Source organism: Catenulispora yoronensis, assembly GCF_039531695.1.
Taxonomy (GTDB): Bacteria; Actinomycetota; Actinomycetes; order Streptomycetales; family Catenulisporaceae; genus Catenulispora; species Catenulispora yoronensis.
In genome coordinates this window covers 1-115343 of sequence record NZ_BAAAQN010000029.1, presented here as the reverse complement: position 1 = coordinate 115343, position 115343 = coordinate 1, and the positions used below count along the sequence as shown (strand labels likewise).

The 115343-nt window shown below is 70.6% G+C and carries 91 protein-coding genes, 1 tRNA gene and 3 pseudogenes (1 of these 95 running past the window's edge); 63 read left to right on the top strand and 32 right to left on the bottom strand.

What is annotated here, in order from left to right; translation table 11 throughout:
- Positions 1–48 carry the 3' end of a TetR/AcrR family transcriptional regulator gene (locus tag ABD481_RS23555; RefSeq protein ID WP_344667907.1) on the top strand. The gene continues 588 nt to the left of window position 1, outside the view, so the window shows 48 of its 636 coding nt (coding positions 589–636); its start codon lies off the left edge, out of view; the stop codon is at positions 46–48.
- A gap of 4 nt (positions 49–52) precedes the next feature.
- Here the strand turns inward: ABD481_RS23555 and ABD481_RS23550 are convergent, their stop codons facing one another.
- Positions 53–925 carry a hypothetical protein gene (locus ABD481_RS23550; RefSeq protein WP_344667906.1) on the bottom strand — a complete coding sequence of 291 codons (873 nt, stop codon included), beginning with the start codon at positions 923–925 and terminating at the stop codon, positions 53–55.
- A gap of 144 nt (positions 926–1069) precedes the next feature.
- Here ABD481_RS23550 and ABD481_RS23545 point away from each other — a divergent pair, with 144 nt between their 5' ends.
- Together ABD481_RS23545 and ABD481_RS23540 are read left to right on the top strand one after the other, a co-directional pair.
- Positions 1070–2779, top strand: coding sequence for a serine/threonine protein kinase (locus tag ABD481_RS23545; RefSeq protein WP_344667905.1), 1710 nt, complete (start codon positions 1070–1072; stop codon positions 2777–2779).
- Between the two features lie 35 nt (positions 2780–2814).
- The gene (locus ABD481_RS23540; RefSeq protein WP_344667904.1) at positions 2815–3675 is read left to right on the top strand and encodes a class I SAM-dependent methyltransferase; all 861 of its coding nucleotides are present in this window, start codon (positions 2815–2817) and stop codon (positions 3673–3675) included.
- Between the two features lie 54 nt (positions 3676–3729).
- Here ABD481_RS23540 and gad read toward each other — a convergent pair whose 3' ends face one another.
- From gad to ABD481_RS23515, 5 genes are all read right to left on the bottom strand, one after another.
- Complete coding sequence (gene gad / locus ABD481_RS23535; protein WP_344667903.1) at positions 3730–5127, bottom strand: glutamate decarboxylase; 1398 nt, start codon at positions 5125–5127, stop codon at positions 3730–3732.
- A gap of 130 nt (positions 5128–5257) precedes the next feature.
- Positions 5258–6778 carry a sugar ABC transporter ATP-binding protein gene (locus ABD481_RS23530; protein WP_344667902.1) on the bottom strand — a complete coding sequence of 507 codons (1521 nt, stop codon included), beginning with the start codon at positions 6776–6778 and terminating at the stop codon, positions 5258–5260.
- Positions 6779–6809: 31 nt separating this feature from the next.
- Complete coding sequence (locus tag ABD481_RS23525; RefSeq protein WP_344667901.1) at positions 6810–7886, bottom strand: sugar ABC transporter substrate-binding protein; 1077 nt, start codon at positions 7884–7886, stop codon at positions 6810–6812.
- A gap of 19 nt (positions 7887–7905) precedes the next feature.
- On the bottom strand, positions 7906–8964 hold the full coding sequence (locus ABD481_RS23520; protein ID WP_344667900.1) for an ABC transporter permease: 1059 nt from the start codon (positions 8962–8964) through the stop codon (positions 7906–7908).
- Positions 8965–9267: 303 nt separating this feature from the next.
- Positions 9268–10224: an AraC-like ligand-binding domain-containing protein gene (locus ABD481_RS23515; protein ID WP_344667899.1), complete on the bottom strand. Its 957-nt coding sequence runs from the start codon at positions 10222–10224 to the stop codon at positions 9268–9270.
- Between the two features lie 250 nt (positions 10225–10474).
- On the opposite strand from ABD481_RS23515, the gene ABD481_RS23510 reads away from it, so the two are divergent.
- Positions 10475–11401 (top strand): AraC-like ligand-binding domain-containing protein, encoded by a 927-nt coding sequence (locus ABD481_RS23510; RefSeq protein ID WP_344667898.1) that lies wholly within the window; start codon positions 10475–10477, stop codon positions 11399–11401.
- Positions 11402–11466: 65 nt separating this feature from the next.
- Here the strand turns inward: ABD481_RS23510 and ABD481_RS23505 are convergent, their stop codons facing one another.
- Complete coding sequence (locus ABD481_RS23505; protein WP_344667897.1) at positions 11467–12069, bottom strand: CGNR zinc finger domain-containing protein; 603 nt, start codon at positions 12067–12069, stop codon at positions 11467–11469.
- 95 nt (positions 12070–12164) lie between these two features.
- Between ABD481_RS23505 and ABD481_RS23500 the strand changes: the two genes are divergently transcribed.
- Positions 12165–13493, top strand: coding sequence for an MFS transporter (locus ABD481_RS23500; RefSeq protein ID WP_344667896.1), 1329 nt, complete (start codon positions 12165–12167; stop codon positions 13491–13493).
- Positions 13409–15325, top strand: coding sequence for a HEAT repeat domain-containing protein (locus ABD481_RS23495; protein WP_344667895.1), 1917 nt, complete (start codon positions 13409–13411; stop codon positions 15323–15325). The genes ABD481_RS23500 and ABD481_RS23495 overlap by 85 nt, the downstream gene beginning before the upstream one ends.
- On the opposite strand, the gene ABD481_RS23490 is transcribed toward ABD481_RS23495, so the two are convergent.
- Genes ABD481_RS23490 through ABD481_RS23480 form a run of 3 tightly spaced genes read right to left on the bottom strand, consistent with a single transcriptional unit; the run spans position 15225 to position 17380 of the window.
- Complete coding sequence (locus ABD481_RS23490) at positions 15225–15971, bottom strand: response regulator (protein ID WP_344667894.1); 747 nt, start codon at positions 15969–15971, stop codon at positions 15225–15227. The two genes, ABD481_RS23495 and ABD481_RS23490, sit on opposite strands and share 101 nt — an antisense overlap.
- Positions 15968–17236, bottom strand: a complete 1269-nt coding sequence (locus tag ABD481_RS23485) for a sensor histidine kinase (RefSeq protein ID WP_344667893.1) — start codon at positions 17234–17236, stop codon at positions 15968–15970. Before ABD481_RS23485 ends, ABD481_RS23490 begins: the two co-directional genes overlap by 4 nt.
- 9 nt (positions 17237–17245) lie before the next feature.
- Positions 17246–17380, bottom strand: a complete 135-nt coding sequence (locus tag ABD481_RS23480; RefSeq protein WP_344667892.1) for a hypothetical protein — start codon at positions 17378–17380, stop codon at positions 17246–17248.
- On the opposite strand from ABD481_RS23480, the pseudogene ABD481_RS23475 reads away from it, so the two are divergent.
- Positions 17379–17921, top strand: a pseudogene (locus ABD481_RS23475) (ABC transporter ATP-binding protein); the annotation flags it as partial. The gene ABD481_RS23480 and the pseudogene ABD481_RS23475 overlap by 2 nt on opposite strands.
- 608 nt (positions 17922–18529) lie before the next feature.
- Complete coding sequence (locus tag ABD481_RS23470; RefSeq protein ID WP_344667891.1) at positions 18530–19579, top strand: hypothetical protein; 1050 nt, start codon at positions 18530–18532, stop codon at positions 19577–19579.
- Positions 19580–19597: 18 nt separating this feature from the next.
- On the opposite strand, the gene ABD481_RS23465 is transcribed toward ABD481_RS23470, so the two are convergent.
- The 4 genes from ABD481_RS23465 to ABD481_RS23450 form a co-directional block, all read right to left on the bottom strand.
- On the bottom strand, positions 19598–20026 hold the full coding sequence (locus ABD481_RS23465) for a hypothetical protein (protein WP_344667890.1): 429 nt from the start codon (positions 20024–20026) through the stop codon (positions 19598–19600).
- A 101-nt stretch (positions 20027–20127) separates the two neighbouring features.
- Positions 20128–27189, bottom strand: a complete 7062-nt coding sequence (locus ABD481_RS23460) for an RHS repeat domain-containing protein (protein WP_344667889.1) — start codon at positions 27187–27189, stop codon at positions 20128–20130.
- Between the two features lie 422 nt (positions 27190–27611).
- A complete protein-coding gene (locus ABD481_RS23455; RefSeq protein ID WP_344667888.1) occupies positions 27612–28184 on the bottom strand; it encodes a DUF4240 domain-containing protein in 573 nt (190 codons plus the stop codon).
- Between the two features lie 118 nt (positions 28185–28302).
- The gene (locus ABD481_RS23450) at positions 28303–29382 is read right to left on the bottom strand and encodes a hypothetical protein (protein ID WP_344667887.1); all 1080 of its coding nucleotides are present in this window, start codon (positions 29380–29382) and stop codon (positions 28303–28305) included.
- Positions 29383–29571: 189 nt separating this feature from the next.
- On the opposite strand from ABD481_RS23450, the gene ABD481_RS23445 reads away from it, so the two are divergent.
- The 10 genes and pseudogenes from ABD481_RS23445 (at position 29572) to ABD481_RS23400 (ending at position 45001) form a co-directional block, all read left to right on the top strand.
- On the top strand, positions 29572–30084 hold the full coding sequence (locus ABD481_RS23445) for a SigE family RNA polymerase sigma factor (protein ID WP_344667886.1): 513 nt from the start codon (positions 29572–29574) through the stop codon (positions 30082–30084).
- Between the two features lie 74 nt (positions 30085–30158).
- Positions 30159–31049 (top strand): hypothetical protein, encoded by an 891-nt coding sequence (locus ABD481_RS23440; protein ID WP_344667885.1) that lies wholly within the window; start codon positions 30159–30161, stop codon positions 31047–31049.
- A gap of 275 nt (positions 31050–31324) precedes the next feature.
- Positions 31325–32665, top strand: coding sequence for a Tim44 domain-containing protein (locus ABD481_RS23435; protein ID WP_344667884.1), 1341 nt, complete (start codon positions 31325–31327; stop codon positions 32663–32665).
- Between the two features lie 163 nt (positions 32666–32828).
- A complete protein-coding gene (locus ABD481_RS23430) occupies positions 32829–35834 on the top strand; it encodes a CHAT domain-containing protein (protein ID WP_344667883.1) in 3006 nt (1001 codons plus the stop codon).
- An 18-nt stretch (positions 35835–35852) separates the two neighbouring features.
- Positions 35853–37436 carry a hypothetical protein gene (locus ABD481_RS23425; RefSeq protein ID WP_344667882.1) on the top strand — a complete coding sequence of 528 codons (1584 nt, stop codon included), beginning with the start codon at positions 35853–35855 and terminating at the stop codon, positions 37434–37436.
- Between the two features lie 76 nt (positions 37437–37512).
- A complete protein-coding gene (locus ABD481_RS23420) occupies positions 37513–38250 on the top strand; it encodes a hypothetical protein (protein ID WP_344667881.1) in 738 nt (245 codons plus the stop codon).
- Between the two features lie 33 nt (positions 38251–38283).
- On the top strand, positions 38284–40752 hold the full coding sequence (locus ABD481_RS23415; protein WP_344667880.1) for a tetratricopeptide repeat protein: 2469 nt from the start codon (positions 38284–38286) through the stop codon (positions 40750–40752).
- A 149-nt stretch (positions 40753–40901) separates the two neighbouring features.
- Positions 40902–42440: pseudogene (locus ABD481_RS23410) on the top strand (HAL/PAL/TAL family ammonia-lyase); the annotation flags it as partial.
- 413 nt (positions 42441–42853) lie between these two features.
- Positions 42854–44182: a histidine--tRNA ligase gene (hisS, locus tag ABD481_RS23405; RefSeq protein WP_344667878.1), complete on the top strand. Its 1329-nt coding sequence runs from the start codon at positions 42854–42856 to the stop codon at positions 44180–44182.
- 15 nt (positions 44183–44197) lie between these two features.
- A complete protein-coding gene (locus tag ABD481_RS23400) occupies positions 44198–45001 on the top strand; it encodes a class I SAM-dependent methyltransferase (RefSeq protein ID WP_344667877.1) in 804 nt (267 codons plus the stop codon).
- A gap of 26 nt (positions 45002–45027) precedes the next feature.
- On the opposite strand, the gene ABD481_RS23395 is transcribed toward ABD481_RS23400, so the two are convergent.
- The 3 genes from ABD481_RS23395 to ABD481_RS23385 all read right to left on the bottom strand — a co-directional run bounded on the left by ABD481_RS23395 (position 45028) and on the right by ABD481_RS23385 (position 46865).
- Positions 45028–45477, bottom strand: coding sequence for a hypothetical protein (locus ABD481_RS23395; RefSeq protein ID WP_344667876.1), 450 nt, complete (start codon positions 45475–45477; stop codon positions 45028–45030).
- 121 nt (positions 45478–45598) lie between these two features.
- Positions 45599–46438, bottom strand: coding sequence for an SAM-dependent methyltransferase (locus ABD481_RS23390; RefSeq protein ID WP_344667875.1), 840 nt, complete (start codon positions 46436–46438; stop codon positions 45599–45601).
- Positions 46439–46589: 151 nt separating this feature from the next.
- Positions 46590–46865, bottom strand: a complete 276-nt coding sequence (locus ABD481_RS23385; RefSeq protein WP_344667874.1) for a hypothetical protein — start codon at positions 46863–46865, stop codon at positions 46590–46592.
- Between the two features lie 7 nt (positions 46866–46872).
- On the opposite strand from ABD481_RS23385, the gene ABD481_RS23380 reads away from it, so the two are divergent.
- Positions 46873–47316 (top strand): hypothetical protein, encoded by a 444-nt coding sequence (locus ABD481_RS23380; RefSeq protein WP_344667873.1) that lies wholly within the window; start codon positions 46873–46875, stop codon positions 47314–47316.
- 318 nt (positions 47317–47634) lie between these two features.
- Here the strand turns inward: ABD481_RS23380 and ABD481_RS23375 are convergent, their stop codons facing one another.
- Positions 47635–48498 (bottom strand): exodeoxyribonuclease III, encoded by an 864-nt coding sequence (locus tag ABD481_RS23375; protein ID WP_344667872.1) that lies wholly within the window; start codon positions 48496–48498, stop codon positions 47635–47637.
- 124 nt (positions 48499–48622) lie between these two features.
- Here ABD481_RS23375 and ABD481_RS23370 point away from each other — a divergent pair, with 124 nt between their 5' ends.
- Positions 48623–49759: a phosphotransferase gene (locus ABD481_RS23370; RefSeq protein WP_344667871.1), complete on the top strand. Its 1137-nt coding sequence runs from the start codon at positions 48623–48625 to the stop codon at positions 49757–49759.
- Positions 49760–49941: 182 nt separating this feature from the next.
- A complete protein-coding gene (locus tag ABD481_RS23365; protein ID WP_344667870.1) occupies positions 49942–50862 on the top strand; it encodes a TauD/TfdA dioxygenase family protein in 921 nt (306 codons plus the stop codon).
- On the opposite strand, the gene ABD481_RS23360 is transcribed toward ABD481_RS23365, so the two are convergent.
- The gene (locus tag ABD481_RS23360) at positions 50795–52324 is read right to left on the bottom strand and encodes an NYN domain-containing protein (RefSeq protein WP_344667869.1); all 1530 of its coding nucleotides are present in this window, start codon (positions 52322–52324) and stop codon (positions 50795–50797) included. The genes ABD481_RS23365 and ABD481_RS23360 overlap by 68 nt on opposite strands.
- Before the next feature lie 257 nt (positions 52325–52581).
- Here ABD481_RS23360 and ABD481_RS23355 point away from each other — a divergent pair, with 257 nt between their 5' ends.
- Entirely contained in the window at positions 52582–53202 is a 621-nt protein-coding gene (locus tag ABD481_RS23355; RefSeq protein WP_344667868.1) for a hypothetical protein, read from the top strand.
- A 139-nt stretch (positions 53203–53341) separates the two neighbouring features.
- Here ABD481_RS23355 and ileS read toward each other — a convergent pair whose 3' ends face one another.
- Positions 53342–56542, bottom strand: coding sequence for an isoleucine--tRNA ligase (gene ileS / locus ABD481_RS23350; protein ID WP_344667867.1), 3201 nt, complete (start codon positions 56540–56542; stop codon positions 53342–53344).
- Between the two features lie 304 nt (positions 56543–56846).
- Here ileS and ABD481_RS23345 point away from each other — a divergent pair, with 304 nt between their 5' ends.
- On the top strand, positions 56847–57125 hold the full coding sequence (locus ABD481_RS23345; protein ID WP_344667866.1) for a DUF167 domain-containing protein: 279 nt from the start codon (positions 56847–56849) through the stop codon (positions 57123–57125).
- A 242-nt stretch (positions 57126–57367) separates the two neighbouring features.
- On the opposite strand, the gene ABD481_RS23340 is transcribed toward ABD481_RS23345, so the two are convergent.
- Positions 57368–57619 (bottom strand): hypothetical protein, encoded by a 252-nt coding sequence (locus tag ABD481_RS23340; protein ID WP_344667865.1) that lies wholly within the window; start codon positions 57617–57619, stop codon positions 57368–57370.
- A 10-nt stretch (positions 57620–57629) separates the two neighbouring features.
- Here ABD481_RS23340 and ABD481_RS23335 point away from each other — a divergent pair, with 10 nt between their 5' ends.
- The 3 genes from ABD481_RS23335 (at position 57630) to ABD481_RS23325 (ending at position 60251) form a co-directional block, all read left to right on the top strand.
- Positions 57630–58067, top strand: a complete 438-nt coding sequence (locus ABD481_RS23335; RefSeq protein ID WP_344667864.1) for a TraR/DksA family transcriptional regulator — start codon at positions 57630–57632, stop codon at positions 58065–58067.
- A 423-nt stretch (positions 58068–58490) separates the two neighbouring features.
- Positions 58491–59285: a signal peptidase II gene (lspA, locus tag ABD481_RS23330; protein ID WP_425559261.1), complete on the top strand. Its 795-nt coding sequence runs from the start codon at positions 58491–58493 to the stop codon at positions 59283–59285.
- Between the two features lie 27 nt (positions 59286–59312).
- Positions 59313–60251 carry an RluA family pseudouridine synthase gene (locus ABD481_RS23325; protein ID WP_344667863.1) on the top strand — a complete coding sequence of 313 codons (939 nt, stop codon included), beginning with the start codon at positions 59313–59315 and terminating at the stop codon, positions 60249–60251.
- Between the two features lie 21 nt (positions 60252–60272).
- Here the strand turns inward: ABD481_RS23325 and ybaK are convergent, their stop codons facing one another.
- Complete coding sequence (gene ybaK / locus ABD481_RS23320; RefSeq protein ID WP_344667862.1) at positions 60273–60764, bottom strand: Cys-tRNA(Pro) deacylase; 492 nt, start codon at positions 60762–60764, stop codon at positions 60273–60275.
- Positions 60765–60850: 86 nt separating this feature from the next.
- On the opposite strand from ybaK, the gene ABD481_RS23315 reads away from it, so the two are divergent.
- Positions 60851–61780 carry a hypothetical protein gene (locus ABD481_RS23315; RefSeq protein ID WP_344667861.1) on the top strand — a complete coding sequence of 310 codons (930 nt, stop codon included), beginning with the start codon at positions 60851–60853 and terminating at the stop codon, positions 61778–61780.
- A gap of 63 nt (positions 61781–61843) precedes the next feature.
- Here ABD481_RS23315 and ABD481_RS23310 read toward each other — a convergent pair whose 3' ends face one another.
- The gene (locus ABD481_RS23310; RefSeq protein WP_344667860.1) at positions 61844–62509 is read right to left on the bottom strand and encodes an LON peptidase substrate-binding domain-containing protein; all 666 of its coding nucleotides are present in this window, start codon (positions 62507–62509) and stop codon (positions 61844–61846) included.
- A 236-nt stretch (positions 62510–62745) separates the two neighbouring features.
- Between ABD481_RS23310 and ABD481_RS23305 the strand changes: the two genes are divergently transcribed.
- From ABD481_RS23305 to ABD481_RS23190, 24 genes are all read left to right on the top strand, one after another.
- The gene (locus ABD481_RS23305; RefSeq protein WP_344667859.1) at positions 62746–62916 is read left to right on the top strand and encodes a hypothetical protein; all 171 of its coding nucleotides are present in this window, start codon (positions 62746–62748) and stop codon (positions 62914–62916) included.
- Positions 62913–63551 (top strand): imidazole glycerol phosphate synthase subunit HisH, encoded by a 639-nt coding sequence (hisH, locus tag ABD481_RS23300; RefSeq protein WP_344667858.1) that lies wholly within the window; start codon positions 62913–62915, stop codon positions 63549–63551. The genes ABD481_RS23305 and hisH overlap by 4 nt, the downstream gene beginning before the upstream one ends.
- 144 nt (positions 63552–63695) lie before the next feature.
- Positions 63696–64427, top strand: coding sequence for a bifunctional 1-(5-phosphoribosyl)-5-((5-phosphoribosylamino)methylideneamino)imidazole-4-carboxamide isomerase/phosphoribosylanthranilate isomerase PriA (gene priA, locus ABD481_RS23295; RefSeq protein WP_344667857.1), 732 nt, complete (start codon positions 63696–63698; stop codon positions 64425–64427).
- Positions 64428–64431: 4 nt separating this feature from the next.
- Positions 64432–64857, top strand: a complete 426-nt coding sequence (locus ABD481_RS23290) for a RidA family protein (protein ID WP_344667856.1) — start codon at positions 64432–64434, stop codon at positions 64855–64857.
- Positions 64858–64943: 86 nt separating this feature from the next.
- Positions 64944–65732, top strand: a complete 789-nt coding sequence (hisF, locus tag ABD481_RS23285; RefSeq protein WP_344667855.1) for an imidazole glycerol phosphate synthase subunit HisF — start codon at positions 64944–64946, stop codon at positions 65730–65732.
- A 125-nt stretch (positions 65733–65857) separates the two neighbouring features.
- On the top strand, positions 65858–66859 hold the full coding sequence (locus ABD481_RS23280) for an ABC transporter ATP-binding protein (RefSeq protein ID WP_344667854.1): 1002 nt from the start codon (positions 65858–65860) through the stop codon (positions 66857–66859).
- A complete protein-coding gene (locus tag ABD481_RS23275; RefSeq protein WP_344667853.1) occupies positions 66856–67713 on the top strand; it encodes an ABC transporter permease subunit in 858 nt (285 codons plus the stop codon). The genes ABD481_RS23280 and ABD481_RS23275 overlap by 4 nt, the downstream gene beginning before the upstream one ends.
- Complete coding sequence (locus tag ABD481_RS23270; RefSeq protein WP_344667852.1) at positions 67710–69074, top strand: sensor histidine kinase; 1365 nt, start codon at positions 67710–67712, stop codon at positions 69072–69074. The genes ABD481_RS23275 and ABD481_RS23270 overlap by 4 nt, the downstream gene beginning before the upstream one ends.
- Positions 69071–69733: a response regulator gene (locus tag ABD481_RS23265; RefSeq protein ID WP_344667851.1), complete on the top strand. Its 663-nt coding sequence runs from the start codon at positions 69071–69073 to the stop codon at positions 69731–69733. Before ABD481_RS23270 ends, ABD481_RS23265 begins: the two co-directional genes overlap by 4 nt.
- A 127-nt stretch (positions 69734–69860) precedes the next feature.
- On the top strand, positions 69861–71798 hold the full coding sequence (locus ABD481_RS23260) for an ABC transporter ATP-binding protein (protein ID WP_425559260.1): 1938 nt from the start codon (positions 69861–69863) through the stop codon (positions 71796–71798).
- Complete coding sequence (locus tag ABD481_RS23255) at positions 71795–73612, top strand: ABC transporter ATP-binding protein (RefSeq protein WP_344667849.1); 1818 nt, start codon at positions 71795–71797, stop codon at positions 73610–73612. Before ABD481_RS23260 ends, ABD481_RS23255 begins: the two co-directional genes overlap by 4 nt.
- A 192-nt stretch (positions 73613–73804) precedes the next feature.
- Positions 73805–74164 (top strand): phosphoribosyl-AMP cyclohydrolase, encoded by a 360-nt coding sequence (hisI, locus tag ABD481_RS23250; RefSeq protein ID WP_425559259.1) that lies wholly within the window; start codon positions 73805–73807, stop codon positions 74162–74164.
- 86 nt (positions 74165–74250) lie between these two features.
- Complete coding sequence (locus ABD481_RS23245) at positions 74251–75795, top strand: anthranilate synthase component I (RefSeq protein WP_344667847.1); 1545 nt, start codon at positions 74251–74253, stop codon at positions 75793–75795.
- A 20-nt stretch (positions 75796–75815) separates the two neighbouring features.
- Positions 75816–76508, top strand: coding sequence for a Trp biosynthesis-associated membrane protein (locus ABD481_RS23240; protein ID WP_344667846.1), 693 nt, complete (start codon positions 75816–75818; stop codon positions 76506–76508).
- 119 nt (positions 76509–76627) lie between these two features.
- The gene (locus ABD481_RS23235; RefSeq protein ID WP_344667845.1) at positions 76628–76834 is read left to right on the top strand and encodes an HGxxPAAW family protein; all 207 of its coding nucleotides are present in this window, start codon (positions 76628–76630) and stop codon (positions 76832–76834) included.
- A gap of 184 nt (positions 76835–77018) precedes the next feature.
- The gene (gene trpC, locus ABD481_RS23230) at positions 77019–77843 is read left to right on the top strand and encodes an indole-3-glycerol phosphate synthase TrpC (RefSeq protein ID WP_344667844.1); all 825 of its coding nucleotides are present in this window, start codon (positions 77019–77021) and stop codon (positions 77841–77843) included.
- Positions 77844–78026: 183 nt separating this feature from the next.
- The gene (gene trpB, locus ABD481_RS23225) at positions 78027–79292 is read left to right on the top strand and encodes a tryptophan synthase subunit beta (RefSeq protein ID WP_425559258.1); all 1266 of its coding nucleotides are present in this window, start codon (positions 78027–78029) and stop codon (positions 79290–79292) included.
- Complete coding sequence (gene trpA, locus ABD481_RS23220) at positions 79289–80098, top strand: tryptophan synthase subunit alpha (protein WP_344667843.1); 810 nt, start codon at positions 79289–79291, stop codon at positions 80096–80098. Before trpB ends, trpA begins: the two co-directional genes overlap by 4 nt.
- Positions 80099–80260: 162 nt before the next feature.
- Positions 80261–80788 carry a MauE/DoxX family redox-associated membrane protein gene (locus ABD481_RS23215; protein ID WP_344667842.1) on the top strand — a complete coding sequence of 176 codons (528 nt, stop codon included), beginning with the start codon at positions 80261–80263 and terminating at the stop codon, positions 80786–80788.
- A gap of 44 nt (positions 80789–80832) precedes the next feature.
- Complete coding sequence (locus ABD481_RS23210) at positions 80833–81684, top strand: DsbA family protein (protein ID WP_344667841.1); 852 nt, start codon at positions 80833–80835, stop codon at positions 81682–81684.
- A gap of 172 nt (positions 81685–81856) precedes the next feature.
- Entirely contained in the window at positions 81857–82858 is a 1002-nt protein-coding gene (locus tag ABD481_RS23205) for a DsbA family protein (RefSeq protein ID WP_344667840.1), read from the top strand.
- Positions 82859–82893: 35 nt separating this feature from the next.
- Positions 82894–84144, top strand: a complete 1251-nt coding sequence (gene lgt / locus ABD481_RS23200; protein ID WP_344667839.1) for a prolipoprotein diacylglyceryl transferase — start codon at positions 82894–82896, stop codon at positions 84142–84144.
- 21 nt (positions 84145–84165) lie between these two features.
- Positions 84166–84996 (top strand): VIT1/CCC1 transporter family protein, encoded by an 831-nt coding sequence (locus tag ABD481_RS23195; protein WP_344667838.1) that lies wholly within the window; start codon positions 84166–84168, stop codon positions 84994–84996.
- A gap of 189 nt (positions 84997–85185) precedes the next feature.
- Positions 85186–86925: a phosphodiester glycosidase family protein gene (locus tag ABD481_RS23190; protein WP_344667837.1), complete on the top strand. Its 1740-nt coding sequence runs from the start codon at positions 85186–85188 to the stop codon at positions 86923–86925.
- Here ABD481_RS23190 and ABD481_RS23185 read toward each other — a convergent pair.
- Positions 86903–88393 (bottom strand): MATE family efflux transporter, encoded by a 1491-nt coding sequence (locus tag ABD481_RS23185; protein ID WP_344667836.1) that lies wholly within the window; start codon positions 88391–88393, stop codon positions 86903–86905. The two genes, ABD481_RS23190 and ABD481_RS23185, sit on opposite strands and share 23 nt — an antisense overlap.
- A 162-nt stretch (positions 88394–88555) precedes the next feature.
- On the opposite strand from ABD481_RS23185, the gene ABD481_RS23180 reads away from it, so the two are divergent.
- The 3 genes from ABD481_RS23180 to ABD481_RS23170 all read left to right on the top strand — a co-directional run bounded on the left by ABD481_RS23180 (position 88556) and on the right by ABD481_RS23170 (position 95525).
- Positions 88556–89092: a PadR family transcriptional regulator gene (locus ABD481_RS23180; RefSeq protein WP_344667835.1), complete on the top strand. Its 537-nt coding sequence runs from the start codon at positions 88556–88558 to the stop codon at positions 89090–89092.
- Positions 89093–89461: 369 nt separating this feature from the next.
- Positions 89462–94072 (top strand): glutamate synthase large subunit, encoded by a 4611-nt coding sequence (gene gltB, locus ABD481_RS23175; protein WP_344667834.1) that lies wholly within the window; start codon positions 89462–89464, stop codon positions 94070–94072.
- Complete coding sequence (locus ABD481_RS23170) at positions 94065–95525, top strand: glutamate synthase subunit beta (RefSeq protein ID WP_344667833.1); 1461 nt, start codon at positions 94065–94067, stop codon at positions 95523–95525. Before gltB ends, ABD481_RS23170 begins: the two co-directional genes overlap by 8 nt.
- Positions 95526–95623: 98 nt before the next feature.
- Here the strand turns inward: ABD481_RS23170 and ABD481_RS23165 are convergent, their stop codons facing one another.
- Positions 95624–96175: a DUF4190 domain-containing protein gene (locus ABD481_RS23165; protein ID WP_344667832.1), complete on the bottom strand. Its 552-nt coding sequence runs from the start codon at positions 96173–96175 to the stop codon at positions 95624–95626.
- 138 nt (positions 96176–96313) lie between these two features.
- Between ABD481_RS23165 and pyk the strand changes: the two genes are divergently transcribed.
- Entirely contained in the window at positions 96314–97798 is a 1485-nt protein-coding gene (gene pyk, locus ABD481_RS23160) for a pyruvate kinase (RefSeq protein WP_344667831.1), read from the top strand.
- Positions 97799–98078: 280 nt separating this feature from the next.
- Here pyk and ABD481_RS23155 read toward each other — a convergent pair.
- Positions 98079–98152 (bottom strand) — tRNA-Leu (locus ABD481_RS23155).
- Between the two features lie 168 nt (positions 98153–98320).
- Here ABD481_RS23155 and ABD481_RS23150 point away from each other — a divergent pair.
- The 6 genes from ABD481_RS23150 to ABD481_RS23125 all read left to right on the top strand — a co-directional run bounded on the left by ABD481_RS23150 (position 98321) and on the right by ABD481_RS23125 (position 105227).
- Positions 98321–98953, top strand: a complete 633-nt coding sequence (locus tag ABD481_RS23150) for an ANTAR domain-containing response regulator (protein ID WP_344667830.1) — start codon at positions 98321–98323, stop codon at positions 98951–98953.
- Positions 98954–99544: 591 nt separating this feature from the next.
- Positions 99545–100795 (top strand): branched-chain amino acid ABC transporter substrate-binding protein, encoded by a 1251-nt coding sequence (locus tag ABD481_RS23145; protein ID WP_344667829.1) that lies wholly within the window; start codon positions 99545–99547, stop codon positions 100793–100795.
- 226 nt (positions 100796–101021) lie between these two features.
- Entirely contained in the window at positions 101022–101972 is a 951-nt protein-coding gene (locus ABD481_RS23140; RefSeq protein ID WP_344667828.1) for a branched-chain amino acid ABC transporter permease, read from the top strand.
- A complete protein-coding gene (locus tag ABD481_RS23135; protein ID WP_344667827.1) occupies positions 101969–103402 on the top strand; it encodes a branched-chain amino acid ABC transporter permease in 1434 nt (477 codons plus the stop codon). The genes ABD481_RS23140 and ABD481_RS23135 overlap by 4 nt, the downstream gene beginning before the upstream one ends.
- Complete coding sequence (locus tag ABD481_RS23130; RefSeq protein ID WP_344667826.1) at positions 103399–104457, top strand: ABC transporter ATP-binding protein; 1059 nt, start codon at positions 103399–103401, stop codon at positions 104455–104457. The genes ABD481_RS23135 and ABD481_RS23130 overlap by 4 nt, the downstream gene beginning before the upstream one ends.
- The gene (locus ABD481_RS23125; RefSeq protein WP_425559255.1) at positions 104454–105227 is read left to right on the top strand and encodes an ABC transporter ATP-binding protein; all 774 of its coding nucleotides are present in this window, start codon (positions 104454–104456) and stop codon (positions 105225–105227) included. The genes ABD481_RS23130 and ABD481_RS23125 overlap by 4 nt, the downstream gene beginning before the upstream one ends.
- Positions 105228–105299: 72 nt before the next feature.
- Here the strand turns inward: ABD481_RS23125 and ABD481_RS23120 are convergent, their stop codons facing one another.
- The 3 genes from ABD481_RS23120 to ABD481_RS23110 all read right to left on the bottom strand — a co-directional run bounded on the left by ABD481_RS23120 (position 105300) and on the right by ABD481_RS23110 (position 107677).
- On the bottom strand, positions 105300–105953 hold the full coding sequence (locus ABD481_RS23120; protein WP_344667825.1) for a hypothetical protein: 654 nt from the start codon (positions 105951–105953) through the stop codon (positions 105300–105302).
- 58 nt (positions 105954–106011) lie between these two features.
- On the bottom strand, positions 106012–107121 hold the full coding sequence (locus ABD481_RS23115) for a hypothetical protein (RefSeq protein WP_344667824.1): 1110 nt from the start codon (positions 107119–107121) through the stop codon (positions 106012–106014).
- 124 nt (positions 107122–107245) lie between these two features.
- Positions 107246–107677 carry a hotdog fold thioesterase gene (locus tag ABD481_RS23110; RefSeq protein WP_344667823.1) on the bottom strand — a complete coding sequence of 144 codons (432 nt, stop codon included), beginning with the start codon at positions 107675–107677 and terminating at the stop codon, positions 107246–107248.
- 132 nt (positions 107678–107809) lie between these two features.
- On the opposite strand from ABD481_RS23110, the gene polA reads away from it, so the two are divergent.
- Positions 107810–110509, top strand: a complete 2700-nt coding sequence (gene polA / locus ABD481_RS23105; RefSeq protein ID WP_344667822.1) for a DNA polymerase I — start codon at positions 107810–107812, stop codon at positions 110507–110509.
- 557 nt (positions 110510–111066) lie between these two features.
- Here the strand turns inward: polA and ABD481_RS23100 are convergent.
- Together ABD481_RS23100 and ABD481_RS23095 are read right to left on the bottom strand one after the other, a co-directional pair.
- Positions 111067–111288, bottom strand: coding sequence for a hypothetical protein (locus ABD481_RS23100; RefSeq protein WP_344667821.1), 222 nt, complete (start codon positions 111286–111288; stop codon positions 111067–111069).
- Positions 111289–111299: 11 nt separating this feature from the next.
- Positions 111300–112607, bottom strand: a complete 1308-nt coding sequence (locus ABD481_RS23095) for a hypothetical protein (protein WP_344667820.1) — start codon at positions 112605–112607, stop codon at positions 111300–111302.
- A gap of 482 nt (positions 112608–113089) precedes the next feature.
- Here ABD481_RS23095 and ABD481_RS23090 point away from each other — a divergent pair.
- Positions 113090–114133, top strand: a pseudogene (locus tag ABD481_RS23090) (glycosyltransferase family 4 protein); the annotation flags it as partial.
- Here the strand turns inward: ABD481_RS23090 and ABD481_RS23085 are convergent.
- The gene (locus tag ABD481_RS23085; protein ID WP_344667919.1) at positions 114055–114921 is read right to left on the bottom strand and encodes a class I SAM-dependent methyltransferase; all 867 of its coding nucleotides are present in this window, start codon (positions 114919–114921) and stop codon (positions 114055–114057) included. The pseudogene ABD481_RS23090 and the gene ABD481_RS23085 sit on opposite strands and share 79 nt — an antisense overlap.
- Positions 114922–115343 lie beyond the last annotated feature (422 nt).

The window sequence follows — 115343 nt, the reverse complement described above, 5'->3', positions numbered from 1 at the left end:
CGGGCCGAGCGTTCGGATCGGGCTGAGTGCTCCGACCGGGCGAGCTGACCGGTCAGCCACGCCGCCCGAACAACCCGCGCTTCCTGGCGCCCAGCATCAAATCGGCACCTGTCGCCGGAGTCTGCCGGTACTCACCCCGTAGCACCCGCCGCACCAACTCCACATCCGAACTGCCCGGCAGGCTCCCGTAGCCGGTCGCCGACCACAGCGACCGGTCCTGCGGCACTGCGAAATAGGGCACTTCGACCAGTTCCCGCGTCCGCCGCCGGACCCGGACGCTGATCGCCACCGGCACGATGTCCAGCGGCTGGTCCGTCTGGCTGCGCCGTCGGCAGTCCGCGCACATCGGGACCACCGCCCCCTTGTTCCACACCTGGGCCTGCCGCCGCCGCTTCCGCGGAGTATGGGAGGGATCCGGGGCCTTGGACGCCACACCGTGCATCGGGTTGTAGAAACAGCGGGTCCTGCGACGCGGAGCCTGCTTTCCCTGGTTCCGCGCGACGGCGCCCGCGAAGTGCGTCGAAGCGATGTCGACCAGCGCCGATACCCCGGCCAGCTCCACGGGCTCCTTGGCGTCGTCGAACAGCTTTCCCGCTGCCGAGTAGGCGTCGAGCGCCAGCAGGTATTCGCGGGTCGCTTGACTCTCGCCGTAACGCAGAGCCAACTCCGAGGCGGCGAGCTTCTCGCCGACCGCCACCAGCTGCGGCTCCACATGAGCGCGCAGACTCTCGCACAGCGCAGCCCAGCGCGCGGGATCGACGCGGCGCAAAGCGATCGTCTTGACCGGCTTCTCCACCGGAACGGGCTTCGGACGGCCGACGTCGGCGGAACCGTCCCAGACATAGCGCTTCCAGAACCATTGCAGCCGGGCGGTGAAGCCCCGGGGTTTACGGGACGACGAGCTGTGGTTCTTTCGCCCTGGCACAGCTCAAGGCTAGCGATGTCCAACCGCCGGCAGAAAGATTATTTCGGTGGCGAAGACGTCACGGTGGGCTGTGGCAGGGGTCGGGCCGTGGGAGCCTTGGGAGGCTGAGTGCATAGGAGCCTGGAAGCCAAGGATCGCAGGGGGATGGCTGTGTGGGTGGGGGATAACGCTGCCGAGCGCGTGATCGCCGGGAGGTACCGGCTGATCGCCGCGATCGGCACGGGCGGGATGGGCCGGGTCTGGGAAGGGCTGGACGAGCAGCTGGATCGGCGCGTCGCGCTCAAAGAGGTCGGGATCCCGCAGTCGTCGGAGGCCGAGCGCGAGACCCAGGTCGCCAGGGCCCTGCGAGAGGGACGCACGGCGGCGGCGCTCGCCGACCATCCGAACGTCGTTCCGGTGTACGACGTCGTGATCGAGGACGGCGCGCCGTGGATCGTGATGCAGCTGGTGCGGGGCCGGTCGCTGCGCGACGTCCTGGCGGCCGGACCGCTGGCGCCGGAGCAGGTGGCGATCATCGCGGACGGGATGCTGTCCGCGCTCGGGGCGGCGGACGCGGCCGGGGTGGCGCACCGGGACGTCAAGCCCGGGAACATCATGCTGGCCGACGACGGCCGGGTGCTGCTGACCGACTTCGGCATCGCGAAGCGGAGCGGCGACACCGGGTTGACCAGCACGGGGTTGTTCGTCGGCACGATGGAGTACACGGCGCCGGAACGTGTCGACGGGCACGGCGGGGGACTGGCGTCGGACCTGTTCTCGCTGGGAGTGACGCTCTACCACGCGGTGGAAGGCGTGTCGCCGTTCCGGCGCGAGAACATGCAGGGGACGCTCACCGCGGTGCTGATCGAGCCGCTGCCCGCGATGCGGCGCGCCGGCGGCGACTTGAAGACGTTGATCGAGGCGCTGACGCTGAAGCAGCCGGGTGACCGGCCCGACGTGGCGCGGGCCCGGGCGCTGTTGGCGGGCGGCGGGACCTGGGGCGGCGGCGCGAGCGGGAGCCAGAGCGGGACCGGCGGCGCGAGCGGGACTGGTAACGGGACCGGGACTGGATTCGGGAGCGGGACTGGTTTTGGGAGCGGGACTGGAGTCGGAAGCGGAAGCCGAAGCGGAAGCGGCAGCGTCGGCGGCGTTTCGGCTCGCACCTTCTACGACCAGCCTTCGGCGACCGTGTCCCAGGAATTCCCACTGGGCTATGTGGCGCACGCGCCGATCGTGGTCGAGGCTCCACTCCAGCCGCGCCTGCTCCGCCGCAGGGCGCTGACGATCGCCTCGTCGGTCTGCGGCGTGGCGCTGGTCGTGGGCGGCGTCGTGGCCCTGACCGGCGGGCTGAGCAGCAGCGGCAGTACCTCACAGGTCGCCACTGGCGGGAGCACGATCTCCACGTCGGCCAGCAGCTCGTCCGCCGGAGCGAACCCCCCGGCCCCCGACTCGCCGACCTCCAAAACGGCGCTGGCTCCTCCGGTCCAGGGTTCGCAAGGAAAGATCACAAACGTCTCCAACAGCCTGTGCATCGACACGAACGGTCCCCAGGCGACCGGCATCGCCGTCCAGGTCCGCACCTGCGGCAACTTCAGCGGCCAGACCTGGGCCTACGACGGGACGAGCCATCGCCTCGCCAACACTCCGACCGGGTTCTGCATGGACACCGGTCCGTCGCCGGCCAGGGGCTCGGCTGTGGTCCTCAGCCAGTGCGGCGGATACGCGGTTCAGCAATGGACGTATGACAATGCCACTGGTCACATCACTAATCAGAGCAGCGGCCTGTGCCTTGACACCGCCGGGGCTCCGGCCAACTATGTCAATCTCGTGCTGAATCCGTGCGGGAACTACACCGGTCAGATCTGGCGCATGTGAACAGTGTTCTGCGATCGACCACCCAGGAGGACACCGTGACCGGCCCCGACACTGGCCCTGACACTGGCCCCGACACCGGCCCCGACACCGGCCCCGACAAAGCCTTCACCGGTTCGATTCCGAGGTTCTACGAGGAGTACTTCGTACCGCTGATCTTCGAGCCGTACGCCGTCGACCTCGCGAACCGCGTAGCGGCGCGACCCGTGACCCGGGTCCTGGAGATCGCGGCCGGCACCGGCGTCGCGACGCGGCATCTGGCTTCCGCCCTGCCGGACAGCGTCTCCATCATCGCCACGGACCTGAATCAGTCGATGCTCGATCTGGCCGCCGAGACCGGCACTTCGCGGCCCGTGCAGTGGGGTCGGGCGGACGCCACCGACCTGCCGTTCCGCGACGGCGAGTTCGACGCGGTCGTGTGCCAGTTCGGGTTCATGTTCCCGCCGGACAAGGTGGCGGCCTTCGCCGAGGCGCATCGTGTGCTCGGGCCCGGAGGCGCGCTGTTCTTCAACGTCTGGGACCGTATCGAGGACAACGAGTTCGCCGATGTGATCACCAGATCGTTGGAGGCTGTCTTCCCCGACGACCCGCCGCGGTTCCTGGCCCGCACTCCGCACGGTTACCACGACGTCGGCGTGATCGAACGGGATCTGCGGGCAGCCGGGTTCGCCACCACGCCAGAGGTCACCACCCTCACCGAGCGGAGCCGCGCCGATTCCGCACGGGTTCCCGCCATCGCGTTCTGCCTCGGATCGCCGCTGCGCAATGAGATCGAGGACCGGGACGCGGCGCGGCTCGACGACGCGACGGACGTCGCGGAGGCGGCGATCCTTCGCGAGTTCGGGGCGGGAGCCGTCGACGGAAAGATCCAGGCCCATGTCGTGGTGGTCGAGCGCTGAGGAACTCGGGTCAGACGCGGCGGACCGCACCCGCTCACTCGGTGAACCGCTCGCTCAGTGATGGAACCCCGCCGGTGCCGCCCGGTCCGGCAGCGGGGCGGTGAGCCGGTCCAGGGCCGCGACGGCGATCCGCACGTCGTCCAGCAGGAGGTCCGCCAGGTCCATGCTCAGGCCGTTGCGGACTACGACGCGCTGCACCGTCACGTCCGAGAGGTTGTCAGGCATCGGATACGCGGGCACCTGCCAGCCCTTGGCCCGGAGCCGGTCCGACAGGTCGTAGAGGGTCCAGTTGTCGGTGTGGTCGTCCTTGAGGCGCCAGGCGAACACCGGGATGTCCGTGCCGTCGTTCCACAGCTCGAACGCGTCCATGGCGTCCACCCCGGCCGCGAGATAGCGGGCCACGTCCTGGCTGGCCTGCTGGACCTCGCGGAAGCCCTCACGGCCCAGGCGCAGGAACTGGTAATACTGCAACAGAACCTGGGCGCCCGGGCGGGAGAAGTTCAGGGCGAAGGTCGGCATGTCGCCGCCGAGGTAGCTGACGTTGAACACCAGGCTCTCCGGCAGGAGGTCGCGCCGGCGCCAGACCACCCAGCCGAGGCCGGGGTATACGAGTCCGTATTTGTGCCCTGAAGTGTTGATCGAGTGCACGCGGTCGATGCGGAAATCCCATTCCAACGGCGCCTGGAGGAACGGCGCGATCATCGCGCCGGAGGCGCCGTCGACGTGGATGGGGATGTCCAGGCCGGTGGTGCGTTGGATCTCGTCCAGCGCGGCGGCGATGGCCGTGATCGGCTCGTACATGCCGGTGTAGGTGACACCCATGATGGCGACCACGCCGATGGTGTTCTCGTCCACGTAGTCGGCCAGGCCGTGGCCGTCGAGCGTCTTGTGCTCCTCGGTGATCGGCACGTAGCGGGCCTCGACGTCCCAGTAGTTGCAGAACTTCTCCCAGACCACCTGCACGGCCGAGCTCATGACGAGGTTGGGGCGGTCGGCGGGCTTGCCGGCCTTCCGGCGCGCCTCCTGCCAGCGGCGCTTGAAGGCCAGGCCGCCGAGCATGCAGGCCTCGGAGGACCCGACGGTGGAGCAGCCGATCGCCGCCGCCGGGTCGGGCGCGTGCCAGAGATCGGCGAGGATGCGCCAGCAGCGCTCCTCCACGGCGGCGGTGGCCGGATACTCGTCCTTGTCGATCATGTTCTTGTCGAGGGTCTCGGCGTAGAGCTTGCGCGCCGGGTCCTCCATCCAGGTGGTCACGAAGGTGGCCAGGTTCAGGCGCGCGTTGCCGTCGAGCATCGCCTCGTCGTGCACCACCTGGTAGGCGGTCTCCGGCAGCATGCGGTCCGCGCCCAGGCGGTACCGGTCGATCACGCGGTCCTCGCCGGGGCGGGCGAACAGCGGGTTGATGGTGATCGAGGAGTCGGAGCCCCTGCGCGGACCTGGGCGAGTCACCACGGCGTTCCCCTTCGGCGCGACCTGCACGAATGCGTCAAACGTGGCATGCGTGCCGGTCGGCTGCCATCGGTGCCGCCGTTCGGTCGACGGCGCAGTTCGGTCGATGGCGCAGTTCGATCGAGGCCGCTGTTCAGTCGATGGCGCCGGTGTTCATGGCTTGCAGCAGCGTGTGCTGGTCGATGTCGGGGCGGTGGAGGGTGGCGCAGAGCCGGCCCCGGTGCAGCACCAGGACGCGGTCGCACAGCTCGGTCAGTTCCTCCAGGTCGGTGGAGCAGAGCAGGACGATCGTGTCGGTGCGCGCGGCGGCGCGCAGCAGCGCGTGGATCTCGGCCTTGCCGCCGATGTCGACGCCCCGGGTGGGGTCGTCGAGCAGCAGGGCCGAGGGCTGGGCGGCGAGCCACTTGGCCAGCACGACCTTCTGCTGGTTGCCGCCGGAGAGCAGGTCGCAGCGGATGTCGACGCTCGCGGCGCGGATGTGCAGGCGGGAGACCAGCTCCGAGGCGCGTCGGCGCAGGACGTTCTTGTGGACCAGCACGCCGTCGCGGGACAGGGCCACGGAGCGGACCTGGGCGACGTTCTCCCACAACGGCTTGTCCAGCATCAGCCCGATGCGGCGGCGGTCGCCGGAGACCAGCGCGACGCCGGCCTGGATGGCGCGTTTCAGGCCGTTCTGCCACGGCCGGCCGCCGGGCAGCGTGACCGTTCCGGCGCTGGGCCGGCGCAGCCCGGCGAAGACCTCCAGGACCGTGGTGTGGCCGGAGCCGAACAACCCGGCGATGCCGACGATCTCGCCGGGCCGGGCGCTGAGGGTGATGTCGTGGAGCCGCCCGGGGACCTCGACCCCGTCGAGTTCGAGGACGCGGTCCGGGTCGGCCGCCGACGGCGGTGGGACCAGCTCGGCGACCTCATCGGCCTTGGCCCCGTTGCCTTCGCGCGGACCCAGCATGGCCGCGACGATCTGCGGGAGGTCGAGGTCCGCGCGGGGGACGCCGTCCAGGACGGTGCGCCCGTCGCGCAGGACCGTGATCTCGTCGCAGAGGGTCAGGACCTCTTCGAGGATGTGCGACACGAACACGACGGCGACCTCGCGCTCGCGCAGCACCCGCAGGATGTCCAGCAGGCGGGAGGCGCTGGCCTGCTCCAGCGCCGAGGTGGGCTCGTCCAGGATGAGCACCCGCGGATCGGTGATCAGGGCCTTGGCGATCTCCACGAGCTGCTGCTGGGCCAGGGACAGGTCCCCGACCAGGCGGCGCGGGTCGACGTCGAGGCCGAGCTGGGCCAGCACCGGCTCGGCCTTGGCGAGCATCGCCGGCCGGTCGCGGAACGGGCCCCGCTTCAGCTCCCGCATGGGATAGAGATTGCTGAGCACGTCGAGATCCGGGAACAGGTTCAGTTCCTGCGAGACCACCGCGACGCCGTGCTGCGCGGCCTGCGCGGTGGACGAGAACGCCATCGGCCGGCCGTCCAGGTGGATCGTGCCGTGGTCCGGCGCCACGGCGCCGGACACCACCTTGATCAGCGTGGACTTGCCGGCGCCGTTCTCGCCCAGCAGCGCGTGCACCGAGCCGGAGTGGACGGTCAGGTCGGCCTCCCGCAGCGCTGCCACGCCGCCGTAGGACTTGCCCATTCCGCGAATCGTCAACGTGCTCATGAACAGCGGCCCTTCCGTCAGTCCTGGTCCGTCAGTTGGCCTGGTTCATCGGCTTGAGGTACTGGGCCGGATCGGCCAGCTGCTTCTTCACCTCGGCGGCGAACCACGCCTTGCGGGACGCCTCACTGCTCTGCCGGTCGATGATCTGGTCGATGTTGTCGGAGTTGATGATCAGCGATCCGGTGTTCCACCAGCCCTGCGGGAGGGCCTGGCCGGTGGAGGCGTGCTGGGCCAGCAGGGCCAGGGCGACGTAGCCCTTGAGCCAGTGCTCGGGGGAGGCCAGCGCGGCCGCGTAGCCGTTCTTCACCGCCTGCAGCGCCTGCGCGTCCGGGTCGCAGGACCCGACCAGGAACTTCTTGCCGGTGTTCTTCTCGATCAGAGCCAGCGACACCGCGTCCGAGGCGCCCGCACCCAGGTAGGCCACCGCGTTCGGGTGCGCCTTGACCAGGTCGTTCCACTTGTTGAAGTTCTCCGTCGGCTCCGAGCCGGAGTCGAACGGGCCCAGGACGGTCAGCGTGGGCCGCTCGGCCTGGATCACCTGCTTCATGCCGTCGAGGCGCTGGCCCAGCAGCGCCAGGCCCGGGATGTCGTTGCCCAGGACCACCTCGCCGGTGGTGCCGACCGGGATGTGCTTGATGATCTCGGTGGCCAGGCTGCGGCCCAGCTCGGTGTTGCTGTTGCCGATGTACAGGCCGACCGCGGTGCCGTCCGGCGGCGCGGTGTCGACCGCGACCACCGGGACCTTGGCGTCCGAGGCCTGCTTCAGCGGCCGGACGAACAGGTCCGGGTTGAGCGTCTCCATCGCGATGCCGTCGGTGGAGGTGCGGGTCGCGGCCTGGAACTGCGACACCTCGGCCGGGCCGTCGATCTTCGGCGGCGCGCTCTCGGTCAGGTCCACGTTGCCGGCGTCCTGCGCGGCCGCCTTGGCCCCGAACGCCATCTCCTGGAACGGGTTCTGCGAAGTGGTGGAGTAGATGAAGGCGAGGTGCACGCGGCCGCCCTTGCCATGGCCGCTGGTCGACGAACTGCACGCGACGGTCGCGCTGAGGACGGTGGCGAGCACGCCGCAATTGCGGAGCACCTGCCGGGAACGCCGGGACGACAGCATTATTGACCTCCCTGGAAGACTATGACAATCCGAGTTCTGATTTCCTTGCCTTGCGCCGGCTCCGCAGCAGGCTGTCCACCGCGACCGCGAGCAGGACGACTATTCCGCTGGCGAACGAGCTCCAGTTCGCCGGAATGTTGAAGTACACCAATCCGCTCGACACGACGCTGAGCAGAATGGCACCGATCACCGCGCCGACGACGGTCGCGCTGCCGCCGCGCAGCGGGGTTCCGCCGATCACCGCGGCGGCGATCGCCTGGAGCTCGAAACCCGTGCCGACATTGGGGTCGCCACTGGTGAAGAACGCCAGACCGAGCACGCCGGCCAGCCCGCACAGCGCGCCGACCAGCACCAGCACCTTCACCCGGGTCCACGGCTGAGAAATGCCGGAGAACTGGGCCGCTTCAGGATTCGAGCCGATCGACCGCACTCGATAGCCGAAGGGCGTCAAGCGCAGGACGACGGTCAACGCCGCGGTCACCGCGATCAATATCCAGACACTTATCGGCAGGCCGAGGAACTTGCCGGCGAGAGTGTCGAAGAAAGAGTTGTTCAGCGGCAGACCGTTCACTTGCTGCCCGCCGGACAATGCCAGTGCCAGACCCCGATAGATCTGCATCGAGGCCAAGGTCGCGACGATCGCCGGGATCGCGATGAATTGCACGATCAGGGCGTTGACCAAGCCCATGGCGGCGCCGATGACGATCCCGGCCAGGCCGGCCAGCCACGGGTTGATCCCGGACCGGATCAGCAGCGCGGTCGAGATCAGCGACAGCCCGAAGTTCGCGCCCACGGACAGGTCGATCTCGCGCATGGACAACAGGAAAGCCATACCGCTGGCCAGCAAGGCGACATAAACAGAACTCTGAAGCATGTCGCGCAGCTGGCCCGCGTTGAAGAAATTGGGGTGCAGCGCGCCGATCAAGACGATCAGGGCGATCGTCGCGATCAACACACTGTTCGATTCGGCTTGGAAAAGTCTTCGCAACTGCGGTGGCACTCCGCGGGCGGGAGCGGTCATCGGCTGGTGCTTGCTCTTGTCCGCCGATTCGGCCTGGTCGGTCTGGTTCGCGGTCACAATACGGTCACCTGGCCTCTGCGTCGTTCTCGTGAGGACAGTCTGCTCAGGTGTGGTCTGAATCACTTGTCTGTGCGTACACAGCTCTTGTCCGCGCGGACACGACCGAGGTTCAGGACAATGGATTCAGAAGTGCCGAATGACCGGTTTTCGGGAACGACGAATAAAGGGTCAGCGCGGAGGAATCAGAATCGATCCGCGATGCGACCCTTGCAGGTGTGGACGGGGAAGCGGTCCCGGCGGGTGAACACGGCGATGCTTACGACGCTTGAGGGATCGCGTCAGTGGTACCGCTGTGCTCTGCTATTCCGCAGTGGGATGATCCGTCCCTTTGTTTCGCTTGTTCCGTGCGATTTCGGTCATGTTGCGATACTCGCGGGGCGGCATGCCGTAGGCGTTCTTGAACAGCTTGCTGAAATGCGCCGCGTCGACGAAGCCCCACCGGGCGGCGACCTCGCTGACCGCCGGAGCGGCCTCGGCCGGCGCGGTCAGGTCGTGGCGGCAGTGCTCCAGCCGCCGGGCCCGGATCCAGCGGGACGCGGTGGTGCCCTCGGCGCGGAACACCTTGTGCAGGTAACCGATGGAGACGTGCACCGCGGCGGCGATGTCGGTGGGGGAGAGGTCCGCGTCCGCCAAGTGCTCCTCGGCGAACGCCTGCATCCGCAGCAGCAGGGCCCGTTGTCCGGCCACGGGGTCGGCCGGACCGGTGCCGAGCTGATCGGCCAGGGCCGAGTTCACCAGGCCCAGCACGCTGTCCGCCAGGCGGATCGCCTGCGTCGCGGAGGTGTCGGCGACCGCTGAGGGCAGGCCGTTCAGCGTCGCGCCGAGCAACGCCGGCACGCCGTGCGCGCCGGGGATCCGGATCGCGGTCAGATCGGCGACGCGATCGGCCGGCAGCCGCAGGGCGTGCCGGGGGAAGGTCAGCGTCAGCATCCGGCAGCCGTCCTCGGCCAGGACCGACGACGGCCGGGCGGTGTCGTGCAGTGCCAGGTCGAACGGGTCGAGCCGGGCCTGCCGGCCGTGCTGCTCCACGACGCAGCGCCCCCGCACCGGCATGGTCAGCAGGTAGTGCGGGGCGGCGGTGTGCCGGGCGCCGAGGCGCGGGGCGCGGTGCTCCTGGCGGGTGTCCGCGCGGACCTCGGCGACGACCAGCTCGCCGAGCTCCAGCGTGCGGATCCGGCCGTCGAACCGGTCGGGCTCCCCGAGCGTGAGGACGGGTGGGGACACCGGAACGTCACGACGTCGAACCAGCGTGGTCATGCCTCCATGCTGCCCGGCCGGGAACGCGGTGTACGCGCACGGGCGCTGATTGTGCCGTCCTGGACAACCGGCCGTGCGGTCTGAGGCAAGAACTGGTTGCTCAGCGCCTACCAGTGGTAGTGCGGGCTCTGATACGCCTTCGCCGCGCGACGCCGGCTCCCGTTACCGCGAAGCTACTACTTGACGAGCAGACTGTATACGATACCGTAAATCTTGCGTCCGGCTTCGAGCATCGGCCAGGGGAGGACTCATGCCGGCAGCGGTGGACGACGTGCGGACGGCGAGACGGTTCGACGGATTCCGGGACCTGGTCTCCCACACGTTCGCACCGCTGCGCGTCGAGACGGCGGCACCCGGGCCGTTCGAAGGCCGGCTGCGCACCGTCGACCTCGGCGCGATCCGGGTCTGCCAGGTGAGCGCGACGCCGCACGAGGTCTTCCGCACGCCCGCGCTGATCGCCAGCTCGGACCCGGAGTGCTACAAGGTCGGGCTCCAGCTGCGCGGGCCGTGCCTGTTCACCCAGGGCGAGCGGGAAGCCGTCCTCAAACCGGGCGACTTCACGATCTACGAGACCGGTCGGCCTTATGCAATGCGTTTCGACCAGCCGTACCAGCAGCTGGTGCTGATGCTTCCGCGGTCGATGTTCCGCTTGCCGGGCAACCGGATCAGGGAGATCAGCGGCCGTCGGGTGTCCGGTGCGCAGGGCGTGGGCGCGGTGTTCTCGGCGTTGCTGCGCAAGCTGTCGGAACAGTTCGACGCCTTCAGCGGCTCGGGCGACGCCCGCCTCGCCGACAACATCCTGGACCTGCTGGCCACGGTCTACGCCGAGGATCCGGACGCGCCGGCCGTCGAGCGGCGACCGCTCCTGCTGACGATCCTGTCCTACATCGAGTGCCATCTCTCCGAACCCGACCTCACTCCGGACCGGATAGCGGCCGCGCACTACATCTCGACCCGCTACCTGCACAAGCTGTTCCACGAGGAGCAGACCACGGTCGCCGGCTGGATCCGGGAGCGGCGGCTGGCGCATTGCCGCCACGATCTGCGCGACCGGTCGCAGGCCAACCGCCCGGTGAGCGTGATCGCGGCTGGTTGGGGCTTCGCCGAACCGGCGCACTTCAGCAGGGTGTTCCGTGCCGCGTACGGGACGACGCCGAACGCGTATCGCAATGCTTAGACGCCGAACGCATATCACAGCATCTTGATACTCGGCGTGGGCGACTCATGTCCGGCGCCTCGGTTCTAATCGTGGCTCTTGGCCTTCTGTCGCGCGTAGTAAGCGCGGGCGCGGTTGCGATCGCCGCAGTCCTTGGTGTTGCACCAGCGGCGGTTCCGGCGCGGCGACGTGTCGAGGTAGACCCAGCCGCATTTGCGGTCTTCGCATTGGTGGAGGCGGTCCAGGTCGTCGCGCTGGGCCAGCGCCAGCAGGCCGCGGACGATGCGGTCGCGGGGCAGGCGCAGGTCGGTCTCCCGGTCCTGCCATTGCCAGCGGCCGTCGGTGTGGACCAGATCCGCCGCGGCGATCGCTGAGCGGTACATCGTCGCCAGGGCCGCGGCGGCTTCGGTGTCGTCCTCGAAGACGGCCGCGTAGAACTGCTCGCGCGCCTCGACGACCTGTCGCCGTTCCTGTTCGGCCCGGGCGTCGTCCTGGTCGGCCAGACCGCGCAGGGCCTCCGCCTCGGCAGCCGTGACCAGGTCGGACTCCGCGCACCAGTCGACGACGTCGGCGAACGACCCCAGCCGTTCGGCGCGCTCGTCGCCGCCGAGCCGCCAGTCGACGGTGTTGACCAGATCGAGCATGCGGTCGCCGGCGATGTGGCCGAACTTCACGACGACTCCTCTCATGGATGAAGTGATTATTGCATGTGAGAGGTTGGCGCTGGCATGCTTCATGGGCAATCGACGCGATACCCATGAGGAACAGATCCGGGAGGCCGATCGTGCCAGCTGTGTCCCCCCGCCGGGCGTTCGCCGCGCTGTGGGCGTCCCAGGCGTCCTCGAACCTCGCCGACGGGCTGCTGGCGGCCGCGGCGCCGCTGCTGGTCGCCACCCTGAGCCGGGACCCGCTGGTGGTGGCGGGCATGACGGTGGTGCAGTTCCTGCCCTGGCTGATCGCGACGCTGCCGGCCGGCGCGCTGGCCGACCGGCTGGACCGGCGCCGGATCCTCACGGCCGGCAACTGGCTGCGCGCCGCGGGATTCGCGCTGCTCGCGCTGTCCCTGGCGAACGGATGGCGGCACGTCGCGCTGCTCTACGCGGCCGTGTTCCTGGCCGGCTGCGCCGAGACCCTGGTCGACAACGCCGCGCTGACGATTCCGCCCCGGCTCCTGCCGCGCGAGCGCCTGGAGCGGGCCAACGGCCGCCTGTTCGCGACCCAGTCGGTGATCAACACCTTCGTGGGCCCGCCCGCCGGGGCGGCGCTGTTCGCGGTGGCGGCCTCCGCCGCCTTCTACACCGGCGCCGCCGCCTTCGCGCTGGCCGGGCTGGCCGCGTTCGTGCTGCCGGCGCTGCGCCCCACGAGCGAGGAGCAGGAACGGCGCCACTCGACGCCGACCACCATCCGCCAGGACATCCGGTCCGGCTGGACCCACTTCTGGCGCCACGGCCTGCTGCGCCGCGTCGCCTTCATCTCCGCCGCGATCAACTTCTTCAGCTCCGCCACCGGCGGCCTGCTCGTGCTGCTGGTCACCGGCCCGTACGGGATACCGGCGTCGCGGTACGGGCTGTTCATCGCGGTGCCCGCCGCCGGGGCGATCGTCGGCTCGCTGCTGGCCGAACACGTCGTGCCCCGGATCGGCGGCGGGGTGACCACCTGGCTGGCCGCGCTGGTCCCGGCGGGCAGCTATGCCGTGCTCGGTCTGGGGCACAGCACTCTGCTCGCGCTGGTCGCGATGTTCTTCGCGGCGGTGGCCGGCTCGCTGAACCAGATCGTCGTCAGCACCCTGCGTCAGGCGGCGGTCCCCGACGAGCTCCTCGGCCGCGTGACCGCCGCCTACCGGCTGGTCGTGCTGGGCGTCGTCCCGCTCGGCGCCCTGGCCGGCGGCCTGGTCGGCAGCCGCTTCGGGATCCGGGCCCCCTTCGTCGCGGCCGCCGTCGGACTCGTCCTCGCCGCGCTGCTGCTCGCGTCGCGGATCACCGCCCAGGCCCTGCGCGACGCTGAGCTGCCGACTGGTTCAATGCAGCCATGCGTATCTCGCGAATCCGCGCCTTCGCCCACCGCGATCTCAGAGGCCTGCTCAACGGCGGCGGTGGGCGGCGGGACGTCCTGATCCTGGACCACATCGAGCAGGTGGCCGCGCTGGTGGCGGAACGGACCGGCGGCGACGCCGAGATGGTCGCGGGCGTGTATGTCTATGGTCTGGTTCGCTGCGGGACGTGGAAGCCCGATCTGCTCGCGGCGGCCGGGTTCGCGCCGCGGCTGATCCTGATCGCGGAGGCGACCCGTCTGCACCCGAGTACGCACCACCGTTTTCCGGCGGCCGTGGTCGCGAAGGCCGTTCTGATCAAGGAATGTATAGACGTGGTGGGCGGCTATCCGGCGCCCACTCCGCAGCGGCGGGCCGAGAACCGGGTCCGGGCCGACCGGCCCAGGCTGGTCGTGGCCGATGCCGAGCTGGTCGGGAAACTGATAGCGGATCTCGGTCATCCGGATGAGGAGACCCGGTTGTACGCGACCTACGCGCTGGCCTGGACGCGGTCGGCCGCGGCTGTCGAACCGCTGGTGGCCGCTTGGGAGCGGCTGCGGGCCTCGGACGATCCGGAGAACGCGAAATGGGAGATCGGTTCGGTGCGCCGCGCCCTGAGCAGATCGCTGGCCGCCGACACCCACCTGGCTCTGGCGTTGCGGTTGACCGACCACGAGGACCCCGGCGTGCGGTGGACGGCCGTCGAATTCCTGCGCACGGTCGACGATCCGGCGGCCCGGGCGGCGGCGGTCCGGCACGAACTCCAAGTGCTGCATCCGTACCTCGGACTGGCCGACACCGATCCGGCGCTCACTCGGCCGGAGGCGATCGGACGGCTGGTCGAGCTGCTGACCGGGAAGCCGGACAATTTGCGGGTCATCGAAGCGATGGAACGTATCGGGGACCGGACTTGCCTGTCGGCGCTGACCAAGTCGCTGGGCTGGAAGGTCGCGGGCTCGGTCCAGACCCGGGCCGACGAGGCGATCCGGGCCATCGGCGGCACCGACGCGCTGGGTCGGGCCGCGCTGGCCGTCGTCCGGGATCCGGAGGCCGACCCCACGCGGGCCGCGTATCTGGTCGGGCAGCTGGGACTGACCGAAGCCATACCGGATCTTCTGGCCATTCTGCGAAAAGGCCGCGCGGGATGGAGCACGGCCGCCGCGGTGCTGGCGGCGTTCGGCGTCGTGGAGGCCGCGCCCCGCATCGGCGAGATCCTCGGGCGGATCTTGCATCAGTCGTCGAAGATACAGTCGCCGCTGATCCGCTACCTGATCCGGCTCGGCCCGGAGCCCGCTGTGGACGTGCTCATCACCGCCGCGCGGACCTCGCGGGACAAGGAACGCGACCTCGCGATGGATGCCTTGGCGCGGTGCACTGATCCCCGGGCTGTCGAACTCGTGGTGAGCGCGATTTTCCATGACGTGATCCGGATGGCGCTGGTCCGGCCGTTGGCCGAGCGGGGAGACCCGCGAGTCGTCGACGCGTTGATCCATGTGGTGAACACGTCGAAGGACCGCCGGATCCGGGAGGTGGCGACGCGGGGGATCCAGCGCGCCGCGCAGGTCGATCAGCAGGCGGTCGATGATCTGATGCAGCGTTTCCACTACGGACGCGGGCCGCGGACTGCGGTGGCGTGGCTGGAAGGGCATCGCGCGACGCCTCGCACGGGGCAGTATCCGCTGAGTGCGCTGTCGCAGGCATGCAAGGACCTTGATGAGCGGGTTCGTGCGCAGGCGGTGAAGTCGTTGGCCCTGATCGGCACGCCGCGGGCTTTCAATCTCCTTCGCACTCTGGAGGACGATCCGAGCCGCCATGTCAGAGCGTGTGTCGCCGGGGCGCTGCTGGCTGAGGCTGCGGCTGAATCTGGGGCTGGGGCTGGGGCTGGGCCTGAGTCCGGGGCTGAGTCTGCGGGCTGACCAAGGCATTGTCGTAGGCGGCGATGACCAGCTGAGCCCGGTCGCGCACTTCGAGCTTCATCAGCAGCCGGCCGATGTGCGTCTTCACCGTGGACAAGCTGATGTGCAGCTGCCCGGCGATCTCCGCGTTGGACAGCCCGCGGCCGATCAGCGTGAGGACCTCCCGCTCGCGATCGGTGGTGTCGGTGAGCGCGACGGGCGGACGGCGGTCGGGATCCGGGCGGCGGGTGAACTCCTCGATCAGGCGGCGGGTGGCGCTCGGCGCGAGGAGCGCCTCGCCGGCCGCCACCACCCGGATCGCGGCCAGCAGGTCCGGCGGCGGGGTGTCCTTGAGCAGGAAGCCGCTGGCCCCGGCGTGCAGCGCGGCGAAGACGTACTCGTCGACGTCGAAGGTGGTCAGGATCAGGATCCTGACATCGGCGGTCGCCGGCTCGGCGGTGATCCGCCGGGTGGCCTCGATGCCGTCCATGAACGGCATGCGGACGTCCATCAGCACGACATCCGGCTGATGCGCGCGAGCCGCTGTCACCGCTTCGGCACCGGTCCCGGCCTCGCCGACCGCCGTCAGATCGGGCGCGGATTCGACCAGGAGGCGGAAGCTGCCGCGGACCAGGGCTTGGTCGTCGGCGACCAGGACGCGGATCATCGGGGCTCCGGGGGGTGGGGCTGGGACAGGGAGTCGGGCTGGGATAGCGAGTCGGGCTGGGGCAGCGAGTCGGGCCGGGCCAGCGGGAAGACGGCGGCGACCCGGAAGCCCGGCCGCCCGTCGGACGGCGGCTCCGCGTCGACCCGGCCACCGTACATCTGGACGCGTTCGCGCATGCCGACGAGGCCGTGGCCGGTGGTGCCGTTGGTGTCGTGCGCGCCGGATCCGCTGTCGACAATGGTCAGGCATAGCCCAGATTCCTGATATTCGATGTCGACGTCGCAGGTCCCCGCGCCCGAGTGCTTGATGACGTTCGTGACCGCTTCCTGCACCACGCGGTAGGCCGCCAGGTCCAGCCCGGCCGGGACGGCCCGCCGGGTCCCGCGCACGGTCAGCTCGACCTGGACGCCGGCGTCGGCCGCCCGCCTGATCAGCTCACTGATGTCGGCCAGCCCGGGTGCCGGGGCCAGCCCTTCGTCGTCGCGCAGTACCCCGAGCAGCGCCCGCATCTCCCGCAGGGCGCCGCGGCTGGTCTCCTGGATCGAGGCCAGCGCGCGCACCGCCTCCTCCGGCTGCTCGGCGGCGACGTAGTTGGCGACGCCGGCTTGCACCGCTATGACGCTCATCGCGTGCGCCACCACGTCGTGCAGCTCACGGGCGATCTCCAGCCGCTCCTCGCTCTGGACCCGGCGGGCCTGCTCGATCAGCTGGTTCGCCGCCTCCTGGACCTCGCGTTCCCGCAGCCGGCGCTCGGCGGCGGCGTAGGCGCGCTGCTGGCTGACCGCGTAGCCGATGGCCCAGGCAGTGGCGATGCAGGCGATGCTGATCACCCGCGCCGGGACCGGGTTGCCGTTCATGGGCGGCGCGGGCGGACAAGCCACGATCAGCACGCCGAGCGCGGTCACCGCGAGGCTGCCGAGGAGCAGCCGCAACGCCTCCCGCCGCTCGTATCGCAGAGGGATGAGGTACATGACGTAGGCCGTGGCGAGCGCCGGTGCCGGCTCGGTGCTCCGTGCGAGGACCAGCGTCCCGGCCACCGTCATGACCGCCAGCACGGCCCGGGGCCGGACCCGGCGCCACCCGGCGGGCAGGATCGACGCGGCGACGATCACGGCGTCGACCGGCGGCGGGCCGTGCATCCCGGCGAGCTCCCGCCAACCGAGCGTGGCCACCACCGCCAGCATCGCCACCACGACCCAGTCGAGCGCGATCCAGTGCCGCGGTCGCAGACGCGTCAGCAGCGGCGGGCCCGCGGAGTCGGTCATGTCCGCACCCTAACCGCGCAGGTCCTCGGCCCGCGTCAGACCGTGGTCCGACACCGGCGTCGCACCACGGTGCACCACCGTGCCGCCGACCGTGTCCCCGGGGCCGACGCCCCGACCGCCGCCCGACGGCGACCGTGGGGCCATGACCGAAACCACCCCTCCTGTGCTGGAAGCCCGGGGCCTGGGCAAGCGCTACCGGACCCGCCGAGCCCTGGCCGACTGCACCCTGACCGTCCCACCCGGCCGCGTGGTGGGCCTGGTCGGCCCCAACGGCGCCGGCAAGTCCACCCTCCTCAACCTGGCCGTCGGCCTACTACGCCCCACCGAGGGCCGGATCAGCGTGTTCGGCGCACCACCCGCCGCGACCCCCGCACAGATGGCACGAGTCGGCTTCGTGGCCCAGGACGCTCCCGTCTACGCGAACCTGACGGTCGCGGACCACCTTCAGCTCGGCGCGCGACTGAATCCGGGATGGGACGCGGCATTCGCGTCCGCGCGGATCGCCGCCGCAGGGCTGCCGATGAAGGCGAAGGCACGCACACTGTCGGGCGGTCAGCGGGCGCAGCTGGCGCTGACGGTGGCCGTGGCCAAGCGCCCCAGCCTGCTGATTCTCGACGAGCCGGTCGCCGCGCTGGATCCGCTGGCGCGGCGTGAGTTTTTGGACAGCTTGGCGGAGGCTGTCGCGGGCGGTGGTGTCGATGGTGCTGGCGGCGGTGCCGAGGGTGCTGGCGGCGGCGCGAACGGTCATGGCGGCAGTGGCGACGGTCCTGGCAGTGATGCCGAGGGCGCTGGCGGCGGTGCTGGCGGTGCTGTCGGTCATGCCGAGGGCGCGGGCGGTCGCGCCAACGGTCATGGCAGCGGTGCCGATGGTACTGGCGGCGGTGCTGATGGTGCTGTCGATCATGCTGAGGGTGCAGGCGGTCGCGCCAACGTATCTGGTGGCGGTGCTGATGGTGCTGGTGCCGACAGGCATGCCGATGGTGCAGGCGGTCGCGCCAATGATTATGGCGGCGGTGCTGGTGTCGGCCAGGTCGGTCGCAGTCAGGTCGGTTGCAGTCAGGTCGGCAGCAGCCAGGTCGGCGGCGCCGGAACCACCCGCATGACCGTCGTGCTGTCCTCGCACCTGGTGTCCGACCTGGAGCGGGTCTGCGATCACCTGATCATCCTGACCGCGGCGCGGATCCAGGCGGCCGGTGCGGTGACCGAGCTGCTCGCGGCGCATCGTGCGGTGGCCGGTCCGGCGGCGACCGTCGAGGACATGGTGCTCGCTGCCTTGGCCGAAGGCGGTGCCCGATGATCTGGCTCGCCTGGCGTCAGTTCCGGGTCGCCGCGTTCGCGATGGCTCTCCTGGCCGTCGCCGTCCTCGGGACGCTCGTGCTCACCGGCCCGCACATCGCGCACCTCTACTCGGTCAGCGGCCTCAACCACTGCGTATCGCCGGACGCCTGTTCCCAAGCCCGCGACGCCTTCTTCGGCGCCATCAAGTCCGACGGCTCGACACCGGTCGTCTATTTCGCCCTCATCGCAGTGCTCTACCTCCTTCCGGCGCTGCTCGGCCTGTTCTGGGGCGCCCCGCTCCTCGCCCGCGAGAGTGAGGCCGGCACTTTCCGGCTGGTCTGGACGCAGAGCGTCACCCGCCGCCGCTGGCTCGCCGTCAAACTCTCGGTCGGCACCGCCGCCGCGATCGTCCTCACTACCGCGCTGTCCTGGGGCATCACCTGGTGGTCCAGCCCCATCGACCGGGCGGCGCAACTTCCCGGCGGCCAGGACGACGCGCTGCCCAACCACTTCAACCCGGTGGTCTTCGGCGCCCGGGGCGTTGTACCGGTGGCCATCGCAGTGTTCGGATTCCTCGTCGGCGTCACCGCCGGCCTGCTCCTGCGCCGCACCCTCCCCGCCGTCGCCGCGACCCTCGCGATCCTGGCGACGGTCCAGGCAACGGTCCCGATGGCCGTGCGCCAGAACTACGCGACCCCCGACCGCACCACTGTGCCGCTCGTCGTCCAATCCCGGCCCGGCCTGCAACTCCAGATCGTGGACTCCAGACTCACAGTCCGCATGCCGGTGGACCTTCCCGGCGCCTGGGTCACCTCCGTGAACCTCGTCGACGCCACCGGCACCCCCTTCCACGGCCTCGCCCCGCAGGCTTGCGAAGGCATGTTGGAAAGCCCTGACTCATGCTTCGCCGCAATCAACGCTCTGCATTTGCGACAAGCTGCCGAGTACCAGCCGGGGGACCGGTTCGGACGCTTCCAAGGTGAGGAGGCGGCGCTGTATGCGCTGCTGAGCATTGTGCTTGCCGGGCTGTGCTTCTATCGGATCCGGCGAATGGTGCCGGCGTAATGGTCGCGATGTCGTGAGCTATTGCCGGGAGAAGTGGCAGTATCTCTCGTGGTCCACGTGTCCGATCTGAGCCGCGAGGCCGAACCTCCCCTTCACCTGGGCGAGCTTCAGCGACTCGAAGGTCGAATCGGCGGCGACCTCCACTGCGGGCGGATCAGTGACCGAAGTCCAGCCCGCGCCCTTGTACAAGTTCCACCGGGCGGTCCCCGAATACTGCGCGACGAGGTCGCCCCGCAGCGGGAAGCCCGCGACCTGGGCGGATCCGTCCGGCTGGAGCCGCATCGTCGCACCGCAGTCGGAGGTCCAGCTGCCCTGGATCTCCGACTCCGAGACCGGTTTCCCGTAAGCGTGGTAGTCGTCCCCGCCTCCGCAGGCGGCGATCGCGGCCACGACAATCACCGACATCGCCAAGGCTCGCGAATACCTGATGCTTGCCCACCCCTTCACCGGCCCCATCATTTCGTCCCATCAATCAGCCCTGATATACAGACACTGCCGCGAGAGTGTGGGTACACCCTCGCGGCAGTGCGGGAAACCTGTTCGGCTACTTATTTATCGCAGCCTCCCGCGAATGAGAAAGTCTGCGTGAAGTTGAAGGTCTGATCCTTCTCGGACATCGAGCCGAGCGGGAACATCGCGTTGAAGCCGGGGGTGAATCCGTGCTGCCAAAAGCTGGTGTACCCGATGACCGGCGGCCGGGCGGCGGAGGTCGCCGTCGACGCGTTCGAGGTCGTGAAGTTGACAGTCGCCGTCGACGACTGGCGGTCTATTCCGATGACCTTCCAGTCCATGGTGTAGGAGCCCAGGTACGCCACGGTCGAGTTGTCGGTGAAGTCTGTCTTTAGCTTGCCGAAGCTGCTGAAGAGGTTGCCGCCGAGTGAATGGTTCGCTTTGTCAGCATAGCCCACGCCGATCGCGCCGCTGGCGATCTGGCACGCGATCTGGTTCTTGACGCCGATCATCACCTTGCTGTTGGAGAGCTGTTTGGTCGGGCCGTCCCCGTCGCCGAAGGTTTCGCTCTGAGGGCCGACCCCGAACAGCCAGTTGTAGCCGAGTTCCCATCCGTTTTCCGGCTTGTTGAAAGCTCCGTAGCCGGTCAAATGGTTCAGGACTCCGAGGCCCAGACCGTCGACCTTGAACTGAAGCGTCCTGAAGGACAGGACGGCACCGAAGAAAGCTCCCACCCCGGTGCCGTAGGCGTCGTCGGCGATGGCGCTGAACGTGCCGCCGCCACCACCCGTTCCCGCCTCGTAGGAGGCGATTTTGTTCTGTGTCGAGGTCTTGGTGGGATCGCCGATCATCTTGCCGTACCAGTTGTTCGGAATATCGCCCCGGTAGATGGCGAGCGCGGCCTGGCACCTGCTGTCGCAGGTGTTCACCGGCTGAGCGGCCGCGGGCTCGTCGTACTCGCCGCCCATGCAGGTGCGCTTGGCGAAGCCCTGCAGGCCGGCGCACGGTGCGGGCGGGGTGAATCGCGGCGGAGGAGCGGTGTTGCCGTCGTCGTCGGTGGCGCGCAGGCCGCTTGGGTCGCTGTTGCTGACCGGATCGTTGCCCGCGTAGGAGTAGCCGCCCATCGACTGGGCGTTGGTCGACTGGAACACCGGGTCGGAGGAGACGAACCGGCCGGTCGCCGGGTCGTACTTGCGGGCGCCGACGTCGACGAGCGAGGTCGACGCGTCGGTGGTTTTGCCGAGGAAGGTGTGGTCGTCGACCCAGGCCGGGCTGGTGGTCTGGTTGATCGGGGTGCCGCGGCTGTCGCCGAAGGGCTTGGTGTAGCGGCGGGCCACGATCTTGCCGGTGGCGGCGTTGACGGTGGTGCCGCCGGTGCCCTGGTTGTTGCTGACCTCGTAGGTGGTGGTGCCGTCGCTGGTGACGACGATCTCCGGTGCTCCGGGGTAGCTGTAGTAGCGGGTGGTCGTGACCTTGGGCCCGGCCAGGTGGACCTCCACGCTGCCCAGGTAGAGAGTGGTGCCCGCGGTGGTGCCGCCGGTGTCGCGCCGGACGAGTTGGTTGCCGTCGGCGTCGTAGAGGTAGTCCGCCGTCGTGCCGTTGTTGTTGTCGACGTGCTTGAGGCGGCCTTCGGCGTCCCAGGTGAGCTGCTGGCCCAGCACGGTGCCGTTGGGTCGCAGGGTGCTGTTGCCGGCGCCGTCGTAGGCGTAGTTGTCGGTGGCTCCGCCGGTTTTGGTGATCTGACTCAGCAGGTGCGGGCCGGTGCCGGGGTTGGTGGCGCCGCCGGTGTTGACCGTACCCGGCGCGGCGTAGCTGGAGGTGCGGGTGATGTTGTTGGTGGTCACCCCGGTGGGGTCGTGATCGGTGACCGAGGTGCGGTTGCCGGTTTGGGCGTCGGTGCCGTTGTAGGTGTAGGACTGCCAGTACCGGGCCGGGCCGCCGATCTGTGTGGTGGAGCTGGCATCGGTCGGCGGGTTGTTGGCGGTGGAGGAGGCGCAGGAGCCCAGGGCGCCGGTGGCGGTGGTGGGGCTGTTGGGGTTGGTGGTCGCCGACGGCGACTGGTCACCGGAATCGGACCAGGCATTGGTCAGGCGGCTGGCGTAGTCGTAGGTGTAGCACTGGATGTCCCGCTGCGCCGGACCGGGGTTGTAGGACCCTGACACCGACCAGTTCTGGAGGTCCGCCGTGGAGGTCAGGCGGCCCGCAGCGTCGTAGGCGTAGGAGACTTCGTCGATGCTGTAGGTGTTCAGCTGCGTCGGGTTGACTGTGCTCTGACCGGCGGTGGTGTCGACGAACGTGTTGGTGACGCGGCCGGTGGCGGCGTCGAACAGGTTCTGCTCGACGATCTGGAACGGGTAGTCGCCCAGCGTCCGCGACAGGATCTTCCCGTCCCGGTCGTAGACGGTGTTGGCGAGGTAGTCCCCGTCGCCGCCGGTAAAAAGCAGGAGGCCGTAGCGGTTGTAGGAGTTGTAGATCGTCTCCGGCCCGATTCCGGCATTGGGAACGGCCGGGGTGTCGATGTGGTCGAGCAAGCCGGTCATCGCCGTGTAGTAGTTGTTGGTCTGGTAGGTCCCGGCCAGCGCGCCTTCGCTGCTCGGGATCGTGACCTTGGCCCCCAGCGGCCGGTAGTCGGTGTCGTAGCCGGTAACCTGCTGCTGGTAGGCGTTGCCGCCGGCACCGCCCACGTACCGGGTTGAGGCGTCGGTCTGCCCCTTGTTCCCGGCCGGGTCGAAGGTCCACTTGGCCAGCTGCGCGGATCCGGAGTTGACCGCGGCGGTCCAGACGCTCGGCAGGGTGCTGCGATCGGTGACGGTGCCGCCGTCGAACTTGCCCGTCTTGCGGCCGAGCGCGTCATAGCTGTACGCGAGTACGCGTCCGCGGCCGTCGGCGGTGGCCAGCAGCAGGCCGGCGTCGTCGGAGTAGGTGGTGCTCGCCCCGGTGTCCGGGTCGTTCGTCGTCACCCGGTGCCCGAGCAGGTCCGACACCGTGGTGGTCCAGGTGTCCGAGTTGGTGGCGTCGGTGACGGTGGTCGTCTTGCCCTCGTTGCCTCCGAGGTTGTAGGTGAGCCCGTACTTGATGATGTCGGCGTCGCCGGCGTTGCCGGTCGGGTTCAACGGGCTGTTCTTGTAGGTCCACACCGCGGTGGTCCGGCCGCGGACGTCGGTGAACGTCGAGGTCGCCGACGCCGGACCGGTACCGCCGGTGCCGGACGGGCCGGTCGCGTCGATGCGGTCCAGCCCCGGGTAGGAGGTGGTGGTGACGGAGCCGGGAACGGTGGATCCGTTGTGCTTCTGCGTGACCGTCACCGGACGGGACATGCCGTTGAAGGTGGTGACCGTCTGCGCCGGCAGGTTGTCGTTCCAGGACGCCCACACCCCGGTCGTCGTCGAGGCTCCCTGGTCGTAGTACGGCAGGTTCGTCTCCATGACCCGGCCGAGGGTGTCGAAGCGGGTGTTGACGATCATCCGGCCGGTCGACTCGTCCTGCGGCGGCGACTGGGTCTGCACCACCTCGCCGAAGCCGTCGACGATGCTGTAGGTGACCGCGTAGCTGCCGTCCTCCAACAGCGTCTTGGTCGCCGAGTATCCGTTGGGCTGCGCGGGCTGCGACGGGGTGGCCAGGTGCGGGGTGGTCCCGTTCAGCTGGTAGTCGAAGCCGAGGTTCGGCGAGCCCTGGTGCGAGGACCACGGCCGGTCCGGCTTCCACACGCCCTTCAGCCGCCCCAACCCGTCGAACATCTCGGTGGTGAGGTGCCCGTTGGCGTCGGTGGACGTCTCCGGTATGCCACGGCCCTGATCCAGCGTCGTCGTGGTGGCCCAGCCCAGGGTGTTGGTCACCTTGTACCCGGTGGGCAGGGCGCCGCCGGTCGGTGCGTAGTCGGTGCGGGTGGTGTGCTGGTCGGCGTCGGTGGCCGAGACGATGCGGCCGTAGCTGCCGTCGAAGACACCCGAGGTGGAGCTCCAGGTCTCGGTGCTCGCGTCGCCGGTGATGTCCTTCGCGGTCTTCACCGTGGTGGGATCGCCGACCCCCGGCAGCGCGCCGGGCGTCGGGGAGTTGTCGTACAGCGTGACCGAGTCGGACACCAGATTCGCCTTGGTGTAGGCCACGTCGTAGCTGCACGGCCCCAGCACCGTCGCGGTGTCCGACTCGTAATTGGACCGCTGCGCGTTCGAGGGCTGCGAGGCGTACTTGGAGATGGTGCACAGTTCCTGCACCGTGCCGTCGCCCTTGTCGTCGGACATGATCAGCCGGCCGTTGCCGCCGGGGGTGCCGGCGGTCCAGTTCGGCAGGGTGTTGTCGTAGCTGTAGTCCACCTCGCTGCGCCGGATTCCCGTGCTGACCTTCTGGTAGCTCACCGACTTCGCCAGATGGCCGAAGTGCGCCCGCTGCATGGGGAGTCCGGTGCCCCGGTTGTGCACGGCGGTGACCATGGCGCCCCATCGCGGATCGCTGCTGGTCGGGTCGACCGGCACGCTCACCACGTCGGACACCACGGTGCCGCTGGTCGCCGAGGCGTAGGTCTGGACTTCCAGGACCTGTCCGGCCAGCGAGTTGTCGTCGCGCAGACCCGGGTCTCCGGAGTGGAACGCGTCACCGTGGCCGTCGACGACCCAGACGTTCTTGTTGGCGTCCTGGAACGGATAGCTGGCGTTGCCGTCCTGGTCCATGCCGCGGAAGTAGGTGGTGACGGTCTTGGTGTTGCTGCCGTCGGCCTCGTTGCCCGCCACGATCTGGACCTGTGCGTACCCGCGGAACTGGTCGAAGGTGCGGTACTGGGCCTCGGTCTGCTCGGAGTCGTTGGTGTGCCACACCGGTGTGCCCAGGTAGGAGTAGTCCACCTGGCGCATCGGTGCCAGGAGTGTGTCGTCGTACCGGGTCACCGAGGTCACCGTGTACTTGTTGAACCAGTCCAGAACCGGTGCGGTCCCGCCGGGGATGGTCCAGTACTCCGGATAGCACCGCGTCGAGTTCGCGGTGATGGCCGGCGCGGTCGAACCCGGGCACAGGGTGCTGGGATCGGCATAGCTGACGTCGACCTCTGATCCGGAGGTGTCGGTGATCGCGTCCATCCGCAGCCGGTTGTAGTCGGAGGCGTTGTTGGTGGCGTTGAACGAGTGGGTCGCGGCCCGGTTCGGGAGGAACTGGCCGTAGGTGTAGACCGTCGGATCGTCGGTCTTGACGGTGGTGCCGTCCTGGTTCACGACGTAGCCGCTGTGCTTGATCCCGGCCAGCCACAGCGTCGGCTGGTTGCCCGAGGTGGAGGGGTCGGGGACGGCGTTGAACTGGTGCAGCAGCGTGTACACGTCCACCGGGCGGTAGGCCGAGCCGGTCCAGACGTTCGTGGCCACCGTGCTCAGACGCTCGGTGTTGAAGAACGAGGGCGACAGGTCGGTGCATTTCGCGCCGCCGGCCGTGCCGTCCTTGGTCCCGGCCGAGGTGCAGGCCAGGTCCCAAGGCGTGTCCACGAACGCCGGAGCGTTCGCGGCGTTGATGCCGGTCTGCGCGATGCCGCCGGCGACCGGCACGGTGCCGGCCGGGCAGCGGCTGTCGTGCCCGGCCTGGCTGGTGTCGCTGATGCAGCGGGCAGCCGGGGTGAAGACGGTGCTGACCGCGGGGTGCACGGCGGAGTTGTAGTAGTCCTCGGTGCGCCAGCCGTAGTCGATCTGAGTGAGGAATCCGCCGGCCTGGTACTCCGTCGGACTGCCGGCCGTCCCACGCAGGTAGAAGTTCTCCTCCCGGGCGTAGGTGTAGCGGGTCAGGTTGTGGTGCGGGTCCACCACGAAGTCCAGATTCCACCGCCATCCCGTCCGGCAGTTCGTGGCCACCGCGGTGGTCGGGTTCGCGCAGTTCGCGCCGCCGGGGCTGCCGGTGCCGAAGACCGGCAGGCCCCACGCCGAGTAGGTGACCGGCTCGGTCGAGCTGTTGGTGCCGTTGTCGGCCTGGGGGAGGCGGTTCGCGCCGAAGTAGTACTCCGTGCCGTCGGTCGTGGTCAGCTTCCAGTAGGCACCGCCGTCACCAGAGTTGCCGTTGGAGGCGCCGGTCAGCTGCTCCACCCGCGTGCCGTCGTCGCCGGCTATCCGCCAGACGCCCGTGGTGTCGTCGTGGACCAAGGTCCCGCTGTGGCCCGGGAGCGACAGGGTCGCGTTCGGGATGCCCCAGCACTGATCGCTGGAAGTGGGGAAGCCGGCTTTGGAGCACGGCTTGTAGGAACGCTCGATGAAGCCGGGGTTGTAGTCCCAGCCGTCGCCGGCCCACGAGCCCTGCGCGTTGGCGGCGGACGTACGGCCGTCGACGCTTCCGGAGTCGTAGGAGAGCCCCACGGTCGGGGTCAGACCGCCGAGCGCGGCAGGCATCGTCATTGGATACGAGTAGGTGAAGGTGCCGTTGCTGTTCCCGCTGTTCCACAGATCGGAGGACTTCAACGAGGTCGCGTCGTAGGTGCCGTTCATCCCCGAAGGGGTGGAACTGGCTGCCAGCACCATGGGCGCGGCCGTTCCCTGGGACGTGGCCGCACCCTGGGACGTCGCCGCAGCGGTTCCGGTCGGGGTGCCCGCCGGCACGTCGACGGTGGCGACGAGCTTGTGGTTCTCGCGGTCGTTGCGGAACGCGACCGGCGTCCGCGTGCGGCACGCCGGGTCGTCCGGCGTGGTCAGCGAGCAGGCCGGCAGGGCGAACAGCGCCAGCCGGTCGCCGAAGGCGCCGCCGTAGGCGTCGGCGAATCCGGAGTAGTCGAGCGCGACCGTGGCCGGTGCCGGGGCGGCACCGCCGTCCGCCCGGACCAGGGTGACGGCCATCCCGGCGATGCCCGCCCGCTGCGTGGCCGGGTGCGCCGCGACGCCCACGGTCACCTTCGCGGCGGGCGTCGCGGCCGCGACGGCTGAGGCCTTCGCCGCACGCTGACCCGTGGCTGTCTCGGCCGTCTCGGCCGTCTCGGCCGTGGCGGCCGGCACGCCGATGCTCACCGGCAGACCCGGAACCGCCGCCAGGCCGGCTCCGGCGTCGGTGGCCGCCCCGGCGGCCAGCGCCTTGGGCGAGACGGCCGCCGGCGACAGGTCCACCGTCGCGGTCGCGGCTGCCGGCCAGACGGGATCCGGGGCGTTGTAGCCCGGCAGGCTCTGCGGCCCCGATTGCTTCGTGGCCGGCCCCTTCGCGGACGGCACCGGAGCCATCTTCACGACCGGCCGCGGCTGCCAGATCTTTCCTTTGTGCGGTTGTCCCGCTGCTTCCGCCGGCGCTGCCACCAGCGGGACGACCATCGCGATCGCGGCGAACACCGCCGAGCCGTGTTTGACGCGCCTGAGCCTTCGTTTCGAGCCTGTCGACGTCGGAGAACGCCACGCTCCCATAGGGAACCCCCGCTAAGTCCGTACCGGACAAGGACCCGTCGGCCGGGCCGGCACCGACGGCCGGGGAAAATTATCAAAGCTCTGCGATGCCGTCGATCATCCCGCGGGTCCGGAGGTCGCGACGGTAACGATTACGCCGGTGGCGGGTCGCTCCCCACGGCGCGGTAGTCGTCATCAGGATTATTAGTCGCTCGACGTTTATAACGATCCTGTGAAGCGGGGATTCTGATGCCGGGCTAGCTCGAAGCCCATCCCGCCGCGTTCGCGCATGTCTCCCGGCTGATCCCCGACCCGGTCTCCGGGTACGACCCGAACTTCCTGTTGTGCACGTGTGCGAACAGGTAGGACATGGCTTCGAGGTCGCAGTCGATGACCGCGAGGCGCGGGTTGGCGGCGACGGCTGAGTAGTAGTCGCGGCCGACGGCGAGGATGAAGGCGCGGGCGTAGAGGAAGCCGTCGTCGGAGCCGTCGGTGACGGCGTGGAGGTCGGCGCGGTCGAGGTCGTGGAGTTTGCGTTCGACGACGCGGTCGAGGTCGGTGAGGTCGGCGGAGGACAGGTCGACGCACAGGCCGGTGAGGGTGTCGATGAAGGCGTCGGCCGCGGCGTCGACGACGAGCATGAGGCGGCGGCCCTCCTTGTCGTCCGAGGACGACTGGTCGGTGTCGATCAGGGGCCGGGTGATCAGGGCGCGCCGGGCCGCGTGCACCGTGTCGTCGGCCTCGGACCAGGCTTCTTCGACGAGCGCCCAGAGGCGGTTCTCCTCGTCGGCGGTCGGGATGCGGTGTTCGGGGGCTGCGGCGGTTGTCATGCGGGAAGCCTAGGAATCGGCACTGACAGGCGCGGCTTCCCCCGGCCTGTCCATCGGCCAGGGGAAGCCGCTCGGCCGCCGGCTGTTCTCAGCGGCCGTCAGACGTTTTCCGAAGCCGTCAGGCGATCGGCGTGAGTTCGAAGCCGAACGTCGCCCCGGCGGCGTTGGACGCCGTCCCGACGATCACGCCGTTGTTGTTGATCCCGTCGGCGGTGAGGAGGGTGAAGCCGGATCCGGGGGCGATCAGGGTGTTCAGGTCGGTCGCCTGGCCGTTCTGGTAGACGAACGCGTCGCCGTTGCCGCCCTGCCCGACGATGACGCCGCCGTCGTTGATCGCCTTCGCCGAGGCGTCGCCGCCCTCGGTGCCGGGCCCGCCGGTGGCCGGTGCTTCGAGGTCGGTGACCGTGCCGTTGGCGAACAGCACCGCGTGGGCGTTGCCGTCGGCGTTGAGGATGTCGGCCCCGACCGCCTGCCCGGAGGCGTTGACCGCCAGCGCCTCGGAGGTGAGGCTGCCGGGCAGCTGGCCGAGGGTCCGGACGGTGCCGTTCTGCCAGGCGGCGGCCTGGAAGTCCGACGTCCTGGTGTCCGCCTGGCCGACGATCAGGCCCGCGTTGTTGACGGCGATCGGCTCGACGTCGACGCCCCCGTTGGGCAGCGTCGGCAGCTTGGTGACGGTGCCGCCGCTGATCGTGAAGCCGACCTCGCCCCGGAAGGAGCCGAAGCCGGTGATCAGGCCGCTGTCGTTGATCGCGGTCAGGGCCGGGGTGGCGACCAGGTTCTGGAGCCCGAGCTGCGCGCCCAGATCCGTCGGGGCGCCGGTGGCGGACCACCGGACCGCGGACTCGGCGCCGGTGGTGAACGCCGTGGTGGTGCCGACGAGGACGCCGGCGGCGTTGATCGCCTCGGGGCTGGAGGCGGAGTTGGTGTTCGCCGGATCGCCCGGCGAGCCCAGGAACACCATCCTCGTCGCGCCGGCCGGCAGCACGAAGCCTTCCTGCGTCCGCGCCCCCGGCTCGGTGGCGTCGCCGAAGACGTCGCCGTTCTTGTTGATGCCGAACAGTTGCGTGCCTGCCGTGCCGACGATGGTCAGCTTGTATCGCGGGGCCGTCGCCGCATGGGCCGGCGCGACCGCCGCCGGTCCGGCGAGCGCCGCCGCCGCGGCGACCCCGCCCAGGACCCGAAGACGTGCACGAGTCATCGATTTCACCCTTTCGTGGAAAGGTGGAGCCGCGGCCAGCCGTTCCGACCGCGGTTTCGACCTCGTGAGCTGATACGGAGCGGGGTTACACCGTTACCGGGCTTACATGGTTACCGCATGCCATGGACCGCTCACCCGAAATCCATGTGCGACAGAGTGCGGACCCCACAGCGTTGACTAGGCATGAGGATGAGACGACCGGGAGCAGATCCAGACGACTTCCGGGCCTTCGTCGCCGCCAGCGCGGGTCAGCTCTACCGGAGCGCGTGCCTGCTCGCCGGCGGCGACACCCACCTGGCGGAGGACTTGGTCCAGGAGGCCTTCGGCCGCGTCTACCAGCGCTGGTCCAAGGTCGTGCACCTCGACAACCCCGTGGGCTACGCCCAGACCACTTTGGTCAACACGTTCATATCGACGCGCCGCAAGCGCAGCAACCACGAGCGGCCCGGCCTGGAGGCGGTCGACGCCGCCGCCCCGGACACCGATCCGACGCTGCGCCTCTCCCTGCTGGCGGCCCTGCGCCAGCTCACTCCGAAGGACCGCGCCGTGCTGGTCCTGCGGTATTGGGAGGACCGCAGCGTCGAGGAGACGGCAGCCGCGCTGAACCTCTCACCGAGCGCGGTCCGCTCCCGCTGCGGCCGGGCGCTGGCCCGGGTCCGCGACATCCTCGGCGCCGACTTCGCCGTGCTCGCGCACTCGTAGGCGCACGCCGGCGGCTGCGCCTCCTGCGGCGCTCCAGAACCTTCCCGTCCAGTTCCAGAGAGGCAGAACCCACAGTGTCTGTCAGCGACAACGACCACGGCTACGGCTACGGCAACAGCTACGGCGGCGACAACGATCGCGCCGACGAGTTCGCGCGCGCCCTGCGCCACACGGCCGACGGCTTCGAATCCCCCGAGCTCCACACCCTGCATGCCGGCGCCGTGGCCCGCGGGCGCCGCCTGCGCCGCAACAGCGCTATCGGCATGGGCCTGTCGGCGGTCGCGGTGCTCGGCGTGGCCGCCGCTGTGACCAGCGCCCTGGCCGGGCTGGGCTCCGGCTCCTCCGGCGGCTCGGGCTCGACGTCGGCCGCCGGCGGTGCCGACGCCGCCAACCCGGCCAATGCGGCGGCGGCCAACAACGCCGCCGCGGCCGGCGCGGCGGCCGCCCCGGCCCCGGCCCGCACCGCGGTGACGACCTCCGCCGCCGCCACGACCGACCTCCCCGCGCTGCTGAAGAAGGACCTCCAGCAGACCCTCCCGTCCGGCGTCTACGTCATCGCCGTCCAGGCCTCGACCCAGGACCACACCGCCAAGGTGCACTGGAACTGGTCCGAGGACCCGACCGGCCTCGGCGGGACGGTCGCCGTGACCCGCCCCAGCACCCCGACCACCTGCGCCTACTTCCACGAGATCGCGACCGAGAAGCACAACGCGCAGCCGGACTGCACCGTCACCCCGCTCCCCGGCGGCGGCTCGTTCCTGAGCATGCAGGAGCAGGGCAAGACAGCCCTCCCGACCTCGCTCTACCTGAACACCTACACCTACTTCCGCCCGGACGGCCGCGAGCTGACGCTCTACCAGATGCAGTACGGCTCGAAGGCGTCCCGCATCTCCGAGGACCAGGCGCGCACGATGCTGACGTCGCCGGTGTGGGACTCGGCGGCGGTACAGGTCGGGGCGAAGTAGGGCGGGACGAAGTAGATAGAAGTTGGTAGAAGCAGGCAGAAGCAGTTCGGATCGGCAGGACTGAAGTGAGGGAAGTGGGCCGTGCGACGCGGCACGGCCCACTTTGTGGCGAAGATCACCTGATCCTCCCGGAGCGGCCGTTCGGCTCCGTTTCCCGAGCCATGGACGCGTCCGTCAAAGCAGGTCGCGGCGGTTCGAAACCGCTTAAGCCCTTGGCACCAGGTCTTATTGGCGTACCTTGGATTGAGGTGTTTCTGATTCCGAGGGGGATCCAGGTGCGTATCGGGCGTCGGTTGTTCGTACTCGCAGCGGTTGCTGCGCTGAGCAGTCCTGCGGTGGCGCAGGCCCGCGGCGGTGGCGGCGGCCACGGCTTCGGCGGTGGTGGCGGCGGCGGTGGCCACGGCGGTGGCGGCGGCGGGATCCACGGCGTGGGCTTCGTCGGCTTCGGCGGTGGCGGGGGCTCCATCGTCCTGCTGGTGATCGTGCTGCTGGTCGTGGTCCTGTGGCTGGCGTTCAAGGCCAAGAACGGGGGGTCGAAGCGCGGTCTCAACACGGGGTCGGACCGGGCTGCCCACCGTGCGGACGAGACGGCCCGCCAGCGGGCCACCCAGGTCGAGGCCCGCGTCGAGGCGCTCGCCGAGACCGACCCGAGCTTCGCCCTCGAACCGCTGAAGCAGCGCGCGGTCTGGCTCTACACGACCGCCCAGCGCGCCTGGACCGCCCGCGACCGCGCGACCTTGCAGCAGATCCTGTCCCCGGTGCTCTACGTCAAGTGGGACGAGGAGCTGCGGGACTACGAGTCGCGCGGCGAGGTCAACATCGTGGAGGTCGTCTCCGGCCCGGCCGTCGAGCTGGTCAACCTCGCGAACCGGTCCGGGGAGACCAACGACACCGTCACCTTCCGCATCACCGCGACCCTGCGCGACCGCGTGCGCCGGGCGAGCGGCTACGACGCGGTCCGCAAGGACAACTCCTCGCGCCCGGTGGAGTACTGGACGCTGCGCAAGGACGGCTCCGGCGCGTGGATCGTGTCCTCGGTGGAGCAGGCGGCCGAGGGTGCGCACCACCTGACCGACGCCATCGAGACCGACTTCTGGGACCAGAAGGCGGTCGCCCGCGACGCCGTGCTGGAGGTGGCCGAGAACGTCTCGGTGCCGGGCGTGACCGACGTCCTGTCGCTGACCGGCATCTCCTGGAGCACCGACGCCGACGCGGCGGCCGGCGACCTGAGCCTGATCGACGGCCGGTTCGACAAGGCGGTCCTGGAGGTCGCCGTCGAGCAGTTCCTCGAAGAGTGGGCCATGAACGACGGCAGCCTGGACTTCACGTCCGTGCGCACCGCCAACCGCACCGTGATGCGCAAGGCCACCATCGGCCGCGTCGAGGTGCGCGCGCTGGTCTCGCGCGAGCCGATCGTCGTCCGCGTCGTGGTCGACGCCGAGGGCTTCTACTACGAGGTGGACCGCCGGACCGAAGAGGTACTGCTCGGCGACGCGCACAAGCGCCGCCCCATCGCCTTCAGCTTCGACATGCGGCTGGACGGCCCGACGGCGAAGGGCTGGACCGTGATCGCGGCCGATACGGCGCAGCCGGGGACGCGGCTAGTCGGGTCGTGACCCGGTAGGCCGCGTGGGTACATCCTGCGCGTGAAGGTTCTGATTGTCAGTGATCGATCCGGTTCGGGTCCGCCCCTTAAGGGGCGGACCCGAACCGGTTTGAGCCTCGGCGGCCGTCGTCCTCCGGCTAGCATGACGGAGAAGCCCGGTGAGGGGAGAACCGATGGCGGACGATGAATCCCTGGCCGACGTGCGCGCCGCCGCGAACGAGGCGGTGACGGTGATACGTCAGGCCTCGAAGGAAGGGCAGCCCGAGCCGATCGTCGAGGCCATCGGGGCGTTGTCCCGAGCGCTTGTGGCCGATGGGGACAGGCGCGGCCGGTACCTGATGAACATCGGGTCGGCGTGCATGGAGCTGTACGGCATCGTGGGTGGCGAGGAGCCGCTGTACAAAGCGCTGATCGCTTATCGGGCAGCGCTGGCCGCGGAACCGGGCTCGGCGATCAACGCCTCCAATCTCGGGATCTGCTTGGTGCGCTGGTTCGAGCGGACCGGTGAGCTGGACAGTCTCGCCGAAGCGATCGATGTGCTGCGGCTGGCCGTCGACGCCGGGAAGGATCGCCCCGCTTCGGCGGGGTACAGCTCGAATCTCGGGCTGGCGCTCACCCGGTGGGCCGAGCAGACCGGTGATGCCGACGCGGCGCGCGAAGCGGTCGTCGTCCACGCGGCCGCGGTCCGCCGTGCTCCGGATGCCGCCGCCGACCAGGCGGCGATGCTGTCGAATCTCGGCATGGCGCGGATGGCTGTCTATCGGCTCACTGCGGAGGCCGATGAACTGGGGCTCGCAGTGGAGGCATATTCCGCGGCGGTGCGCACAGTCCCGGCCGAGGACCCGAACATGCCGGGCTGTCTTGCCGGGCTCGGCGGTGCTCTCACCGCTCTGGCGGCGGCGGCCGGCACGGTGCGGCCTCGGATCGACGCGATCGAGGCGCTGCGGATCGCGGTCCGTTCGCTGCCCCGCGAACATCCGGACCGGCCGATGTTCCTCGGCCAGCTCGGTGGTTCCTTGCAGCTCGCCTTCCTGCACAGCGGTGACACCGCCGCGCTGCGCGAGGCGGTCGCGTGCGGACGCGAAGCCGCGGAGCTGGCCCCCGAAGGCCATCGGGACCGAAAGGTCTACCGGGCCGGACTGGCGGTCCTGTTGCGCAACCAGTACGAGTACACCGGCGACGTCGCGGCCCTGGAGGAAGCGAGATCGCTGTTGGCGGGTGTCCTCAGTGACGAGTCGTGGGATCGTCGGGACCGGCTGAAGTGGAAAGGCGACTTGTCCAGCGTCCTGCATCGTCTGGGCAGACGCCACCGCTCGGTACCGCGGTTGGCCGAGGGGGCCGCTCTCTTGCGGGAGGTCCTGGAGGAGATCGACCCGGGCGACCCGGAGCTGGTGATGTACCTGGGCAACCTCGGTTCCCTGCTGGGCAGCCTGATCGACATCGAGTGGGACCGGGCGCTGTACCTGGAAGCGGTCGAGGCCTTGGAACGCGTGGTGCGGTTCAGGCTGTCCGAAGGAACCTCCGACAGCCATTTCAACCTTGGCACGCTGTACCAGTCGGCCTACCAGCACGACGGTTCGCCCGAGGCCTACGAGCAAGCGGCCGCCGCCTTCTCGGCCGCCGCCTCGGAGCCCAGGATCTCGCCCCGGACCCGGGCGACGGCCGCGCATTATCTGGGCCGGCTCCATCTCGGCGCCGGCCGTCCCGACGCCGCGCTGGTCGGCTACGAACAGGCCCTGGACCTGATGGATCTGGTCGCCTGGCAGGGATTGGCGCGGGAGGACCAGGAACGCGGCCTGGCCGATTTCGCCGGGCTCGCGAGCGCCGCGGCCGCCTGTGCTTTGGCGATCGACGCCCCCGACCGGGCGTTGGCCGTCCTGGAACAGGGTCGCGGTGTGCTGATCGGCCAGGTGCTGGAGAGCCGGAGCCGGCACGAGGAACTGGCCGGGCGCGAGGCCGAACTGGCCCTGGAACTCGAAGCCGCGCAGAACGCGATCGACCAGGCCGAGGAATCGGAGTCGCCGACGTTGGACCGGCAGCGGCTCCTGGTGCGCCGGGACGAAGTCCTGGACCGGATCCGTTCGCGCCCGGGGTTCGACCGTTTTCTGCGGAGTCCCGATCCGGCCGGGCTGCGGTCGGCCGTCGGCGACGGCCCCGTCGTGACGCTCAACATCTCGCCCTCGCGATGCGACGCCCTCGTCACGACCCGGGAGTCGACCGGATCGGTCGAGCTGCCGGACTTGACGAGCTCCGACGCGGTGACTCAGGCCAACCGCTTCCTCGAAGCGGTCAATGCCAATGGCTGGGGTACGAACGACGTCATCCGCGAGGCCCTTGCCTGGCTGTGGGAGACGACGGTGGCCCCGGTCCTGGACCACCTCGGATTCGGCCCGGCCGAGAGCGCGCGGCTTCCGCGACTGTGGTGGGTGCCGACCGGGGCGCTCAGTGTCCTTCCGATCCACGCAGCCGGTCACCACGGTCGGGCGGACGGGGACGCCCGGTCCGCGCTGCATCGCGTGGTGAGCTCCTACACGCCGTCGTTGCGGATGCTCCGCCATTCGCAGGACCGGGCCGGTGTGCCCGGAGCCTCGTCGCCGTCTCCATCGCCGTCTCCATCGCTGGTGGTCGCGGTCGGTGCCGGCGGCGTGCCGCTGGTGCATGCCGAAGCGGAAACGGAAGCCGTGGCCGCGCTGCTGCCCGGTCAGGTGCTCCGACTGACCGATCAGCAGGCGACGAAACAGGATGTGGTGGACGCGATCGTGCGTTCCGGGTGGGTGCACTTCGCCTGTCACGCGACGACCGACGCCGTCCGGCCGACCGAGGGCTGCTTGCATCTGTACGACGGCGACTTGCGGATCCGGGAGATCACCGGACTTCGGGTGCCCCATGCCGAGGCCGTGTACTTGTCGGCCTGCACCACCGCGTTGGGCAGCAGGCAGCTCCCCGACGAGACGATCCACATCTCGTCGGCGTTCCAACAGATCGGCTTCCCCACGGTGATCGGCACGCTGTGGCAGGTTCCCGACCAGGCAGCGGCGCGGACCGCGCAAAAGATCTATGCCGCGCTTCCCGGGATATCCCCGGCGTACGCGGTCAATCACGTTGCGCGTAGTATCCGAGCCGAGTATCCGAACACCCCTTATGACTGGGCAGCGTTCGTGCACAGCGGATCATTGTGAGATCGGTAAGGCACTGCGATGACAGACAGGATCGACGACGCTCTGCGTAAAGGGTTGTCCGCGGCGGCCGCGCAAGCGCTGTCCGAATGGGCCGCGATCAACGACTTGCACTATTGGCTCGATCGCTGGCTGGACAACGGCCGCAGTGGAGCCGTCGTGGCAGTGGTCAACGAGACCGACAACCATTCCCGCACGGCCCGCAAAGTCATCATGAAGATCGCGGCGGCGCCGGTCGCAGGGCTCGACCGCATCGAGTATGCGCGCCATCGGAAGGCGATCAAGGAAGCCCCCGATTTCGCAGCCGAACATCTCTCGACGCCGGTTGGCCAACCGGTCCGGGTGGGGGACGGGACCTGGATCACGTTCCAGACGGTCGCCGGCGACACCTTTGACGAACTGCAGGTTCTCGCCGTTCTGCTGCGCCGTCTCGTCCACAGGACTCCCGCGGCACCCGGCCGGCCGGTCTGTTCCGCGGAGGTCCTCACCACGACATGTGTCGATGTTGTCCACGGCGTGCTGTACGACTGGGCCGTGACCGGATACATCTCGATGGAGAAGCCGGCGCTGACCGTGAAGGAATTCTTCGATCTCCATCTGGGCGGGAGGATGGACCCGGGCGGTCCATTGGACAAATACGCGCGGCTTCACCAGGGCGAGGAGATCCAGTTCGACGGCGAGACCGATCCTTTGCCGAACCCGTTCGCGGTCGCGCAGGGCCGCTACTTCGCCGAGAAGCCGTTCTTGCGTCCGCTCTTGGGCAAGTGTCACGGGGATCTGCACTCCGACAACATCCTTGTCCGAGTCCTGCCCTCGGCGGCGATCTCGAACTACTACCTGATCGACAATGCCCTTTACAACGCCGAAGGCGTGTTGACGGCCAGTCCCGTCTATCTGCTGCTCCACATCGTCGCCAGATCCATGGACGCCGTCAGATCGCAGTGGGACGCATTGATCGAGCTGTTCATCGAGCCCCAGACCGGCCCGGCGGCGCTCGTGCCCGGTTGGCTCAGCGGCATCATCGCCGGCGTCGACCGCAAGTCCGCGGAGTGGATCGGGCCGTCCGGTCTCAAGTCCGAGTGGCGAGTGCAGACCTTGCTGTCCATGGCGGCCTGCGCGCTGGTCTTCGCCGGCCGTGACTCGGTTCCCGAGGCCGACAAGCCCTGGTTCCTGAGGCTGGCGGCACGCGCCTTGGCCCGGTTCTCCGAAACGCATCCGCACCTGCGGGGCGACCAGGAGCCGACCGAGCCCGAGGGCAGTCGGCAGGTGTCGTGGATCGGCCGGCTGTGCCAGGACTATCCCAACGTGTCCGGCGCCCTTGACGATCCCGAGGGCAACCCCGACCTCGACGAGCTACGGCGCGCCGCACTCGGCGGACTGGACCGGACCGATCACTATCGTGAGTTCGTGCGCAGGATCGGCGGTCCCGATCCGGACACCCGCTACGGCACGCGCGGTACCGAAGGCGCGCCCGTGGTCGGGGAGGCGTACGTCTGCCCGCTGGAGCTCTGCGACCGCCGGGAACGCCGGGAGCCGGGCTGCGCCGTGCCGAATTGCCATCTTCCGCAAGACGGGCCCGTGGCCATGCGACAGGTATTCCGGTGATCCGATGTGGGGCTACACGCGGGACCGCGGCCTCGGGTGGCGGGAGGTCCTGACTCCGGCCGTCACCGTCTGGGCAGTGGCAGCTGTGTACGCGCTCGGGCTCCGGCACCCGATCTGGCAATGGCCGCGACCGGGCATCGCGGACCGGTGGTTCGTCCTCGCGGCGGCGGTGACCACCGGCGTCGGGGCGTCGACGGTGGCACACCGTCTGGTGGCCTCGTTCGTCGCCGACCTCTGGCTCGGTCGCAGGTTCCGTCGGCTGCTGAGTCCGCTGCTGGAGCGACGCCGCACACGCTGGGAGAAGGCTCACAAGCTCGCGGTCGACCACGAACACGAACCCTGCGGTACTGGTCACGCCGCCGACCGCAACCGCATCGCGTTGGCCCGTCCGCGATCACCGACCTGGATGGGCGACCGATCGGTCGCGCTGGAAACAAGAATCCGCGGCGAGTACGACCTGGACCTGGCAGCCGCGTGGCCCCGGTTGTGGCTGGTCCTTCCGGAACCGAGCCGCGCCGATCTGCGGGCCGCCGCCCTGGAGTGGCAGGACGCCGTGGCCTGGGGAGCCTGGGCGGTGCTCTACGCGCTGCTGGCCCTCGCGTGGTGGCCGCTCGTCCTGCTGGCGCTCCTCAGCTGGTCCTGGGGGGTGGGACGGGCACGGAGCGCGGTGGCCAAGTCCACTGATCTCGTCGAGGCGGCGGTGGATCTCTACGTGCCGGAGCTCGCCCGGAAGCTGCTGCCGGTGTCCGGCGAGCCGGTCGTCGACCCCGCTGTCGGACGGCTGATCAACACTCGGCTGAGAAAGGGAGGCTGATACCGGCACATGTCTGATCCGGATCCCTCCGCGGTGAGGAACCGAGCCGACTTCGGTGTGGTCCTCACCGAGCTGAAAGACCGCGCCCGACTGACCGTCCGCGACATCGCCGAGGCGACCGGCATCTCGACCGGCACGCTGGGCGGATACTTCGCCGGCACGCACCTCCCGCCTGCGAAATCGCCCAACATGGCCAAGATCCTGCACGCCTGCGGGATCTTCGACCCGGCCGAGCGCACCGCCTGGACGGAGACGCTGCTCCGCCTGCGACGAGCAGAAGCCGCTCACAGGTCGGCCGCCCGCAGGGCCGCGGCGAGGAGGGATCGTCCGGCGCCCGCGGCGGTATTGACGGTTCGTACCGAGCCGACGACCAGGGCGCCCCTCGAACGGCTGACGCAGGAGCCGAAGCTCTACGGCCGCCGTGCGCTGTTGGACCTGCTCGGGAAGATGCTGGACCGGACGTCGAACCGCTTCCAGCCCAGCGTCACCGTCCTCCACGGGATCGCCGGCTGCGGCAAGAGCGCCCTCGCCCTGGCCATCTGCCGTCGGGCGGCCGCCAAGGACGTCCGCATGTGGTGGATCACCGTCGACGGCCCGGATTCCCTCGCCGCCGGCATGATGGCCGTCGCCGAGGACCTGGGTGCCTCGCGGGAGCAGCTGCGGCTCGGTAGTTCGCCGGAGATCCTCTGGAGGCTGCTGAACAGCTATCGCCGCCGCTGGCTGCTCGTCATCGACAACGCCGACGACCCGCGCCGCGATCTCGGCTGCGGGCGGGCGATCACCGACGGCGTGGGCTGGATCCGCCCCGTGGACAGCCCGCTGGGCGCGGTCCTGGTGACCACGCGGGACGGCAGCCGCGCCGCCTGGGGCGCCAGTCGCAGCCCCTGGCTCGCGCTCACCAAGGTCGCCACGCTCGACGACACCACCAGCGCCCGGCTGCTGCTGGACCTGGCCGGGCCCCGGGCCGGGACGTCCGACGAAGCGGTCGGGCTGGCCCGCCGGCTCGGACACCTGACCCTGGCGCTGCGCATGGCCGGCGGCTACCTGGCCGAAGCGGCCAAGATCCCCCGGTTCCCCGGACCGAGGGCCCCGAGAACCTTCGCCGAGTACGAACATGCCCTCGACACCTGTGACCATGAGGACGGAGCGGACATGAACGGCGGCCCGGAGCATTGGAAGTCACGGCCGTACGTGGAACAGACCCTGGGCCTCTCGCTCGACCTGCTGACCGCGCGCGGCGTCGTCCTGGCCCCGGCGCTGCTCCGGCTGCTGTCCTGCTTCGGACCCGGCCCGCTGCCGTACGAGTCGCTGCTGGACACCGAGACGATGGCCGCCTCACCGCTCTTTCCCCGGCTGACCGACCGGCGGCTCTGGGACACGATGCAGGCGCTCGCCGAACTGGACCTGGTGACCCTGGAGCGCGGGATACCCTCCGGTCCGGCCGCGTGGCAAGCGAACCGGATAACGGTGCATCCCCTGGTGCGGGACGCCTGTCGCGCGCATGACGACCTGAGCCGGAACCTGTCCGACCAGCTCGCGCTGTCGACGGCGCTGCTCGGTCGCCTCACCGCCCGGCTCGACCCGCGCAATCCCGAGTGCTGGCCGCAGTGGCAGGTGATCACAGGACACTGCCGGGGACCACTGGACCTCGTGTCGCAGGGCCCGGCCACGGACCTCGCCCCCGAAGTCATCCTGCGCCCGGTCACCCTCGCGGCCCGGTACCTTCGCGCTTCGGGCAACCTCGGGCAGTCCGAGGCGGTTTACGCGTCCGCACTGGGCCAGGCCCGCGCGGCCTTCGGCGCCGAGCACCCCGCCGTCCTCGAACTCGATCACGACCTGTGCCGGGTGCGAAGCGCCCTGGGCCGCCTGTCCGAGGCCGAGGCCGGCTTCCGCGAGGTGCTCGAACTCCGGTCCCGCATTCTGGGCCCCCGGCACCCGGACACCCTCACGACCCAGCACTATCTGGCCAGGGCACTGCGGGACAGCGGCCAGGTCGCCGAGGCCGCCGACCTGTTCGCCGCGACGCTCGGAACACGACGGCTCGTCCTGGGCGAGCACCACCACGACACCCTGACGAGTCAGAACAACCTCGCGGACCTGCTGCGGGCCACGGGGCGCGCCGGGGAGGCCGAGCCGATGCTCAGGGCCGTCTTCGCCGAGCGCGTCCGCACCCTCGGCGCCGAGCACCCGGCGACCCTGGTGGCCCGGCAATACCTGGCGATCACCAGGCACGACCAGGGCGACCCGGAGGCGCTGTCGGAGCTGAGGGAGCTGGCGGCGGTCAGCGACCGGGTCCTGGGCGACGACCATCCCCGGACCCTGCTCACCCGGCACCAGCTCGCGATCGCCCTGCTCGGCGGTCACCTGCGCTCCGAGGCTCGCAGCGTCCTGCGGGACGTGCTCGACCGGCGGCGGCGCGTCCTCGGCGAGCGGCACCCCGCCACCTTGGCAACCTCCGCGCTGCTCGACGCCCAAGGACCGGCCGATCCCGAACCGGCGTGACCCGGTCCTGGCTGTGCGAGGTTGTACGACACTGCGCGGCCGGACGTTTCCGTACCACCCCCGTCGACCGGTTTGCTGGGCTCGGCACTCGAACACGGTGCCGTCGGGCCGAGCGATCCTCGGCCCGACCGTCAGGAGGGGGGCGGGCGATGGCGGCCGACAACCGGGCAGCCCGACGCGTCATCATGAACGGCGGGGACCTCACCATAGAGCAGGTGGTGACTGTCGCCCGCGATCCCCGGATCCGGGTGGAGTGCGATCCCGAGGCCATGGCCCGGGTCCAGCGGGCCTTCGAGCTGGTGGAAGCGGTCGTCGCGGACTATTCGGCGGCGCTCGCCGAACCGGAGGCGGAGCAGCCCGCGCAGGACTACGGGATCACGACCGGCTTCGGCGAGTTCAAGGCCATCCCGGTCGCGCCGGAGGATCTGCACCAGCTTCAGGTCAACCTGCTGCTCAGCCACGCGACCGGAGTGGGCGAGTCGCCCGACGAGGCGGCGATGGCCAATTACTACAGCGCGGAGATCGTCCGTGCCACGCAGATGCTTCGCGTCAACACCTTCCTGCGCGGCAACTCGGGCGTCAGCCCGGAACTGGTCGACGTCCTGACGGCGATGCTGAACCGCGGCGTCATACCGCTGGTGCCGTTGCGCGGTTCGGTCGGTTCCAGCGGTGACCTGGCCCCGCTCGCGCACCTGTTCGGCGTGCTGCTGGGGAACGGCAGCTTCTACGAGGTCGTCGAGCCTGCCGATCTCACCGCGGCCGCCCCGGCGATCAGGCCGGCCGGCGACCTGGCCGCCGTGCTGGGCCGGCCGGTGGACGCGGACCGGCTCATCGGTCCGAAGACCGGGCTCGCGCTCACCAACGGGGCGGCGGTGTCGGCGGCGATGCTCGCGCTCGCGGTCCACGACGCGGAGCTGCTGGCGGACGCCGCGGACGCGGCCGTGGCGCTGACGCTGGAAGCGATCTGCGGCAGCGCTCGCGCGTTCGACCCCGCGATCCATGAAGCCCGGCCGCACCCGGCGCAGATCGCCAGCGCGGCGAACATCCGGGCCCTGATCCGGGGCAGCCGGCAGATCGACGGCTCCGGCGAGGTCCAGGACGTCTACTCGGTGCGCTGCGCCCCGCAGGTTCACGGGGCCAGCCGGCAGGCGATCCGGTACGGCCGGGACGTCGCGCGGATCGAGATCAACGCGTCCACCGACAACCCGCTTCTCTTCCCCGATCTGGCCGCGCCGTGGGACCGGGCCTTCGAGGCGAACCGGCCGCCGGCGGGGAAGGTGAGCCGGGCGGCGTTCTCGGCCGGCAACTTCCACGGCCAGCCCGTCGCGCTGGCCGCCGATTTCCTGGGCATCGCCGTGGCGGAGCTGGCCGACGTGGCCGAACGCCGGACGCAGATGCTTCTGGACTCGCACCACAACCGCAACCTGCCTCCGAACCTGGTGGCCCTGCCGGGCCTCAACTGCGGGCTGATGATCGCCCAGTACGCGGCCGCGAGCCTGGTCTCGGAGAACAAGGTGCTGGGGCACCCGGCGTCCGTGGACTCGATTCCCACCTCGGCCAACACCGAGGACCACGTGTCGATGGCGAACATCGCCGGCCGCAAGGCCCTGCGGATGCTGGCCAACGCCCAGGCCGTGGTCGCGATCGAGCTGATGACGGCGGCGCAGGCGATCGACTGGCGGGTCGGGATGGCGATCCCGCCGCTGACCGGGCCGGAGGCGGGCCACCAGGGGTCCCGGTCGTGGCGCGAGGTCTGGGACGCGCATCGCGGCGTGCGCGGCGAGTTCGCCGCGGCCGCCGCGAACGGGGGCTTGGGCGCCGTTCCTCGGCAGCTCGGCGCCGGGACGGCCGCGGTGTACGGGATGCTCCGCGCCGTGATCCGGCCGCTCGTGGACGACCGTCCGCTGGACGCCGACATCCGCTCGGCCTGGCGGCTCGTGCGGGACGGACGGATCAGTGCCTTGATCCACGGGCTGGTCGCGGCCGGTCCCGACGTCGCCGCGGTCGGGGCCTCTGGCACCTCTGGCACCTCTGACACGTTCGGGGCCTCCGGCACCTCCGGCACCGACAAGGATTTCGATTTCGAAGGAAAGGCACTCTGATGCCCCTCGTCAAGGCTTCCGCGGTCTCCGGCTTCCCCGAGTGGACGCCCGCCATGCGCCTGGCCGAACTGAGACTGATCGACGCCATCCGCAACCAGTACGAGCTCTACGGCTTCACCTCCATCGAGACGCCCGCCGTCGAGCGGATGTCGGTCCTCACGGCCAAGGGCGGCATCCGGCACCAGGTGTTCACCGTGGGGCGCCCGAGCGACGACGACGGCGAGGACGCCGTCCTGGGGCTGCACTTCGACCTGACCGTGCCCCTCGCCCGCTACGTGGTCCAGCATGCCGAGGAGCTGGCCTTCCCCTTCCGCCGCTACCAGATCCAGAAGGTGTGGCGCGGCGAACGGGCCCAGCGGGGACGGTTCCGCGAGTTCACCCAGTGCGACATCGACATCGTCGGCAGGTCGGCCCTGGACCTGGTGCACGACGCGGAGATCCTCGCGGTCATCGCCGCGGTCTTCGACGCGGTCGAGATCCCGGGCTTCGAGATCAGGATCTCCAACCGGAAGATCCTGGGCGACCTGCTGGGGAGCCGGGCCCTGCCGCCGGACCTGGTCGCCGAAGCCCTGCGCTGCGTCGACCGGAGCGGACGCGACGGCCTTGAGGCGGTCCGGTCGGCGATGACCGAGCTTACCGTCCCGCACGACCTCGTCGAGGCGACCGTGGAGCTGCTGGGCACCGGAGACCTCGCCGAGGCGCGCCGGCTGCTGCGCCACGTGGGTGCCGTGACTCGCGGTGTCGACGAGCTCGAACTCGTGGTGGACAGTGCCCTGCAACTGGGACTGCCGAGCGAGCGCCTCCGGATCGACTTCTCCATCGCCAGGGGCCTGGACTACTACACCGGCACGGTCTACGAGACGTTCATCGTCGGCAACGAGGCCTGGGGGAGTGTGTGCTCCGGCGGACGCTACGACGACCTCGCCTCCTACTTCACCACCCGTTCCTATCCCGGCGTGGGCGTCAGCATCGGCCTGACCCGCCTCGTCGACCTGCTCGTCCAGGCCGGCCATCTCGCGGTCGGCGCCAGCACGCCGACCGCCGCCCTGGTCACCACTCAGAACCGGCACCAGTTCATGAAGGACTACCTCGGCCTGGCCCGTACGCTGCGCGCCGCCAAGATCCCGACCGAGGTGTATCTGGAGCCTGCCGCGCTGCGCGACCAGATCGCGTACGCCTCGTCGCAGGGGATCCGCGCCGCGATCATCGCGGGCGAGCGCGAGCTGGAGAACGACGTCGTGACGGTGCGGGACCTCCGGGACCACGTGCAGGAAACGGTCACCGGCGACGCGCTGGCCGACCACATCAAGAACCTCCTCGCCTACTAGGAAGGACGACGCGAAATGGATGTCTCCACAGCCTCGGCAACGCGGTACGCGACCGATGAGTACGTCGCGACCTACCTGCACGCGGAATGGTGGGACCTGCTGTTCCCCGCCGACGGGACCGGCGCCGGGATCGAGCCGCGTCAAGCCCGCTCCGTGTCGGAGAGCGGCCCGGGGTCCTTCTACCGTCAGCTCGGCGAAGTCGTCGAACGCTGGGTGCGCGGCCTGGCCATCGACGCCGCGGCGCTCTGCGACGTCGGAGGCAGCACCGGCCGCATGACCCACGAACTCGCCGCCCGCTTCCCGGACGCGACCGAGCGGATGCTGGTCGAGCCGTCGTCCCGGTTCTGCCAGTGGGCCGCGCGGCTGCTGCTCCACGAGACCTTCGACGGCTGGGTCCCGGAGCCGGCCGACTCGGGACGTCCCGGCTACCGGAAGCTCGACCGCGACCGGCTTCCCGTGGTGACCCCGTTCCTGAGCATCCACAACACGACGGCGGCGGGGGTGCCGCGTCCCCAGGAGCACTTCGACGTGGTCACCTGCCTGAACGTCGTGGACCGGGTCGAGGACCCCCGGGAGCTGGTGTCCGAGGTCGGACGCCTGGTCAAGCCGGCCGGCCTGCTCGTCCTCGCCAGCCCGCACCACTTCACCGCCAATTTCACACCGACCGCGAGATGGGTGACGGACCTGCGCGACCTCCTCGACCCGGCCGAATGGACCGTGGACGACAGGGAGTGCGCGGCGAGGTACGACTTCACGTACTACCGGCGCCACAGCGGCCACTTCATCAGCCAGGTGGTCGGCGCGGTGCGGAAAAGCTGAGAGAGGAAGATCTGCCCGGTGGTCGCCTACCGACCGACGTTGATTCCTCCGGAGACGTCCCCGGTCTGGATCACGTTGCCACGCACGGTTCCGCTGACTGATTTGGTGTCCACCGCGACCGCGGCCGCGCCCGCGGTGGGCGCCGCGGTCGCCGCGGCACCGAGCAACGCCGGCAGCTCCTGGACCACACCGGCCAGTTCAGGACGCGCCGCGAGCTGCCCGGCCAGGTAGCCCGCCCAGAACAATTCCATCCGCCTCGCCCGCTCGGACTCCGAACCGTCACCCGTGATCGAGATCGCCTGCTCCCTGGCAAGATCGAGCTCGGCGCCCACCTCCTCCAGCACGACACCAGGACTCCCCGACCGATGCCGCGCCCACAACCGCGACAACGCCGGAAGCACTTGTTTCCACGAGTCGGTCAGGATGCTCGTGACCAACGACTGCGCACCGGGTGTCACCACCGACGTCAGGTCCATGCTCCGAGCGTAGGCAGCCAGACGGCCCGCCGATACAGTGCTCTGATACGAGTATTCCTTCGCCGGGGGCCGGTGTCGGCGGTGTCCGGGTGGGGCAGGGGTTGATGAACCCGATCGTCCCCTACCGCTTCAACCCCACCCCGCCGTCGAACCAGATGGCGGCCCAGTCCTCGCGGGCCGGGCCGTCCGGTCGCCACAGCGGCACGTTGACGACGCCCGGGGGGATGAGGTCGAGGCCGTCGAACAGGGCGGTGATGTCCGTGCGGTCGCGGACGGTGAACTGCGAGGTGGCGTTGTCCCAGCCTTTGCGGGCTTCGGCGGAGGTTTCGGGGTCGCCGCCGTCGGTGCCGTGGGAGATCACCACGGCGCTGCCGGGGGGCAGGGCGGTGCGGAAGGTCGTGACTATGCCGTGGGCGTCCTCCTCCGGTTTGATGAAGTGCAGGAGGGCGACCATGAGGACGGCTATCGGCTGGTCGAAGTCGAGGACTTCGTGGACGGCCGGGTGGTGGAGGATGGACAGCGGGTCGCGGACGTCGGCCACGACGATGGCGGTCAGGGCGGGGTCGGCGCCGGCGAGCAGGGCGCGGGAGTGGACGGCCACCACCGGGTCGTAGTCGACGTAGACGACGCGGGCGTCGGGGTGGACCGCGCGGGCGACGTCGCCGGTGTTGCCGGGCCCGGGAATGCCGGTGCCGACGTCCAGGAACTGCGTGATGCCGCTCTCGGCGAGGTGGCGGACCGCGCGGCCGAGGAACGCGCGGTTCTCCCGGACCATGTCGCGCGCGCCCGGCAGGGCCTTGATCACGACCTCGGCGGCCTGGCGGTCCACGTCGAAGTGGTCCTTGCCGCCCAGCAGGCAGTCGTAGATGCGCGCGGGGTGGGCCTTGGTGGTGTCGATCTCCGGCGGCACCCACCCCGGCGCGAGCGGATCGTCCCCCAGCCCCGCAGTGCTCTCGTCCACGCCGGCCTCCCCTTCGCCTCGGTCGTGCGGGCCAGCGTAGCCGAAGGTCATCGAGGGCTGATACGGGGTCGAATTCCCGATGCGGAGCATGACATCAGAGCTTTGATACGCACGCGCCGGGCTGCCGCCGGAAGGGGTCCGGGTGTGCGCCTCACATGCGTTGCAGCGTCCCGCGATTGACCAGCGCGCGGGTGGCCGGGTTGAAGGAGAACCAGTTGGCGAGGTTCATGCTGGTCAGGCCCATCTCGTCCGGCCCGCTCTGGCAGTTTCCATAACCGACCGTCTCCCAGAGGTCGGCCACGCCGCTGGCCTGCATCCCGTCGAAGCGGTACGTGCCCGTACAACCGCTGCCGTCGGGGTTGCTGAACGCCCAGTTGCCGACGACGTCGCCCTGGCTGCCGCCCTGGAACGTGACCTGTACGCGCACCAACGCGGTGGACCCCGCGATCGTCGCGCTACCGGCCCACGTGCCCACGAAAGCGGCCGGCAGCAACGTGTTCGAGACGGCGGGCGGCGTGTTCACCTCCGGCAGCGACCTGACCGGCGGGGAAGGCATGCTCACTTTCGGCCTGGACGCCGGAGACGTGGAGGTGGTGATCACCCGCCGGGGCGAAGGCTGCGAGACCTTCGGCTGCGACTGCGGCTCCGATTGCGGCTCTGGCGACGGCGCGGGATTGTCCGGCGTGTACCCGTGGTTCTCCGCCGGGGTGTACTGGCTGCCGACGTACGTGGTGGGCGGCGACGAGGAATCCGAACCGGTCAGGGCCTGCCACCACCACGGCGCGGTACCGGCTGTCGCCACCGTGATGATGATGGTGATCACTGCGCCCTTCACAGTGTTCTCGCTCATGGCTGAGCTTGCGCTCCATTCTTGGTGAGGAGAGCGATGTGCCCGAGCGGCGTGCGTCCCCCGCGCAGCCCGGCCGATGGAGAACAAAACCCTTAGCAAATAAAAGGGTAGCTTTCCACGTTCGGTGCAGTCCACGGATTAGGGGTTGCCCGACCGGGTGCGCTGCCGCCGCCCGCGACCAGCCGACGCACGTCGTCTACAGGGCTGTTACAGGGCTGTGCGTGTCCTGCTAGGCGTTGCGCGCCACGAGATCGGCCAAGGTATTGAATTGGTGAACAGCACGCCGCGCTCGTCGATAGGTAATTCCTTGTAAGCGTCGAACGCGGCCTACTTCACCACCTGCAGCTCAGTTTGCTGCCACGCCAGTGCTTACGTCCACAATCGGGCCGCGCGGAGCCGGTACCGCCGCGATGTCCCAGTCGAACACACACGTCACCGGCGCGTGATCCGACCACCGCTCCGCATACGTCGCCGCGCGCTCCGTCACCGCCGACGTGGCGCGCGCCGCCAGGTCCGGGGTCGCCATGTGGTAGTCGATCCGCCAGCCGCTGTCGTTGTCGAACGCCTTGCCGCGGAAGGACCACCAGGAGTACGGGCCCTCGATGTTCGGGTGGAGGGTGCGGACGACGTCCACGTAGCCGGTGTCGTCCAGCAGCGTGGACAGCCATTGGCGTTCTTCGGGGAGGAAGCCGGAGTTCTTCTGGTTCGCCTTCCAGTTCTTGATGTCGGCTTCACGGTGCGCGATGTTCCAGTCGCCGCAGATGAGGACCTCGCGGCCGGTGGTGGCGGCTCGGGCGTGGAGGCGCTGGAGGTGGGCGTGGAACGCCGTCATGAAGCGCTCCTTTTCGGACTGGCGGTCCGTGCCCGCTTCGCCGGCGGGGAGGTAGAGGCTGGCGATGGTGACGTTGGGCAGGTCGATCTCGGCGTAGCGGCCGGAGGCGGCGAATTCGGGGGCGTCGAAGCCGATGCGGGTCGCGGTGGGGGCGATCCGGCTGAAGACGGCCACGCCGGCGCGGCCTTTGGTGCTGGCCGGGGCGATGAGGGTGTGCCAGCCGTCGGGGGCGCGCAGGTGGCCGGGGAACTGCTCGGGCTCGGCGCGCACTTCCTGGAGGCACACCACGTCGGCGGGAGTGGCGGCGAGCCACTCGGTGAAGCCCTTGGCGGCGGCGGCGCGGATGCCGTTGACATTGACGGTGGAGACGGTCAGCACGCCTCACAGGGTAACGGTGCCGGACTCCGTCGCCGACCACCGGCGGGGCGTTGACCGGCTCTTTCGTGGTGCGGAAGAGGAAATGTCTTTGCGGTCGGGCCGACAGCTCCAGGATCATGGGTGGATGACCGACATGGCGGACACCACGGCTGATACCGGGGACACCGTGGCTGATACCGGGGACACCATGGCTGGTACCGGGGACACCGTGGCTGATACTGGGGACACCCCGGCCGCCAGCGCCGGCCCCACAACCCCCGTACCGCCCGCGCAAGGCGTCCGCGCGCCCTGGACCGCGATCCCGCCCCGCCTGCGCGCCGCGGTCGCGCGGATCGCCGGCGGCGGCGAGGTGGTCGAGGCCGTGACGCAGCACGGCGGCTTCTCGCCGGGACCCGCGGTCCGGATCCGGACGTCGACCGGGCACCGCGCCTTCGTGAAGGCGGTCGGCGTCGACACCAACCCCGACTCCCCGGGCATGCACCGCCGCGAGGCCGAGTACACCGCGCGGATGCCGGCCCACGCTCCGGTGCCGAAGCTGCTCGGCACCCTGGACGAGGACGGCTGGGTGGTGCTGGTCTTCGAGGAGATCGACGGCCGCAACCCCGACCCGGCCTGGGCCGACCCGGACCAGCTCCGCCGCGTCGTGGCGGCGCTCGCCGACCTGGCCGGGGCCCTGACGCCGCCCCCGATCGAGGTGCCGTCGGTGGCCGAGCGGCTGTCCGGCGTCCACGGGTGGGCCGATTTGTGGGCTGGCTTGCGGGTCGACTTGCGGGCCGATTCTCGGGCCGCTGACGAGAACGCCACGTCCGACGTCCGCGCGCCCGCCGGCCCGCTCGACGCGTGGGCGCTGGAACGCATCGACACCCTTATGGAGCTGGAGGCGAAGGGCCCGGGCCTATGCACCGGAAACACCCTGCTCAACCTGGACGTCCGTGCTGACAACATCCTGATGGGCTCGGACGGCGCGGTGTACTTCGTCGACTGGCCGTGGGCCTCCGTCGGTGCGGACTGGCTCGATCTGGCGCTGTTCGTGCCGAGCGTCTGGATGCACGCCGGGCCTGAGGTGGCGCGGATCGTCACCGAACATCCGCTGCTCGCCGCCGCCGACCCCGAAGCGCTGGCGGGCTTCGTCGCCTGCATCTCGGGGATGCTGTCGCACGCCAGTACGCAGCCCCCGCCGCCCGGTCTGCCGACCCTCAGGCCGTTCCAGCGCGCGTTCAGCGGCGCGGCGGTGGAGTGGCTCCGGACGCTCGTGCCGTGACGTGCTGGGAAGGGGCCTCGGTGTCCCTTCCCCATTTAACGCAACCGCGTTAACCTCGGCCGTCGCCTACCACTTCGGTACCCGACTACGACCCCGGGATTGTCGCGCTTGACCGCCCCGAAGGCTCCAGCATTCGGACTCTGATATCAGGGCTCCTGGACGCCACCCGAAGGAGTGAGCCCATGGCCGTCTACGCCACCCTCGAAGAACTGCTCACCGGCCGTGATCTCAACGCCGGGCCCCGGCACCGTCTGCGCCGCCTGCCCGAGGGCGAACAACCGTGCGCCTACGAGCTGTTCACCGTCACTCCCAGCACCCACCTCATCGGCGCCGAGATATCAGACATCGATCTTCGGGATCCGGTCACGCCGGAGGTGTTCGCCGAACTCGATCGCGCTCTGCTCGAATTCAAAGTTCTGTTTTTCCGCGATCAGCACATCACCGGCGCGCAGCACCGCGATTTCGCGAAACTGTGGGGCGAATTGGAGATTCACCCCTTCCTGCCGCAGGGCGAGGTGCCCGAAATCGTGCGCTTCGAGAAGGGCGCGGACAACGTCGGCGTCGAGAACGTCTGGCACACCGACGTCACCTGGCGCGAGCGTCCGGCGCTGGGCTCGGTGCTGCGGGCCGTCGAGGTCCCGGCCGCGGGCGGCGACACCTGCTTCGCCGACATGGCCGCCGCCTACGACTGCCTGCCCAAGCAGGTCAAGGAACGCATCGACGACAGCGTCGCAGTACACGACTTCACGCTGCCCTTCGGCATCGGCATGGACCCGGAGAAGCTGAAGGAGATGCAGGAGAAGTACCCGGCGGTCGAGCACCCGGTGGTGCGGACCCATCCGCGGACCGGCCGCCGCACCTTGTTCGTGAACGCCATCTTCACCACGCACATCCTCGGCCTGCCCGAGGACGAGAGCGAGGAGCTGCTGAAGCTGCTGTTCAAGCAGGCGGCGGTGCCCGAGTACCAGGTGCGGTTCAAATGGGCGGCGGGATCGATCGCGTTCTGGGACAACCGGGCGGTGCAGCACTACGCGGTCAGTGACTACTTCCCGCGGCGCCGGGTGATGGAGCGGGCTGCGATTCTGGGGGACCGGCCTCGGTAGCGGGCGTGTGCGGGGCCGGGACCTGGGGGGCTGGGACGTGCGGCGCGGAGGCCTGCGGGCCGGGGGCGGGGGGACCCGGGACCGGGGCGGTCGGGGCTGGGGCGCCTGGAACTGGAGCGCTCGGGACCGGGTTGCTTGAGGTCGGAGCACCTGGGGCTGGAGCGCTTGGAGCAGGCGGAGTCGGCGTTTGTGGAGCCGGCGCGTGCAGGGCGGGTGCGTGCGGGGCCGCTGCGTTCGGCAGCGCGTCGTGGGCCGCCGGGGGAGCCGCGGTCTGCGGTGCCGCGTCGGACGGCTCGGCGCCCGCGTGGGCCGAGTGGGTTGGGTCGGCCCCATTGGCCGCGTTCGCACTGGCGACCGAGCTGCTACCCGGCCCGCCGCTACCCGGCCCACCCCCGCCCGGCCCCGCCTTCTCGTGCTGCTCCCGCCACTTCTTCAGCCCGTCCAGGAACCCGGCCCGCAGCTCGTGCTTGATCGGCTCCAGCTCCGCCTCCCAGGTGTCGATGCCCAGGTCGTTGGCGAAGCGCAGCAGGTCCGGGTCCAGGTCGTGGGGTACCCAGGTCCAGGTCGCGGTCCAGTCGGTGAGGCGTCGCCGCTCGGCTTCGGTGGCGCGGGCCATCCAGCGCTTCACGTAGGCCCGGCCGACGTCGATCGGCTCGGCCCGGCCCATGCTCTTGTTCTCCTCCGCGTCCAGGAAGCGCTGGGTCGGTGAGGTCACCTGCCACAGCTTCGGGAAGCGGCTGTTGGCCAGCGGCGTCTTCGGGCTCTCGGTCGGGTGCAGCAGCCGCTGCGGCATGTCCAGCGGCGACGGGAACGCCTTGTGCGGCTTGGTGTGGTCGCCGTCGTGGTCGTCGTCGTGGTGGTGGGCGCCGCCCTCGGTCTTGGCCGGCCCGCACTCGGTGTCGCCGGCCGGCATCGGCGGGGGCTTCACCCAGACGTAGGGCTTGAGCCACTCCTCGCTGAGCAGCATGGACTTGTCGACGGCGGCGATCAGCTCCAGCGACTGGTTGTAGTCCGACGCCGCGCCCCACAGGTGGATCCGGGTGCCGTACTCCTGGGCCTCCTCCACCGCGTGCAGCAGGTCCTCGTCGCCGCTGACCAGCACCACGTCGGCGACGGCGCGCTTGCGGGCCAGGCCGGTGAGGTCGGCGTGCAGGAAGGTGTCGACGCCCTTCTGCTCGAACTTGCCGTCGTCGCGCCGGACCAGCTTGCCCAGGCGCAGCTTCACGCCGTCCAGCACCCGCAGCGCCCGTTGCTCCCGGGTCGGTCCGGTCGCCGGGGCGGCGTCGTACCAGTAGACGCGCAGCACCGGCAGACCGGTCTCGGCCGCGGCGCGCTCGGTCAGGGCGGCCACGAGGCCCGGGTAGTCGACGTCGATGCCCGGCCGGCCCGGGTCGCCGCTCACCACGTTCGCGGCGGCGGCGAGCACGTATCCGGCGTCGACCAGGACGGCACAGCGATCCATTGGGTAAACGTGTCACATGGTCGCTGAGCGTGGCAACACGACAGACCGGCTGTTACAAGGCTTTGCCGAGTAAGCACTCTGACGGCACAATCTGCGGCATGGAATCCAGCGGGGGGCCGAGGTTATCCCGGCGAATGCGGAATATGACACTTATATGCGCTGTTGCGGCCGTGGCTGTCGCGACGGCCGGTTGTTCGACGAGTTCCGGCACGATTGGAGCCAGCGGCGGAATTCCGACGGGCAGTGCGACGGGGTCCGTGACCAGTCCCGCGACGAGTTCCGGGACCGGGACCGCGACCGGGACCGGGACCGCGACCGCGACCGGATCGAGCGGGTCCGCGACCGCGACCGGCTCGACCGACTCGGCCACCACCGCGTCCGCCGCGCAGAGCTCGTCGGCGGCCGGCCCCACCTCGACCGCCACCGGGCACTGGCAGCCCACCGGCCAGCTGGCGGACGCCGAGGCGGTGGATCAGAGCGTCGGACCCGACCAGACGGTCACGGTCCTGTGGCCCAAGGGCCAGCCCGCCGACCACGCCCTGGTCATCAAGCTGCTGGCGAAGCGCAACGGGGGCAAGCTCGACGTCACGATGTCCGCCGCCAACCACAGCGGTCAGCAGGTCTCCCTGCTCACGGGCCTGTTCGGCGGCAGCGCCGCGCTCGACGAGAACGGCGCGAACATGAACTTCGAGGACTTCGACAAGGACTGGACGCTCAAGAACCCCGGCTCGTCGCCGTACCTGCAACCGGATGATCCCATGAACGGGGTCATGGTGATCGACGCGCCGAAGACCGGCACCACCTTCAACTTCTACTGGACGCAGGCCGTGAACATCGGCGGCGTCATCCTGATCCGGGACATCCCGATCGTCGGCTGACGGGCTGAAGGACCAGCCGGCAAAGATCCGATCAGCCTGCTCCGAGTCCGAGACCTGACCCGACACCAAGGCCCCGGCTCCGCCCGAAAGCGGAACCGGGGCCTTGACGGGGCTCAGCGCCCCCGACCTGCCTCCCGCCTCACCCGGCAGCCTTCGCGATCCGGAACCTCAGCCCCAGATCCTCGTCACCCGCGATCGCGGCTTGAAGCTCCTTCAACTCCAACGGATCGCCCTCCACCGGCACCGCACCCTCGGCGAACTCCACCGCCAGCACCTCGTCGGCGATCATCGCCGCGTGCTCCCGCACCGCCTCCGCGGTCTGCGCCCCGGCCTCCGAGCCGTCCAGCGCCGACCACGTCAGGGTGATGCGGTCGGCCACGTCCAGGCCGGTCGCCTTGCGCGTCTCCTGGAGGAAGCGCACGACGTCCCGGGCCAGCCCGGCGCGCCGCAGCTCCGGCGTGACGTGCAGGTCCAGGGCGATGGTCTCGCCGCCGGCGGTGGCCACCGCCCAGCCCTCGCGGGGCGTCTCGGTCACGATCACCTCCTCGGGGGCCACCGTCACCTCCTCGCCCTCGACCAGTACCGTCGCCGTGCCGGCCGACCGCAGCGCGGTGGCCAGCGCCGCCGCGTCCGCCGCCGCGATCGCGTTCGCCACCAGCGGAGTCCGCTTCGCGAACCGCGCGCCCAGCGCCCGGTAGTTGCCCTTGGCGCTGTAGTCGATCAGGTCCCCGCCGGCGTCGGCCAGCGGGGAGGTCGCCACCACGTTCAGCTCCTCAAGCAGCTGCGCGCGCAGCTCCTCCGGCAGCGCGCCCCAGCCCGGCGCGCCGACCAGCGCGCGGGACAGCGGCTGCCGGGTCTTCACACCGGAGTCCGCGCGGGTGGCCCGGCCGAGCTCGACCAGGCGGCGGGTGAGCGCCATCTGCTCGGCCAGCTCGGCGTCCACCTGTGCCTCGTCGACCGTCGGCCAGGCCGCCAGGTGCACCGACTCCGGCGCGCCGTCGTCCACCGGGCGCACCATGTCCTGCCACACCCGCTCGGTGATGAACGGCACCATCGGCGCCATCAGCTTGGTCACCGTCTCCAGCGCCTCGTGCAGGGTGGCCAGGGCCGCCGGGTCGGCGTTCCAGAAGCGGCGGCGCGCGCGGCGGACGTACCAGTTGGACAGGTCGTCCACGAACGCCGACAGCAGCTTGCCGACCTTGAGCGTGTCGAACTCGTCCATCGCCGCCGTGACCTCGCGGACCAGGACGTTGACCTCGGAGAGCACCCACCGGTCCAGTGCCGGGCGCTCGGCCGGCCTCGGATCCGCCTCGGACGGCGCCCAGCCGCCGGTGCGCCCGTACAGGGCCTGGAACGCGACCGTGTTCCAGTACGTCAGCAGGGTCTTGCGGACTACTTCCTGGATGGTGGCGTGCCCGACCCGGCGCGCCGACCACGGCGAGCCGCCGGCCAGCATGAACCAGCGCACGGCGTCCGCGCCGTGCTGGTCCATCAGCGGGATCGGCTCCAGGATGTTGCCCAGGTGCTTGGACATCTTGCGGCCGTCCTCAGCCAGGATGTGGCCCAGGCAGAGCACGTTCCGGTACGACGACCGGTCGAACACCAGCGTGCCGACGGCCAGCAGCGAGTAGAACCAGCCGCGGGTCTGGTCGATGGCCTCGGCGATGAAGTCCGCCGGGTAGGCCTGCTCGAACTTCTCCTTCGAGCCCTCCGCGTACGGGTAGCCGTGCTGCGCGAACGGCATCGAGCCGGAGTCGTACCAGCCGTCGATGACCTCCGGCACGCGGGTCGCGGTCTTGGCGCAGTGCGGGCAGGGCAGCGTGACGTCGTCCACGAACGGCCGGTGCGGGTCCAGGTTCGACACGTCCTGCCCGGACAGCGCGCCGAGCTCGGCCAGCGACCCGACCGCGGTCACGTGGTCGTCCTCGCAGACCCACAGCGGCAGCGGCGTGCCCCAGTAGCGCTTGCGGGACAGCGACCAGTCGATGTTGTTGTTCAGCCAGTCGCCGAACCGGCCGTACTTGACGTTGTCCGGGAACCAGTCGGTGGCGTCGTTCTCCCGCATCATCGCGTCCTTGACCGCGGTGGTGCGGATGTACCAGGCCGGCTGCGCGTAGTAGAGCAGCGCGGTGTGGCAGCGCCAGCAGTGCGGGTAGCTGTGCTCGTACTCCAGGTGCTTGAACAGCACCCCGCGCTCGCGCAGGTCGGCGACCAGGACCTCGTCGGCCTTCTTGAAGAAGAGGCCGCCGACCATCGGCACCGACTCCTCGAAGGTGCCGTCGCCGCGGACCGGGTTCACCACCGGCAGGCCGTACTTCTGGCAGGTGGCCAGGTCGTCGGCACCGAAGGCCGGCGCCTGGTGGACAAGGCCGGTGCCGTCCTCCGTCGTGACGTAGTCGGCCAGCACCACGTAGTGCGCGTCCGGGACCTCGACGAGCTGGAACGGCCGCTCGTAGGTCCAGCGCTCCAGCTCGGCGCCCCGGAAGGACTCCCCGGTCGGGCTCCAGCCCTCGCCGAGGGCCTTGCCGACCAGCGGCTCGGCGACCACGACGCGCTCGGTGCCGTCGGAGGCCACCACATAGGCGACGTCCGGGTGCACCGCGACCGCGGTGTTGGACACCAGGGTCCAGGGCGTGGTGGTCCAGACCAGCAGTGCGGCGGTCCCGGCCAGCGGCCCGGAGGTCAGCGGGAAGCGGACGTAGACCGAGGGGTCGACGACCGTCTCGTAGCCCTGCGCCAGCTCGTGGTCGGACAGGCCGGTGCCGCAGCGCGGGCAGTACGGGGCCACCCGGTGGCTCCGCACCAGCAGGCCCTTGTCGAAGATCTGCTTCAACGACCACCACACCGACTCCACGTAGGCCGGGTTCATGGTCCAGTAGGCCTCGTCGGTGTTGACCCAGTAGCCCATCCGCTCGGTGAGCTTCTCGAACTGGTCGACGTGGCGCCGCACCGACTCGCGGCACTTGGCGTTGAACTCGGCGATGCCGTAGGCCTCGATGTCCTGCTTGCTGGTGAAGCCCAGCTCGGCCTCCACCGCCAGCTCCACCGGCAGCCCGTGGCAGTCCCAGCCGGCCTTGCGGTCCACCCGGTGGCCCTGCATGGTCTTGAAGCGCGGGAAGACGTCCTTGAAGACGCGGGCCTCGACGTGGTGGGTGCCGGGGCGGCCGTTGGCGGTCGGCGGGCCCTCGTAGAAGGTCCAGTGCGGCGCGCCCTCGGTGGCGGTGAGGGACTTGGCGAAGATCTCGGCACCGCGCCAGAAGTCGATGATCTCGGCGTCCATCGCCGGGAGATCGAGCTGGGCGCTCACGGGGCGGTACGGCCCCCGCCGGGCTGGGGTCATTGCGCGGTACCTTCCCTCGTCGCGTTCCATGGCCGACGAAGGGACGACACTGACACTGGGTTCCCAAGTGCCGGTACCGCGGTACCACCCTCCTTGACACGCCGTGGTCAGCGGCATGTCCACTCCATTGCGCACCCGGCCGGTTCTACCGGGGCCTGGCGGCCCTTTCCTCCGGCGGCTCGGGGGTGATTTTCACGCGGGGTCCGCCTCCGGGCTCACACCGTCCCCGGATCGCTCGTCGCTCGCTGTCCGCGCTACTCGTCCCGTCGCTGCCCGCTCGGGTACTCGTGCCATTGTAGGCGGTGTGGAGGAGCTCCGGATTCCCATCCGCGTCAAGCCCGGGAGCTCGCGCACCCGGGTTGGCGGGCGGCACGGTGAAACGGCCCTGATTGTGGCCGTGAGCGCCAAGGCGGTGGACGGCGCGGCGACCGAGGCGGCGCTACGGGCGCTCGCGGACGCCTTGGGAATGCCGCGACGCTCAGTGGTGTTGATCACGGGCGCCACTTCGAGGGACAAGGTCGTAGGGGTTTCCACGGACGCTCCGGACGCGGTCCGCGAGGCGGTGCGGGAGCTGCTCGGCTGACGGGCGGACCTGCGAGGACGTCCCCCCGGCCGCCCCGGCCGACCGGTGTTAGCCCGAATGAGTGAATGTTCGGTGCGCATGTGTTCGACGGGAACTGGTGGGCGGGTTGGGACGTTTCTCCCCTCACGAAGCGTGATTAGCGGGGGCCCGGCGCGGGCACGCTACACGACGCGTGTGAGTAGGGGGCGGACGGTTTGGCTGTGATGTGCAGCCACGCACGGTTCGAGTGAACTGCCGCCACGTCAGAGAGCGAGGATGACGGCCGTGACGACGAGTAGGACGAAGGCATCAGAGACGGCCACGGGGGCCACGCACGCCGCGACCAGCGCGGCGAAGACCGCGCCGAAGAAGGGCGCGGCGGCCGGCAAAGCGGTGCCCAAGCCGACTCGGGCCGCGACGGGGGCCACGGCCTCCCCGCCCAACCGCCGGCCGGGCGCCGGTGAGGCGAGGCGGTCGGCGAGCGGGCCGGCCGCTGCTGTTACCGGGACGAACAAGGAGACTCCGATGACGGTCGCAGAGGTGACGGAGCCGGTCACGGCCGGTGTGGGCGGGCTGCCGCCGTACCGCGCGAACGAGGACCCGTGGACCGCCGAGGAGGTCGCCGAGCTCCAGGCCGAACTGGAGGGCGACGCCGCCCGGCTGCACCGGGAGATCACCACCGCCGAGACCGGCATCGCCGACCTGCTGCGCGACTCCGGCGAGGGCGCCGGCGACGACCAGGCCGACGCCGGGACCAAGAACTTCGAGCGCGAGCACGAGATGGCGATAGCGAACAACGCGCGCGAGATGCTCCAGCAGACCGAGCGGGCGCTGGCCCGGCTGGCGGCCGGGACGTACGGCGTGTGCGAGTCGTGCGGCGAGCCGGTCGGCAAGTACCGGCTCCAGGCGTTCCCGCGGGCCACGCTGTGCATGAGCTGCAAGCAGCGGCAGGAGCGGCGCTGAGCGGTGCCGGCCGGCGCCGAGCAGTGCCGAGCAGTGCTGACCGGCGCTGAGCGGAGCTGACCGGCACGTCCTGGCCTGACCGGCACCGGGAGCGGTGCCCGGCGCGCCTCGCGCACGCGGCCGAGGTGGGCCGAGGTGGCCGAGGTGGGACGAGGTGGGAATCGGGCCCGGGTCCGCCTGGGTCCGACAGCGGGCGGCCGCCCACGCGGCCGCCGCCGGTGAAGATCCACGCCGGTTCCCGGTGATCCACACCGGACCGCTTCCCGCCGAATGTAGGGTGTGCGCGTGGCTTCAGAAGTGCGTACCGATTCAGAGACGGCCGGGAACGCGGCCACGTCGCGCGCAGGCGCGGGCGCTGCCGGCGAGCGTGGGAACCGTGAGCACGGTGAGCCCCCCGCGACTGTAGAGAACACTGAGAGCGTTGTGACTTCTGAAGTTGTCGAGGCCGCCGCGGCGGCCGATGCCCCGGCTGTGGACGATGCGGTGGACGGCGGGTCGGAGCGGCCCGGTGCGGAGCCGTCGGGTTCGGAGGCCTCTGGTTCGGAGTTGTCGTCCGGTGCAGAGCCTTCCGCCTCGGAGCCGTCCGACGCCGTGAGCCAGGACTCGGGTTCCGGCGCGGGCACGGGCCCGGACGTGCCGGTGTCCCGCAAGCCGCGCCGCCTCCCGGTGCTGATCGCGGTCGCGGCGCTGGCCCTGGCCATCGACGTGATCAGCAAGATGCTGGTGGTCCAGCACCTGACCGACCGCGACCCGATCCACGTGCCCGGCGGGTTCCTGAACCTGACCCTGATCCGCAACTCCGGGGCCGCGTTCTCCATCGGCGAGGGCCAGACCTGGGTGTTCACCATCATCGCGGGCGCCGTGGTGTTCGTGATCCTGCGGGTCTCGCGCAACCTGCGCTCTCTGCCCTGGGCCTGTGCGCTGGGGCTGCTGCTCGGCGGCGCGCTGGGCAACCTCTCGGACCGGATCTTCCGCGAGCCCGGGCTGTTCCGCGGGCACGTCGTGGACTTCCTCCAGTTCCCGACCTTCCCGCTGGTGCACTACGACTTCCCGGTGTTCAACCTCGCCGACTCGGCGATCGTGGCCGGCGGGTGCTTGATGGTGCTGCTGTCGTTCCTCGGGATGCAGCCGGACGGCTCGCGGCACACGGCGCCGGCGGCCGAGGACGACGACGCGTCCTCCGACAACCCCTCGGGCGGCTCCGCTCCGGCCGAGTGATCCGAGCGGCCCCCGCGCTGCCGGATAATGGGGACCATGTCTGATCTCCGCAGCCTCCCCATCCCGGACGGTCTGGAGGGCGAGCGCCTCGACGCCGCCCTGGCCCGCATGTTCGGCCTGTCGCGCACCCGCGCCGCCGAACTGGCCGCGGCCGGCCTGGTCCGCGTGGACGGTGCCGAGGCCGGCAAGTCCGACCGCGTCCGCGGCGGTGCCTGGCTGGAGATCGAACTGCCCCCGGCGGCCGACCCGGTGGCGGTGAAGGCCGAGGCCGTCGAGGGCATGCGCATCGTCCACGACGACGACGACATCGTCGTGATCGACAAGCCGGTCGGCGTCGCGGCCCACCCCAGCCCCGGCTGGCTCGGCACCACCGTCGTCGGCGGGCTGGCCGCGGCCGGCTACCGCATCTCCACCTCCGGCGCCGCCGAACGCCAAGGCGTCGTCCACCGCCTCGACGTCGGCACCAGCGGCCTGATGGCCGTCGCCAAGAGCGAGCGCGCCTACACCCTGCTCAAGCAGGCCTTCCGCGACCGCACCGTCGACAAGCGCTACCACACCCTGGTCCAGGGCCACCCCGACCCGATGCGCGGCACCGTCGACGCCCCGATCGGCCGCCACCCGCACCATGACTACAAGTTCGCGGTGGTCAGGGACGGCAAGGACAGCGTGACGCACTACGAGACGCTGGAGGCGTACCGCGCGGCGACCCTGCTGGCGATCAAGCTGGAGACGGGCCGGACGCACCAGATCCGCGTGCACATGGCGGCGCTGAAGCACCCCTGCGTGGGCGACTTGCAGTACGGAGCCGACCCGAAGCTGGCCGAGCGCCTGGGGCTGGGACGGCAGTGGCTGCACGCGGTGAGCCTGGGGTTCGAACACCCGGGGACGGGGGAGTGGGTGCAGTTCGAGAGCTCGTACCCGGACGATCTGCAGGCGGCGCTGGATCAGATCGCGGCGGAGAGCTGAGGGGCGGCGGTCACCGCGCGCCTACTCCTTGCCGATCGGAGCCAGCACCGCCTCCGTGAGGCGCACCAGCTCGTCCGGCGCCAGCTCGATCTCCATCCCGCGCTTGCCCGCGGAGCAGAACATCGTGTCGAACAGCAGCGCGCTCTCGTCGATCACGGTCGGGAGCTGCTTGCGCTGGCCCAGCGGCGACACGCCGCCGAGCACGTAGCCGGTGGTGCGGGTGACCGCGGCCGGGTCGGCCATCGCCGCTTTCTTGCCGCCGACGGCGCCGGCCAGGGCCTTCAGGTCCAGGCTGCCCGCGACCGGGACCACGGCCACTGTCAGCACTCCGTCGACGTCGGCGACCAGGGTCTTGAACACGCGCTCGGGCTCGACGCCCATGACGTCGGCGGCCTCCTTGCCGTAGGAGGCGGCGGAGGGGTCGTGGTCGTAGGTGTGGACCGTGAATTCGACGCCCGCCTTGGTGAGCACTGCTGTCGCCGGGGTTCCACTCGCCTGACGGTTCTTGGCCATGGGGCAATGCTGCCAGAAGCCTTGTCCCTTCCCTTCTGCCCCTCCCGGCTGCCATGTGCGGCCCCGGCATGAAAAGCTGATAGACGATGAACGACCAGACTTCGCCGACTGCCGGTGGGCAGGGCCCGGGTTCCCCAGCGGCGCGGAACCCCTTCCACGAGCCGCAGAGCGGGCAGGGGCTCCCGGGCGTGCCGCGGTTCGACGATCGGAAGGGCGGTCGGCCCGGCCTGCGCACCCTGCTGCGGGACTGGCGCGCCGATCTGCTGGCGGGCGGGATCCTGCTGACCGTCGGCGTGCTGCTGGGGGTGCTGGCCGGCATGGCCTGGTACCGGTTCGCGCCCACGGTGTGGCTGACCATCCCGGCCGACGCCGTGCCCCAGGTGAAGGCCGGCATCGACCAGTCCGCGCTGCTGGTGGCGCCGGAGGCGAAGGGCATCGCCAGCGTCGACGGGTACTACTTCCTGTTCACCGCCGCGGCCGGGCTGCTGCTCGGGGTGCTCGGGTTCTGGCTCGGGCGGCGCGGCTTCCTGGCCGGGCGGGACCGGCTCGGCCAGCGCGACGGCGCGGGCGTGGGGGCGTGGGTCGGGGTGCTGCTCGGCAGCCTGGCCGCCTCGACGCTGGCCGCGGCGCTGGGCCGCTGGATCTCGATGCCCGACCCGCTGGTGCTGCTGCACACCATCGCCGCCGGGCACAACTTCCACGCCCCGGTCGCGCTGCACGCCCAGGGGCTCTACCTGGCGGGGCCGGCGCTGGGCACGGTGCTGTTCCTGGCGCTGACCGCCGCCTTCACCAAGCCGTCGCCGCCGCCGTGGCAGTCGTACGAGCAGCGGTCTCCGGTGTTCTTCACGGCGGACAACCCGTACGGGCTCCCGGGCGGCGCGCCGCAGACCGACGCCACACCGGACGCTTCGAACAAAGATGCGAATGGCGGATCGGGCGGCGGCTCGAACGACGCTTCCCCGTCGGGGGACGCGTCGGGGAGCGCCTCTCAGCAGGCCGATCCCTCGCGGAACTGATCGCACAAGTACGGAACCGGGGCGCCCAGCGCCCCGGTTCTTCTGTTTATACCCGCCGGGTCACTAGCGCCGCCGTCGCAGCAGATCCACCGCCGGCAGCGACGGCAGCGCCTTCAAGATCCCCGTCTCCCGACGCAGGATCTTCGCCTCCGCCCGGAGCCGTTCCGTCGTGGTCTCGGTGGTCAGCAGCCGCTGCTTCTCGTAGACGTCCAGCACGGTCGCGGCTCCGATCAGGTACGACAGCACCGTCGGGTCCTCCGGCAGTTCGGGTATCGCCCCCACCTGCACTCCGCGCAGCTCCGACAGCGCCGCCTGGTACTTGCGGAACAACGCGGTCAGCCCGGGCGCCAGCACCTCCGCGTCCGGCCCGGCCACCTCGTCCAGCAGCTCCACCTCGCCGCGCGCGTACGGTCCGTCGTCGTCGTACGACTCCAGCCGGAACCGGTGCACGCCGGTGGTGGTGATGTCGAAGCGCCCGTCCTCGTACTCCACGATCGAGTCGATCTCGGCGGTGCAGCCCATGTCGTACAGCGCGGTGACGTTGCCGTGGCCGACCTCGTGGCCGTCCTTTATGGCCAGTACGCCGAACCGGCGCGGCGCGCCCTCCGGCAGCGCCGACAGGTCGCGCACCAGCTGCCGGTAACGATGCTCGAAGATGTGCAGGGGCAGCACGACGCCGGGGAAGAGCACGCTTCCGAGGGGGAACAGCGGCAGCTCTGTCGTCGTCACGAACCCAATCTAGTCGTACCGCCCGGGAGGCTGCTCATTCTGCGGACGCTCCGGTCCGGGCCGGAGCGCGGAACTACAATCAGTGAGGTGATCACTCGTGTCGACCTGTGCGGTCGCGCTCCGGATCCGGTCCAGGCCGATCCTCGCGCGCTGTCCGCTGGCAGGGCGCCGCAGGCCGCCCGCACGCCGGACCCTAGAGTGAACGGTATTCCGAGCACGAAGGGTGTCCTCTGGTCATGACCGGCAGTTACGCCGCCGCGGGACTGGTGTTCCTCGGCCTTTTCCTTCTCGGCGGGTCCTTCTCGCTGTTCAAGCAGGCCTCCGGCAACGGAGGCATGCGGGTGATGTCGCTGATGCTGGTGCTCTGCGCCGGGATGTCGATCGCCGCCGGGGTGATGCGCTGGTGACCCGGCCCAACGTTGTGGTGCTCGACTACGGTTCGGGCAACATCCGCTCCGCCGAGCGCGCGCTGGAGCGGGCCGGCGCGCAGGTCGAGGTCTCGGCCGACTTCGACACCGCGCTCAACGCCGACGGGCTGTTCGTCCCCGGCGTCGGCGCCTACGAGGCGTGCATGACCGGGCTGAAGGCGGTGCGCGGGGACCGGATCATCGGGCGGCGCCTGGCCGGCGGCCGTCCCGTGCTCGGCATCTGCGTCGGCATGCAGATCCTGTTCGACCGCGGGGTCGAGCACGGCGTGGTCACCGAGGGCTGCGGCGAGTGGCCCGGGACCGTCGAGCGGCTGGACGCGCCGATCATCCCGCACATGGGCTGGAACACCCTCGACGTCGCGGCCGGGAGCAAGCTGTTCGCGGGCCTGGACGCCGACGCCCGCTTCTACTTCGTGCACTCCTACGCGGTGCGCAAGTGGGAGCTGACCGACACCGGGCGGATGGCCGCGCCGCTGGTCACCTGGGCCACGCACGGCGAGCCGTTCGTCGCCGCGGTGGAGAACGGGCCGCTGGCCGCGACCCAGTTCCATCCGGAGAAGTCCGGCGACGCCGGGGCCCACGTGCTCGCGAACTGGCTCCAGCAGCTGTCCTGACCCGGGCTGCCCGCTCCTGCGCCCGTTTTCCTTACCCGCTCATCAGCACCTGTTCTCAGCACCCGTTCATCAGCATCCGTTCTCAGCATCCGTTCTCAACGCCCGTTCCCAGGAACGGCCCGGCAGACCCAAGGACTCACAGCGATGCCCGGCTACCTCGAACTCCTCCCCGCCGTCGACGTCGCCGACGGCCAGGCCGTCCGCCTCGTGCAGGGCGCCGCGGGCTCGGAGACCTCCTACGGCGACCCGCTCGCGGCCGCGCTGGCCTGGCAGCAGGCCGGCGCCGAGTGGATCCACCTGGTCGACCTGGACGCCGCCTTCGGCCGCGGCTCCAACGCCGAACTGCTCGCCGACGTCGTCCGCAAGCTCGACGTGCGGGTCGAGCTCTCCGGCGGCATCCGCGACGACGAGTCGCTGACCCGGGCCCTGGCCACCGGCTGCGAGCGCGTCAACCTGGGCACCGCGGCCCTGGAGACCCCGGAGTGGGTGCGCAAGGCCATCGGCGAGCACGGCGACAAGATCGCCGTCGGCCTCGACGTGCGCGGCACCACGCTGTCCGCGCGCGGCTGGACCAAGGACGGCGGCGAGCTGTACGACGTGCTGGCCCGCCTGGACGCCGACGGCTGCGCACGGTACGTCGTCACCGACGTGAACCGCGACGGCACCCTCACCGGCCCGAACCTGGAGCTGCTGCGCAACGTCTGCGCCGCCACCGACAAGCCGGTCGTCGCCTCCGGCGGCGTGTCCTCGCTGGAGGATCTGGCGGCCCTGGCCACACTCGTGCCGATCGGCGTCGAGGGCGCTATCGTCGGCAAGGCGCTCTACGCGGGCGCCTTCACGCTCGAAGCAGCCCTCGAACTCACCAGGAGTGCGTGAGAAGATGAGCAATGTCCAGCGGATCGGTTCGGGTGGCCCGTGGGAGGCCAAGTACGGCTACTCCCGCCTGGTGGTCGCCGGCCCCCACGCCTGGGTCTCGGGGTGCACCGCCACCATCGACGGCGTGGTCCAGGGCAACGGCGACCCCTACACCCAGATGAAGGTCGCGCTGGACATCGCGCGCAAGGCGCTGGCCGAGGCCGGCTTCGAGCTCGCCGACGTGGTCCGCACCCGCTGGTACGTGGCGCACGCGCGCGACGTCGACGCCGTGGGCCGGGCGCACGCCGAGGTCTTCGGCGAGTGCCCGCCGGCCGCCACCATGCTGGTGGTCTCCGCGCTGGTCGACCCCGGGATGCTGGTGGAGGTCGAGCTGGACGCCTACCGGACCGTCCCCGCCGAGCCGGCCGGGCAGGCCGCCCCCGCCGAGTGAGCCGGTCCGGCCGGGCAGACCGATTCGGCCGGGCAAGCACAGATTGAACAAGTACAGACAGATCGAACCCTGATGAGGAGCCGAACGTGAGCACCGCCGCCCTCGGCCAGCTGGCCGTCCGCGTGATCCCGTGCCTGGACGTCGACGCCGGCCGCGTGGTGAAGGGCGTCAACTTCGAGAACCTGCGCGACGCCGGCGACCCGGTGGAGCTGGCCCGCGCCTACGACGCCGCCGGCGCCGACGAGCTGACGTTCCTGGACGTCACCGCCTCCTCCGACGCCCGCGGCACCGTCTACGACGTCGTGGGCCGCACCGCCGACCAGGTGTTCATCCCGCTCACCGTCGGCGGCGGCGTCCGCTCCGCCGACGACGTCGACCGGCTGCTGCGCGCCGGCGCCGACAAGGTCGGCGTCAACACCGCCGCCGTGGCCCACCCCGAGCTGATCGCCGAGATCGCCGACCGCTTCGGCAACCAGGTCCTGGTGCTGTCCGTCGACGCCCGCCGCTGCCCCGAGGGCGTGCACACCGCGTCCGGCTACGAGGTCACCACGCACGGCGGCCGCCGCTCCACCGGCATCGACGCCGTGGCGTGGGCGGCGCGCGCCGCCGAGCTCGGCGCCGGCGAGATCCTGCTGAACTCGATCGACGCCGACGGCATGAAGCAGGGCTTCGACCTGGAGATGCTCGCGGCGGTCCGGGCGGCCGTCACGGTCCCGCTGATCGCCTCCGGCGGGGCCGGCGCGGTCGGCCACTTCGCCCCGGCGGTCGGCGTCGGCGCGGACGCGGTGCTGGCCGCCTCGGTGTTCCACTTCGGCGACGTGTCGATCGGCGAGGTGAAGTCCTCGCTGCGCGAGTCGGGCTACCCGGTGCGCTGATCGGCGCACCGGTACGGCTGCATCGCGCGATGCACCCCGGGTACATCGCGCGATGCAGACGGCGTCCGCCGGGACTCGCCATCGCGGCGGACGACCGGAGGCGCCGGTTTTTCTAACGTGGACCCATGATCGAGGCAAGAAGCCTGACGAAACGCTACGGCGCCAAGACCGCCGTGGCCGACTTGTCCTTCACCGTGCGCCCGGGCATCGTCACCGGGTTCCTGGGTCCCAACGGGGCCGGCAAGTCGACGACCATGCGGATGATCCTGGGCCTGGACCGGCCGAGCTCGGGCAGCGTGACGGTGAACGGCAAGGCCTACGCCGAGCACACCGCGCCGCTGCACGAGGTCGGCGCGCTGCTGGAGGCCAAGGCGATCCATACCGGCCGCACCGCGTACAACCACCTGCTGGCGCTGGCCGCCACCACCGGCATCCCGCGCTCGCGGGTGGACGAGGTGATCGACGTCGTCGGGCTGCGGGAGGTGGCGCGCAAGCGGGCCGGCGGGTTCTCCCTGGGCATGGGCCAGCGCCTCGGCATCGCCAGCGCGCTGCTCGGCGACCCGGACACGCTGATCCTGGACGAGCCGGTGAACGGGCTCGACCCCGAGGGCATCCTGTGGATCCGGAACCTGCTGAAGGACCTGGCGTCCGAGGGCCGCACGGTGTTCGTCTCCAGCCACCTGATGAGCGAGATGGCGCTGACCGCCGAACACCTGATCGTGATCGGGCAGGGCCGGCTGATCGCCGACACCTCGGTCGCCGAGTTCATCTCCCGGGCCTCCTCCGGCAGCGTGAAGGTGCGCAGCCCGCACGCCGCGCGGCTGCGGGAGCTGCTGGCCGGGCCGGACGTCACCGTCTCCTCCGCCGAGGAGGGCACGCTGACCGTCGCCGGCCTCACCAGCGACCGCATCGGCACCATCGCCGCCGAGAACCAGATCACGCTGTTCGAGCTGGCCCCGAAGGAGGCGTCGCTGGAGGAGGCGTTCATGGAGCTGACCAACGACGCTGTCGAGTACCGCGCGCCCGCTTCCGGAACCGGGACCGCCAAGCCCGTGGCCGCCCCGGCCACCGGCTCGAACACCGGCTCGGAGACCGACTCGAACCCTGACGTCGAGGTGACCGCATGACCGCCCTCACCGGCACCGGCGCCGAGTCCGGCATCCCGACCGCCGCCGCGACCCGCCGCCCCCACACCGGCAAGGTCACCCAGACCCGCGTCCTGACCAGCGAGTGGATCAAGTTCCGCTCCCTGCGCTCCTCCTACTGGTCGCTGCTCGTCGGCTGCGGCGCCATGATCGCGCTGGGCCTGCTGTTCAGCCTGGTGATCACCAAGAAGTGGGACACCATGCCCCAGGTGCGGCGGCGCGAGTTCGACGCCATCACCGTCCCGCTGCGCGGCTACTTCCTCGCCCAGCTCGCGGTCGGCGTCCTCGGCGTCATGGTGGTCACCGGTGAGTACTCCACCGGCATGATCCGCGCCAGCCTGTCGGCGGTGCCGCGGCGCCTGCCGGTGCTGTGGGCCAAGGCGGCGGTCTTCGCCGCCGCGGTGTGGATCACCACCACCGTGACCGCCTTCGCCTGCTTCTTCATCGGCCAGACCTTCTTCGGCAGCAAGCACATCCAGGCCGACCTGTCGACGCCGGGCGCGCTGCGCATCGTCTTCGGCACCGGCCTGTACCTGACCGTGGTCGGCCTGCTCGGCGTCGGCCTGGGCACCATCATCCGCAGCACCGCCGGCGCCATCGCGGCGCTGTTCGCCACGCTGCTGGTGCTTCCGGTCCTCGGCGAGGTCTTGAACTTCACCTCGTTCGGCGACAAGGTCAATCCGTACCTGCCGAGCAACGCCGGCCAGGCGCTGCTGGTGGTGCACACCGAGGCGTCCGGACAGATGCGGCCGTGGCCCGGATTCGCGCTGTTCGTCGGGTACGCCGTGGCCACGTTCGTGGTGGCGGCCTACCTGATGAAGAAGCGAGACGCGTGACCCTGACCGCTGTGCACCCTGAAGACCCCGGCGCCCGCCGGGGTCTTCAGGGCGTCCTGACCCGGGTGCAGGGGTGGGCGGCCGGGAAGACCGTGGCCGCCGACACCCTGCTCGTCGCGGTGCTGATGCTTCCGGCGGGGACGCATGTCTTCGTGCACGACCACGTCCGCGCGTACGCCGCGTGGGCGCTGCTGTTCGGCATGTTCGTGCCGCTGGTCCTCCGGCGCCGCCATCCGGTCCCGGTCTTCGCCGTGATCGCGTTCTGCGGCCTGGTGCAGTACCTGACCGCGCTGCTGATCCCGCTGGTCGACATCAGTCTGCTGATAGCGCTGTACTCGGTGGCCGCGCACGCCGCCCTGCGGTACACCCTCGGCGCGGTCGCCGTGATGGAGTTCGGCGCGGTGCTGGCCTCCACCGCGCATTGGGCGCGCGAGCCGGGCTGGGTGCGCAAATTCGTCTTCCTGTCCGGCATGGTGACCGCCGCGACGGTCCTCGGCATCAACACCAGGACTCGCCGGGCCTATCTGGACTCCCTGGTGGAGCGGGCACGCCGGCTGGAGTTCGAACGCGACCAGCAGGCCCAGATCGCCGCCGCCTCCGAACGCGCGTCGATCGCCCGCGAGGTGCACGACGTGGTGACGCACAGCCTGTCGGTCATGGTCGCGCTGACCGACGGCGCCTCGTTCGCCATGCACACCACCCCGGACCGGGCGGCCGAGGCCGTGGCGCGGGCCTCGGAGGTCGGCCGGCAGGCGATCACGGACATGCAGCGGGTGCTCGGCGTGCTGCGCGGGTCGGGGTCCGGGACGATGGCCGAACTGCACCCGCAGCCGGGGCTGGCCCAGCTGGACACGCTGCTGACCGAGGTCCGGCTGGCCGGGCTGCCGGTGGAGCTGGTGGTCGGCGGGGCCCGGCCGGAGGTGACGCCGGGGGTGGAGCTGGCCGTCTACCGGGTCGTGCAGGAGGCGCTGAACAACACGCGCAAGCATGCCGGGCGCGGGGTGTCGGCGCGCGTGGCGCTGAGCTACAGCCAGGAGGCGGTCGAGGTGGTGGTGGTCGACGACGGGGTGGCCGGTGCCGACCTCGGCTCCGGCCCCGGCTTCGACTTCGACCTCGCTCAAGACCTCGGCGTCGGCGTCGGCGGCCATGGCATCGCCGGCATGCGGGAGCGGGTCGCGGTGTTCGGCGGCACGCTGGACGCCGGCCCGCGACCGGGCGGCCGCGGCTGGCGGGTGCGGGCCCGTGTGCCGGTTCCGGCGGCGGTGGAGGTCTCGGTCGCGTCGTGCGCCACGCCCGCGGCCGGATCCCGGGCAGCAGGGTCCCGGGCAGCAGGGCCCCGGGCGGCCGGTGACGCCCCGTGATCACGGTCCTGCTGGTCGACGACGCCCCCTTGCTGCGCATGGGCTTCCGAATGGTGCTGGAGGCGCAGCCCGACTTCTCGGTCGTCGGCGAGGCCGGCGACGGGATCGAAGCCGTCGCCCGCACCGCGGACCTGCGCCCGGACATCGTCCTGATGGACGTCCGCATGCCCGGCGTCGACGGGATCGAGGCCACCGCGCGCATCACCGCCGCCGCGCTGCCCTCCCAGGTCCTCATCCTCACCACCTTCGACCTGGACGAGTACGCCTTCGCCGCGCTGCGCGCCGGGGCTGCCGGGTTCCTGCTGAAGAACGCCCACCCCTCCGAGCTGATAGCCGGGATCCGCACCGTGGCGGCCGGGGACGGGGTGGTGGCCCCGCGCGTCACCCGCCAGCTCATCGAGGCGTTCGTCCGCCAGTCGCCCGCGGCCGGCGGACCCCGCGCCGACGTCCGCCTGGAGCGGCTCACCGACCGCGAGCGGGAGGTCCTGGTGGAGATCGCCCGCGGCCGGTCCAACGCCGAGATCGCGGAGACCCTGCACCTGTCGGAGGCCACGGTGAAGACTCATGTGAGCCGGATCCTGCCGAAGCTCGAACTGCGCGACCGGGTCCAGGCCGTGGTGTACGCGTACGAGGTGGGACTGGTCGTGGTCGGGTCGTGACCGGTGGCGTCCGGCACCGTGCGACAAACCGGGGGTAACACCCGAAGTTCTGGAATGGGTTTTACCTCGTGAGGCGTTGTCCGCCATTGTGTAGCCGGGGCACGGTGTCGGCTTTGGGGTAAGGGCGGTGGAGTTGAGTACGGAGAGTTTGCAGTCCGCTGCGCGCACGCAGAAATCCATCCTGCGGCGGGGGTTCGGCCTGCTCGGGATCGCGATCCGGACCGAGCCGAGGGTCTTCGCGGCGGCGGTCGCCGGCAGCGCCGTCTACGGCGTCATGACGGTCGGATCGGCCTGGGCCGTGGGCTGGGCCACCGACCATGCGGTACTCCCGGCGTTCCGCGACGGCAAGGCCCCGGTCGGGGCCACGCTCGGCGCCGGGGTGCTGATCCTCGGGGTGGCCCTGGCCAAGGTGCTGGGCATCATCGGCCGGCGGCTGCTGGCCGGCGTGATGCAGTTCCGGCTCCAGGCCCGCTACCGCCGCTCGGTCTCCGAGCGCTACCTCCAGCTGCCGCTGTCCTGGCACCGCCGCCACCCGACCGGGCAGCTGCTGTCCAACGCCGGGTCCGACGTCGACATGGCCTGGCAGTTCATCGCGCCGCTGCCGATGTCGCTGGGCGTGCTGATCATGATGGTCGCGGCCCTGGTGTCGATGCTGCTCACCGACCCGGTGCTGGCGATCGTCGGCTTCCTGCTGTTCCCGGCGATCATCGTGCTGAACACCGTCTACCAGCGGTTCGCCGCGCCCCGGCTGGCCGCCGCGCAGGAGCAGCGGGCCGGCGTCGCCGAGATCGCGCACGAGTCGTTCGACGGCGGCCTGGTCGTGAAGACGCTGGGCCGGGAGGACGTCGAGACCGAGCGCTTCGCCACCGCCGCCGACCGGCTGCGCGACGCGAACATCGCCGCCGGCCGGGCCCGGGCCTTCTTCGACCCGGCGCTGGAGGCGGTGCCGAACCTCGGCGTGCTGGTCGCGCTGCTGATCGGCACCTCCCGGGTGGCGTCCGGGGCGGTCGAGCCCGGCCAGGTCGTGCAGATCGCCTACCTGATCACGCTGCTCGCGTTCCCGCTGCGGGCCATCGGCTGGGTGCTCGGCGAGCTGCCGCGCGCGGTCGTCGGGTACGAGCGGGTGAAGGCCGTGCTGGACGCGCGCGGCGACATGGAGTTCGGCGCCGATGTCGCCCCCGCCACTACCGGCGAGGACGGGACCGGGACCGGGACCCCGGCGGCCGCCTCCAGCGCCGCGACCGTCGAACTGGACCACGTCGGCTTCGGCTACGACGGCCAGGACATCCTGCGGGACGTCTCCCTGACCCTGCGCCCCGGCGCCACGATCGCCCTGGTCGGGCCCACCGGCGCCGGCAAGTCCACGCTGACCTCGCTGCTGGCGCGGCTGTCCGACCCGACCTCCGGCACGGTCCGGCTGAACGGCCACGACCTGCGCGACTTCGCCCGCGGCGAGGTCCCGGCGCAGGTCGCGCTGGTGCCGCAGCAGACCTTCCTGTTCCAGGACAGCATCCGCGACAACATCCGCCTGGACCGGGACGCCGACGACGAGCGGATCTGGGCCGCGCTGCGGCTGGCGCAGGCCGAGCGGTTCGTGAAGCGGCTGCCCGAGGGCCTGGACACCGTCATCGGCGAGCGCGGCGCCACGCTGTCCGGCGGCCAGCGCCAGCGCCTGGCGCTGGCCCGGGCGCTGATCCGGGAGCCGCGCCTGCTGATCCTGGACGACTGCACCGCCAGCGTCGACCCGCAGGTGGAGGCCGCGATCCTGGGCGGGCTGCGGGAGGCGGCCGGCGAGGGCACGCTGGCCTCGACGGTGCTGGTGGTCGCCTACCGCAAGGCGACGATCGCGCTTGCCGACGAGGTGGTGTACCTGGAGCACGGCCGGATCGTGGACCAGGGCACGCACCTCGACCTGGTGGAGCGCTGTACCGGCTACCGCGACCTGATCACCGCCTACGAGCGGGACCATGACGAACGGGCCCATGACGAGCGGGCCCATGACGAGCGGACGGCCGGGGACCTCCCCGAACCGCGCGACGGCGAACTCCAGGAGGCCGGGCGATGAGCACCGCGACCCTCGACCCGAAGCCGGCCCCGGCCGGCTACCAGCTCCCGGAGGCCACCGACGGCGGCTACGCGGTCCTGCGCCGCGGGCTGCGCCTGGCCCCGGAGTTCACCAAGGGCCTGGGCGTCACCGTCCTGCTCGCGACGATCTCCACCCTCGGGCGGCTGGTGGTCCCGCTGACCGTGCAGCAGACGCTGGACCGCGGCATCCTCGCCAAGGGCGGGCCGGACTACGGCGTGGTCCGCACGATGGTCGCGGTCAGCGCCGTGGCGGTGCTGATCACGGCGGTGTCGGCGTACCTGATGAACGTGCGGCTCTACACCTCCAGCGAGCGCGGGCTGGCCTCGGTGCGCACCAAGGCGTTCCGGCACGTGCACGACCTGTCGCTGCTGCACCAGCAGGCCGAGCAGCGCGGGGCCCTGGTGAGCCGGGTCACCAGCGACATCGACACCGTCACCGTGTTCATCCAGCAGGGCGGCATGATGCTGTTCATCGCCGCGGCGCAGGTCCTGGTCGTGACCATCGTGATGGCCGTCTACTCCTGGCAGCTGACGCTGCTGGTGTGGGCGTGCTTCGTGCCGATGTTCCTCATCATGCGGCGGATCCAGGCCCGCACCGGGCGCGCGTACCGGAAGGTGCGGCGCCGCTACGGCCAGATGCTCGGCGAGGTGTCCGAGGCGCTGGTCGGCGCGGACGTGCTGCGGGCGTACGGGATCGAGGACCGCGCCGGGCGCCGCATCGGCCAGGCCGTGGACTCCACGCGCGATTCGCAGCTGCGCACGCAGCGGCTGATCGTCATCACCTTCTCGATGGGCGAGCTGGTGGCCGGTCTGGCGACCGCGGGCATCGTCGTGCTCGGCGTGCTGCTGGGCGTCGACGGCCAGCTGACCGCGGGCGAGCTGGCGGCGATGCTGTTCCTGGTGACGCTGTTCATCTCCCCGGTGCAGTTCGGCACCGAGATGCTGAACGAGGCCCAGAACGCGATCGCCGGCTGGCGCCGCATCGTCGGCCTGCTGGAGGCGCCGCCGGACGTCGTGGACCCCGGTGCCGCGGCCGGCGTCGCCCCGCCCGCCGGGCCGCTCGGCGTCGGCTTCGAGGACGTGGTGTTCGCCTACCCCGGCGGCGCCACGGTGCTGCCCTCGCTGACGACCGAGATCAGGCCGCGCACCCGCGTCGCGGTGGTCGGCGAGACCGGCTCGGGCAAGACGACGTTCGCCAAGCTGCTGACCCGGCTGATGGACCCCTCCGCCGGCCGCATCGTGATCAACGGCGTGCCGTTGAAGGACGTCGACTTCGAGACCCTCCGCTCGCGCATGGTCATGGTCCCGCAGGACGGGTTCCTGTTCGACATGACCGTCGGTGACAACGTCCGCTACGGCAGGCCGGGCGCCACCGACGACGAGGTCCGCCGCGCCTTTGACGACCTGGGCCTGGCCGACTGGCTCGACGGCCTCCCCGACGGCCTGGCGACCCGCGTCGGCCAGCGCGGCGAGTCCCTGTCCGCCGGCGAGCGCCAGCTCGTGGCCCTGGCCCGGGCCTACATCGCCGACCCCGACCTCCTGGTCCTGGACGAGGCCACCTCCGCCGTCGACCCCGCCACCGAGGTCCGCATCACCCGCGCCCTCGACGGCCTCACCCGCGGCCGCACCTCGATCGCCATCGCCCACCGCCTGTCCACCGCCGAGGCCGCCGACGAGGTGTTCGTCTTCGACGCCGGGCAGATCGTGGAGCGGGGCCCGCACCGCGAACTGGTGACGGCGGGCGGGGTGTACTCGCGGCTGCACGAGAGCTGGGCGCGGCAGCAGCGGTCGTAGTAGTCGGCGCCGCAGTGGAGGGGGAGTACCTGGGTGTCACTCGGCGCTCAGGTACTCCAACGCCGCCACCGCGAACCGCGGCCACAGCTCCTCGTGCGCGGGCGGCACCTCGACCCAGTCCTTCATCGTCTCGCGGGCGGCGCGCCGTCCGCAGTCCGGACCGGCGGTCCCGGGCGGGGGGCGGGGGAGAGAATGGTGGGCATGAGTGATGAAGTCCTCGACCCCGCCCTCGTTGCCCGCCTCAAGCGGGACGAGCACGGCCTGTTCGCGGCGATCGCGCAGCAGTACGACACCGGTGAGGTGCTGATGCTGGCGTGGATGGACGACGAGGCGTTGCGCCGCACGCTGGCTACCGGGCGGGTGACGTACTGGTCGCGGTCGCGGGCCGAGTACTGGACCAAGGGCGACACCTCGGGGAACGTGCAGCTGCTCAAGTCCGCGGCCCTGGACTGCGACGGAGACGTGGTGCTGCTGAAGGTGGACCAGAGCGGCGGGGCCTGCCACACCGGGGACCGGACGTGCTTCGACGCCGGGACGCTGCCGCTCGGCTGAGCCCCGAGCGGGAACGCGGCCCCCTGCCCGGGTCCCGACCGGGACCCTGGCACACCGCCCCGAACGCCTCTGGGACAATCGTCCCCATGACGGCCTTCCCCCCGGGAGTGGACACCCCCGACCTGCCCACCTTCGCCGAGCTGGCCCGGGACCGCCGGGTGATCCCGGTGGTCCGCCGCGTGCTGGCCGACGGCGAGACGCCGGTCGGCCTGTACCGCAAGCTGGCCGGCGAGCGCCCCGGCACCTTCCTGCTGGAGTCGGCCGAGCACGGCATCTGGTCGCGCTACTCCTTCGTCGGCGTCAGCACCGGCGCCGCGCTCAGCGAGAAGGACGGCGCCGCGCACTGGATCGGCGAGCCGCCGGTCGGGCTGCCGACCGCCGGGGACCCGCTGGACGTGCTGCGCCAGAGCCTGGAGCTGCTGCACACCCCGCGCCTGCCCGGGCTGCCGCCGCTGACCGGTGGGCTGGTCGGGTACATGGGCTACGACTCCGTGCGCCGGCTGGAGCGCATCCCGGAGCTGGCCAAGGACGACCTGCGCATTCCGGAGCTGACCTTCCTGCTCAGCCTGGACCTGGCCGTGCTGGACCACGCCGACGGTTCGGTGTGGCTGATCGCCAACGTCGTCAACCACGACAACCTGCCCTCCGGCGTCGAGGCGGCCTACGCGCGCGCCGTCGAGCGGCTGGACGCCATGACCGAGGCGCTGTCCGCGCCGGTGGTGAACACCCCGCTGGTCTACGACCCGGCCGCGCTGCCCGGGTTCGCCGCGAACCGCACCTCCGAGGACTACCGCGCGACCGTCCTGCGCTGCATCGAGGAGATCAAGTCCGGCGAGGCCTTCCAGATCGTGGTGAGCCAGCGCTTCGAGGCCCCGGTCGAGGCCTCGGCGCTGGACGTCTACCGGGTGCTGCGGGCGACCAACCCCAGCCCGTACATGTACCTGCTGCGCATGCCGACGCCGGACGGCACCGGCTTCGACATCGTCGGCTCCTCGCCGGAGGCGCTGGTCAAGGTCACCGAGGGCCGCGCGATGCTGCACCCGATCGCCGGCACCCGCCCGCGCGGCGCCGACCCGGAGCAGGACGCGCAGCTGGCCGCCGACCTGCTGGCCGACCCCAAGGAGCGCGCCGAGCACCTGATGCTGGTCGACCTGGGCCGCAACGACCTGGGCCGGATCAGCCGCCCGGGCTCGGTGGAGGTGGTCGACTTCATGGCCATCGAGCGCTACAGCCACATCATGCACATCGTCTCGACCGTCATCGGCGACCTCGCGCCCGGCAAGACCGCCTTCGACGCGGTCGCCGCGACCTTCCCGGCCGGCACCCTGTCCGGCGCCCCGAAGCCGCGCGCGATGGAGATCATCGAGGAGAACGAGCCGACCCGCCGCGGCCTCTACGGCGGCATCGTCGGCTACCTCGACTTCGCCGGCGACGCCGACACCGCCATCGCGATCCGCACCGCGCTGATCCGCGACGGCGTGGCGTACGTGCAGGCCGGCGCCGGCATCGTCGCCGACTCCGACCCGGCGTCGGAGGACCTGGAATGCCGGAACAAGGCCATGGCCGTCCTGAAGGCGGTCGCGGTCGCCGGGACGATGCGTTCGGCAGTGGGCAACGGCGGAACGAAGTGAGTGATGGCGTGGGTGATGGCGTGAGTATTGACGAGAACGGCGCGGCGAGCGATGGCGTGAGCGGTGGCGTGAGCAGCGGGGCGGACCGCGGCGTGGATGCCGACCAGCCCCGCACCAAACCCCGCCGCGAACTCACCATCACCGTCCTGCTCGCCCTCCTCGGCGGCGCCGTCGCCTGGATCGCCGCCGGCCGCGTCTGGGCCACCGGCCGGGCCGGCATCGCTCCCGACACCGTCGCGGTCTCCGCCACCGGCAGCAGCCTGTCCGCCGCCGTCTCCACCCTCGGCCTCACCGCCATCGCCGGCGCCCTCGCGCTGCTGGCCACCCAGCGCCTGGCCCGCCGCCTCGTCGGCGTCCTGCTGGTCGCGGTCGGCGTCGGCGTCGTGGTCAGCGCCCTCGGCGCGCGCGGTGCGACGCACGCTGCGCACGTCCTCGGCGAGAAGGCCGCCGCCAAGGGCCTTTCCAGCGGCGCCGTCCCGGCCCACATGGCCGCCTGGTGGCTGCTCGCGGTCCTGGGCGCCGTGCCGGTCGTGCTGGCCGGACTGGCGGCCGTGGTGCGCGGCTCCGCGTGGCCCGGCATGTCCTCCCGCTACGAGAACGCGGCTCCGAAGGCCGCGCGCCCCGTCGACGCCGGCAGCTCCAAGGACCTCTGGGACGCCCTGGACCGCGGCGAGGACCCGACCGAGGCCGCCCCGGCCGCCCGCACCACGTGACCGGCTCCACACCGCTCGGCCCCCAGGTCACCCCCACCCCGGGCCCGAACCATTAGGCCGAATCGGTGACAATGGAAGCGCTAACGATCCACCGCTGAGCGCGAGGAGCACACCGCACCATGTCGGCATCACACGACGAAGATCACGGCAACACCCCGGCGGCCTGGACCGCCGTCCTTCTGTGCATCGTCGGCTTCCTGATCGGCGGCGCCGGGCTGGTCGCCTCGGTGCCCGCGCTGGCCATCGTCGGCGGCGCGCTGGCCCTGGTCTCCCCGATCGTCGGCAAGGTCCTGGCCACGATGGGGCTGGGCGCGGCCGCGAAGTGAACCGCCGGCGCCGCCGCGCCGACCTGGGTCGCGGCGGCCGTCCGGCGGGGTCCGGCGGTCTCACCGGAAGATCGTCTGGACTCGGCGGCCCTCGCGAGCCGCTAGAGTGAGACGTCGGACACGCCCGCGCGGGTATCGCGCGAGCGGTCCTGCTTCGTGTGGCGATCGAGGGGAGCTGACGACGGTGAACGTACTTGCCGAGATCATCGAAGGCGTCCGCCTCGACCTTGCCGAGCGCCAAGAGCGCGTCAGCCTGGACGACCTCAAGGCCCGGGTGGCCCGCCTGGACACCGCGATCGACGGCGTCGAGGCGCTGCGGCGCGGCGGCGCGGGCGGCGACGGCGTCAAGGTCATCGCCGAGGTGAAGCGGTCCTCGCCCTCCAAAGGCGCGCTGGCCGCCATCGCCGACCCCGCGGGCCTGGCCGCCGACTACGAGGCCGGCGGCGCCACCGTCATCTCGGTGCTCACCGAGCAGCGCCGCTTCGGCGGCTCGCTGGCCGACCTCGACGACGTCCGCAAGAAGGTCGACATCGCGGTCCTGCGCAAGGACTTCATCGTCACCAGCTACCAGCTGTGGGAGGCCCGCGCGCACGGCGCCGACCTGGCGCTGCTGATCGTCGCCGCGCTGGACCAGCCGGCGCTGGAGAGCCTGATCGAGCGCGCCGTCTCCATCGGCCTGACCCCGCTGGTCGAGGTGCACGACGAGGAGGAGGTGCGCCGCGCGGTCGACGCCGGCGCCCGCCTGATCGGCGTCAACGCCCGCGACCTGAAGACCCTCCAGGTCAGCCGCGACACCTTCGCCCGCGTCGCCCCGGTCATCCCCGACGGCGTCGTGCGCATCGCCGAGTCCGGCGTGCGCGGCCCGCACGACCTCATCGCCTACGCCAACGCCGGCGCCGACGCGGTGCTGGTCGGCGAGTCGCTGGTGACCGGCAAGGACCCGCGCGCCGCGGTCGCCGATCTGGTCGCCGCCGGAGCGCATCCCGCGCTGCGGAACGGCCGCGGCTGAGCAGCCGTACCGCAGACGCCGCCGGAACCGGTAGAGTCCAGGATCGTGATGTCGTCCAAGCCGAGGGCCGCCGCCCGCCGCCGCCCCTGGTGGCGGCACGTGCCGGCGAGCCGTCGATGGCAGGAAGCGTAGTTCCCGCATCCTGTCGTAGCTGGACCCGTCACTCATCCTGGGACACTCCTCATGACTGATCCCCGCGCTGAGATCATCTCCGCGTACGCGGCCACCGCCGCGATGCCCACCGACACCGGGCACTTCCCGACCGACGACGTCTTGTTCGGCGGGCGCTTCATGCCCGAAGCGCTGATGGCCGTGCTCAAGGAGGTCACCGAGGCCTACGAGGTCTCCAAGACCGATCCCGAGTTCCACCGGGAGTTCGCCGACCTCCTGCTGCACTACGCCAACCGCCCGAGCCTGCTCACCGAGGCGCACAACCTCTCCCGGCGCGCCGGCGCGCGCATCCTGCTCAAGCGGGAGGACCTGAACCACACCGGGTCGCACAAGATCAACAACGTGCTGGGCCAGGCGCTGCTGGCCAAGCGCATGGGCAAGACCCGGGTCATCGCCGAGACCGGGGCCGGCCAGCACGGCGTGGCCACCGCGACCGCCGCGGCGCTGCTCGGCCTGGACTGCGTCATCTACATGGGCGCCGAGGACACCCGCCGCCAGGCGCTGAACGTGGCCCGGATGCGGATGCTCGGCGCCGAGGTGGTGCCGGTGGCGATCGGCTCGCAGACCCTGAAGGACGCCATCAACGAGGCGCTGCGCGACTGGGTCGCCAGCGCCGACAACACCTACTACGCGCTGGGCACCGCGGCCGGACCGCACCCGTTCCCGGCCATGGTCCGCGACTTCGCCCGGGTGATCGGCGTCGAGGCGCGGCGCCAGACCATCGAGGTCACCGGCGGCCTGCCGGACGCGGTCTGCGCCTGCGTCGGCGGCGGCTCCAACGCCATCGGCGTGTTCCACGCCTTCGTGCCCGACGAGTCGGTGCGGCTGTACGGCTTCGAGGCCGGCGGCTCCGGCGTGGCCAGCGGCCGGCACGCGGCCTCGATCACCGGCGGTTCGGTCGGCGTCCTGCACGGCACCCGCACCTACCTCCTGCAGGACGAGTACGGCCAGACCCAGGAGAGCCACAGCATCTCCGCCGGCCTGGACTACCCCGCGGTCGGCCCCGAGCACGCCTACCTGCACGCCACCGGCCGTGGCATTTACGAGCCGGTCGACGACGCCGAGGCGATGGCCGCCTTCCGCGTCCTGTGCGAGACCGAGGGCATCATCCCGGCCATCGAGTCCGCGCACGCCCTGGCCGGCGCGCTGCGCATCGCGCCCGGGCTCGCCGCCGACCTGGGCCGCGAGCCGGTCATCGTCGTGAACCTGTCCGGTCGCGGCGACAAGGACATGCACACCGCCGCCGCGTACTTCGGCTTCGATGGGGGAGAGCAGTGAACCGGCTCCAGGACGTCCTCAAGACCGCTCGCGCCGAGAACCGCGCGGTGCTGATCGGCTACCTGCCCGCGGGCTTCCCGTCCGTCGACGGCTCGATCGAGGCCATGCGCGCCATGGTCGAGGGCGGCTGCGACATCATCGAGGTCGGGCTGCCGTACTCCGACCCGGCGATGGACGGCCCGGTCATCCAGGCCGCCGCCGACCAGGCGCTGGCCCGCGGCGTCAGCACGCCGGACGTCGTCCGCGCGGCCGGCGCGGTCGCCGACACCGGCGCCGCCGCGCTGATCATGTCCTACTGGAACCCGATCGAGCACTACGGCGTCGACCGCTTCTCCGCCGAGCTCGCCGCGGTCGGCGGCAGCGGCGTGATCACCCCGGACCTCATCCCCGAGGAGGCCGGGCCGTGGATCGAGGCGACCGACAAGCACGACCTGGGCCGGGTGTTCCTGGTCGCGCCGAGCTCCACCCCCGAGCGGATCGCACTGACCGCGCAGGCGTGCACCGGGTTCGTCTACGCCGGCGCGGTGATGGGCGTCACCGGCGCCCGCGACCAGGTCGGGCACGCCGCCCGCAGCCTGGTCGAGCGCACCAGGCAGGCCACCGACCAGCCGGTGTGCGTCGGCCTGGGCGTCTCCACCGGGGACCAGGCGGCCGAGATCGCCGCCTACGCCGACGGTGTGATCGTCGGCTCGGCGTTCGTGCGGCGGCTGCTGGAGAACCGCGACCCGCGCAAGGGCGTCGATGCGGTCCGGGAACTGGCCGCCGAGCTGGCCGAAGGGGTGCGCCGAGGCAGCAAGGCCCGGTAAAGCCCGATAGTGGTGAGTAGCTGAGAAACTGCTAGGAAAGACCCCCGGGGGAGTGACCGGCACTCCCGCGGGGGTCTTTCGTCCCCGTATTCTGTCCAGGCCCGCCCTTCCGCCAGTGACGCACGCCCCGTCACCACCTCAGGACAGAAGGTTATGACTTCCATGGCATCCCAGGCGCCCGCCAAGGACGCGCCGACCCGTTCCGGCGGCCTGCGCGGTTTCGTGGACACCTACCAGCAGTGGATCAGCCTGGTCATGCGGATCCTGCTGGCGGTCATGTGGTTCAAGTACAGCGTCGGCAAGCTGGGGTCCCCGGACTCCAACGCGCAGAGCGTGCGCGAGTTCCGGATCCTGCCGGAGTCGCTGGTCGCCCCGTTCGGCTACGCGCAGCCCTACTTCGAGCTGGCCCTGGGCCTGCTGCTGATCCTGGGCCTGGGCACCCGCCTGGTGGCGGTCTTGTCCGCGCTGCTGCTGCTGGTCTACATCGTCGGCATCATCTCGCTCGGCGCCCGCGGCATCGCCATCAGCTGCGGCTGCGGCGGCTCCGGCGGCCTGGTCCCCAAGGGACACACCCGGTACACCCTGGACGTGCTGCGCGACCTCCTCTATATGGTCCCGGCGGCCTGGCTGATCTGGAAGCCGGCGTCGAAGTTCTCGCTGGAGCGCGCGCTGCTGGGTGACCCGATCTGACCGTCTGAATTGTCCGACTCGCCGGATCACCGCACGATGGGCTCATGACGAGCGACGGCGGGAGCGGCCAGAAGCGCCAGACCGGACGGGAACGCGCCGCCGAGGTGCGCCGCCAGCAGGCCGCGGCCGCGCGCCGCAAGAAGCAGCTGGGCATCGGCGGCGCGGTCGCCGTGGTGGTCGTGCTCGCCGTGCTGATCGGCGTCCTGGTGCAGCACAACAAGTCCAAGAACGACAAGGCCGCCCGCGACGCCTACGGCGGCACGCAGTCGTTCTCGGCACCGACCGGGGTCAGCGCCAATCCGGCGACGAAGGAGGACCCGGGCGGCATCGTCTACGGCAAGCCCGAGGCGAAGGTCACCGTCGAGGTCAACGAGGACGTGCGCTGCCCCTACTGCAAGATCGCCGAGGGGCTGTTCGGCGCCATCAACAAGGAGTACGCCGACGCCGGCAAGGCGAAGATCCAGTACCACCTCGTGGACCTGATCGACCGGTTCGCCGGCGGCCAGGGCTCGCTGGTCGGCGGCGCCACCCTGGCCTGCGCCGCGGACGCCGGACAGGCCCAGTTCATCGCCTTCCACGACCTGATGTACAAGAACCAGCCGGACGAGAAGGACGACGCCTACGGCAACATCGACACCGTCCTCAACCTGGCCGGGCAGGTGCCGGATCTGCGCGGCGCCACCTTCGACGCCTGCGGCCGGGACGGCAAGTACGCGCCGTGGATCAAGGCCAACTACGACTGGCTGAGCAAGAAGCTCGGCGGCAGCGTGGGCACACCGGACATTTACATCGACGGTACTCAGGTGGTCCTCAAGGACACCGCGACCGTTCCGGCCGAACAGCAGCAGGCCGATTACCGGGCCGCGCTGGACGCGGCGGTTGCCAAGCAGGGCTGATCCGCCCGGCGGCCGCGGCGGCGGCTAAAAGTTCCTGAAGGATTTGTCGCAACCCGGGCCGACTCCGGTGCGTTTCCAGGTCGGCACCGCATAGGATGCGGTGCGCGCGCCCCGGGGATGGATCGGCGGCGTGCCCACTCCAGACGGCATCCGGACAGGACTTGAAACGACGATGAGCCAGGCGAACCGGGTAGGGAAGCAGAACGCTCGCGAGCGGGTGGCCGCCGAGAAGATCAAGCGGCAGCGCGCTGAGCGGCGGCGCAAGCAGATCACGATCGGCAGCACGGTGATCGCCGTCATCGCCGTGGCCGGGGGGATCGGCATCGCCGTCCAGGCCTCGAAGCGCGACAATCACCCCTACCTGGCGCCGACCGCCGCCGTCGTCGACTCCCAGGCCAAGTCCACCAAGGATCTGGGGATCCAGGTCGGCTCCGCCGACGCGCCGGTGACGATGAACGTCTTCGAGGACTTCCGCTGCCCGGTCTGCCAGCAGGTCGAGACCACGGTCGAGCCGACCTACCGGCAGTACATCGAGGACGGCAAGATCAAGGTGATCTACCACCCGGCGCGGGTGATCGACACCCACGACAACGGCAAGGGCTCGCTCAACGGCGCCAACGCCGCGGCCTGCGCGCAGGACCAGGGGCAGTTCATGCCGCTGCACGACCTGCTGTACGCCAACCAGCCGAACGAGGAGCAGGACCTGTACGGCGACAACGCCAAGATCCTGACGATCGCCGACCAGATCCCGGCCCTGAAGGCCAGCGCCGCGTTCACCGACTGCGTGAACAAGGGCAACCACGACGGCTGGGTGCAGGCCAACGCCGACAACTTCAACAAGATCGGCCTGCAGGGCACCCCGACGGTCTTCATCGACGGGCAGCAGCTCTCCTTCACCCAGACCAGCGCGGCCGATGTGCTGACCTACTTCAAGCAGCAGCTGGACGCGGCCTTCACCAAGGCCGGCGGCAAGGCCGGCACCAAGACCACGCTGCCCGCCGCCCCGACCTCCGCCGCCCCGTCGGCCTCGGCCTCCGGCTCGGCCTCGGGCACGCCGTCCGGCAGCGCGAGCGGCACGCCGGCGCCGTCGGGCTCGGCGTCGTCCTCGGGCACGCCGGCCCCGTCGTCCTCGGGCTCGACCGGGTCCAGCGCCCCGAGCTCCTCGAAGTCCTGACCCCCGCCGCCTGAACCCGAGGACTCCCCGCCCCGATGAGCTTCGCAGCCGCCCACCAGGCCGTCACGGCCGCCACCACCTACCTGGCGGAGATCCCGAGTCCGACCAAGGCCCGGTACAACCTGGGCCCGATCCCGATCCGGATGTACGCCATGTGCATCCTGGCCGGGATCCTCGTCGCCGTCTGGCTCGGCGACAAGCGCTGGCGCGCCCGCGGCGGCAAGCCGCAGGAGGTCGTCGACATCGCCATCTGGGCGGTGCCGTTCGGCCTGGTGGGCGGTCGGCTCTACCACGTCATCACCACCTCGGCGCCGTACTTCGGCAAGGACGGGGACTGGGTCAAGGCGTTCTACGTCTGGGAGGGGGGCCTGGGGATCTGGGGCGCGATCGCGCTCGGGGCCGTGGGCGCCTACATCGGCTGCCGCCGGCGCGGGGCCTCGCTGCGCACCTTCGCCGACGCGGTCGCGCCGGGGATCGTGCTGGCGCAGGCCCTGGGCCGCTGGGGCAACTGGTTCAACAACGAGCTCTACGGCGGGCACACCGACCTGCCGTGGGGCCTGCAGGTCCACGTTATGGAGACCTCGACGCAGCGGGCGATCATCGGACCGGACGGCAAGGCCGAGCTGGTGGCGGGCGGGCCGTTCCACCCGACGTTCCTCTACGAGTCGATCTGGTGCGTGGGCGTGGCCGCGCTGTGCATCTGGGCCGATCGGCGCTTCAAGCTCGGCTACGGCCGGGTGTTCGCGCTCTACGTCGCGTCGTACACGGTCGGCCGGTTCTGGATCGAGTCGCTGCGGACCGACGAGGCGCACCACTTCCTGGGGATGCGGCTCAACGACTGGACCGCGATCGTCGTGTTCGTCGGCGCGGTGGTGTACTTCCTGTGGTCGATAAGGAATTACCCCGGCCGGGAGGCCTCGCCGTACCTGCGCGCCGGGGGAGTGCCTCCGGCCGCCGAGCGTGCCGACGGCGCCGAGGGTTCGGAGAGCACTGAGGAACCCGAGGGGTCCGGGGAGTCCGAGGAATCGGAGGAGTCCGCGGCGGCGGGGGCGGTCGCAGCCGACGACGACACGGCCGATGACGAGACGGCCGACGACGAGACGGCCGACCGCGACACGGCGACGGATGAGACGGTTGGCGAAGAGGCGTCCGAACCTGAAAAACTGGAGGCGGACTCCGAACCCGCTGCCGAGGCGGACGAGGCCGTCGCCGACACCGAAGTCGCCGAGGTCCCGGCCCAGGACAGTGAGAACACGGTGAAGGCGGAGGGGTCCGCCAACTCCTGACCCTCTGCCAGAAGCGAGCCGATGAACCACCCCGACACGTCCGCGACCGCCGTCGATGCCCACATCCCCGGGGTGCGCGACGGGTCGGGGGTGGATCACGGCCCGGCCGGGCCCGGCGGCGTCGGCGCCGATCACGACCCGGCGGCGTATCACGGCCCGGCGATCCCGAAGGACCACCACCGCGACGTCAACGGCGGCTGGCTGCGGCCGGCCGTCTTCGGCGTCACCGACGGCCTGGTCTCCAACTTCTCGCTGCTGGCCGGGATGGCCGGCGGCGACGCCGGGCACCGGACCATCGTCCTGACCGGCCTGGCCGGCCTGGTGGCCGGCGCCTGCTCGATGGCGGCCGGGGAGTACATCTCGGTGGCCAGCCAGACCGAGGTCGCGCAGGCCGAGATCGAGATGGAGCGGCTGGAGCTGGCGCGCCGCCCGCTGGCCGAGATGAAGGAGCTCGCCGAGTTCCTGACCGAGCGGGGCCTGGACCCGGAGCTGGCCCTGGAGGCCGCGCGGCAGATCCACCGCGACCCGGACCAGGCGCTGATCGTGCACGTGCAGGAGGAGCTCGGGGTCGACCCGACCGACCTGCCGAGCCCGGTGATAGCCGCGGTCTCCAGCTTCGGCTCCTTCGCCGTCGGCGCGGTCCTGCCGCTGCTGCCGTACCTGCTGGGGCTGAACCAGCTGTGGGCGGCGATGCTGCTGGCGTTCGGCGGACTGTTCGCGTGCGGCGCGATAGTCTCGCGCGTGTCCTCCCGGTCGTGGTGGTTCTCGGGTCTGCGACAGCTGGCCTTCGGCGCCGTCGCGGCCGCGGTGACCTTCGGACTCGGCGTCCTGATCGGCGGACATCTCAGCTAGCGCGCCGGTCCACTCCTGTGGGCTAACCGGCGTTCGCCGGTCGTCCTCTCGTGGGACAACTGATGAGATCAGATTCACAGGCAACCAGTCATGACCGGCGTGCGTCGCTAGAGACGTAGAACGTACGGGCGTTTTCGGTGCCGTTGACGGGGCTCGGTGCGCGTCGACCAGGCGAGAGAGGTGCGGCAGTTGTCCGCGAAAAGCGAGGAGCTGGAAGGCTTGCGCGAGGGCGAGCCGGTGGACGGCGTGGCCGCCGGGACCGGGGCGGACGACGCGGTCGATCCGCTGGCCGAGACGCGGGTGGTGGCCACGGTCGACGAGCCCCGTGAGGGGGACGCGCTGGGCGCGACCCATGTGGACGCCCGGGCCGTGGACGCGGTGCCGGTCGACGCAGTGCCGGTCGACGCGGTGCCGGTCGACGCGGTGCCGCGGGACCGGGTTCGGGACGCTGTTCAGGACCTTGTTCAGGACCCTGTTCAGGAGGTCGCCCAGGACGTCGCCGAGGAGACCGCCCGCGCCGTGGCGGAGGCCGCCGACGACGGCGCCACCACCGCCTCCGTCGCCACCACGGCCACCACGGCCACCGCTGCCGCCACCGCCACCGCCGACGCCGCCGGCAACCCGCGCACCGACGCCGCCGAGCCGCGGTTCCCGGCCCGCCGCGAACACCACACCTTCCTCTACGGCCGGGGCAAGCGCGTCCTGCCGTGGAAGCACAAGGCGCGGCTGACCCCGCCGCAGCGCCGCCGCCGCAAGATCGTGGTGCGCTCGCTGTGGGGCGGCGTGCTCGTGGTCTGCGGCACCATCGGCTGGTCCGTCGCCGGCGCGCTGACCTCGCCGGGCACCGACACGGTGCAGGCCCGGCTCGCCGAGTGGGGCCGCGACCACGGCCTGGGCGGCGTGGTCTCGACGCTGGAGCAGTGGCAGTACGACCTGGACCCGCCGACCAAGGGCGGCGCGGTCGACGCCCGCCAGTTCAGCGACCTGGGCCCGACCACGGCCCCGGGCGCGGCGGCCGCGGTCCCGACCAAGCCGGGCAAGGCCGGCGCGACGCCCGGCAAGTCCGGCTCCGCCTCGGCCCCCGCGCCCGACACGATCGCCATGCAGCCGCGCCTGCCCGCCCCGGCGGGCCTGGCGCTGGAGTCCGGTGAAGGCGTGTTCGCCGTGGCCGTGGCCACCGCCGACGGCCAGCCGGTGGTGCAGGTGGCGCGGATCCGGCCGGACGCGGAGTACACCGACGTGGCCGCGGACGTCGCCTGGATCGACCAGAAGCACAGCCGGTACGTGCTGCACCCGGGCCACGAGGGCGATCTGAACAAGACCATCACCGCCGTCCCGAACCAGATCAACACCGACGCCCGGCCCGGCCTGATCGCGCTGTTCAACGGCGGCTTCAAGATCAGCGAGTCGCACGGCGGCTACTTCGACCACGGCGTGACCGCCGCGCCGCTGGTCGATGGCGCGGCCAGCGAGGTGATCTTCAAGGACGGCCACATGGCGATCGGCATGTGGGGCCGCGACTTCTCGACGCAGAAGAACCCGGACATCGTCTCGGTCCGCCAGAACCTGCGCCTGATGGTCGACAACGGCCAGGTCGTGCCCTACATCAACGACTCCGCCACCTGGGGCCGCGCCGACCACGGCTCGGCGGCGGTCTGGCGCTCCGGCGTCGGCGTCACCGCGGCCGGCGACATCGTCTGGGTCGGCGGCAACAAGCTCACCGCGCCCTCGCTGGCCCGTCTGCTCAAGGACGCCGGCGCGGTCCGCGCGATGCAGCTGGACATCAACCTGCGCTGGGCCGACTTCCAGTACTTCCCGGCCCGCGACGGCAACCCGGACAACTCCAAGCTCTACGAGGACTTCCTGCAGGGCCCGAACAAGTTCTTCGTCAACTCCACGAAGGACTTCATGGCCGTGTACCTGCGCTGAGCCGCCGGAGCAGGACGAGCAGCGCGGCGCACTGGAGCGCCGCGCCGCCGACCATGGCGGCCCAGACGCCGGCCAGGCCGAACGGGCCCGACAGCACGTGCGCCAGCCCGACCAGGGCCGCGGTGCCGGCGACGGTGACCAGCAGCAGGCGGTTGCCGCCGCGCGCACCGCGCCCGGCGGCGAGCACCCCGGACAAGCTGATCACCGCGGAGATCGGGACCAGGTACAGCGCCAGCCAGCGCAGGAAACCGACCCCGGCCGCGACGACCTCGGGCTGACCGGTGAACGCGGCCATGATCCACGGCGCCGCCCCGGCATAGCCGAGGGCTGAGACGGCACCGATGCCGACCCCCACGCCGACGGTCGCCCGACCGATGGCGGCGGCCTGCCCGGGCTCCGAGCGCGCGGTGTGCATGGTGGCGGCCTGCCGGACCGCGTAGAAGGCCATGGAGGCGAAGTACATCGCCTTGGTGCCGATGCCGTACGCGGCGACGGCGGTGACCCCGAAGGTGGCGACGACGGCCGCCACGGCGGTGGCCCCGGCCATGCGCGTGATGAAGTCGGCGCCGAGCGGCGTGCCGGCGCGGGCGACGTCGAGAGCTTGGGGGAGGACGGCGCCGGCGCGGGAGCGGTGGGTGGGTTGAGCGTCCGGGGCGGGGTCCTGGCCCGGGGTGGGGTCTTGGCCCGGGGTGGGGTCTTGGCGGGCCTGCGGGGGAGTGGCTGAGCCGCCGGCCCCGGGGTGTGTCCGGACAGCCGCCCCGGCGAGTTCGAGCTCGGACGTGCGTTCAGTCGCGAGCGCGACATCGCCGCTGGTCAGACTCCGTCGCCGCACCAGCGCCCACGCCACCGCGAGCACCACGACCCGGCTGCTCACCGTCGCGATCGCCGCGCCGCGGACGCCGAGTCCGAGCCCGTAGATCAGCGTCGGGTCGAGGGCCAGGATCAGGGCGTTGGTGCCGATCGCCAGGCGCATCGGGGTCTTGGTGTCGCCGAGGCCCTTGAAGACGGAGTCGACCATCAGCTGGGCGAAGGACACCGCCAGGCCCGGTACCGAGATGGCCAGGAAGCTCAGCGCCGCGTGGCGTGCTTCGCCCTCCCCGGCGTCGAAGAACGCCCCCACGATCGGGCCGCGCAGCGCCAGCCCGACGCCGACGATCGCCAGGGTGATCGCCGTCGCCAGCGCCGCCCCGCCGCGGATCGCCGCCCGGCGTCCGGCCTCGGTGGGGCGGGACGCGATCAGCACCGTGGTGCCCGCGGAGGCCACCAGGATCAGTCCGAGGACCAGGTTCTCCAGGTTCGTCGCCAGCGCGACCGCCGCGGTGGCGGCCGGACCCAGATGCGCGACCCACGCGACGTCGATGATTCCGGCGATCACCCCGGCGAGCAGTTCCACGTAGACCGGCCAGGCCAGCGCCGCGATCGCGCTCCGGTGCCGGCGGGCAGCCTCGACGCCCGTCCCGGTTCCCATGCCCCTCCCCGTTTCCATCCCATCCCCATCCCCTCGATTCGCTGTACCCCGATGCGCTGTACCTCGATGCGCTGTACCTCGAATCGAGGTAGCTCGATAAGAGGTAGCATGGGCCGGGGCGCCCGGGCAACTCGCGCCCGCCCCACCGACGGAAGGGACCCCGTGCTGCCCCTGGCGATCCTCGGCTTCCTCGCCGACGAACCCCTCCACGGCTACCAGCTCAAAGACCGGATCACCGGCCTGACCGGGCACGTCAAACCGGTCAGCGACGGCGCGCTGTACCCGGCCATCGCGCGGCTGGAGGCCAAGGGCTTCGTCGAGCGCCGTCCCGAGCCCGGCTCCGGCGCCGCCCCCCGGCAGGTGCTCACCCTCACCGCGGCCGGCCGCGAGGAGCTCGACCGCCGGCTGCGCGAGCCCACCCAGACCGAGATCACCGACCGCAACCGCTACTTCACCCTGCTGGCCTTCCTCCACCGACTGGAGGACCCCGAGGCCCAGGCCGCGGTCCTGCGCCGCCGGCTGGACTTCCTCACCGCGCCCAACGTCGCCTTCTTCTTCGACCAGGACGGGAAGCCGGTCCGGGTGGAGAATGCCCCGACCCTGTTCCAGCGCGGTATGACGCAAATCGCACGCGCGACCAGCAAGGCCGAGCGGGAATGGCTCGACGCGGCGATCGCCGAGCTGGAAGCCGCCGGCTGAGGAACACACTCCGCCGGATGTCGGTCCCGGGATGCCGCGCAGGTCATCGCGGGGGATCCTGGTGGCATCGCGAAATCTCCCCGACGCAATCCGTCCGCGCCCCACCGACTCCCCACCGACCCCCGATCGGCCTATGGCATCAAATCGGGTTCAACCACCCGCGCAGCCCCGAATTCCCCACCCCTCACGACGGAACCCCCGCGCGCATCTCACGATCTGGAACGCATTCCGGGATGGCCCGTCCCGGAGTGTGAGATAGTCCACTCCCCACCCGCCCCACCATGTTGTAACCTCTGTTTACACCTGATCGAGATCGCGCAAGGGCCAACGACGTCCCGCCGTGCCATAGACACGACGGAAGGACAGCCCATGGCATTGCCCGCCATACCGCTCGGTCGCCCCGCCGCCGCAGCCCCCGCCACACCTCTGTTTTCGGCGTTGCCGCAGGCCCAGGGGCTCTACGATCCGCGCGCGGAGAAGGATTCCTGCGGTGTCGCGTTCGTCGCGACGTTGACCGGCGTGCCCTCCCATGCGATCGTCGCCCAGGCCCTGCAGGCCCTGGTGAACATGGAGCACCGCGGCGCCTCCGGCGCCGAGCCCTCGACCGGCGACGGCGCGGGCATCCTGGTGCAGGTCCCGGACGCGTTCCTGCGCGCCGCGGTGGCCGAGAGCGGATCGGGTTTCGACCTGCCTCCGGCCGGGCACTACGCCGTGGGTCTGGCGTTCCTGCCCGTCAACGACGACGAGGCGCGAGCCGCCGAGGCCCGCGTCGAGGCCATCGCCGTCGAGGAGGACCTGGCGATCCTCGGCTGGCGCGACCTGCCGACCAACCCCGAGGGGCTCGGCAACGGCGCGCTCTCCGTCATGCCCCGGTTCCGGCAGTTGTTCGTCACCGGCGTGCACGGCGAGTCCGGCATCGAGCTGGACCGGCTGGCCTTCGCGCTGCGCAAGCGCGCCGAGCGGGACGCCACGGTCTACTTCCCCTCGCTGTCCTCCCGCACCCTGGTCTACAAGGGCATGCTCACCACCGCCCAGCTGGAGACCTTCTTCGTCGACCTGCAGGACGAGCGGCTGACCAGCGCCATCGGCCTGGTGCACTCCCGGTTCAGCACCAACACCTTCCCGGCCTGGCCGCTGGCCCACCCCTACCGGTTCGTGGCGCACAACGGCGAGATCAACACCGTCGTCGGCAACCGCAACTGGATGCGGGCCCGGGAGTCCCAGCTGGACTCCGACCTGATCAAGGGCGACCTGGACCGGCTGTTCCCGATCTGCACCCCCGGCGCCTCGGACTCGGCGTCCTTCGACGAGGTGCTGGAGCTGCTGCACCTGTCCGGCCGCAGCCTGCCGCACGCCGTGCTGATGATGATCCCCGAGGCGTGGGAGAACCACGGCGAGATGGACGCCGCCCGGCGGGCCTTCTACCAGTTCCACTCCACCTTCATGGAGCCCTGGGACGGCCCGGCCGACATGGTGTTCTCCGACGGCACCCTGATCGGCGCGGTGCTGGACCGCAACGGCCTGCGCCCCTCCCGCTACTGGGTCACCGACGACGGCCTGGTGGTCCTGGCCTCGGAGTTCGGCGTCCTGGACATCGACCCGGCCGCCGTGGTCCGCAAGGGCCGGCTGCAGCCGGGCCGGATGTTCCTGGTGGACACCGCCGCCGGCCGGATCGTCGAGGACGAGGAGATCAAGGCCGGGCTGGCCGCCGCCGAGCCCTACGCCGAGTGGCTGCACGCCGGCCTGATCAAGCTCGACAAGCTGCCCGAGCGCGAGCACATCGTGCACACCCGGGCCTCGGTCACCCGCCGCCAGCAGACCTTCGGCTACACCGAGGAGGAGCTGCGGGTGCTGCTGGCCCCGATGGCCCGGGCCGCCGCCGAGCCGATCGGCTCGATGGGCTCGGACTCCCCGGTCGCGGTGCTCTCCGACCAGCCGCGGCTGGTCTTCGACTACTTCACCCAGCTGTTCGCGCAGGTCACCAACCCGCCGCTGGACGCCATCCGGGAGGAGCTGGTCACCAGCCTGTCCAGCACCATCGGCCCGGAGGGCAACCTGCTGCAGCCCACCGCGGCCAGCTGCCGGCAGGTCGAGGTGCCCTTCCCGGTCATCGACAACGACGAGCTCGCCAAGCTCATCCACATCAACGCCGACGGCGACCTGCCGGGCCTGCGCGCGGTCACCGTCTCGGGCCTGTACCGGGTCGCCTCCGGCGGCGCCGCGCTGCGCGCCCGGCTGGAGGAGATCCGCGAGGAGGTCTCCAAGGCCATCGCCGGCGGCGCCCGGATCATCGTGCTCTCCGACCGGCACTCCGACGCCGAGCACGCCCCGATCCCCTCGCTGCTGCTCACCGCCGCGGTGCACCACCACCTGATCCGGGAGAAGACCCGGACCCACGTCGGCCTGGTGGTCGAGGCCGGCGACGTGCGCGAGGTGCACCACGTCGCGCTGCTGATCGGCTTCGGCGCCGCGGTCGTCAACCCCTACCTGGCCATGGAGTCGGTGGAGGAGATGGCGGCCAGCGGCCGGCTCGGCCTGGTCGAGCCCGAGCAGGCGATCCGGAACCTGATCAAGGCCCTGGGCAAGGGCGTGCTGAAGGTGATGTCCAAGATGGGCATCTCCACCGTCGCCTCCTACCGCGGCGCCCAGATCTTCGAGGCCATCGGCCTGGCCCAGGACGTCGTCGACGAGTACTTCACCGGCACCACCAGCAAGCTCGGCGGCGTCGGCCTGGAGACCCTGGCCGAGGAGACCGCCCGCCGGCACGCCCGCGCCTACCCCAAGCAGGCCGGCACCTCCCGGCTGGCGCACCGCCGGCTGGAGATCGGCGGGGAGTACCAGTGGCGCCGCGAGGGCGAGCCGCACCTGTTCGACCCGGACACGGTGTTCCGCCTGCAGCACTCCACCCGCGAGAAGCGCTACGACATCTTCAAGCAGTACACCTCGCGGATCGACGAGCAGTCCGAGCGGCTGATGACGCTGCGCGGCCTGTTCCGGGTCAAGCACGGTGAGCGCCCCCCGGTCCCGATCGAGGAGGTGGAGCCGGTCTCGGAGATCGTCAAGCGGTTCTCCACCGGCGCCATGTCCTACGGCTCGATCTCCGCCGAGGCGCACCAGACCCTGGCCATCGCCATGAACCGGCTGGGCGCCAAGTCCAACACCGGCGAGGGCGGCGAGGACGTCGAGCGGCTGCGCGACCCCGAGCGCCGCAGCGCGATCAAGCAGGTCGCCTCCGGCCGGTTCGGCGTCACCGCCGAGTACCTGGCCCAGGCCCAGGACATCCAGATCAAGATGGCCCAGGGCGCCAAGCCCGGCGAGGGCGGCCAGCTGCCCGGCCACAAGGTCTACCCCTGGGTGGCCAAGACCCGGCACTCCACCCCCGGCGTGGGCCTGATCTCCCCGCCGCCGCACCACGACATCTACTCCATCGAGGACCTGGCCCAGCTGATCCACGACCTCAAGAACGCCAACCGGGACGCGCGCGTGCACGTCAAGCTGGTGGCCGAGGTCGGGGTGGGCACGGTCGCGGCCGGCGTCTCCAAGGCGCACGCCGACGTGGTGCTGATCTCCGGCCACGACGGCGGTACCGGCGCCAGCCCGCTGACCTCGCTCAAGCACGCCGGCGCGCCCTGGGAGCTCGGCCTGGCCGAGACCCAGCAGACGCTGCTGCTCAACGGCCTGCGCGACCGGATCGTGGTGCAGACCGACGGCCAGCTCAAGACCGGCCGGGACGTGCTGATCGCGGCGCTGCTCGGCGCCGAGGAGTACGGCTTCGCCACCGCTCCGCTGGTGGTCTCCGGCTGCGTCATGATGCGGGTCTGCCACCTGGACACCTGTCCGGTCGGCGTCGCCACCCAGAACCCCGAGCTGCGCGCCCGGTTCACCGGCAAGCCGGAGTTCGTCGTCACCTTCTTCGAGTACCTGGCCGAGGAGGTGCGCGAGCACCTGGCGGCCCTGGGCTTCCGCTCGATCCAGGAGGCCATCGGCCACGCCGAACTGCTCGACACCGCCGCGGCGGTGGCCCACTGGAAGGCCTCCGGCCTGGACCTGAGCCCGCTGCTGCACGTGCCGGCGCTGCCCGAGGGCACCGCGCTGCACCGCACCCGGGAGCAGGACCACGGCCTGGACAAGGCCCTGGACCACCGCCTGATCGAGGTCGCGCAGCCGGCCATCGCCACCGGCGAGCCGGTGCGGGCCCAGTTCGAGATCCGCAACGTCAACCGCACCGTGGGCACGATGCTCTCGCACGAGGTGGTCAAGGCCCACCGCGGCGAGGGCCTGCCGGAGGGCACCATCGACCTCACCTTCGTGGGCTCGGCGGGCAACTCCTTCGGGGCCTTCCTGGCCCCGGGCATCACCCTGCGGCTGGAGGGCGACGCCAACGACTACGTCGGCAAGGGCCTGTCCGGCGGCCGGATCGTGGTCCGCCCGCACCGGGACGCCGCGAGCATCAACGACGCCGCCGCGACCAACGTCATCGCCGGCAACGTCATCGCCTATGGCGCCACCAGCGGCCGCGTGCACCTGCGCGGCACCGTCGGCGAGCGGTTCTGCGTCCGCAACTCCGGCGCCACCGCGGTCGTGGAGGGCGTGGGCGACCACGCGCTGGAGTACATGACCGGCGGCACCGTCGTCATCCTCGGCGACCACGGCCGCAACCTGGCGGCCGGCATGAGCGGCGGCACCGCGTACGTGCTGGACCTGAAGGTGGCCCGGGTCAACCCGGAGATGGTCAACGTCGAGGCGCTGGACGCCGAGGATCGCGCGTTGTTGCACGCCCTGGTGCAGGAGCACCTGGAGGAGACCGGCTCCACCGTCGCCGAGACGCTGCTGGCCGACTGGGCCGCGCACGTCGGCCGGTTCGCCAAGATCATGCCGGTCGATTACAAGCGGGTGCTCACCGCCCGCGCCGCGGCCCAGGCCGCGGGCCTGTCCGAAGCGCAGACCCTCGACAAGATCATGGAGGCCACCCGTGGCTGACCCCCGTGGTTTCCTGACGACCCCGCAGCAGCACCCCGAGCGCCGTCCGGTCGCCGAGCGCGTCCAGGACTGGAAGGAGGTGTACCCCCCGGGCGCCCTGCTGCCGATCATCAGCAAGCAGGCCGGCCGGTGCATGGACTGCGGGATCCCCTTCTGCCACAACGGCTGCCCGCTGGGGAACATCATCCCGGAGTGGAACGACCTGGTGTGGAAGGGCGACTGGGAGGCGGCCGCCGACCGGCTGCACGCCACCAACAACTTCCCGGAGTTCACCGGGCGGCTGTGCCCGGCGCCCTGCGAGACCGCCTGCGTGCTGGGCATCAACCAGCCCGCGGTGACCATCAAGAACGTCGAGGTCTCGATCATCGACCGGGCCTGGGAGGACGGCACCGTCACCCCGCTGCCGCCGGAGCGCCTGTCCGGCCGCACGGTCGCGGTGATCGGCTCCGGCCCGGCCGGGCTGGCCGCCGCGCAGCAGCTCACCCGGGCCGGGCACACGGTGGCGGTGTACGAGCGCGCCGACCGGATCGGCGGCCTGCTGCGCTACGGCATCCCCGAGTTCAAGATGGAGAAGCGCCACCTGAACCGCCGGGTGGAGCAGATGCGGGCCGAGGGCACGAAGTTCCGCCCCGGCATGCACATCGGCGTGGACCTGACCGGCGACGCGCTGCTGGCCCGGTACGACGCGATCGTGCTGGCGGTCGGCGCGACCAAGGCCCGCGACCTGGAGGTGCCCGGCCGCGACCTGGCCGGCGTGCACCAGGCGATGGACTACCTGCCGTACGCGAACAAGACCTGCGAGGGCGACTACCTGACCGCGCCGATCGACGCGTTCGGCAAGCACGTGGTGGTGATCGGCGGCGGCGACACCGGCGCGGACTGCCTGGGCACCGCGACCCGGCAGGGCGCGGCCTCGGTGACGCAGCTGGAGATCATGCCGCGGCCCACCGAGGACCGGCCGGCCGGCCAGCCCTGGCCCACCTACCCGATGATCTTCCGGGTGGCCTCGGCGCACGAGGAGAACGGCGAGCGCCTCTACGCGGTCTCCACCACCGAGTTCGTCGGCGACGAGAACGGCCGGGTCCAGGCCCTGCGGCTGACCGAGGTGCGGTTCGAGGGCGGACGCCCGGTCCCGGTCCCGGGCACCGAGCGCGAGATCCCGGCCGACCTGGTGCTGCTGGCCATGGGCTTCGTCGGCCCCGAGCGCGGCAACGGCCTGATCGACCAGCTCGGGCTGGCGCTCGACGAGCGCGGGAACATCGCCCGCGACGGCGAGTACGCCACCAACGTGCCGGGCGTGTTCGTGGCCGGCGACGCCGGACGCGGGCAGTCGCTGATCGTCTGGGCGATCGCCGAGGGCCGCTCGGCGGCCAGCTCGGTGGACGCCTACCTCAGCGGATCCTCCACGTTGCCCAAGCCGATCCCGCCGACCGCGCGGCCGGTGACGGTGTGAACGGGGGGGCGGGGGGCCCCGCCGGGGGCGCCCCCGCCCCGACGGTGACACCGTCCGGGGCGGCCGCGCCGCTTGTCGGTGTTCCGTTCTCCTGGGTTTCAGCTCCGGTTCGCGAGCAGGACCAGACCCAGGATCCACAGCACCAGCGTCACGATGCCCAGGACGAACCCGGCCTGGGCCACGCCCCGGTTGTTCGCCTCGCCCCGGGCGACGCGGGTCAGCCCGATCCGGCCGAAGACGATGGCCAGGATGCTGCACGGGCCGATCAGGAAGCCGATGACGCCCAGCACCAGCGCGGCCACCCCCATGCCGTTGCGGGGCTGGACCGGGGGCGCTCCGTAGGCGCCGTAATCGTATCCGGGGCCGTTGGGGCCGGTGGGATGAGAATCCGGCGGCAGCGGAGGCGGAGGCGGATACTGGGCGTACTGGCCCGGCGCCGGGTACTGCTCGGCCGGCGGGCCTGGCTGGTCCGGCTGGTCCGGCCGACCGTACTGCCCGTACTGCCCGTACTGCGCAGGTGAGGACTGGGTGGGCTGCGGGGCAGCCTCCGGCTCCGCCGGCCGGTCCGGCGTCGTCGGACGCGGCGTCGGCCCCGGATCGTCCGGGTTGTCCGGGGTTTCCGCAGGCTCCGGGGGAGGAGTTGTGGTCATGGACGCCAATTGTCTCGGTTACCACCGGTTCCCGGCTCGCAGACACACGGTGAACAGCGGCGGAAAGTTGTCTTTTCCGCCGGGAGAACTTGTCAGACCCGAAAAAGCTACTAACGAGTAGGACATAAGGTAGTGGGCATGCGCCGCGCGAAAATCGTTTGTACCCTGGGCCCGTCCGCCGGAACCCTTGAGCAGATCACTGCTTTGGTCGGAGCCGGCATGAACGTGGCCCGCCTGAATCTCTCCCACGGTTCGTACGAGGACCACGAGGAGCGCTATCACAACGTCCGCCAGGTGGCCGCGAGCAGCGGCCAGGCCATCGGCGTGCTGGTCGACCTCCAGGGTCCGAAGATCCGCCTGGGGACCTTCGCCAACGGCAAGGAGTTCCTGGCCAACGGCGCCGAGTTCACCATCACGGTCAACGACGTGCCCGGCGACGCCACCATGTGCAGCACCACCTACAAGGGGCTGCCCGGCGACTGCAAGCCCGGCGACCGGATCCTGGTCGACGACGGCAAGCTGTGCCTGGAAGTGGTGAAGGTCGACGCCACCGACGTGGTGACCCGGGTCATCGAGGGCGGCCCGATCTCCAACAGCAAGGGCCTGAACCTGCCCGGCGTGGCGGTCTCGGTCCCGGCGCTGTCCGAGAAGGACGAGATGGACCTGCGCTGGGCCCTGGGCGCGCCGGCCCCCGGCTACGGCAACCCCGGCGTGCTGGCCGACATGATCGCGCTGTCCTTCGTGCGCGACGCCGTCGACATCGAGCGGGTCCACGAGATCATGGACGAGGTCGGGCGCCGGGTGCCGGTGATCGCCAAGGTCGAGAAGCCGCAGGCGGTGGCCAACCTGGACGCCATCGTCGACGCCTTCGACGCGATCATGGTGGCCCGCGGCGACCTCGGCGTGGAGCTCCCGCTGGAGCAGGTGCCGATGGTGCAGAAGCGCTGCGTCACCCTGGCCCGCCGCAACGCCAAGCCGGTGATCGTCGCCACCCAGATGCTGGACTCGATGATCACCAACTCCCGGCCCACCCGGGCCGAGGCCTCCGACGTGGCCAACGCGGTGCTGGACGGCACCGACGCGCTGATGCTCTCCGGCGAGACCTCGGTCGGCGCCTACGCGGTGCAGACCGTGGAGACCATGGCCCGGATCATCGTCGCGGCCGAGGAGGAGACCCTGGCCGCCGGCCTGAAGCCGGCCCTGAGCAAGCCCCGCACCAAGGGCGGCGCGGTCGCCCGCGCGGCCGCCGAGCTGGGTGAGAACCTCTACGCCAAGTACCTGGTGGCCTTCACCGAGAGCGGCGACACCGCCCGCCGGCTGTCCCGCTACCGGCCGCCGACCCCGGTGCTGGCCTTCACCCCGCACACCGAGACCCGCAACCAGCTCGCCCTGAGCTGGGGGGTCCGCACCTTCTGCAGCCCCGAGGTCGAGCACACCGACGAGATGGTGCGCCAGGTCGACACCGAGCTGCTGAACCTGGAGCTGTGCAAGCCGGGCGACACCGTCGTCATCATCGCCGGCTCCCCGCCCGGGATCCCCGGCTCCACCAACGCGGTGCGCGTGCACCGGGTCGGCGACGCCATCGGCGGCGCGGCCGCGGCCTACCGGGCCCCGGAGCAGTAGGAACCACCAGCTTGAGGAACCACCAGTAGTAGGTACCAGCAGGCAGTTGCGCGCGGCGGCGCCGTCCCGGGCTCGGGGCGGCGCCGGTCTCCTTCGCCGGCCGCGGACGCTCCGTTACCGGACGCTCCGTTACTGGAAGCTCGGTGACTGGAAGCTCTGTTACTGGAAAGCCCGCTGCTGGAAAGCCCGTCCCTGGGAAACCGGCCCCCGGAAAGCGGAGAACCCGCTCACCGGAGGGCGAGCGGGTCGATGGAAATCCGGCGAGAACCTCGAATGAGAGTGCTCCGGGTGGGACTCGAACCCACACTGAATGGTGTTTGAGACCATCTTCTCTGCCGATTGGAATACCGGAGCGTGGTACAGCGAACGGCGAGCGGCGGCCGTCCCGGGTTCGCCGTGAGTTGACCGCTATCACCTGCGTCACAGCATACCGGACCGCCGACCCGGCCCCGCAACCGCCTTCCTCGCAGGTAGGCTCGTACCCGAAGCAACCGACCGGCACCGCCGCCCAGTGAGGACCCCATGACCACCGAGTCCAGCCCAGCCCGTCGAGTGATCATCGCCGAGGACGAGGCGCTGATCCGCCTGGATCTGAAGGAGATGCTCCAGGAGGAGGGCTACGAGGTCGTGGCCGAGGCCTCCGACGGCCAGGCGGCGGTCCGGCTGGCCGAGGAGTACCGCCCCGACCTGTGCATCTTCGATGTGAAGATGCCGGTGCTGGACGGGATCACCGCCGCCGAGCAGGTGATCGAGGCCCGGATCGCGCCGGTGCTGATCCTCACCGCCTTCTCCCAGCGCGAGCTGGTCGAGCGGGCCGCCGAGGCCGGCGTGATGAACTACCTGGTCAAGCCGTTCACCAAGGACAAGCTGGTGCCGGCCATCGAGATCGCGGTGTCCCGGCACACCCAGCTGACCGCGCTGGAGGGCGAGGTCGCGGACCTGGCCTCGCGGCTGGAGACCCGCAAGCTGGTGGACCGGGCCAAGGGCATCCTGCAGACCGCGCACGGGATGACCGAGCCGGAGGCGTTCCGCTGGATCCAGAAGACCTCGATGGACCGCCGGATGACGATGAAGGAAGTCGCCGAGGTCGTGATCAGCGGGACCAGCGCGGTCGGCACCCCGGCCGACGGCCCGGCCGCGGCCAAGGCCGAATAGTCCGGCAGCCCCCTGAAACAGTCGGCCGATGCCGGCGCGGGCGAGGCGCGGAGTCGGCAACGCCGAAGTAACGCCCGCCGCGCCGCCGCCGCGGACCTGCCGCGTCCGGCCGGTCCGGCGGGTGAATCAAGATCCGCTTATCACGATCCGCGCCCGGCGTGCATAACGATGCGGCGCCCAAAACGATCTCATTCCGTGGCCGGAGTCTGTGACCGTCGTCACTGCTTCGGCCACCGACGTATCCACCCGCCGCACGCTGCGGCCGGGCCTGTCGCGACCCTGCTTTGGTAATACGCGGCCACCCAAGACGCTGATTACCGGGCCGCCGATGACCCGGACGGCCCGCTCGCTGAAGATCAACGGACCTCAAATTCGAGTGTTGTCGGATTCCGGGCCACTCGCGGGCCTTTGGCTATGGTCGCGGGCCTTCCTGGCTTGGTAACGAGAGCATCACGCGATCTCCGACCCCCTCCCCACGCCCGGCGTTCGGCACTAGCCTTCGCATCACCCAAGTGGTGACCGCGTGAATTCGGACGAGCACCCGAGCCCATCGGCTCCGCGCCCGTCTGTTCGATCAGGGAGGATCTGGAAGTGCGGACCATTACCCGAGTGCGGGCCGGCGCTCTTGTCGCTGTCGGCGTACTCGCGCTTTCGGCTTGTGCCGGCAGCTCATCGAAGCCCGGGAGCGGCGGCAGCTCCTCGTCGACCGGCGCCGGCAGCAGCACCAGCGCGGCGAGCTCGTCCTCGTCGTCGTCGGGCTCCAGCAGCAAGCCCACCCTGGAGATCGGCGTCCAGGGCCCGCTGTCCGGGGACAACCAGGCCCTGGGCCTGAACATCGAGTGGGGCGTCAAGCTGGCCGTGAAGCAGGCCAACGACAAGGGCGACCTGCCGTTCACGCTGGCCATCAAGGAGGCCGACGACCAGGGCGACCAGTCCAAGGGCGCCGACGCCGCCAGCCTGCTGATCCAGGACCCGAAGGTGGTCGGCCTGGTCGGCCCGGCCTTCTCCGGCCCGACCGCGGCCTCCGGCAAGCTGTTCTCGGACGCGAACCTGGTGGCCGTCAGCCCCTCGGCGACCCGCCCGTCGCTGACCACCTCCGGCTACAAGACCTTCTACCGCGTCGTGGCCAACGACAGCGTCCAGGGTCCGGCCGCCGCCGACTACATGGCCAAGGTGCTCAAGGCCACCAAGGTCTTCGTGGTCGACGACAAGTCGCAGTACGGCACCGGCCTGTCCGGCGCGATCGTGGCGCAGCTGAAGAAGGACAACATCGAGGTCGTCACCGACAGCGCCCCGGCCAAGACCCAGGACTACTCGCAGATGGCCTCCAAGGTCGCCTCCTCCGGCGCCCAGGCCATGTACTACGCGGGCTACTACAGCGACGCCGGCGTGTTCGCCAAGGCGCTGAAGCAGGCCGGCTACTCGGGCAAGATGCTCTCCGGCGACGGATCCAAGGACCCGAACTTCATCACCACCGCCGGTGCCGACGCCGCCGAGGCCTGGCAGTTCACCTGCCCGTGCCTGGACGCCGGCAAGGACCCGAAGTACGCGGACTTCGCCGCCGGCTACAAGGCCCTGGCGAACGCCGAGCCGGGCACCTACTCCATCGAGGGCTACGACGCGGCGAACACCATCATCAGCGTCCTGAAGGGCCTGGGCACCGCCAGCCCGACCCGCCAGCAGGTGGCCGACGGCGTGGCCAAGGTCGACTACCAGGGCCTGTCCAAGGAGATCAAGTTCACGCCCACCGGTGACATCGCGGGCAACTCGATCTACGTCTACGAGATCAAGAGCGGTGCGATCTCCCTGATCGGCGACATCTCCAAGCTGATCGGCGGCTGAGGCCCGACACCGTGAACCCGGTCCGCGCGGCCGGCGCCCGCCGCGCCGCGCGGACCGATCAGGAGCAGGACCTCTTCCACCACCGCCGCCCGGGCCACACCCCGGGCGCGTCCGGTCTTGAATCGGCGACAGCCGTGGTCCCGGCAACCCGCGTTCGGGGCCACGGCTTCGGCGTGACATCGGGCCACCCCCGCACCCCCGCAGCCTCCTGCACAGGAAGCCCTTTATGTACATCACCCAACACTTCTGGGAGCTACTGTTCCAAGGGATCAGGCTCGGCTCCCTGTACGCCCTGATCGCCATCGGCTACACCATGGTCTACGGCGTGCTCCAGCTGATCAACTTCGCGCACAGCGAGGTGTTCATGTCCGGCGCCTTCGGCGGCGTGTTCATGCTCACCGCGCTGATCGGCAACAAGGGCAAGGTGCCGAGCGGCTTCGCAGCCTTCGAGTACACCGCCCTGGCGCTGCTGGCCGGCGCCGCCGTCGGCGCGTTGATCGCCTTCTCGCTGGAACGCGTGGCCTATCGGCCGCTGCGCCAGCGGCACGCGCCCAAGCTGGTGTACCTGATCACCGCGATCGGTGCCTCCATCTTCCTGTACAACGTGGCCGGCAAGCTGTTCGGGCGCAACAACCTCCAGGTCCCGGAGTCCTTCCACTCCGGCAAGGTGTTCACCTTCCCCGGCGCCGGGGCCCCGGGCCCGCGCACCGTGAAGTCGCTGGACCTGCTGATCATCGGCTCCGCACTGGTCATGATGATCGTCCTGGACATCGTCATCAACCGCACCAAGCTCGGCGCCGGCATCCGCGCGGTGGCGCAGGACACCGAGACCGCCCAGCTGATGGGCGTGGACGTCAACAAGGTGATCTCCCGGACCTTCCTGATCGGCGGCCTGCTCGGCGGGCTCGGCGGCGTGCTGTACGGGATGTTCCACTCCGTGACCTACACGATGGGCTTCGCTCCGGGCATCAAGGCGTTCACCGCCGCGGTCCTCGGCGGCATCGGAAACGTGCGCGGGGCCATGCTCGGCGGTCTGCTGCTGGGCGTCGTGGAGAGCTTCGGCCAGGCCCAGTTCCACCTGGAGTGGGTCGACGTGGTCTCCTTCGTGGTGCTGGTCGCGGTCCTGCTGTTCCGCCCCACCGGCATCCTCGGCGAGCGGACCGGGAGGACGGCGTGACCACCTCGATCTCCGAGCTGTCGGCGCAGGTCCGCCGGCTGCGCAAGCACGACGCCTGGTACAAGAACCCGCTCTGGGGCCGCCTGGCCGTCATCGAGTGCCTGGCCCTGGTCCTGAGCATCATGACCAACGAGACCCAGGGCTCGCCCAGCGACTACACCCTGCTGTTCAAGGACAGCTGGTTCTGCGTGCGCGGCGTGCAGTTCCTGGTCGCCGGCGCGATCGTCTTCGTGATCGCCGAGGTCTGGCGGGCCCGCGGCCTGTCCCGGATCGCCGCCCAGGCCACCCAGCCGGTCCGGGACCTGCGGCGGAACAAGGTCCTGACCAACCCCTGGACCAAGCGCGGCGTGCTGCTCGCGGTCACCGTGATCGCGGTGCTGCTGCCCCTGATGGGCATGTTCACGCTGCCGTACTTCCAGTCGGTGCTGGCCGGGCAGGTCGGCGTCTACGTGCTGGCCGCCCTCGGCCTGAACGTGGTGGTCGGCTGGGCCGGACTGCTGGACCTGGGCTACATCGCGTTCTTCGCGATCGGCGCCTACACCACCGCGATCCTGTCCGGGAAGCTGCCGGTGGGCGACGACGGCAACCCCGAGCTGCACCCGCCGATCCACCTGAACCTGTTCTTCGCCTTCCCGATCGCGGTCCTGCTGACCATGGTCGCCGGGCTCATCCTCGGCGCCCCGACCCTGCGGCTGCGCGGCGACTACCTGGCGATCGTGACGCTGGGCTTCCACGAGATCGTGCTGAACGTCGCCAAGAACGACCCGCGCGGCCTGACCAACGGCTCGCTCGGCGCCACCAGCATCTCCACGTTCCGGTTCAACCTGTTCGGCGTGCACTACGACTGGCGGACCAACGACGCCAAACCGTACTGGTATCTGGCGATCGGCATCATCATCGTCGTGGTCTTCGCCTTCCGGAGGCTGGAGCACTCCAAGGTGGGCCGGTCCTGGACCGCGATCCGGGAGGACGAGGTGGCCGCGGCCGCCTCCGGCGTGCCGACCGTCAAGTACAAGCTGATGGCGTTCGCGATCGGCGCCTCCACCTCCGGCTTCGCCGGCGTGCTGGCCACCGCGAAGATCACCGCGATCACCCCGGACAACTTCCCGCTGACGCTGTCGATCTTCGTGCTCGCCTACGTCATCTTCGGCGGGATGGGCTCGATCACCGGCGTGATCGTCGGCGCCTCGCTGATGACCTTCCTGCCGGCCTTCCTGCAGGGGCCGCCGTCCTGGTTCAACAGCGGCCACCCGGTGGTGAACGTCAACGACATCCCGATGTGGATCGGCGGCGTCCTGCTGGTGATGATGATCTTCCGGCCGCAGGGCCTGATCCCGTCCAAGCGCCGGGCCCAGGAGCTGAGCCAGGCCGAGCACGGCGTCGGCGACGCGGACGCGATGACCTCGCCGGCCGAAGGAGTGGCGCAGTGACCACGAGCACCCAGACCGTGCCGGCCGGCACCGGGACCGGCGAGCCGGTGCTGCGCGCCCAGGGCGTCACCCTCCGCTTCGGCGGCCTGACCAGCCTCGACGACGTCAGCGTGGAGCTGCGCCGCGGCGAGATCCTGGCGGTGATCGGCCCGAACGGCGCCGGCAAGACCTCGCTGTTCAACTGCCTGACCGGCGTGTACCTCCCGCAGGAGGGCGGCATCGAGTTCCAGGCCGAGCCCGGGGGCTCCTGGCTCTCGCTGCGCGGCCGCAAGCCGCACCTGGTGAACCGGGCCGGAGTGTCCCGCACCTTCCAGAACATCCGGCTGTTCAACGCCCTGACGGTGCTGGAGAACGTCCAGATCGCCGCCGAGACCCGGGTCGCCTCCGGGCCGGTCGGGATCATGCTCGGGCTGCCCGGGAACAACAAGGCGGCGCGCGCGGCGCGCCACCACTCCCGGGAGATGCTGGACTTCGTCGGGCTGCGCGGCAAGGAGAGCCTGATCGCCTCCGGGCTGTCCTACGGCGACCAGCGCCGGCTGGAGATCGCCCGGGCGCTGGCCTCGGACCCCAAGGTGCTGCTGCTCGACGAGCCGGCGGCCGGCACCAACCCGTCGGAGAAGCTGGGCCTGGCGCAGCTGATCCAGCGGATCAACACCGAGCTCGGGATCAGCATCCTGCTGATCGAGCACGACATGCGCCTGGTGATGTCGGTCGCGAGCCGGATCACGGTGCTGAACTTCGGCAAGGTGATCGCCTCCGGCTCGCCGGCCGAGGTGCAGCAGAACCCGGCGGTGATCGAGGCCTATCTGGGCAGCGGCGCGGTGGCCGAGGAGAGCGTTGAGGCGGAGGCCGAGGCGGAGGCCGAGGCGGAGACGGTGACCGACGTCGTGACCGAGACGGTGACCGAGACCGAGACGGTGACCGAGGTCGACACCGTGACCGACGTCGTGACCGAGACCGACGTCGTCGAGACCGAGGCTGTCGAGACCGAGACCGAGGCCGTCGAGACCGACACCGTGGCCGGGACCGACGCGGACGAGGAGGGGTCGAAGTGAGCGACCGGACGACGACCATCCCCGGCCCGCGCGCCGAGCCGACGGCCACCGGGATCCCGCTGCTGGAGCTGCGCTCGGTGGAGGTGGCCTACGGCGGCATCACCGCGCTGAAGGGCATCGACCTGGAGGTCCGGCAGGGCGAGATCGTGGCCCTGCTCGGGGCCAACGGCGCCGGCAAGACCACCACCCTGCGCACCGTCTCGGGCCTGCTGACGCCGCGCACCGGCCAGGTGCTGTACGCCGGCGAGACCCTGGCCGGCGTCCCGGCGCACAAGATCGTGCAGCTGGGCATCGGCCACTCGCCGGAGGGCCGCCGCATCTTCTCCCGGATGACCGTCCTGGAGAACCTGGAGATGGGCGCCTACCGGTTCAAGTCGGTCTCCCGCAAGGACCTGGACCAGGTCTTCGAGCTGTTCCCGCGGCTGCACGAGCGCCGCACCCAGCTCGGCGGCAACCTCTCCGGCGGCGAGCAGCAGATGCTGGCCATCGGCCGGGCGATGATGGGGCAGCCCTCGCTGCTGCTGCTCGACGAGCCCTCGATGGGCCTGGCGCCGCTGATCGTGGCCCAGATCTTCGAGATCATCGAGCGGATCAACTCCCTGGGCACCACCATCCTGCTGGTCGAGCAGAACGCGGCGCAGGCGCTGAGGCTGGCGAACCGCGGCTACGTGCTGGAGACCGGCCAGATCGTGATGAGCGCGCCGGCCTCGGAGCTGCTGAACGACCCGCGGGTGCGCGAGGCGTACCTCGGCGAGGTGGCCGAGGGGTAACCCGCGCGGCGTTCGACGACGCACCAGGTGTGGCCTTCCCGCCCCGGCGGGGAGGCCACACCTGTTTCCGGATCAGGAGAACGGCCACTCCCGCACCGGCAGCGGGAGCTGCACCGTCGGGCCGCCCTCGCTGTCGGAGAAGGTGAATCCGTTCACTGTGACGTCGCGCGGCACGTCGTAGTAGATGTCGAACTCGTACCGGTCGTGCGAGCCGACCGGCGCGATCTGCTGCGGCTGCCGCTTCACCTCCTGGGCGTCGTAGCTGTACCCGATCGAGGTGCCGGCCGTGGTGGTCAGCGCGGTCCTGGCCACGTCGAAGGTGTGGGTGAAGGCGTCGGTGCCGGTCAGCGCCACCCGGATCCGGCAGTACTGCCCGGCGGCCTGCTCCTCGCCGTGGGTGCCGACGATCGTGGACAGCCCGCAGGTCAGCCGCAGCGGCACCAGCACCAGCTTGCCGCTGGTGTACGGGCTCTGCGACGGCAGCACGACCTCCTTCGGGCGCACCGTGACGTTCGCCGGGTCCGGCGGCGCCGTCGCGCCCGAGGAGCCCGGCGGGCTCGCGGCGCCCGTCGCTGTGGCGCCCGGGACGCCTGGGGCGGCCGTGGCCGGGGCCGTGGCGGCCGAGGAGGGCCACACCGCGGCCGAGATCGCCGCGGCCAGCGCCGCACCCGCCAGCAGGCCGCTCAGCGCGACGACGGTGTCGCGGCGCGAAGGACGGAAAATCACCGTTCCTGGATAGCCGCCCAACCCGGTGTTGTACAGCCCTGTGACGCTCGCGCAGTGCTCACGGCGCGCAGGCCGACCGAGCCATCCTCGTCAACAACTCCGGCCGCAGATACACCATCAGCTGCTGGTCCCCGGAGCCGTCCGCGGGCGCGGTGCCGGCCCGGATCCGCACCTCCACGGCACTGAACCCGCTCGACCAGTCCGGCGGATCGAAGCAGGCGGTGAACCGCCAGTGCGTCAGCACCGCCACCGACTGGCCCGCTGACAGCGCGGCGGGCAGACTCGCGGTGGTGACCGTGGCTCCGGGGATCGAGGAGGTCAGGGCCTCCAGATTCCACCCGGGCCGGCCGACCGCGTCCATCGTCAGCGTCAGGTCGACGCTGTCGCTGTCGCGATAGCCGCCGGTCGTCGGCGCGAGGTCGACCGAGGTCGCGAACACCCCGCCGGCCGGGCCCGTGCACAACCCGGCGCGCGCCCGCATGAACTCGTCCCAGACCACCTGGGAGAGCGGGTACTCGTAGTTGTGGCTGATCGTCGGGTCCTGACTCGTGCTGACGCTGTACCGGATGGTCACCGGCAGCACCGGCGTCGGCTGGAGCACACCGCAGGAATAGGGCAGCTCGATCGGGACGGACGTGGCCTGGGCGGGCGCGAGGTCGCCGGCCGGCCAGTTCGAGGAGAAGCCGATCCGGGTCTGGACCGAGTCCCACACCTCGGCGTTGACCACGCTCAGCGCGGTGTGCGCGTCGTTGGCCAGCTCCAGGTCCATGACCGCGTGGTCCCGGAAGTCCTGGGTCAGCTCGGTGCTGGCGACGCGGACCTTGTAGATGTCGCCGCTCACCTCGGACTGCTGTGCCGTCGACGTCGCCGGGGCCGACGGCGTACCGGAGTGCGCGCCGCTCTGCGTCCGCGCGCCGTTCGGCCACAGCGCGATGCTCAGGGCCGCGACGGCCGCGAGCGCGCCGACCACGCGCAGCGCGCGCGGCAAGCGGACCAGGCGTGCCCACGTGGTGGAACCGCCGCGGATGGTCTCGGTGCCGCTGGCGGCGGTGTTCGGCGCGTCGGGAATGATGTCTTCCTCGACGAGTTCGACTTCGATGGGGGCCGGGTCGCCGGACGAGTACGCGTGATGCGCGTCGTCGGCGGAGTCCCCCCACTCCGATCGCATGCCCGCATTGTCCGCCCGCCGGAAGCACTGCGCCAGAGTGCCGGTGCCGCGTCCTGGCGGCGGTTGCGGTGATCGGGGGAACGGCGCGCGGAATCCGCTGTCCGCGCCCCTGCCCGCCGATCGTCTAGCGCTTGATCATGCAGGTGATCCGGCTGGTGCAGCAGCGCCGGCCGGCCTCGTCGGTGATCACGATCTCGCTGACCACCAGCGTGCGGCCGGCGGTCAGCACCCGGCAGGTGCCGGTGACCAGGCCCTCGGTGGCCGAGCGGTGGTGGGTGGCGTTGATGTCGACGCCGACCACCTGCTTGTCGGCGCCGGCGTGGATGGCGCCCATCAGCGAGCCCAGGGTCTCGGCCAGCACCACCGAGGCGCCGCCGTGCAGCAGCCCGTAGACCTGGGTGTTGCCGGCCACCGGCATGGTGCCGGTGATCTCCTCCCGGGACGCCGAGGTGACCGTGATGCCCATCCGCTCGGTCAGGTGACCGGCCCCGAGCTGGTTGAACAGGTCGGCGAGCTGCTCGGCCTCGGACACCTCTGCGTTCTGGTCTATCGACATCGCGGGGGCCTTTCGACGATCGAGACGGTGACGCCCGCCGGAAAGTCACGACGGGGTTGACTGCAACGTGTTACAGCCTAACCGGGGCGGAGTTGCCCCTGCTTGTGGGTGCCTCGCCCTAGGATTCATACCGTGGCTCCCTCCAAGAAGACTTCCGCGCCGACCGATACCCGCCCCGTCCTCCTGCTGCTGGACGGCCATTCCCTGGCGTACCGGGCGTATTACGCGCTCAAGGAGGCGGACCTGCGCACCACCACCGGCCAGCCGACCGGCGCGGTGCAGGGCTTCACGTCGATGCTGATCAACACGCTGCGCGACGAGCAGCCCACCCACGTCGCGGTGGCCTTCGACGTGTCGCGGCAGACCTTCCGGACCGAGCGCTTCCCGGACTACAAGGCGAACCGCTCGGCGTCCCCGGACGACTTCAAGAGCCAGGTCGGCCTGATCGACGAGCTGCTCGCCGCCCTGGGCATCACGGTGCTGCGCAAGGAGGGCTTCGAGGCCGACGACCTGATCGCCACCCTCACCACCGCGGCCGCCGCCGACGGCTACGAGGTCCGGATCCTCACCGGCGACCGGGACTCGCTCCAGCTGGTGACCGACGACGTGACCGTCCTGTACCCCAAGCGCGGCGTCTCGGACCTGTCCCGCTTCACGCCCGAGGCCGTGCAGGAGAAGTACGAGCTGACGCCGCGGCAGTACCCGGACTTCGCCGCGCTGCGCGGCGACCCGTCGGACAACCTGCCGAGCATGCCCGGCGTGGGGGAGAAGACCGCGGCCAAGTGGATCCGCGAGTTCGGCTCGCTGACCGACCTGGTCGAGCGCGCCGGCGAGGTCAAGGGCAAGGCCGGCGAGACCCTGCGCGCGCACCTGGAGCAGGTGCGGATGAACCGCGAGCTCACCGAGCTGGTGAAGGACGTGCCGCTGGACCGCACCCCGGCCGACCTGGCCTGGGCCTCCGAGGGCGACCCGGAGGCGGTGTACCAGCTGTTCGACACCCTGGAGTTCTCCAAGTCGATGCGCGACCGGGTGGCCCCGCTGCTGGCCTCCGAGGCCGGCGCCGAGGTCGCCGACGCGATCGAGCTCGCCGGCACCGTCCTGGCCGTCGGCGAGCTGGCCGGCTGGCTGGCCCAGACCTCCGGGGTGACCGGCGTGGCCGTCAACGGCAGCTGGGGCCGGGGCACCGGCGACGTCAGCGGCCTGGCCTTCGCCACCCCCGACGGCAAGGCCGCCTACATCGACGCCACCCAGCTCGACCCCGCCGACGAACAGGCCCTGGCCGCCTGGCTGGCCGACCCGGCCCGGCCCAAGGTCCTGCACGACGCCAAGGGCCCGATCCTGGCCCTGGCCCACCGCGGCCTCACCCTGTCCGGCGTCGTCGCCGACACCGCCCTGGAGGCCTACCTGGTCCAGTCCGGCCGGCGCTCCTTCGACCTCGAGGCCCTCGCCGAGGAGATCCTGGGCCGCCGCCTGGCCGCCGGCGACACCGAGCAGGGCACCCTGTTCGCCGACGAGGCGGCCGAGGCCGAGCGCCAGATGGGCGCCGCCCACGCCGTCCTGGACCTGGCCGAGGCCCTGCGCGAGCGCCTGGCCGAGACCGGCGCCGAACCGCTGCTGACCGACATCGAGCTCCCCCTGGTCACCGTCCTGGCCGAGATGGAGCAGGTCGGCATCGCGATCGACACCGACCTGTTCAACGAACTGGAGAAGGGCTTCGCCCGCGAGGTCGACCGCGAAGTCGACGCCGCCCGCAAGGAGGCCGGCGTGGAGACCCTCAACCTGGGCTCCCCCAAGCAGCTCCAGGAAGTCCTGTTCGACAACCTGAACATGCCGAAGACCAAGAAGATCAAGACCGGCTACACCACCGACGCCGACGCCCTGGCCTGGCTCCAGCAGCAGACCCAGCACCCCTTCCTGGACCACCTCCTGCGCTGGCGCGAGGTCAACCGCCTGAAGACGGTCGTGGAGGGCCTGTCCAAATCAGTGTCCGCCGACACCCGGATCCACACCACCTACAACCAGATGATCGCCGCCACCGGCCGCCTGTCCTCCGTGGATCCGAACCTGCAGAACATCCCCATCCGCACCACCGAGGGCCAGCAGATCCGCAAAGCCTTCATCGCCGCCCCCGGCTACGAATCCCTGATGACGGCGGACTACAGCCAGATCGAGATGCGCATCATGGCCCACCTCTCCGAGGACGCCGGCCTGATCGAAGCCTTCACCTCCGGCGAGGACCTCCACAACACCGTCGCCTCCAAAGTCTTCGAAGTAACCCCCACCGCCGTCACCCCCGAACACCGCCGCCGCATCAAAGCCATGTCCTACGGCCTGGCCTACGGCCTGTCCGCCTTCGGCCTGTCCCAACAACTCGCCATCGAGACCTCCGAAGCCGCCAAGATGATGGACGACTACTTCCAACGCTTCGGCGGCGTCCGCGACTACCTCCACGACCTCGTAGTCCAAGCCCGCGCCACCGGCTACACCGAAACCATGTTCGGCCGCCGCCGCTACCTCCCCGACCTCGCCAGCGACAACCGCCAACGCCGCGAAATGGCCGAACGCATGGCCCTCAACGCCCCCATCCAAGGCTCCGCCGCCGACATCATCAAGGTAGCGATGATCCGCGTCCGCGAAGCCCTGAAGACCGAACACCTGACCTCCCGCATGCTCCTCCAGGTCCACGACGAACTAGTCCTGGAAATCGCCCCAGGCGAAGCAACCCAAGTAGAAGCCCTGGTCCGCCGAGAAATGGCCGGCGCCGCAGACCTACGCGTCCCACTCGACGTCTCGGTGGGAATGGCAGCGAACTGGGCAGACGCCGCCCACTAGGCACGGCCCAGTCCCAAACACCAGGCGCCTCCTTGCCCAGCCGGCAGCAGGCGCCCTTAGCCATGCCCAAAACCAGCAGCCGCAAGCCCCCAGCACAAAGCACAAACCCCCGATACTCGGACCGGCAGCCGCAAGCCCCCCAGCACAAAGCACAAACTCCCGAGACTCGGACCGGCGGCCAGAAACCGAAAGCATCAACCCCGCCCCCCGAGATTGTCAGTCCCCTGCCTGGGTTTTCGGTTCGTTCCCCTCGGTCACGTCGGCAGGGCTTTGCCTACAGTGCCGCCGACCGGGTGTCAAGTTCATGCAAGCGCAACCGCCGCCCAACAACTCTCACCGCAGCGGCATGGACTTTACACCCGGGCGGCGGCGCTGTACCCGTAGGGCTGCCGACGTGACCGAGGGGAACGAACCCCCACCTCACCAACCGCCAGCGCAGGGACTGACCAGACCCCCTATGGACTGGCGCCAGTTCCCCGAGGGATCCGAGGCCCCCGCCGGAGGCGCCTGCCTTTAGCTTTTCACCAAAGCCTTTGACTTTTACTGGATCTCACCCCTCACCCCCGATTCCGAGGATGACTACGCGCAACCCGCTCATTCCCCCGCCGATAGTCCCCAGTCCACCGCGCCATCACCAGCTGAGCATCCCCACCCTCAACCTCATCAAGAAACTCCACAGCCCGATCCCCGCGAAGCACCGCAGCCTTCCGCCCGTGATGAAAGATCGTCACCGACCCATCAGAACGCTCGTCATACGCAAAACCCGTAGCTGCACCCATGCCGCCGATCGTTACAGGCGAGCCGCACCAGGCGCACCTGCAATTCGAAACCCATCATCCCCCACACCCTCACTCCCACTCTCACTCTCACTCCCACTCTCACCAGCATCGCCGCCCTCACCACCCTCACCAGCATCGCCACCCTCCCCAACACCCCTCACCCCCACACAAACCCCCACCGCCCCCACCGCCGTAACAAACGCCGACACCGCCGCCGCCGTCACAATCGCCCCCGGCGACCCATGTGCGAACCCCACCACCACTCCCGTCTCCACCACAATCCCACCCAACACCACCACCGAAACAGCATGTGAACGCCGCGCAACCCCATCCAACAACGCCAAGTTGACCAAAGCCAACAACGCCCCCACCGACGCGAACACCCACCCATAACTCCCCAGATCAAATCCCCCCGCCGCCGCATACTCCGCACCGAACGCCGCCTTGATCAACGGATTCCCGCCAACCGTCGCGAACCCAATGCCGACCACCCCAATCCCACCCGTCAGCACCAACGACACCATCAACGCCCGCCGCCGCTCCTCCGGCCGCGCCAACCGCGGATACGCAAGCATCGCAACAAAACTCGGAGCAAAGAACGCAGCCCGCGCAATCAGCCCACCGGTGTTGTACCGACCCAGATCACTGCCACTGAGATACCGACTGGCCAAAAGCGTGTCGAGAACCGTCAGCAGCAGAATCCCGCCAAGCCCACCCGCAGCCCTGAGCACTTCGGTGAGGTACCCACCCTCAGAACCCGAACTCAATCTCGAACCCGAACTCAATCTCGAACTCAAACCCGAACCTGAACTCAAACTCGAACTCGAACTCAAACTCGAACTCGAACCCACCCCACCCACCCGCGCCTCATCCCGCAACAACACCCGCCCCACCACCGCAGCCAAAGCCCAAGCCCCCGTCTGCGCCGCCATAACACTCGTCGGCGCCACCTCCACCGCAGCCGCAACAACCCCAATCCCCAACCGCATAGAATGCGCAGCCAAAAACAACACAGTCATCGTCACAAACCGCGAAGCCCCCTGCGCAATACCAAGATACGACGCAAACACAGTATTCGCCGCCAGCGAAACCCCCGTCCAAGCAACCCCACCAACAGTCACCGACGGCAACAACCCCGCGACCGCCGGCGCCAACGCCGCAAACACCAACGCGACACCAACCCCCACCATCAACCCACGCCGCCGCAAAGCCCGAACAGTCACGCCCCGCGTCCCCACCGGCTCCGTCGCCAGCCTCCGCGCATTAACCGCCTGAACCGCCATCCCCGGCACACTGCCGATCAGAAACACCGACAGCAAAGTGCCAAGCTCCGCATACCCCGCAGGCCCCAGACCGCGCGAAAGCACAAGGTTGAACCCGTACGCCAGTACATTCCCAATCCCAGTCCCCACAGCCACCAACAGACCAGCGGAAGCGACACGCCGCCGAGAACGAGGAGCGGCTCCGTCCTTTGCCTTGCGGAGCATCGGGCTTCCTCCGGAGATGGCGTTGGGCGCGGTGCGGCGCGACGCGGGGCGGCACGACGCGGCGCGAGAGCATGCATGCGCAAACGGTTATCGACCGGTCACGCTAGACGTAACCCACCCGCCAAGGCACCCATCCGCCGCCCGTCCGAGTGAACCTCCACCACAAACGCACCTGCCTCGGCGCGTCGCGCTCACCAAACCCAGAGAAACCACCAACCCGGCGTACACTAAAAGATCAAAAAATTTCCCACCCTCGATTCCTCACCCCCACGTATCACGCGTATCGCGCAGGGGTGGCGCATCGTTGACAGCCAGTGCACTTAGCCGTCCTGAACTGGCGCGACCCATGGCAACAAACCGCCGGGGGAGCGGAGGCCTTCGCCCACGAAATCGCCCTCGGATTCGTCGCACGCGGCGCGTCAGTAGACTTCCTGACCTGCCGAGAACCAGGCCAACCCGCCTCCGAGCTCCGCGACGGAATCCGCTGGCTCCGCCGCGGCGGCCGCTGGACGGTATACCCAGCCGTCATTTCCCGCCTGATCAGAGAACGACTATGCGGCCGCCACTACGACTTCGTACTGGACTGCCAGAACGGCATCCCCTTCTTCTCGCCTCTCGCAGTCTCCCGGCGTCGAACAGGCGTGGCAATCATCGTGCACCACGTGCACGACAACCAGTTCCAAACCCACTTCAGCCGCCCCGTCGCAGCAATCGGCAGCTTCCTTGAAGGACCCGTCGCCCGCCGCGTCTATCGGCGCTGCGTAGCAGTGGCCGTATCCGCATCAACAGTCGCCGCCATGCGCGACCGCCTGCACTGGACCGGCCCCATCGAACTCATCCACAACGGCGTTCACCACGAAACGGTCCCCACCCTCACCCCGCCCACCCCCACCCCACCCACCCCCATCATCCCAACCTCGACCTCCACCCCCCGCCTAGTAGCCGTAGGCCGCCTAGTCCGCCACAAACGCCTCGACCACCTCCTCCACCTAGCCACCACCCTCTCCACCGAATGGCCAGGCCTCGAACTCCACATCATCGGCCGCGGCCCCGAAGAAACCCGCCTCCGCGAAACCGCCGCCCAACTTCCCCTCCCACCCACCACCCGTGTATGCATCCACGGCCACCTCCCCGACGAAGCCAAAAAAGGCCTCCTCAAAACAGCCTCGATCCACCTCTCCGCATCCCAAGGCGAAGGCTGGGGCCTATCAGTCCTGGAAGCCGCAGCCCTAGGCGTACCAACCGTCGCCTACGACGTCGACGGCCTCCGCGACGCAATTCAAAACGGCGCCACCGGCTGGCTCGTCCCCCCAGGCGCCACCCTCACCGAAACCGTCTCCGGCGCACTCAAAGAACTGTCAGCCGACCCAACACGCGCAGCCACGATCCGCGGAGCCTGCCTGGACTGGGCAGCGTCATTCGACTGGGAACACACGCGCAACGCGATGGCGCAGTTGGCCGTAAGAAACTCACGCAGCCCCGGCACACGCACCACCAAATGAGCCCACCCCGGGTGATACCGCGGAAAAACCGCCAGCCTCTCCACCACCCCCGACCGCTCAACCTCCCGAACCCACCCCAGCACCCGGGTCACCGACAACGCGAACAACGACGTCCCATACCGATTCGCCGGCGGCCCCCCATAGCGTCGCTCATAAATACGAGCCGCCCGCTTACCGCCGAGATAGTGCCACGGCGCCGTCTCATGCCCTCCCAGCGGACCAAGCCAGTTCGTGTAGCACAAAAAGACCAACCCACCAGGCCGAGTCACGCGCAGCATCTCTTCGAACATCCGACGCGGATCAGACACATGCTCCAGCACATTCGACGAGAAGCAGACATCGACGACCCCACTCCGCACCGGCAACGCCAACCCATCACCACACACCATCCCCACCGGCCGCGCATCAACCGACACATACCGAGCCCCCGCCGCCCCGAACGCCTGCGCGAAATACCCCGGCCCAGCCCCCACATCGAGCACCAACCGCCCCTCAACGCCCCCGAACCGCTCCACCAACGACACCGAATCAGCAGCCAACGGCAGATAAAAGCTCGCCGGGTTCACCTGCTCCACCAAACAAGCCCGAACCAAGCGCACCGTCCGGCCGACCGAAAAGAACCGCCGCCCACGCTCCACGCCCATACCCATCGCAGCACTCTGGCGAGCCTCGCCCCCACCCACAGAGCGACACGCCGGGATCGCCACTTACGCCACCCCGCCCGCCTTCCGCGCTCGGCTTCTCGCTTCGGCATTCGGGCTCCATTCTCGGCAGCTCGGACCCAGACCCAAACCCAGAACCGGACCCGAACCCGGACTCGAACCCAGAACTGGACCCGAACCCGGACCCGAACTCGAACCCGGAACTGGACCCGGAACTGGACCCAGAACCGAACCCGAACCCGGACCCGGAACTGGACCTGGAACTGGACCCGGAACTGAACCTGGACCCAGCCCTGAACCGGTCCGGCGCCTGGACCCGGACCCAGACCTGAGCCGCTCAGGCCAGGATCCGCACCTGTTCCAGGCAGCCCCCCTCACCCCCACCCCCCCTCACCCCACCGCCC

Coding starts and splice junctions, on each gene's coding strand:
- ABD481_RS23235 (WP_344667845.1), top strand. CDS start 76,628: ATGTCGGCATCACACGACGAAGATCACGGCAACACCCCGGCGGCCTGG.
- ABD481_RS23515 (WP_344667899.1), bottom strand. CDS start 10,224: ATGACCACGCTGGTTCGACGTCGTGACGTTCCGGTGTCCCCACCCGTC.
- ABD481_RS23255 (WP_344667849.1), top strand. CDS start 71,795: ATGAGCACCGCGACCCTCGACCCGAAGCCGGCCCCGGCCGGCTACCAG.
- ABD481_RS23510 (WP_344667898.1), top strand. CDS start 10,475: ATGCCGGCAGCGGTGGACGACGTGCGGACGGCGAGACGGTTCGACGGA.
- pyk (WP_344667831.1), top strand. CDS start 96,314: ATGCGCCGCGCGAAAATCGTTTGTACCCTGGGCCCGTCCGCCGGAACC.
- ABD481_RS23210 (WP_344667841.1), top strand. CDS start 80,833: ATGACGAGCGACGGCGGGAGCGGCCAGAAGCGCCAGACCGGACGGGAA.
- ABD481_RS23425 (WP_344667882.1), top strand. CDS start 35,853: ATGACAGACAGGATCGACGACGCTCTGCGTAAAGGGTTGTCCGCGGCG.
- ABD481_RS23490 (WP_344667894.1), bottom strand. CDS start 15,971: ATGATCCGCGTCCTGGTCGCCGACGACCAAGCCCTGGTCCGCGGCAGC.
- ABD481_RS23395 (WP_344667876.1), bottom strand. CDS start 45,477: ATGGACCTGACGTCGGTGGTGACACCCGGTGCGCAGTCGTTGGTCACG.
- ABD481_RS23110 (WP_344667823.1), bottom strand. CDS start 107,677: ATGTCGATAGACCAGAACGCAGAGGTGTCCGAGGCCGAGCAGCTCGCC.
- ABD481_RS23545 (WP_344667905.1), top strand. CDS start 1,070: ATGGCTGTGTGGGTGGGGGATAACGCTGCCGAGCGCGTGATCGCCGGG.
- ABD481_RS23290 (WP_344667856.1), top strand. CDS start 64,432: ATGAGCAATGTCCAGCGGATCGGTTCGGGTGGCCCGTGGGAGGCCAAG.
- ABD481_RS23315 (WP_344667861.1), top strand. CDS start 60,851: ATGAACGACCAGACTTCGCCGACTGCCGGTGGGCAGGGCCCGGGTTCC.
- ABD481_RS23085 (WP_344667919.1), bottom strand. CDS start 114,921: ATGGGCGTGGAGCGTGGGCGGCGGTTCTTTTCGGTCGGCCGGACGGTG.
- ABD481_RS23455 (WP_344667888.1), bottom strand. CDS start 28,184: ATGACAACCGCCGCAGCCCCCGAACACCGCATCCCGACCGCCGACGAG.
- ABD481_RS23150 (WP_344667830.1), top strand. CDS start 98,321: ATGACCACCGAGTCCAGCCCAGCCCGTCGAGTGATCATCGCCGAGGAC.
- ABD481_RS23470 (WP_344667891.1), top strand. CDS start 18,530: ATGATCTGGCTCGCCTGGCGTCAGTTCCGGGTCGCCGCGTTCGCGATG.
- ABD481_RS23450 (WP_344667887.1), bottom strand. CDS start 29,382: ATGACTCGTGCACGTCTTCGGGTCCTGGGCGGGGTCGCCGCGGCGGCG.
- ABD481_RS23445 (WP_344667886.1), top strand. CDS start 29,572: ATGAGACGACCGGGAGCAGATCCAGACGACTTCCGGGCCTTCGTCGCC.
- ABD481_RS23370 (WP_344667871.1), top strand. CDS start 48,623: ATGACCGACATGGCGGACACCACGGCTGATACCGGGGACACCGTGGCT.
- ABD481_RS23495 (WP_344667895.1), top strand. CDS start 13,409: ATGCGTATCTCGCGAATCCGCGCCTTCGCCCACCGCGATCTCAGAGGC.
- gltB (WP_344667834.1), top strand. CDS start 89,462: ATGGCATTGCCCGCCATACCGCTCGGTCGCCCCGCCGCCGCAGCCCCC.
- ileS (WP_344667867.1), bottom strand. CDS start 56,542: ATGACCCCAGCCCGGCGGGGGCCGTACCGCCCCGTGAGCGCCCAGCTC.
- lgt (WP_344667839.1), top strand. CDS start 82,894: ATGAGCTTCGCAGCCGCCCACCAGGCCGTCACGGCCGCCACCACCTAC.
- hisS (WP_344667878.1), top strand. CDS start 42,854: ATGCCCCTCGTCAAGGCTTCCGCGGTCTCCGGCTTCCCCGAGTGGACG.
- ABD481_RS23325 (WP_344667863.1), top strand. CDS start 59,313: ATGGGGACCATGTCTGATCTCCGCAGCCTCCCCATCCCGGACGGTCTG.
- trpB (WP_425559258.1), top strand. CDS start 78,027: ATGACTGATCCCCGCGCTGAGATCATCTCCGCGTACGCGGCCACCGCC.
- priA (WP_344667857.1), top strand. CDS start 63,696: ATGCCCGGCTACCTCGAACTCCTCCCCGCCGTCGACGTCGCCGACGGC.
- ABD481_RS23365 (WP_344667870.1), top strand. CDS start 49,942: ATGGCCGTCTACGCCACCCTCGAAGAACTGCTCACCGGCCGTGATCTC.
- ABD481_RS23335 (WP_344667864.1), top strand. CDS start 57,630: ATGACGGTCGCAGAGGTGACGGAGCCGGTCACGGCCGGTGTGGGCGGG.
- ABD481_RS23185 (WP_344667836.1), bottom strand. CDS start 88,393: ATGGGAACCGGGACGGGCGTCGAGGCTGCCCGCCGGCACCGGAGCGCG.
- ABD481_RS23195 (WP_344667838.1), top strand. CDS start 84,166: ATGAACCACCCCGACACGTCCGCGACCGCCGTCGATGCCCACATCCCC.
- ABD481_RS23525 (WP_344667901.1), bottom strand. CDS start 7,886: ATGCTGTCGTCCCGGCGTTCCCGGCAGGTGCTCCGCAATTGCGGCGTG.
- ABD481_RS23165 (WP_344667832.1), bottom strand. CDS start 96,175: ATGACCACAACTCCTCCCCCGGAGCCTGCGGAAACCCCGGACAACCCG.
- ABD481_RS23115 (WP_344667824.1), bottom strand. CDS start 107,121: ATGCGATCGGAGTGGGGGGACTCCGCCGACGACGCGCATCACGCGTAC.
- ABD481_RS23530 (WP_344667902.1), bottom strand. CDS start 6,778: ATGAGCACGTTGACGATTCGCGGAATGGGCAAGTCCTACGGCGGCGTG.
- ABD481_RS23275 (WP_344667853.1), top strand. CDS start 66,856: ATGACCGCCCTCACCGGCACCGGCGCCGAGTCCGGCATCCCGACCGCC.
- ABD481_RS23400 (WP_344667877.1), top strand. CDS start 44,198: ATGGATGTCTCCACAGCCTCGGCAACGCGGTACGCGACCGATGAGTAC.
- ABD481_RS23360 (WP_344667869.1), bottom strand. CDS start 52,324: ATGGATCGCTGTGCCGTCCTGGTCGACGCCGGATACGTGCTCGCCGCC.
- ABD481_RS23215 (WP_344667842.1), top strand. CDS start 80,261: ATGGCATCCCAGGCGCCCGCCAAGGACGCGCCGACCCGTTCCGGCGGC.
- ABD481_RS23480 (WP_344667892.1), bottom strand. CDS start 17,380: ATGGCCCCACGGTCGCCGTCGGGCGGCGGTCGGGGCGTCGGCCCCGGG.
- ABD481_RS23280 (WP_344667854.1), top strand. CDS start 65,858: ATGATCGAGGCAAGAAGCCTGACGAAACGCTACGGCGCCAAGACCGCC.
- ABD481_RS23505 (WP_344667897.1), bottom strand. CDS start 12,069: ATGAGAGGAGTCGTCGTGAAGTTCGGCCACATCGCCGGCGACCGCATG.
- ybaK (WP_344667862.1), bottom strand. CDS start 60,764: ATGGCCAAGAACCGTCAGGCGAGTGGAACCCCGGCGACAGCAGTGCTC.
- ABD481_RS23140 (WP_344667828.1), top strand. CDS start 101,022: ATGTACATCACCCAACACTTCTGGGAGCTACTGTTCCAAGGGATCAGG.
- ABD481_RS23245 (WP_344667847.1), top strand. CDS start 74,251: ATGACGGCCTTCCCCCCGGGAGTGGACACCCCCGACCTGCCCACCTTC.
- hisI (WP_425559259.1), top strand. CDS start 73,805: ATGGTGGGCATGAGTGATGAAGTCCTCGACCCCGCCCTCGTTGCCCGC.
- ABD481_RS23485 (WP_344667893.1), bottom strand. CDS start 17,236: ATGACCGACTCCGCGGGCCCGCCGCTGCTGACGCGTCTGCGACCGCGG.
- ABD481_RS23205 (WP_344667840.1), top strand. CDS start 81,857: ATGAGCCAGGCGAACCGGGTAGGGAAGCAGAACGCTCGCGAGCGGGTG.
- ABD481_RS23305 (WP_344667859.1), top strand. CDS start 62,746: ATGACCGGCAGTTACGCCGCCGCGGGACTGGTGTTCCTCGGCCTTTTC.
- ABD481_RS23430 (WP_344667883.1), top strand. CDS start 32,829: ATGGCGGACGATGAATCCCTGGCCGACGTGCGCGCCGCCGCGAACGAG.
- ABD481_RS23100 (WP_344667821.1), bottom strand. CDS start 111,288: ATGGGTGCAGCTACGGGTTTTGCGTATGACGAGCGTTCTGATGGGTCG.